Below are 80,928 nucleotides of genomic sequence, written 5' to 3' on the forward strand. Positions count from 1 at the left end.
GCGAAGCAGGTGTGCAGTTAAAGAACCTGCATATTGGTGGTGATGAAGTCGGTGCTGGTTCGTGGATAGGCTCGCCAATCTGTCAGGCGTTATTTGCCGATCCAAATAACGGTGTAGCTGGCCCGGCTGATTTAAAACCTTATTTCACACAACGTGTGGCAACCTTACTTGAAAAACGCGGTATTTCTCCGGGGATTTGGGAAGATGGCATCATGTACGACCGTGAAAATTCGTTTAAACGTGATGAGTTCCCTAACAAAACCTTTACCGTTAATACTTGGGATAACATTTGGGAATGGGGCGTTGCCGATAGAGCATACCGCCTAGCAAATGCTGGTTATCAAGTGGTGTTATCACACGGTACGCATTTGTACTTTGACCACCCATACGAAGCAAGCCCTGAAGAGCGTGGTTATTACTGGGCCACTCGTTACACAGATACTAAAAAAGCCTTTAATTACATGCCAGATGACGTGTATGCCAATGCTGATTACACCCGCACTCGTGAGCCAATTGTTAATTTAGAAGCGTTGGTGGGTCGCCCATTACCTAAACTTGAAAAGCCTGAAAATATTCTAGGTATGCAAGGTCAGGTATGGTCAGAAACAATCCGTACTGAAGAGCAAGTATTAGCAATGATCTTCCCGCGTATCCTGTCAGTGGCAGAGCGCGCATGGCATAAAGCCGATTGGGAAGGCGAAAACGTCGATAGTAAAAAACAAGCAAAAGACTGGGCTGAGTTCTCAAGTGCTGTAGGCTTAAAAGAGCTTGATAAGTTAGCTAAAGATGGCATTAATCTGCATTTACCAGTACCAGGCGGTGTGATTGAAGATGGTAAGTTGTATGCCAACAGCGCATTTGCTTATTTGAGCATTGAATACAGCCTAGACAACGGCCAAAGCTGGCAAACTTACGTTGAGCCTGTAAAAGTTGATAGTAATGCAAAAGTTGCGCTACGCACCCGTTTAAATGCAAAACAAACCAGCCGCGTGACCGTTGTTGGTGAGTAATATTTCTGCGATAAATAAATATGATGCCTACAGCAAAGCGTAGGCGTCATATTTTGTTTTAAGCCACTTATATTCACAAAGAGGATAAGAGAGCGCTACGCTTACAGAAAAAAGAGCACTATTATTACTTCCTCATTCACTTCTCTTTGTGCAAAGACATATTGAACCACAGAGAACACAGAGGCGCTGCGCGCTACACAGAGAAACCAAGTGTTCATAAAAGGAATTATTATTATTTCTTCATCCACATCTCTTTGTGCAAAAAATATTGAACCACAGAGTACACGGAGGCGCTGCGGGCTACACAGAGAAGACCAAATTATCACAAAGAGGATAAGAGAGAGCGCTACGCTTAAAGGAAGTAATATCGTGGTTTCCTCATTCTCTTCTCATTCTCTTCTCATTCACTTCTCTTTGTGCAAAATAAATTGAACCACAGAGAACACAGAGGCGCTGCGCGCTACACAGAGAAACCAAGTGATCATAAAAAGCATTACTACTACTTCCTCATTTACTCCTCTTTGTGCAAAAGAAATATTGAACCACAGAGAACACAGAGGCGCTGCGCGCTACACAGAGAAAACCAAATTATCACAAAGAGATTATGAGACGCTTCGCTTAAGAGATAAATATTCCTTTGGTTTACTCATTTTCTTCTCATTCAATTCTCTTTGTGCAAAATAAATTGAACCACAGAGAGCACAGAGGCGCTGCGCGCTACACAGAGAAAACCAAATGATCACAAAGAGGGTGAGAGGGCGCTTTGCTTAAGAGAAAATAATGTTTTGGTTTCCTCATTTTCTTCTCATTCACTTCTCTTTGTGCAAAAGAAATATTGAACCACAGAGAACACAGAGAACACAGAGGCGCTGCGCGCTACACAAAGAAAACCAAATGATCACAAAGAGGGTAAGAGAGCGCTTCGCTTAGAGGAAAACAAAAAACATTATTGGTATTTCCTCATTCTTTTCTCATTTACTTCTCTTTGTAAGTACATTTTCGCGCGAAATAAATTTCACGCCTACGGTATCGATTATCACTTCAGTTACGTATCCGCACATTCGGCTCAAAACTGACAGCTGAAAGCTGACGGCTCTTAGAAACCACTTAAAAGAAATATGTCAGCGCTGTCATTTTTGTTGCGATAGTGTTATAAATATTTAATATCTCTTTTATATAATCATCTGAATCAGCAGCGCTGTAGAGTCGAACTGTGCTGTTATGGGAAATGTTATGTCTGAAATGAATAAACAAAGCAGTGTTGTGCCCATGGCGATTGTCGCCACGCTGTTTTTTATACTGGGTTTTGCTACATGGTTAAATGGTTCACTGATGCCATTTTTACAGCAAATTTTGCAGCTTTCACCTTTTCAGGCATCGCTGATTATTTTCTCGTTTTATATCGCCGTGACTTTTACGGCCCTACCGTCGGCGATGATCATCAGAAAGGTAGGTTATAAAAACGGTATGGCGCTGGGTATGGCGACCATGATGGTGGCAGGTTTACTGTTTATTCCTGCTGCAAAAACGCAAATTTTTGCACTTTTTTTATTCGCTCAACTTGTTATGGGAGCTGGGCAAACGTTATTACAAACAGCGGTTAACCCATACGTAGTAAGAATCGGCCCAGAAGAATCAGCCGCGGCTCGCGTTAGTATTATGGGTATATTGAATAAAGGTGCAGGTGTTGTTGCGCCGATTGTGTTTACCGCACTGATACTCAGCGATTTTGAAGGCTTTGTAGGTAAAGAGCTTAGCCAAACTGATATTGATGCAATGGCCAATGGATTAATATTACCGTATTTAGGGATGGCTATTTTTATTGGTATACTCGGCTTTGCGGTTACTAAAATGCCATTACCAGAGTTAATTGATGACGATGTTGATGAACAAAAACCGGGGCAGGTAAAAGAAGCGCTCAGTCATCCGAGCCTTGCCTTAGGGATTGTGGCACTTTTTGTTTATGTAGCTGTTGAAGTTATCGCAGGTGATACTATTGGCAGTTTTGCGCTGTCTTTAGGTGTTGAAAAATACAGTGTTATGACGTCATACACCATGGGTTGTATGGTGCTAGGTTACTTTTTAGGGATTTTACTTATCCCAAGAGTGTTATCGCAGCAAACAGCGCTAACTATTTCAGCGGTATTGGGTTGCGTGTTAACTCTAGCGATTGTTACAGGTAGCAATGAAACTGTATTTATATCAACATTGTTTGGCCTAAAATCGGTACTACCTGATACCTTATTGCTCATTGCTGTGCTAGGCTTTGCAAATGCGATTGTTTGGCCTGCAGTTTGGCCGTTAGCATTATCTGGTTTAGGCAAGCTAACTAGCGTAGGCTCTGGTCTGCTCGTCATGGGTATAGCCGGTGGAGCGTTTGGTCCGTTATTTTGGGGCTTAGCAAGTGGCGGCGTAAAAAGCGCAGAAGCACAACAAATGGCTTATATTGTGATGTTGCCTTGTTATTTATTCATACTTTTCTATGCTGTTAAAGGCCACAAGATGAAAAGTTGGAAGTAATTATGAGTTTGAGGTTGGGTGTAAAGCGCACCGCCTTGGACTTTGAAAAGCATTTCTAGTAAATAGAAATAATCCCGTGTGTAATGCCACCGAAAGGTGGCATTTTTTTGTTTGAAATTTAAGGTTCTCGTTACACAGAGTAAACCACTTTATTCACAAATAGGATAAGAGAGCGCCTCGCTTAAGAGAAAGTAATATTGTGGTTTCCTCATTATCTTTTCATTCATTTCTCTTTGTGCAAAAGAAATACTGAACCACAGAGAATACAGAGGCGCTGCGCGCTACATAGAGAAAATCAAATTATCACAAAGAGGATAAGAGGGCGCTTCGCTTAAGAGATAGATATTCCTTTGTTTTCCTCATTCTTTTCTCATTCACTTCTCTTTGTGCAAAAGAAATATTGAACCACAGAGAATACAGAGGCGCTGCGCGCTACATAGAGAAATCGAATTATCACAAAGAGATTATGAGGCGCTTCGCTTAAGAGATAGATATTCCTTTGTTTTCCTCATTCTCTTCTCATTCACTTCTCTTTGTGCAAAAAATTATTGAACCACAAACAACACAGTTCGGCTCAAAACTGACAGCTGAAAGCTGACGGCTTTTTGAATTGAAAACAGGTGTTAAAGAAAAATCTTGAAATTCAAAATAAAAAATATAGGGATTTATTAAGGGGGGAAGTGGGGCGACTGATGGGGCTTGAACCCACGACAACCGGAATCACAATCCTAGTTGCCGCTTTATGCCTTCAAACTTGGGTTAGATTATTTCGAAATTATCAGAGTTAAGTTTTGCTATGTTCTGGTCACGCTGTATCGATGTAGCTAGTTTGTGATTTTTCATATTGATGGCATTTAAGCTATTACCAATACATCTTTTAGCATCATTATACCCCTGTCTTATCCATTTATTAATATGACCACGTTTGAATGCGAGCATATCTTCCATAGATTCAGAAATGAACTCCTTAGGGCGGACTTCAATAATCGTAGTATCAGGGTAATCATGTCTGTTGAACGAGCTTGCATCATCTAGCAATGAAACTATTACGTGGTTACACCCACTATCAACCAACGGTTTAATAGGTGTATTTCCTTGTTGGTTAAATGTCCCCCCTATGCCACCATCCCGGTACTTTTTGCCATTAATAGCTTTAGCTTTGAATAATAATGGTAAGGCAGCTGAAGCGATTATAGCTTCATGAATGTTTTTATTTGGAAGTGACTGTAAATGCCAAAACTCAGAAGCTTTATTTTCAAAACCAAGGTAGTTGGCTTTAAAATAATCAACTATGTCTTTGCCTGCCCCTTCACTTTCATATACACCAACATACATTGGAAGCCCATCTTGCAATCTCTCTATTGGACTAAACCTGTCTAATAAGTCAATGATTGGTTCTGATTGGTAAAGGTTGCCTTCTTCATTCTCTAGATGCTCTTTGTATTTATCGCTATTTTTGTATTCATCTGAAAGTAGTGCTCGCAGATCTTTAATGAAATCTACACCTCCTTTAGCTATCTGATATGCTTTAAATAACGGTGTAACTTTAGCCATAGGTAAAAGGCTTAAAAAAACAGATGCGGTAGATATCATTTTACCTTTGTCTACCTGTAAAGGACTATTTTCGCCAAGCTCTAACCAAATTTTATTAAGGCACTTAGCTGACGCAGTAATATCCTGTTGAGCACTTACAACAGCAGCATTTAGAGCACCGATACTGGTTCCCGAAACTTCATCTGGTTGAATGCCAACTTCAGATAAATACTTAAGAATACCCACTTGATAAGCACCTTTGGCACCACCTCCTGAAAGCACCAAGCCTAATTTATCTTCCATATTAGGCATTCCTTAGATAAATATTTTCATTTGTGAGCCTTTCAGACCAACGGTTTACTCTGATATTTTTAGGAAATAAAGTTAGTACTTGAGCTTCTTTTCTCTCGATTGTGGCTTCTGAGAGTTGATTAAGTAGCCAAGTATTTGGCTCTTTATTTTGAGTACTCCAATCACTTAGATAATTTATACATAAAAGATGTGACTTACCTATTTCATTTATATTCTTAGCAACGTTTTCCAATCTAAACCTAGCACTAGATGAATTAAACACTGTTGACGATATGCTTAATTCATTACATAACTGATTTTGAATTTCATGCTTTAAGTGCTCTAACATTTCATTCTTAATAGTTAAGTTTGAGTTACCATTATCAATATACAGTCCAAATTCGTTATTTTTTAATGTATCTAGAATCATAAAAACATTTGTATACACGTCTGAGGTATATCCTCCAGCTTGCCATTTCGCAATTGCTCTATCCAATTGCCTATCAGCTCGAGTTCTCAGGTCAATATCCCTTATATAGTCATAGAGTTTGCTATTTTTTTCTTCTACAGTATTTGCTAGTTGAATGACTGACTCTTTTAGTTCATTGTGTTTATCGTTCAACTTCATTACACCGGTTCTTGTTTCCAAAAGCTTGTCAGTCACTTTTGTAATCGCAAGGTTAACAGAAGCTAATTCGTAGTCATGATTTTGAAGCCATGTTGCGGTACTTTGTAGGCACTTTGCTAAATTATCATTGATAATGCTCTCACGTTGATTAGCTCTTCCACTGAACGAGTCTTTGAAACGATCCCACCTTGAGGTTCTGGTTTTTGACACTTTAATTTGGTCATCTATCACCTCTATACCATTAACTAAGTCAACAATCATTTTATCTGTTAAATGTGGAGGTGCGACTTCCAAATGTTGTTTGTCTAGTTTGAAGCCACAGCTATCTAATACATCAATTGAATTCACTATACTGACTTCTCTTGAGTTAGGTTTAAGTCTTCTTTCGTATCCAGAGTATCTTCTGCTATATATTGCAGCTCCTTTCCGAAGACGTTGAGCTTGGCAATTAATTCTTCTTGATTTTTTTGAGACTGTTCTTTAGCTCTCGCTCCCGCAAGTAATGTCTTACGATACTTTTCGAGATAGCGAGACACCTCTGTAATGTGTGCATCTATATCTGGCTTAACATTCTCTAATAGAAAACGATTAGCTGTGTCTGAGATTCCTTGCATAGCATTTGATATTGCTGCGTTTGAGCGCTGTTTAATATCGTTTACTTTCACAATGTAAACATCTACATCAACATAGTAAGTTTCTCTGCCCCAATCATCATTTAGCCAGTTAGTAAACTTTGAAAAATAGCTGTCTTTAACTCTTGTACGTCTGCGGGATTCACTTGTTTTATTTACGTCAGTAGAAATCGTTTCAGTATCGATATTTTTTATACTTGTCGATATTTTATTAAGGGACAGAGATAGTGTAAAACCAGAATCTTTAAGGTTTTTTTTTGCTTCATTTAAAACCTCTTCAAGTTCAGACGAGATGCTTTTATTTATTGCATTCTTTGCTTTAGTAATCGTTTTATTGAGATTTGTTGTTACCTCTTTATACGCATCTTGTTGAATGGTTTCTAAAGCTGAATTAATAAATTTTAACAGTTTTTTCATTTCAGCTTTTTGACTATTCTCGAATTTTATTTCACCTTTTTCTATTAATGATTCTAATTTGTCAGAAGGGGTACTGGTTGAGCGCCAACCGAGAAACTTTCTAAAAATTCGCAAGTCAATGATTTGCCCCCCTTCGTTAGACTCTATTTTTGCCTGTTTTTTTTTGGTAAGAAAAATATTGTTTTGAGTATTATCGAAAAGTAATTGAACTTTTTTGTCGGCTATCTGAATAGTAGCTTTAGCTAAGTCCAGAATGGCAGTATTCATTTCTTGCGTCTGTTTGACTATTAATGTTTGTGTTTGTTTTTGAACCGAGTCAATTTTTAGCTTGTCAGATTCAATATTTTTTATTGCTACTCTTAAAGAATCGATATTTGTGTTAATAGCTTCTTTATAGCCATTTATCCCTTCATTTAAACGGTTGTGAATGGTTTCCAGTTGAGTTAAAGCAGATTCAAGGCTCAAGGTTGCGGCATTATTTGCTGCTTCCATAACAACATTTTCAAGAGGCGCTTCAAAGCCTGCTCTTTTCCATATTCTTTTCGCCTTTTTTCTTACATCTTCAGCATCTTCAATGTCTTCTTCCCAATCCTCACCAAAGGCTATCTCTCCAAAGTCGGGAACCCAATCATCTTTCACATTTAAAGCGTTACTGCTGTCCAGTTCATTAATTGCTCTATTGGCAAGAAAAGCTCTTTGTGCTGACACTGGGAAAACATTAGAGGGTGGGACACTGCCATCCATTAATTGGTTACAAAAAAATGAAACGGTATCTTCTTGCGATACATCATTTTTTGTTTTTGCATCGAATTTATTCAGCATTACGAAAAAGCGTTCGCCTAATGAGCCTTGTACGGTTGATATCTCTTCTCTTACATCACCACCTGCCTCGCTATTCATTTGCGTATAATCCACAACTAACAGTACTGCTGATGCTTTTTGCAGTTGATCTTTGAATATTGCTTTTAATTTTTCGCTTTGCCCATACTCATTAGGTCCAGGAGTATCAATAATTGATAGTTTGCCGTGACTTTGTTGCTCTAAGCCACTCAAATGTTGGAACTCAACTTCAATAGTCGGTAAGTCATTTATTAAACGGTAAGCTTCATAAGGCGGTTCAATATTTAGCTCTTTAGCAAGTCGCATAATATCATTTAAGCTTTTTAAGAATTTGAATATTTGCTCTTGCCCTTCATAATTGCGGCTTAATTTTAATTGGCCTTTTATTTTTAACTCTCCAATTAAATCTTCAACTTCCTTGTGGTGTAGAAAGTCAATTTCATTAATTTCATCGCCACTCATGCTGTTAATCTTTTCAGCAATTTTTTTACTTAAACTATTAATAGGCTTACTATTTGGGAATTCTAAAGATGGTATTTTTTTGCCACTGATATGAGTAACAACAGTAGGTAGAGCAGTCATTGGGTAGTTTCTATTGGGAAGTACTTCATGACCCACAATTGCATTGATTGTGGTAGATTTACCCGCTTTCATCGTTCCGACAACAGCTATCACCATTTCTAGCTCATTTGCTTTTTGGTACTCATTTTTTAAGATTGATGCAACATCTGTAAGGTACTTTTCTTCAATTAAACCGTCTTTTACGTGTAGCTCTTTATTCTTATTCACTCTTTCAATAAATGATTGTGTTGACTTTAGTAATGCAAGAGTTTGATCTTGTACATCAAAAATAGTGTTTTGGTGGATTTGCATAAATATCCCTTTATTAGATAACTTATTTTCTTTTAATTGGACTCTTTAATATTGCTTCGTTGTTTTACATTTAACTTGCAACATACTTTTTAAGCTCTTGGATCAAAGTTTGTTTAATTTCATCAGGCGAAACAACCTCTATTTCAGGTACCCAGTATTTAATTAGTGGCAGTATTTGTTTACTCGTTGCCACTCTTGAAGAAACAAGTAACTCACCTGTTTCGAGTTCTTCAATAATTCGTTGATTGGGGAATAGGTTGCGTCTTAGGAAGTACTGAGCAATGTCTTTTGATACTTTTACAACAACTTCAAACTTGGTTTCACTAAAAAATATTCCATCATCTTGCTCTATTACATCGATAAAGTGCTGTTGTGAGGTAAACGCTTCTGCCTGCTCTAAAATATGTGTTAACTCTGACAGGTGAAATGATTTTAATGTATTGTCATCAACAGCCGCTAAGTACCAAATACCTTTACTATTAACAAGCCGGTAAGGGGCAATGTTGTTATATTGTTTGTTTTTATAGCTAAAGTTAATACGTTTATTGCGTTGAATAACTTCTTCAAGTTTATTTAAGTTTGGTTCAACTTTATGCTTAGGTTCATAGTTGTGACCTTTGATTAGGTATGGGCTATCAATCGCTTGAGATAAAATTGAACATATGAAGCGAGTATCTAAGTTAGGATAAAGTGATTCAATACCAGAAATAGCAGCAAAGTGACGTATATCCTTTGGGGAGAGCTTACCTAGGGCAGAGGGAGCTAGGCTGTAGTGTCCTTTACTTTCAAGTATGGGTAAAAAGCTAAGTCTCTCGTTCAAGTCGCGTTGAACTGTACGAACACTGACATTAAACTCTTTTGCAAGCGAAGAAATGCTAAGTGTTTTTGCATCGTTTAATTGAGTGATAATACTTGCTAGTCGCTCTGCAAGTTTAACTTCTGCTTGTGAGTTCAAATTACTACTTCCTTGTGATTACATTTGCAAAATACATTATTCATATTAGTTTTTAAAGACACTATCGACGAAATCTTCAAATAAGTCGTCAATAAACCTCTCTGCTGGAGATTTGTCTTTGCTTTGGTCTATTAAGTAGTCCATTGTTTCATTAATAAAAACAACATTGATTTTATTTCTATCAATCGTCGCGCTACTCCAGTTTTTGTATTCTTCACGATCTTGAAATGCTAACTCGAGCGGGGTTTCAGAGGTTATATATAAATCTTTAACGGCTGTTATTCCGCCAAGAGGAGCAAGTTGATTTATATCGTGTACATCACCTTTGCTCTTTTTACAAAACGAGTAACCTGATGTACCTGTCAATGTTAATGAGGTATCTGGATTTTTACCTATAAATGTAAAGCCAGTTAATAATCTTTGATCAGGAATCGAAAATTCATCTCCATCAAGAATAATCGTTATATATGCTTCTTCAGCGAGTACTAAGTTTAGTTCTTGCTGCGTATTTACTGTTATTGTTTTCATAGTGTCACCTTATCTGTTTTTTGTAGATTACAGAGGGTCTACGACAGGGAGTGTCGCTTATGAAAAATTTTTAGCATTTATGGTGGTTTTAGTTTTTCCTTATTTAAGCCTTAAAAAACAACACCATAAAGAGCTGGATTTTAGCAAGTAAACTGTGTAAGTTATTTTTATAATCAAGGAGACAGCGAAAATTGATATGGAATACTGCGACTTAAAAGATAAACAAAAGCAAGTTAGAGAGTCCTTCTCTGATAATCTAGCTCTACGCGTACATAGATCATTAAGCTGGTTAAATAAATCAGAGCAGTGTGATGACCTTGACTCACAATTTATTTTCTTGTGGGTATCGTTTAATGCGGCTTACGCACAAGATACAGAGTGTCTAAGCATTAACGAAACTCAATCTTTTACATTATTTTTGGAAAAGCTCAACTCACTCGATAAGCAAAAGCGCATTTATAATTTATTATGGCATGAGTTCCCTAACAGCATTCGTGTTTTATTGAATAATAAATTCGTATTTCAGCCATTTTGGTCATTCCACAATGGCTATATCACAGAACAAGAATTTAAAAGTAAATTTAGTGAAGCAAAGAAGTTTGCAAATTTTGCATTAGCAAATAATGAAACAGATAAACTTGCATCTATTGTATTACAACGTTTATATACATTACGAAACCAACTAATGCACGGTGGGGCAACATGGAACAGCAGTGCAAATAGAGAGCAATTAAAAGATGGCGTACAATTTTTATCGCAATTAGTGCCTTTTATTATTGATATTATGATGGATAATTCAAAAGAGCTCTGGGGAGATGCTTATTATCCTCTTGTTGATTCATAAAAGCTGGCTAAGGCAATAAACCGTGTTCTTATTATAGTTTACTGGGTACTAATAAGTTTAACGATGATTTGATTTAAAGGCGTGGTTGTTTTTAAAACACTCAAGTTTACTTCAAATATATACGTAAATTGTAGAGCAATTAGTGCTTGTAGAAGGCTATAGTCACTGCGAACCCCTCTACACTTTATTTTTTAATTTGGTGTTGTCAACCTTTCATAGCGGCAATTCTACCAAATAGAGTAAGCTGAACTCTCAGTACCTGAGTTTTTCATTTGTTGTGTCATGTAGGCTTATTTTTTCTTCTTAATCTACCAAAAGTTAAGGGCTTTTTAAGAGGGGGGAACAACACCTTCTTCATATCTTCATCTGTAAAAGTATCAAGTGCTTCTGCCCAATCATTAAGTAAATTTTCAAGTTCTTCCTTGGTATTGATTGATAGGTGAGAAAGGTTTAGTTTTAGCGGTTTCTTGTAGTCAATCGTAAAATATACGCTATTAATGTAATTTGGAAAATCAGACTTTTTTTGTCCTGGTGAGGGAGTGACATCTCGGCTATGAACCTCTTTTGCAGCAACACTATAGTCTGGTGATAAGGTGATTTTTTGATTTAGTGTGTACTTTTCTTCAATATTATTGTTTGCATCTGGACTTACCCTCTCACCTTTAGTCTTAATATTTATTTCATTTTTATGGTATTGCTGGCGATATTTACCGTACTTGTAAGTGTATTTGCATTCTAAAAGCCAATCATCGTCTACATCTACCTCATTCAAAAAATTAATCCACTCATGAAGCTGCATTTTAGTTTTTACACTTTTATCACTTTCAAAGTTTGATACAGCTATGCTATCAAGTAATGGAATGTAAATACCTTCTTCGAAGTGCTTTAAAAGTATCGCATACATTTTTGGTTGTTTTACACTACGACTCAAGGTTATCTCAACCAATTCAGCTTTATCATTTCTCTTGATACGTTTTTTTGACTTGTGCTGAGTAAATTTGAAGCCCCTAGGTTCAACTGAGGCAAATGTTTCGTTTATTAAATCTGATTGATCTTCTAGGTTAGTACCACTTGATGCTTTTAGCCAAAATGGACTCATGGTTCTAGCTAAAAGCCCTAAGGTTATATCACGCTCTCGAAAATATGCATAAAGCCTAATATTTTTAATGAGCTCGATGTTTTCTTTGTAAAATTTACCTAAAGCTATTCTTTCATTTGCTTGCGGCCTTGTGTGTTTTTGATAACCCACCACAAATAATTTAATGCTATTTAGTAAGATTAGTTCATCTAACTCAGAACCAATCCTTGGACTACTAGCTTTTGAAGTGTGGGTGAACCTAAGGTATGGTCTTGAATGTAAAAAAATTACGTTTAAATGCTGTTCATCATACTCATTATCAGAGCTAAAAACTGGATAGCCGTCATAACATATCCCAAGGGTGTTTATTGTGTTTATCAATTGATTACTTGATGGGATCCGTCTTGGTAGTTCATCTATTGGGAAATACTGTGAAAGTATCGCATAAACACTAACCCTGCTTTTAAAACTAAACGTCCTGTAAAGATACTCAACCAAATGAAAATAAAGCTCAGAATATTTACGATAATTACAGTTATCTTTGGGTTTCTTCGTTAGCTTTTCTTGAACAAAGAGTTGCTTAGTATCTGCGCTAATTTGTGTATTTTTGTTTGGAACACAATAAAAGTGTAAATGTACTTTCAACTGTTATCTCTCACATAAAGAGTATGATTTTTGACTAATTTATCACATAAAAGCTAAATATATAAATGATGCTAATTTTATTTTATTAAGTATTAAATCTTATTTTGTTTCAATGTTTTATATTTTTTGTGTTCTTTTTTGTGCAGGTTTTGAGGCCTGTTAACTCAAGGAAGACCGTAATTTTAACGAATCGCAACAGAAATCCAGTGTATGTAGGGTTAGCGCTACCGAAACAACACGGAGCGCGACAATGCCTCAATATCATGGGCTTTCTACTTCAAAGCCTACACAGTTAAGTTACCAACAGTACTATTTATCAGCCCAAGAAGTTAGGTCTTGTATTGATGAAGACATAATAATCAGCACGGTTAAAGAACTGGCTGAACCAGCAATTATGCACAGTCTCGAAGTGCATAGGGACTCTGCAGGCTTTATCGCCAAAGTTCGACTTATCGTTGAGCATATTGGCTTCGTAAAGCTTAATGACCCCAAGTTGGTTTGGTATATCAAAAGTTTTCTTCACTTTATCGGAAAAGAAAGAAAACCTGCGACTGTCGCACGTTATCGAGCTGCTGTATCAAAGATGTTTTCAATTGGAATGCAAGCGGGATTAATCACTTTTAATCCAGTCAAGTTAATTCCCAAGCCGAAAGAAAGTACGCCCAGAAAACGTTTCCTGAGCGCTGATGAAATAGCTGCATTTATTAGGGGGTGTCTAGCTGATGAAAATAGGCCTCACTCTTTAATGCTGCTGCTATGCCTATACACAGGTTTACGCTCAGGCAACGTGAGATCAATCCAACTTAGATGGTTGTTTGATGACGATACTCGTTTAGAAATACCCATAACTAAGTCAGGTAAACCGCACACAGCTTATCTTAGTGCAGAAGCTCAGCAAGTCGTTAAAGAAGCTAGGCAATATGCTCAAAATGGTTACTTGTTTCCAGCTACTAGAGGGAATGGCTATATGTCAAAGCCAACTAAGTTATTCAAACGTGTATTGGTGCGGATGGAGGGCGAAGGTGTTTTGACTGAGCCATTTGTTATTCACGATTTACGCCGCTCTATGGCTTCACACTTATTGAAAGCAACATCTGATATTCGCCTTGTGCAACAAATGTTGGGTCATGCAGATGTTCGGACAACTGAACGTTACGCATATCACGCAGATGAAACACTAAAGAATGCAAGTCAAGTTGCAGCAAACGCCATGCTATCTGCACTGAAATCACACTAGAGTTAATTGGAAAACGAAAATGAAAAAACAGCAATTTGATACTGGTTCTACCCCAGCCCTACCTGAAACATATGGTGAGCATAACGATATGCTTATTAAGCACAGAGATAACCAAATAGAGATTGTAATGAACATAATGCCTTATCCTGATGCAATTATAAAAACAGCCTACAGAGCAGGTGAGGATGACGCTATCGTTGCTATTAAGTTATATACATCTAATGGAGCTTCTATCACCATATCGATTGAGTCAATCCTTGGGCGACCTGCTGATTTGGACGAAGAGTTAGCAAAGCAAAGGCTATTTTTAACGAAAAAGGCGCTAGTAACTTTCAATGAGTTTTGTCGTGCTTTGTTAAACAATATTGATTCTTACTTTCCAAATGAAGAGTTCATCGCTAATCAAACAGGGTTTGTGGGTCAGCGACTCGCCTTTGCTTTCCATGATTCAGTGGTTCAAAAATCATCAGGTAAAACTGCCATTCTCCCTCCCAAAGTAGATCGTCAAATAGTCGATGCAGGGAAGCCCTTTGGTGATTACACTAAATATAGAGATGCAGTATTAAGTTCAGACGCACCACTAATCGTAAAGTTTGTGATTATGTATGCTTTGTCATCAATGCTTCTTGATTTTGTCGATGTCGAATCCGGAGGTATACACTTTTATGGAGCATCAGGGAGTGGCAAAACGACATTATTGAGAATAGCGGCAAGTGTTTTTGGTCGCGCTACAGCACCTGATAGAAATTTAAGAGGTCGCTCATACCTTCATCATTTCGATACAACGAGTAATGCTTTAGATACGTTGTTTCCACTATTCAATAATATGCTATTGGGTGTCGATGAGATAGGTAAATTATCTGTACGAGAGCTGTCACCACTAATTTATAAAATAGGCTCTGGAGTATCAAAGATGCGTGCAAATACCAGTATAGAATTGGTTGAAAATGAACCATCTCGTTATTTTGTGATGACTACAGGTGAGGTTTCAATCCCACAATATTTGAAGCAGACAAACGAATCCAATCAAGCGAAAGGCAAATCTGTCCGCTTACCATCAATTGTGGTTAAACCAGAGTATTTACAGCGTATAGGTTGTAACACAGTGAATAATTCAAAAGAGTATGTTCACAATATTAATAAAGCTATTACGAATTCGTACGGTCACTTATCCAGAGATTTTATCAATAAGACTTTTGACTCGGTCAATGACTATGATGAATTGGCAGCACAAGTATCTAAGTGTTTTGACGAGAAATTTTATGATTTGACCGAATCTCTAGAGCCCAAAAATTCTATTGAAGATAGGTGGTTACATCGCCTAGCGTTGGTTCAAATTGCTGGTGAAATGGCGAGTGACTTGGATGTTTTACCTTGGAGTCACGATCAAATTGACGATGCGATTAAATTTATTCATAAGTATTGGAAAAGTGAGGACTCAAACACTATGGATGATGCTGAGGCAGGTGTAAAAAATATTATTAACTTCATAAAGCGCAATGCTCACTGCTTTTTGGATGCTGAAAACGATGATATTTGGGGCAAGTCAGACATTATTGGTTATGAAAAAGGTAACTACTTCTATATTTTGCCTGAGCGTTTTGAAAGGCTTTGTGGGACTGCGCATATAGATGATGTACTTAGGCATTTAACTTTAAAAGGTTTAATTCGTTCTGATAAGGGGAAGCGTGTAAAACGAGCTGAATTGAAAGCGGTAGGTAAACGGGCATACTACTATGTACTTAGTCGTGATGTTCTGTCAGAAATTTGATTTAGTAAATGTATAGCTAACTATTAATAATCAAAAAAAAAGAGTTACTTACCAGGAAGCTTTTATAAATGCCTAAAGCACTATAAAAGGGGTAACTCTTTTTGTTTTATTATTTATTGTAAGGTATATAGTTATTTGAAATGTAATTATATTATTGTTTTTACTACTACCCCTACTTCCCCTGTTACCCCCATCTAGTTTAGCTATTTAATATTTTTATACCCTATCTATATTCAATGTTAGGGGGAGGTGCTGATTGAGTTATCTATCCCACACACGCCAAGTATTACTACCTGTATAGTCTTCGGTTTTCATTTCTAATATCCATAAAAAGTTACTGGCATTGTATTCGAAATCACCTGTTAAGCATCCAGCTACAAATTGGTGGCAGTTATCAAATAGCATGTTGTAGTCGCGAGTTTTGCCTAGCATTTGTTTTGCTCTGTTAGCTGCCTTCACTGAACCAACTGGGGTTGTGTCATTACACGATACATAAATACTCATAGCGGTAGTACCATCTATAAACTCATCTGGTGTGACGCGTTCTACGATACCTTTACCGTTCAAATGGATGATGTGGTTATTGCCAATGTAAATGCCAGAATGACTGGTTAAACGGCCTGTTAAATCGCAATAAAGCACACTGCCTATTACTGGTGTGACTTGGTCTCGAAATACATTATCAATAAAACTTTTGATGATGCCCATTTAATTAATTCCTAGTTGATAAGCGCCCACATAGGGCAAACCGGATAATTCATTCTTTTTACAGTTAAGTGACGATTGAACTGGGTTTGATTGGGCGCTTTAAGTTCGTTGAAAAGATGTGTTGGTTAAGTTTGTCCAGAAGAGTAAGAAGGGGTTGCTCCTGTTCATACTTGGGTTAGTTGGCGTCTACCGTGATGATGTAAACATCCATTTCAAAGTAAGTAATAAAGTTTGTTATTGCGAGTTCACATAGTGATTGTGCTGCGTCATTTTTAAGTAAGCCACAACCTAGTAAATAAACTTCATTTGTTTTAAAGTTCAAGTCTATTTCTTGTCGTAGTTCGCCTTCATGGTTTATTGCATGACAGTCAGTGAATGTAATTAAGCGCCAATTATCCTCCGCTTTTTCTAGGTTAATAAATACAGGGTGAAAACCACCTTTCTCATAAGAGTAATCCGTGTCTTGAAAAGAAAGGTTGATACACTTATCCGTAGGCTTAATGATATCGACAACCAGTTTTCTAATAATCGCCAACAAGTCATCACTTACTGTTAAGTAAGTAGGTTTGATTATGTTCATAATGTGTTTCTAATTGAAAAAAGTTGAGGGGTGGGTGTTAAGCAAATTTGTATGCGTTAACGAATGAGATTGTTTGCTGTTACTTAGGTTGCTATTTTGGTTGAGGGAGCAGCTTTAGTTTACTTAGGGTATCTTGCTGATTTGTGATAAGTGGATTTACCTGATGTGAGTAAATGCCTTTTTCAGCTGGCACTAATAATGCGATATCTTTGTCACGTAAAATAGCAGCCAGAAATGATGCATTGTTACTAGAAGCACCGCTAATTACTGACTTAAAGATACTGGATTTAAAAGTGGTATCTTTGTGTTTATCAAGCAGCGTGTAAATAGCTTCCATGCTTACCCACTCTTTAGAAAATAGCCCTGCATCACTATTGCTGGTGGCGCGAATGTAAAGTCCTTTATCTTGCTTGTTTCTGGCAAGCTCAAATCCAATTGCACCATTTGATTTAGTTGATAGCTTATCAGCGAGCCCGACTAATACAGTCTGGTAATTGGTATCAGCCAACTTTTCATCACTAACTTCTACCTGTTCAGTAGCTTCAGGGTTGCTTTTAGCGTCTTTTTTATCTTGTATAGACATGATGTTTCCTTAATAAAATAATTAATGTTCTTAGGGTTGTTTGTGCGAAGTAACGGGTTAAAAATGATTTGTCACCATCGCAGATGATTCGCATGAGTGCATTAAAGAGATGAAATAAAATGAGCTTTGTTGGTTTCTGATATAAGCACATAAATGCCACCTCCACTGTCTTGGGTAACTAGTAAGTAAATACTTAATTCATCATTAAGCTTTTCAACAAATTCAGGATTATTAAGTGTTTCTTTTAAATAAGCTCGGAATTGTGTGCTTAGTACTTGCTTAACGAGTTCGATATCGTGCTTTGTAGTAATTGCGATTAAGTATGTTGAGCAAGTTTGCCAAAACGTATTGGCTTCTTGCTCAGATGAGAAAGGTAAATAGAGTTGCTTTATAAGTTCTTCACTGATTTCATGATTAAGTGACAGCTCATTTTCGTTCGGTATTCGATTAAATAATTGCATTGGGATTTCTCCAATAAAAAAGCCCATTCCAAGAGTAGGAATGGGCTTAATTGATAATTAATTTGTGGTGATTAATAGCGGGCTAAGTAAAACCTCAGTACTCGCTATTGAAATAGGTCAGATAGATGTTCACTAGTACGTTTAAGAGATTCAGACGTTAATTTGGCATAGCGTTGCGTGCTTACAATCGATGCATGAGCCAATTGTTCTTGAACTAGTCGTAAACTAACACCTGAACTAACTAGGTTTGATGCAACGGAATGGCGCAAGGTATGAATACATACATCGGTATCATCAATCTTTGCGCGCCGTAATAACTTCTTAAATGTCTTTCTGACACAACGTAATGGCTTACCGGCTACTTTACTAGCAAACAAATACGGGTTGCTTCGCTTAAGTGGGACTACCGCAATAAACGACAATAAATGGTCGGTAATATGCACTGTACGCGGCTTACCTGTTTTGGTAGTTGGGATGTAGATAATGCGATTTTTAATATCAACATCTTTTACTTTGATATTCGATACTTCTGAACGCCTGAGTCCTGTTAACGCTAGCGTCGCAATAAACCCCGATATGGTTTTATTCGAGTATCTCTTACATTCAGCCAATAATCGTTTAACTTCATGTTTGGTAAGAAAACGTGTTCTTGCATTGTTCAACTTGTATAACTTTACTGGCTTGCAGGCATCTTGTTCCACCACTCCAAGCTCTTTTGCATAGCGCGTCATTGACTTCAATAGCATCAGCACTTGATTACAGGTCGCTGGAGCATAGGTTTTACCATATTTATTGAGGGTTTCAGTTAGCTCAATGTGTAATTTCTGGACCTCTATAGTCGTTAGGTCTCTGTATTCCAAGAGTGCAAAACGCTTGTGTAATATCGAGTCCCAACGATAAAGATCATCGACCCATGTTTTCTTTCGTTTCTTAATCATGGGTAGGTAATGTTCTTTAAAAAATTCTCCCATAGTCATGTGCAATAGTTTGTCATTGCTAGACTTTGGATTTTTGCCTTCTAATAAAGTTAATCGGTGCTTTTGTGCGACTTTTCTAGCTGTAGCAACGTTGATATCACCAAACTTACCGAGCGCCATGCTTTGCTTTTTACCCTGATAGGTATAGCGAAATAAGAAGCGTTTGTTACCTGATTTGCCGACTAAGCACTTCAAGCCTGTAATCTGCGTATCACTGTATTCAGACTCGGTTGACTTTGAGTTTCTGGGATTAGATGGAAGTGATGCAATTTGTTTATCTGCAAACTTAAACTGTTTATTCATATTAACCTCCTGAATAGATTCAAAGGGTTAATATATGTTTGAAAAGGACAGGTGGTGCGGTACTTTAAATAATCATTCTTGCGTAACTAGGCTTTTATAAACCTATTTGGTAGAAAATAGGGAAAAAACCAGTGTCTGGTGGATTTTAATTTAGTTGTTGTGTAATTTTAGTTTTAGTTAGGAATAAGGTTATTTAGTTGTAAAAGAATGATTACTTGGCAGACATGGAAGCGGAATCACGCAAGAGAAATTCAGCATATAGTGGGTTATGAAGAAATATTCATAGATAAAATACTCAGTAAGATACCCGAAATATCCCCAAACGATGTTATTCCTCAATATCACTTTGTTGATGACAAAGGTAAAAATCGCTATATCGACTTTATGATTATTAATCAAGTCGAGGGGTACTACTTACCAATTGAGTTGGATGGAACGTATAAGGACGTTGATCACAACCATTGGAAAGATTTCTTGGTAAGACAGAACTCTTTAATTACTAAGTTTGGGATAGTCTTAAGATTTAGTAATAAGCATATGCTAAATGAGCCAATGGAGATAATTCACAAAATTCGAGAAACGCTAACTTCTCAAAAAGATAAGAACATAAGTGAAGCTGATAAACAAAAAGAAAGGGAAAACCTCGCTAGTTGGTATAATGAGCGCTTAAATGAGCTAAAGGTTGAAAATCAAAACTCAGAAGACATTAGCAATCAGATTCAAGAGTTAAAAAATTTGATTAAAGAAACAGGGAACCCTCGTAATGATAGGTCCAAAGAGCAGTCAAGCAAGGAAAGTGCTACTAGTAAAAATAATTTTTGGTTCGGTGTTAGCTCTGCACTGATTGGGATAATAGTTGTTTGGGGAGTTTCCACAAAAAGTGAATTAATTCAGCAAAAAGAATTGTTAGAGCCTTCGATGCAAGTAAAAGTGACAACTCCGGATGTCGAAATCGAAAATACCCTTGACTCAAAACTAGTAAGCTCATTAGCTTCGAATGACAGTGGTGGGCAGTCTAAACGTTATGCTATTGACTCATGGGAAGAGGTTCCTGCAGATGAAATCAAAAGCTCTTTGGGGATTGAAAAGCATTACCCAGATAATGCAATTCTATCAAGTAAAGTTTCAAGATATGTTGGGTTAAATAAAACCGTATGCGGACAGGTGGTTCAAGTCAAGGAGTTCTCGAAAGGTTTTTATCTTAACTTTGAAAAACCTTTTCCAAATATGTCTTTTAGCTCAGTTATCTGGGATTCAAATGTAAAAAATGTTTTAGGCCATTATAAATCGTTCAATGAATTTTTAGATAAAAACGCATGTGTCGAAGGAAAAATTTCAACTTACAATAATCAAATACAAATTGTTGTAGATGATTCATCACAAATAGAGATTTATTAAAGGAAGAAATTATGAAAGCTATTTTAGCTACCTCTATATCTATCTTAACACTACTAATTAGTGCACAGGCCCAAGAGCCGAAGATCGAAGCTTTTAAGGCTCCTTTTCATGTTGGTAAAAGTGTAATGGCGTGCGGAGAAGTTGCTCAAGTGTCCAAAGGTAAAAAGGCAACATATTTAAACTTGGACAAAGAGTATCCTAACCAGTCTTTAACTATTTTGGTATGGGATAGTAATTTAGCGCCATTTGAAGAAAGATTTGGCAATCTTAAAAGACTCTCAGGAGAGAGGATTTGCGCAAGAGGAAAGATCTCTGAGTATAAGAATACCTTGCAAATTAAAGTGTCCAATCCTCAGTTTTTAAGACTAATGAAATAACGTACTTAAAAGGGGGTCTTTAAAAGTGCATAAGTATTCTAGTTTTGTATTTTGGCTTACTTTAATCTTATGCCTAACCTAACCACTCTTTTTACAGTATCTTATGTTGGAGTGTATTTAACATATATGTATACCAATTCTGATTCTATCAGGTTTGGTAATGAAGCTCTCATCACCTTCTCCCGAATATGAAGCTGTGGAAAAAGAGATTTCCAAAGCAGTTAGTGACACAGATAAAGCAATAGAAAATGGGCTTTCTGAAACAAAAGCTTATTTTAAGAGGGAAAATAAGCTTTTCGCGTTGAAAGATTCAAGAACAAGGGCGCTTAAAAATCAAGTTTATGCTTTGCAAACAGAAGAAATTACTTTGAGTAAGAAGCTAGATTTGGATGCCATGTGCGTCTGAGTGGGTGCTGTGACTTAGCGGGTGAGAATGGACCTAATTTAGTATGCAAATCTTGTAAAAGTTATGTCGCAACAGCCAAGTATGATCGTTGGATGGCGCGTTACGTAATTTTGTCATCTAGCGATACGCTTATGATTTCTTGATGTAATGTTTCAACTCATTAGCATATGCTGAAATGGTCTTGAAGATGAAATTGTAGAGTCGTTAGCTTGTCGAAAAAAATATCTCAGTGTTTTACTACTTTTTTTTTAAAGAACAAGTAATGATATTCCAGCGGGTAAGAAAAACAAAAACACAAATGGCCAATGTAGAGGCATTGCTGGAATAATACCTTTTATTTTTGCTGAAAGGTGAATTGACGGCACATAACCAAAATCATAAACCAGCAAATATGCTAGCGAGTACCGCATATTCAATCGAGTATTATCAAGCATCGACAGAAAAGGGAAGTAGTAGAACAGGTTAAGCCCTGCGATATAGTACATAAGTTTCTTTGATTTTATAGTTAACGTATTATTATTGGTGGCTGGCATTATTCAGTCATTTAATTTTACACATGTTGGTCATTCGCCCCAAGTAAATACCCTTCAATGCTTATTGGCATCATCTATATTTAAACCTCAAAGAGTCAGTAAAAGGACAAGAAAACCCACTTACAACCCTTTTCTTATCACTTTAAATTTATGTTGCTGTTTATGTGTAATTGATTGGAATCAAACAGATTAAACAGTAGCTATTAATTCCTAGCCACTCACAGTAAATGAACCGGACTTTTATTCTTAAGCTAGTTTTTACATTGAATTTCAGGCGCAATTATTTTGTGTGAATAGATTTGTTTAATTGAAAGCGTTGAATTTATAAAAGGACTTTTTGAGAGAGAAGTGGGGCGACTGATGGGGCTTGAACCCACGACAACCGGAATCACAATCCGGGGCTCTACCAACTGAGCTACAGCCGCCACTGAGATACACCTCGTTTGGTGTGGCGCGCATATTACATAATTAAGGTTGGCTTGTGAAGCCCTAAATTGAAAAAAGTAGAAAAAACTTACTTGTCTCAGAAAATTCAGAATTTCTTATGTGGTCAGCTCGCGTTCAGTTTCGCAGATTAGACTTGCGACTTTTATAATTGGGCACATACTCATTTCGTAGTTTTGCGCGTAATTTAATGATTTTTTAACCAAAGATCATATATAATTTGTACAGCGTTATGCTAAAAATGAACTTCAGGAGAGAACATGGATACAATAATGAACTGGATCAACGAGAATTCAGGTTTAATCATACATTACGCCGTTCAGGCGGTTCTAGCGCTAATCATTTTCTTTATCGGTGGTCGCATCGCTAAATTCTGCGAAGGCTTAACTGAAAAAGCATTTGATAAAAAGAAAGTCGATAAAGCTGTAGGTTCATTTGTTGCTAGCATTGTCTATGCAATTGTATTTGCTGCAACAATCTTAATGGCACTATCTCAATTAGGTATTGAAACTACTTCATTCATTGCTATTTTAGGTGCGGCTGGTTTAGCTGTAGGTTTAGCACTTCAGGGTTCACTATCTAACTTTGCATCAGGTGTTCTAATCATCTTACTTCGTCCTTTCAAATCAGGTGACTATGTAGAAGCAGGTGGTAAAGCAGGTACAGTTAAGAAAATCGAAATTTTCTCTACAGAATTACGTACACCAGACAACAAAGTAATTATCATGCCTAACTCATCAATTATGGGCAGCCCAATTACAAACTTCTCTCGTGAATCAACTCGTCGTATCGATTTAGTAATCGGTGTTGGTTACGATGCAGATCTTAAAGAAGCAAAGGCAGTACTTAAATCAGTTTTAGATAAAGAAGAGCGCTTATTAAAAGACCCAGCATACACAGTAGCGGTATCTGAGCTTGCAGATTCAAGTGTAAACTTTGTAGTTCGCCCTTGGGTTAACTCAGCTGATTACTGGCCAACGTATTTCGACTTAATGGAAAACATTAAGATCGCATTAGACGATGCCAACATCACAATCCCATTCCCGCAAATGGATGTTCATTTGCACAAAGAAGACTAATTAAGTCTAACGTACAAGTAGTAAAGGTTATTTTTTAATGAAATTAAAAGCATTATCAATTCTAGTTGCAGCAAGCGCTGCAACTAGCGCATTCGCAGCAGATGAAGCCAAAACTTGGGATGTAACCAGTGAATTAGGTGCTATCGTAACAAGCGGTAACACTGAAACAACCACACTTAAAGGTGGTATCAAGGTATTACATAACCTAGAAAACTGGAATAACGAGTACAAGTTAGACGGCATCTACAAAGAAGATGAGATCGAAAACGATGACGGTGTTAAAGAAACACAGCGTACCAACGAAAAGTACTCAATTTCAGCGCAAGGTAACTATAAATTAAACGAAAAGCACTCACACTTATTCATCTACGGCTCGCACGTATCTGATTACTTTGGTGCATATCGTAATGAATCAGTAATCTCAGCGGGTTACGGTTTACGCTTAATTGACCGTTCTGACATGTGGCTAAATGCTGAAATCGGTCCAGGTTATAAGTATTTCCAATACCCTGATGACAGCACAGAAGTTGATGAAAACGGTAACTCACTTGCAGGTGAGCGCGACGGTGAAGTAATCGCCTTAGGTAAAGTAGATTACAACTGGCAGATTTCAGACAGTGCACGTTTTACTCAGTTAGTATCAGTTGAATATGGTGATACCAATACTAAAACACGTTCAGAGTCTGCAATCCTTGCTAAGATCAACGGCTCACTACAAATGAAAGTAGCTTACAACATCACTCACAACTCAGATGTTGCTGATGATAAAGAAAACACAGACACTGAAACCTCGTTAACACTTGTTTATAGTTTCTAATGTTTTTCAATTGAGAATGAATGGGTAAACTTGTTTACCCATTTTTTTTGCTCAAAAAATGATATAGTATGCCGCGGTTATTTTCATTTTCTTATAAGGGAAACTTTGTGAAGTTTTTTAAGTTAACAATCGCTCTTTTTATTTCGCTGTTGTTTATTACAGAAGCCCATTCAGCTCCGACTCCTACCAAGCAACAAATAGAGCAGCTAAAAAAACTACCTAAGTCGCAACAAGAAGTACTTGCAAAAAGGTATGGCTTTGATCTTGATGCTTTGGAGCTTAATTCAAATAATTCAAACCAGTCTGTGAATGAAAATACAAGCACAGTAATGCCCAGAAGCTCAGCAAATAACGAAAAAACTGCAGAATTGCTAGACCCAGAAGCAAAATTTAAACCTAAATCAGAGGAGCTAGAGTTATTTGGCTATGAGCTTTTTTCGGGCCAACCTACAACATTCGCGCCTTCTGAAAATGCTTTAGTTCCAGATGATTATATTGTCGGCCCAGGAGACAGTTTTAGCATCAACTTATATGGTAAAGAATTTAGCAGCGAAGAAGTCATTGTAAATCGCGAAGGATTTTTGGTACTACAAAACTTATCGCCAGTGAATGTGTCAGGTTTAAAGTATCAAGAAGTTGTTGAACTTATTAAGCTAAAAATTGAGCAAGAAATTATTGGTGTAAAAGCCTTTATATCGATGGGTAAAACACGAAGCATTCGCATAATGGTTCTTGGTGAAGCTTATATGCCAGGTGCTTATACTGTCCCTTCATTATCTTCTATCACGCATGCATTATTTGTTAGCGGTGGTATTTCAAAAATTGGCTCTTTGCGACATATACAGCTAAAAAGAGGTGGTAAGGTAGTCTCTGAACTAGACCTATATGATTTACTAATTAAAGGTGACAGCTCAGGCGATGTTATTTTAAAACCTGGCGATGTGGTATTTGTCCCACCAGTAGGCAAGCAAGTTAGTATTAAAGGCGCAGTTAAACGCCCTGCTATTTTTGAGTTAGAGAAAAACGAAACAATAAACGACCTAGTCGCTATGGCGGGAGGTTACGCCGCAAATGCTAACTCAAGAAAAACAGTAATTGAGCGTTACACTAAAGATAGCTTTAAGACCGTTTTACCTTTAGATAACTCGTTGCAAGAAAACATTCAGCTAAAAAGTGGGGATGTGCTTACTATCCCAACTTCAAGTGAAGCATTTAATAACAGTGTGACTTTATTAGGTGCTGTTACTTACCCAGGTAACTATGCTTGGTCTGAAGGTAAAAAAGTAAAAGATTTATTTTCATCTCTGAAAAGTGATTTGTTACCAACTGCTGACTTTGACTATGCGCTAATTCTCCGTGAAATTAACGAAAAAGCAGATATCGAGGTTTATCAATTTTCACTTATTGATGCGTACAATAATGATCCAAAAAGTAACCTAACACTTGAAGCTGATGATGTGGTTGTTGTTTTCAGCCGTTATCAAAGTAAAACAGAAGAGGAAAATGCATTAAAATCATTAGCATTAACCGAAGAGCAGCTCGCACACCAAAGGCGCGTTCAGCTTTGGGATGAATTTGAAAGACAAGAGTTTTATAAATTCGTAAATCTAGGTGATGAGTTAAGTGAAGAACAAAAGCTATCTGGTTCTTTATCTGATAATGCTGCCGAAAATGCAGATAACATCACTAAGCTACTAAGTACGCAAGAAGAGGAATTAGATGAATTTGAGTATGCAGTATTTAGTAGAAAAAAACTATTAAACCCAATCATTGCAAAACTCAATCAACAGTCATCTCATAAAAATAAAATTAAAGTGTTTGGTATTCGTGGTGAAGTAAAATACGAAGGCTTATATCCGCTGCCAGTTAATGCAACCGTAAACAAAGCAGTCATTGCAGCCGGTGGCTTGAATGAAGCCTCTTATCTTGGTCGGGCTGAAATAACACGTTTTACAAATAATGAAAATATCGAGCATGTGAGTGTAGATTTGTCAGATGCTTTAGATATAAGTAAAGCTGATTCATACGATATTCAAAGTAAGGATTCAATTAGCGTTTACCCAATTCCTAATTGGCAAAATGACTTAAGAGTAAAAATTGCAGGTGAGGTTAAGTTCCCAGGTGTTTACAGTATTCGTAAGGGTGAAGACCTAACGAGTGTAATTAAAAGAGCTGGCGGCTTTACTAAGTTTGCTTACCCTGAAGGTGCTGTTTTTACACGTCAGGCAATTAGAGAAAAAGAACAGCGTCAAATAGATAAGTTATCACAAGACTTACGCCGCAGTGTAGCATCACAAAGTTTCACAAAATCGATTACACAGTCAAACTTGAATTATGCTGATATGGATAACTTGATTTCTGATTTAGCTAATATCAAATCTGTTGGACGCTTAGTTATTGATTTACCAGCGATCGAAATGGGTGTGGTTGATTTAACCTTACAAGATAACGACGCACTTTATATTCCTCGTGAGAATAATAATATCAGTGTTGTTGGTGAGGTGAATTTCTCGACTTCGCATTTATACGACTCTCGTCTTACTGTTGAAGATTACATTAATCGAAGCGGTGGCTTTAAAGCGGGTGCTGATGAAGGTCGACTTTACATAATTAAAGCAAGTGGAATGGTCGTTGTGCCAGATCAAGGTTCTTGGTTTGCTGTGGCAAATAACGAAACTTTATCGCCGGGCGATACAATAGTTGTACCACTAGATACTGATCAAATAGACAACTTGACGCTGTGGAGTACTGCAACCCAAATTATTTATCAGATGGGTGTTGCTGTAGCAGCTATCAGTTCGCTTTAATAATTTTAATGCTAGCGGCAGTCACCTTAATCTGCTGCTAGTTTTAACTAGTATGTGATTAAAGACTGAATGATTTTGAGTTTTTACTCTAGTTTTTAAGTTGCTTGGCCAACTACTGCCCGAGTCAAATTTGATTTTTGAGCATTTTTTATCTAATTGACAACAAGTTTTTTATTGAACTAAGTTAAAAAATCGAATCTTGTTAATCCTGTTTTATTGACCTAAACTCTCCTCTAGCCTAGGCCTTTCGGCTGATGCGACTTGATTGTGTAAAGTATTTATTCTACTTGAACATAATTGTTAAATTTTCCAACAATCACTTGTTCAGCAAATATTAAGTCTTTTTTTAATTTGCTCTTGAATAAACGAGATTTACTTATCATAATTAGCGGGCCTGAGTTGATACTGCTTATTTTTAGGAGTGTCGGACGGGCTCTTTACATTATTAAATTGTTTGTTAGAATCAAGAGGTTTTAACAAACTTTATATTAGAAACTAAAGTGTCCACCGGATACAAGGAGATAAAAATGAAGCGTTTTAATAAAATCGCTCTAATCCCAGCTGCTATCGCTGCTGGTCTAGCTAGCAACGCGTACGCAGGTACTGAAGCATGTTTTGAAATCTACAAAGCAGGCGCAGTTGAAGGTCACACAGCTTTATTCGCTGGTGCATCTTGTGGCACACGTGGCGCGGCAGCAGACGCTAATACAGTTAAAACTGTTGACGAAATGTCAGCTGCTTACGAGTTAACTAAGTCTTTACCAATCGATTTCGGTGATATCGTTGGTGATGCTTCTAACTCAGAACAACAAATTGTTTACATCCCAACAACAGATATCCCTGGCGGTACTAACATCGTTATCAAACTAGATGGCGCTGTTTTCGATGGTAACGCGAACCAAATCCACCTAGTAAAAGACGACGGCGGCATTTCTGCTGTTGCTTCTTCAGATGGTACAGTTGACGGTGCAGGTACTATCACGTTCCTAACTAAAGCTGGTATCACTATCGGTGCAGGTACTCGTTTAGCGTTCTCTCGCGTTTCAACTTCTGTAGACCCAGTTGGTATCAAGATCGCTAACGATCAGTGTACTACTGATTCAGCAACTAAAACAGTTACTATCGCAGCAACTAACGCTAAAACAGATGGTGGCACAGGTTATGACATCATCGGTGGTATCTCTAAAGCGACTGATTTAGTTGATATCTCTGCACAGTTCTACGCTCTAAACGGTGGCACTACTGCAGACGTTGACGTAAATGCTGAAAGCTCAAATGCTGACAACACTGCAATCGTTGCTCGTACTGAGTTCGTTTTCGATTCTGACCGTACTAAGCAATTAACAGCTACTAAGACACAAGCTATCTACAAGACAGCTTTCTATGACCGTGCACCTACTTTAGACCGTGCGATCACTCTTACTGCTAACGACCACCTAGAAACTCAATTTGTTGCAACTTCAGAGCCAGGTTCAACTGTTAAAATGGGTCTTTACAATGGTCGCATCGTAGGTTCAGGTAGCACTGATACTGCACTAGTTACTCAAGAGCCTGTACAAACTGGTACTACTTGGGGTTCATTTGGTTTAACTAAAGCTACTGCTCCAGTTTACAACACTGAAGCTTTAGATGTGTTCACTCCAGACGTAACTAATGGCGCTAATGCTGAAACTAACCCAGCAGCTGCTACAAGCAACTTATTCGGTGCTAACTACAACGAAATGTTCTATGCTGTAACTAACACTCCAGCTACAGGCATCATGAACTTCAACTACGATGTGAACACACACTACACACTAGATTTTGCTAACACTAGCTACAACGATCACTGTGCTGCTGACAAGTTCACTCACAACATCGATGTAAACGGTGCGGTACTTAAAGTTCCTTACGCTGTAAACGGTGAAGGTAACTTCGTACGTGTAACTAACGAACACGACGAAGCTGCAGAAGTTACTGTAGACGTATTCGGTGAGTCAGACAACGGTAACACTGGTAACCGTAAAGTAACTGCAGTTAAGCTTGGTACTGTTCCAGCTAAATCTTCAGTTGTTTACTTCGTTCCAGAACTAATCGACGAAGCTGTTAGCCAGAAGAGCTACGCTGGTGCTGACGGCGGTTACGCTGCTGGTTCACTAGGTACTGATGGTGCTAACGCTGCATCTAACGCAAACCGTCACACTTTAACATTCACTGTAACTGCACCTCGTGACACTGTACACGGTGTATCTGTACAGCGTGTTCTTGGTGGTTCTGACCGTGTAATGCCAGTTCTTGACCAAAACGAATGGAGCCAGTAATTAATAATTACTAGCTACTAAGTTATGCTATAAACCCTCGCCTAGGCGGGGGTTTTTTTTACCTAAAATGGAGTAATAATGAAAAAGCTTTTTGTATTAGCAAGTGTCTTGGGAGCATTGTCAGGCTGTGCTTCAACACAAGACTCTAATGAAGTAACTGCGCTTAAAAATGAAATTGCAGAACTGAAAAAAGTGCAAAGACAAGTAGCAATAAAGGTAGGCTTAGCAGAGCTTGTTAGACCAGATAAAATTGAGCTATCAAGCGAAGGGATTTGGATTGGTTCAGAATCTGCCGATGTGGTAATGCTTGAATTTACAGACCTCCATTGCCCGTATTGTAAAAAGTTTCAAAAAGAGACATGGCCAAAGTTAAAAGAGCAGTTTGTCGATACGAATCAACTTGGTGTATTGGCAAGAGAACTACCTCTATCTAATATTCATCCTAAAGCACCATACGCTGCCGTAATGCTACGTTGTGCAAATCAACAAGGGCAATATGAAGCTGTAAAAGAGCAATTATTTGACTTAGGTAGTGCAATTACTGACTCTGATATTGCAGATGTAATCAAAGAAAATCAACTTGACGAAGAGCAATTTAATGCATGTTTAGCTGACACTAAAACACATAACTTAGTCACAAACTCACTTAACGATGCGGTCTCACTAGGTTTAGGCTCAACACCTGTATTTATCATTGGTAAAAAAGAAGGTAATTACATCACAAACTATGAAATTGTGATGGGAGCTAAATCAGTTGAAGATTTCACAGCTGTTATTGAACGAGTAAAGTCGTCTAAGTAAATCTTCTTGTTGCATCGTCAACTAGCTATGGTAAATTTATGGGGCCTTATAGGTCCCTAATTTTAATTGCCTCTCAGGGAAAATTCATGAAAACTAAAAAAAATTATGCAGGCTTCACGCTTGTTGAGCTTTTAATCGTTATGGTTATTTTAGGCCTATTAGCTTCAATTGTAGCGCCAAGGATGTTTAGCAAAGTTGACTCTGCTCGTGAGGGAACAGCAAAAGCACAAATGCAAGTTTTAGCTACGGCCCTTGATTCATATCGTTTAGATATTGGCTACTACCCTGAAGACCTCAATGAGTTACTAAATAGCGATAAAAATATGTGGGATGGCCCATATTTTCCTCAAAAGATCCCACTTGATCCGTGGGGGAATGCTTATTTTTATTCACCAAAATCAGAAGAAAATAACTCAGAAATGTTCGTACTGAAAAGTTATGGGCGTGATGGTAAACCTGGTGGTGAAGGTGAAGACGCTGATGTGGAATACTAAAGTTCAGGAATATGTTGTAGAGCATGAACTGTTAGATTCAAAAAGGCTAAAACAAGCACTTGAATACCAATCTACAAGTAATGATTTTTTAGATGTTCTTTTATTAAATTCAGGCTGGATTGATGAAGAGCAACTTTGTGATATGTATGCTGCTTTGCTTAAATGCTCTAAATGGCAGAGACCTTTGGCACTTGACCATACCAATGTGAAGCAGCTTAGTAACATCAATACAGACTTTTTAATTGAAAACCATCTTCTTCCTTTAGAAATTGACGATAAAACTATAAAGCTAGGTTTTGCCTCTCCTCATAATAATGATGGGTTAGATTATCTAAGATTTATTGGTTTAAATATTGAGTTTTATGCGTTAACCAAAAAAGACTTTGAACTGCTTAGTGAGCAGTTTAATGCGATTTCAGTTGAACAGCCTGAGCTAGTTGTTTCTTCTGATAACCTTGCAATGCTTAAAGAGCTAGCTTTAGGTGCGCCAACCGTTAACTTAGTGAATAGCCTCATCAACAAGGGTGTAAAACTAGGCGCATCAGACTTACATATTGAGCCGGTAGATGGAAGATACAGAGCACGCTACCGTATCGATGGAATTTTAAAAGAAGCTGACCCAATTCCCCTAAGCCTGCAGTTAGCAGTAATCTCGCGTATCAAAATTTTATCTGGTATGGATATAGCCGAAAAAAGGCGTCCTCAAGATGGCAAAATCGAGATGAAAGCCGGCTCGACGGATTTAGACATCCGTTGTTCAACACTACCACTTGGTTTTGGTGAAAGTGTAGTTATGCGTTTCTTAATTAAGAATGCTGTGAAATTTGACTTAGAAAGGCTAGGTTATTCGGAAGATTTAATTAGCTTCATTAATGAAGATTTAAAGCGTACGTCCGGTGTTATTCTCATGACTGGCCCAACTGGTTCTGGTAAAACAACATCACTTTACTCATTTTTAAATAAAATGAATAAACCTGATGTAAAAATCGTGACTCTAGAAGATCCTGTTGAATATCAGCTTCCAGGTATAAACCAAGTACAAGTAAATTCAGAGATCGGCTTTGACTTCTCGGCTGGTTTAAGAAGTATTGTTCGTCAGGATCCCGACGTAATTATGGTTGGTGAGATCCGTGATAATGAAACTGCAAAAATTGCATTACAATCAGCATTAACTGGTCACCTGGTATTTAGTACAGTCCATACCAATGACGCGCCATCAGCCTATACCCGATTAATGGATTTAGGTATTGAAGAATATTTGTTAAATGCAGGTTTAGTGTCAATTATGGCACAACGTCTTGCTAGAACCCTTTGCTCTCACTGTAAAAAGCCTTTAGACCAGGAAGAAAGCCAGCTGCAATTTGAAAAGTATGGTTTACATTCGTTGAATCAAGCACAATACGCCGGACTGCATCAAGCGGTAGGTTGTGAACACTGTGAGCATACCGGTTACGCCGGTCGAGTGGCGTTTTTAGAGTACTTACCATGCGATAATGACGTTAAGCGCTTAGCTAAAGATGAAAAGTTACTCGATAACTTATACCAGCTTATGGCAGATAAGAAGCTCCGTAGTTTGAAACAAGATGGAATGTTAAAAGCACTTCAAGGAAAAACCACTATTGAAGAAGTGATGAGGGTAGCTGGGTGAACCAACTATTTAAGTTTAAAGCTTATACCAAAACAGGTGAATTAACTGAAGGCGAGCTGCATGCCGAAAATGAGGCTGCAGCCATACAGGCTTTAAAAAAAGACTATAAACTTGTTGTAAAGCTATCACCTGAAAAACAAGGCTTTAAGCGAAAGAGGGTAACCCTAGCAGATATGGAGCAGTCGACAAATCAGTTGTCTACGCTTCTTAAAAATGGTTTGAAAATAGATAAAGCGCTAATTGTTTTAGCTAAGTCGAATAGTCAATCTGCAATGGGGGCTATTTGGAATGGCGTACTTAGTGATATAAAACAAGGCGACCTTTTAAGCGACGCGTTAGGCAAAAGACCTGAAGTATTTTCGACCTTATTTGTTGAGATGGTAAAAATTGGTGAAAGCACAGGTAACCTTCCACAAGTTTTCTCTCGCTTAAGTCAAAACCTACAATTTCAAAACGCATTACGAAGTAAAATGATTCAGGCTATTACTTACCCATTTTTCATTTTAATTGTTTGCGTGCTAGCAATTTGGGCCATTTTTAATTTTGTTATACCCAGCATGTCTTCAATGTTTGATTCTGTTGAGGATATACCAAGTTACACCCAATTTTTAATTGATGCCTCTAACTGGGTGCAAAGCTATCAAGTGCATATGCTATTAATAATTATGGCAATTGCTGTTGGTATTGTTTCAGCGCTGCGAAAACCTACCTTAAAAACGAAGTTACTTGAAGCAACTGTGGCATTGCCTCTTATAAAAACAATTATTAAACAATCAGACAAAATAAGATTCTCTACTGCACTGCAACTGACACTCGAAAGCGGTGTGAGTTTGTCATCTGGTTTAGAGCTTGCAGCAGAGACAGTTATAAACCCTGTTTTAAGAGATAAACTCAGAAAAAGTGTTATTTCTGTATCTTCAGGGAGTGAGTTAAGTACAGAGTTAGCAAAGTTAGGACTGTTTGATGATATTGGCATTTCACTCATTTCAGTTGGTGAGGAAAGTGGTACTTTAACTAGTTCGTTTACTGAAATATCACAACGTTCACGTTTAAGCTTTGAGCAATGGTTAACACGCTTTACAGCAATGCTTGAGCCGCTGTTAATCCTTTTTATGGGCGGTATAGTTGGCTCTGTCGTAATCACCATGTTACTGAGTATAGTGTCTATAAACGATGTATCGTTCTAAAAGCGCTGGCTTCACACTTGTTGAGTTATTAATTGTTATGGTCCTAATAGGCCTAGCTAGCTCTTTTGTGTTGCCTAATATGTGGCAACAACTTGAGCAAACAAAGCGCTACGGAGAGCGTAAGCAGCTAATCGAAGCGGTCAAGTTTGCTAAGCAATATAGTGTATATAAAGGAGTAGAGCTGAGAATAGTTGCAAACGACAAATTGTTAGAAATCAAAAATGTTACAAAGACTGAAAACCTCTCTTCTAGCCAAGCTTCAGAGCTAGAAAAAACAGAAGGGAATAAATCGGAAAATATCACGGCAGATACTGTCCTAAAAAAAATCACTTTTGAAACAATTTCGCTAGAAAGCTCAACCTATGTTGTCAGTGCTAAAACCTACTTCAAAAAATTAGCAATTAAAGCAACTTTCGATAATAAGAATGAAAATGAAATTATTGAAATATAATCGCGGTATGACGCTAATTGAAGTATTGATTGCGTCAGTTATTCTGTTCATTGCAATTAGCGCTATGAGTTATGTTGCTCGCTCAACCTCACTTCATGAAATGCGTTTATCACGCCATATAGATAGAGCTTTGTTAGGTGAGTTTATAAAAGATTATGTTGCATACCAATATCAATATAATGATTCTGAGGCAGGCTCTTATACAATCAACAATAGTGAGTTTACATGGCAAGTAACTGTATTAGATGAAAAACCACCGTTACGAAGTCTATCTAATGAAATATCTGATTCTGATAATCAAAATACAGGTACTTTGATACTTTACGAAATTCAGGTAAAGGTCAAAAATGAAGAAAAAGTCATATTGAGAGTAAAAGATGTTTATTGGAAGAATTAAGCGGCAAGGAGCTTTTACCCTCGTTGAGGTATTAATCGCGATGGTTATTTTCTCGTTAGTAATGACTCTCGCTGTAAGCAGTTATCGATATTCGATTTTAAATTTAACAAAGCAAGATAAGTCGCGCAGTGTCGATGTATTAACAACTACCAAGCTTATAAATAACCAAATTCGAGCTTTAAAGCCATTTTTTCACACCAATCAAGAAGGAGCTAAAACCCCTTTTTTTATAGGTGGAGAAAAGTCTATGTTGTTTATTACAGAGTCTCCCATTATCGTTTCATCGCCAATCGCCGTGGCAGCGCTAGTAATTGAAGAAAATAGGCTTGAATATTGTGAAGTACCTTTTGGCAGTTTCCCTTTATATCAGCCTCCAAGCACGTTTCCATGTGACGAAAATCTCACTTATCTAGATGCTCACGAAGTTGAAATCAGCTACTTTGGTTGGAAGAATCGTTTTGAGTTAGATGACTTTTACTCAGAGTACCTAAACGTAAATGTTAAACCATCACCAAAGTGGTATAGCACATTTGAAGGGAGTAAAAGAGGGCTTGTTCCTATGTTCGTAAAGATCGCTGGCGATAAAAACTCAGATATTATCCTACAAATCCCAGAGGTTAACCCTTACCAGCAAGGAGCAAGCAATGCGTTTGAAGGCTAAGCAGCAAGGGGTCGCTTTATTTATGGTTCTGATGATTACAGCAATTATGGCCGTAATCATGATTTACATGTCTTCGAAAGGGCAAAACAATGCACGTTTAACGGGTTTAATAAAACAAAATACCGATGCCGTTTTAGAGCTAGAATCAGTACAAGCTGAAATGGTGTTTGATTATATGACTAGCTCATTTGGTATTTTGGGGCCTCGTCGGGACTTCCAAGGGCAACCCGTTTCTAATACGATGACGCAAGACTTTAAAGGCGGCATCAAAGAGCATGAAAATTTCACTGTTAAAGTACAAGATATTGGAGGCTTGGTCTCTATTTTGCCCTATAACGAGAAAGACTTTTTAAACTTATTGGTTAACAATGGTTTAAGCCCAGAGCTGGTTCCACGTATAAAGGATAGACTCAAAGATTGGCAAGATGTAGATGACTTAACTCGTATCGAAGGGGCAGAAAAAGGAGATTACGCCGAACCTAACCTGCCAACTAACGATACTATACAGAGTGTAAAAGAACTCGAATATATTATTGAAGATAATGAAATTTACTCGGAAATTGAGCCCTATTTAGTTCTGTATTCAGGGGATTACATTGTTCGACAATACATGCCGAATTCTTTATACTCTGCCCTTGGTCTTACGGTCCCTGATGAGCAAAATGCTTCTATGGAAGGGAGTAGTTACCCAAGTGGTCGATACAAAATAGAAATAACGTTTACTAAAAACTTATCGATTACTAAATCGTTTACGCTACTGAGAGGGGTTGACTCCTTTCGTCCATATTTTATAACTGATGATGAGCTAATTTTTCAATAATGAAACGCCTGTTACAAAAGTTACGCTTAACTTCTTCGTTATGTCACTATAAATATCACCTAACAGCAGACCTTGAAGTTAAAAATACAGCCTATAAAAAGTCTGCAAGTATGCTGCTAACAGCATGTTTTCTTGATAGGGATTTATTTTGGGCAACAACAAGAACCTACAATAACACTAATTTGTTGCAACTTAACGCCATCATTAAAGCTGAAAAATTTCAGCTACCGCCGATGGAAGGGCATTTTAGTTGGAGCATTCAGAGCGTAACTAATAACTCTATAGAGATAAGTTACTTTGTTGTTCCTGAGCATGTCATGAATAAAGTTCCTCGTGACTGTAAGTTAATCTTACCTCTGTTTGATAGAGTAGAAGAGCAAAGTCTATACCCTTTATCAATTCAACATAATAACAAGCCGAGTAAGCTAAAAGCTATTGAAGATATTCAATGGCTTAATTTGCCAGGGCTTTTTATTAATAAAAAGAATGCCTCAGGAAAAGTAGAAAAGCTTAAAACCCGTCAATTGATTATTTCTCTTGTCAGTATTCTTAGCTTAACAGGAATCGCATTAAGCGCTTATCTATTACTAGCTACTAGTTACTATGAATCTGTTAAAGAAGATCACCGAGAAAGTGTTAATCAAGTGCTTGCACTAAAACAAGAGTTTAATAATAAGCAGCAGCAAACAACAGAGCTGGTTAAGTTTTTGAATGAAAACCCTAACGTGTTAGATGTATTTAGTCGCTTGGGTATTTCTTCAAATGATATTTTTATTGAGCGGTTGAACATTATCAATACGGGTTTTCGGATGAGTGGCTCCTCTAGTAGCTCAGCAACAAAACTACTAGAACAACTAATCCAGTCTCCTTCGGTTGATGAGGCTAAATTCACTAGACCAGTAACTAAAAATAGCTTAGATGAAGAGGTATTTTCGATTGAGGTGGTATGGAAATGAACAAGGATGCTATTTCAATAAAAACGGTTGGTTTAAGCTTAATTGCTTTATTACTTTCTTTAGAGTTTATTTTTTTTCCATGGTTAGACTGGTTAGATAACAAAAAACAGGAATTAAATAGCGTAAAAGCGTTCGTTAATAAACAGCAACGAGCTCTCGACTCAAAAGACAACATAGAAAATTACCTTGAAGAGTTTAATAAGCACCTTGGTGAATTTGATAAAATCCCTACGCTTGAGAAAAACCAAGATCCATCTTTATTTTGGTTAAATGCTGTTGATTCGGTAATAGCCAAGTATGAGGTCAGTATTGATAATAAAGCTCCTCAACGCGAAGTGAAGATAAATGATACGTACGCTGTTTACACGGGCAGGTTAAATCTTTCGGGTGATGGAAATTTAATTCTCAACTTACTTTTTGAGCTTGAAAATATTGAGTATGGCAATCGCGTAAGGCAAATTTCAATGTTCCGAGATAAAGCTAAGCCAGATCTAATTAGAGCCAACATTGAATTTTTACGAGTGTATAAAAAACAATGAAAAATATTTTAATTTTAATCTTGGCGGTACTTGGTATTTTATTTTGGGCCGGAGACTTTCTTCTTGATAATCCTTCGAGCTCAGATAAATCAAAAGATGAGCCATTGCCTGTCATTACAAAGAATATAAGCGCAAAGCAATTCGATGTTAAGGGGTTTGCGGACATCTTGGGGATTAATTTTTCGCGTATTCAAGACGAACAAGAAGAAGCCTTGCCAGATGTTTTTGATGTTACAGTTTCTTTAATCTCTATTCATACCTCAGGCGGCTTCGCAAAAGCGAGGTTGAGAATTAAAGGTGATAATAATAAAGAAACTGTGGTTGACGCTGTTAAAGGTGATACATTTCATTCTTTAGAATTAAAGTCGATAATGTCGACAGGCGTTGAGTTAATAAATAACGAAAAAGAGTACTTGTTAAAGATGTATAAGCCACAGGTCATTAATATCACAAGGACTGAGAACGTAGAGGAAGTTTCAAATGAAAAGTAGTCCATATAAAAGCACGCTTTTACTTGCACTAGCGTTAGCCGTGTCTGGATGTGTTCAAACTGGTGGACTGCAAGGAAAGGATCTAAAGGTTGAAAGATCTATCCTAAAACAAGACCTAACCAAAAATGAATCTCAGCCAGAAGTTGCCCAAAGTGATGAGGCTCCAAATAGCTTTAATGCTGTTAAAGTACAGGATTTAGGCGGTATCTCAAAATTAAAAGAAGATGCGAAAAAACCACCAGAACTAACTGGTGAGCCAATTACGTTTGCTGCTGATGAAATCTCAGTAAAAGAGTTTACAAGTCGTGTATTTGACGAGCTTTTAAATTTAAATTATGTGGTGGCTCCGCAGCTAGCTGCCTCTAATGACAAAATTACCTTAAATATTTCTTCACCAATTGAGCGCTCTGAATTTTACAAAGTAGTTGTGAAAACGCTTGAAGAAAGCGCTATTCAGACACTTCGTAAAGACGACATCATTTATTTATCTAAAGTGACCGGTAGCTCGCAGAAAAACTCAATTGGCATTGGTATAGGCGGTGAAGCGACAGATGTGCCAGATATGGCTGGTGCAATCACTCAAATTGTTCCTTATGTATATAGCGGCAGTCGAAATATTTCTAGCATAATGGGTAAACTCTCAACTGCAACAATTACCGTACAATCACAGCAAAAGCTTATTATTGTTGAAGGTGATCGTGCTGAAATTCTTAGAGCGTTACGAATCATTAAAATGCTTGATGTGCCTAGAGCGTATGGCCGTGAAATTCGTCTTGTTGAGTTTGCTCATATTTCTCCAATTGAAGGTATTGAGCAAATACGTGAATTATTAGCTGAAGATGGCATGCTTGTTTCAACTGACGGTGATGTATCGTTTGTGCCAATTCCTAGAATTAATGCGTTTGTTGCATATGCTGCAAATGAAGAAATAGTAAATCGTATTATTTTTTGGGCAAACAAAATTGATGTGCCGATTGCCGGTGATGAAAGGCAGTACTTTGTATATAAACCAAAATATGCCAAAGCAGAAACCATGCTCGAGTCGATTAGTAGTTTGTTACTTGGTGGTTCAAATAGAAGTGCAGCAACGAATCAAGAACAAGGGAGTGCTGAGCAAGGAAGCAGGGGGCGTAAGACCTCTGTTGATGCAGGTCCAATGCGATTTAGTTTAGATCGCCAACAAAATGCACTGATTTTTTACACCACCAATGATGAGTACCGTTTGGTTGAATCATTACTTAAAAAAATGGATGTTTTACCAGGCCAAGTTATCTTAGATGTGACTATCCTTGAAGTTAATTTAAGTGACGATATGTCGTCGGGTATCGATTGGGTTTATAACTCATTAAGTGAAGACAGTGACAGCACGCTGTTAAACCTTGCAAGCAGTGGTTCAATTTCTTCAACGATTATCAAAGGGGATTGGCAAGCTAAACTTAATTGGAGCAATAGTAAAGGTAACACGCGTGTTCTATCAAGACCTTACATGATCGTAAGAGACGGTGAGTCTGCGAGTATTTCTTCAGGTGATCAGGTGCCAATCGTGACACAAACGGTAGAAGATATTGGTGATAGCAACTCTGTTTCAAACTCTATTCAATATCGCTCTACGGGTGTAAATGTAGCTATCACTCCTATTATTAATTCTCAAGGTGTTATTTCATTGAGTGTTGCTATGTCTGTAAGTAATGCACAACCAAATGAAACCAGTGGCGCTGATACACCTGTTATAACTAACAGAGCTATTTCAACTGAAATTTTATCGGCTGATGGCCAAACTGTTGCTCTGGGCGGCCTTATCCAAGAGACAAAAGCAGATAATAACAATGGCGTGCCACTTTTAAGTGAATTACCTTTGTTAGGTGGCTTATTTTCAAGCAAGAGTGATTCAAATAGCCGTACAGAGCTAGTGATGTTAATTACAACTAAAGTTGTGAATGATTCGAGTGAAGTTGATGAGTTTAGCGAAGCAATGTCAAAACTCTATAGCACTCCAATAACGATTAAATGAGTAGTAAATGAAGATTTTAATAGTGGGTAACCACACATGTGGAAACCGCGGTGATGCCGCAATTTTGAGAGGCCTGCTTGCTGAACTAAGAGCGCAAGAGCCTAATATTACAATCGATGCATATAGCAGGTATCCTATTAGCTCTTCCTATATTTTAGGGGAGAAGCTCACTATGGATCCTCTCGATAGCTATCACGACTCAATAAACTCGAAAAAAGATAAGTTTATCAAGAAGTTTTCACGTCGATTTCTTGCTTACTATTTAGCATATAAGTTTAAGAAAGGAGACTCAACAAAGCTACCTAAGCATGTATTAAAACAAATGGAGCATATCCAAACTTATGATGCTGTAATCCAAGTAGGTGGTTCTAACTTTGTTGATTTATATGGGCCTCATCAATTTGAACATGCTTTAAGTGTGCTACATGCTAAAAAACAGCTATTCATGATTGGTCATTCAGTAGGACCATTTAATAGTAAGAATTATGCTAGGTTAGCTAGTTTTGTATTTTCTAAAGTTGAAGACTTAGCACTAAGAGAGCAACTTAGCTTAGAGTTTATGAATAAGGCAGATGTGTGTTCTGACGCAGTAACGGTTGGGGCAGATACTGCTTGGATTGTACCGAACGAAACAGTCGAGTTATCAGCTCATTTGTTAGAGTTGTTTAATGATAAGCCGGTTATTGCAATCACCTTGAGAGAATTAGCCCCTTTTGATAAGCGATTGGGCATAAGTCAGGCTGAATATGAAAAGCAAATCGCCGACCTTGTCGACAACCTAATAGATAAAGGGTATCGAGTTGTTTTTGTTTCGACAGGTACCGGTATTGACAGCTATTGGCGTGATGATCGTATGATCGCATTGAAGGTTAAAGAGTTAGTCAAGCATGATGATTGTCATGTAATTATGGATGAGTTAAATGATGTTCAAATCGGTTCTTTTTTACATCATTGTACATTAACAATTGGAACTAGGTTGCATAGCGCTATTATATCGATGAACTTTGGGACTCCAGCTATTGCTATTAACTATGAGCATAAATCACAAGGCATAATGGCACAATTAGATATGGAAGAGTTATCGAAAGAACTGAAAAGTTTATTTAATGGTGAGTTGCTTAAAACGGCCCTCCACGTTCTTGATAATTTGGATGACATAAAGTTAAAAATGGATGCTCAAGTGGAGAAAGAGCGACAGAAGTGTAGAGATATGGTGACACGTGTTTTAACTAAAATTGAGCAGGGTTAATGAGAGTTACTTTTTTCCTTAATCAATTTCCTGTTGCATCCGAGACCTTTGTAATCAACCAGATCATAGGTTTGATAAATCGTGGTGCTGATGTTCGTATTATCTCTATTTGCAAAGGCGATTTGAGCAATAGCCACAAAGCTGTCAGTGATTATAACTTGTTAGATAAAACAACTTATCTAACGAATGAGTTAGTTACCGATAGCACACTTAAAACACGACTTAAAAGAATTAGTAATGTAGCTTGGCCTCGCAACATCTCAAATAAGTTGGCCGCATTAAACGTTTCTCGCTTTGGTATACATAGCAAGTCATTACTATTGCCGAGTATTGTAACAAGAGCAGAGACACTGATTGAGTCTGATGTGTTTGTTGCTCATTTTGGTACTGCAGCTGTTGTTGCAAACAAAATGCGAGAGCTTGGTTTATTAAAAGGTAAATTGGTTACTGTGTTTCATGGTGCCGATATCTCAGTAAAAGCCATTTTGGATGTTTTCAAGCATGATTATGAAAACCTCTTCAAAACAGGCGAGTTAATGCTGCCTATTAGTGAGCTGTGGCAAAAAAAGCTTATCTCGTTAGGTTGTGCGCCTAATAAGATCACCGTTAATCGTATGGGCATAAATAGTGATCAATTTAAGTGTCGAGAGTTAGATAAGCCTATTTCTAAGCCGCTAAAAATTATTAGTGTCGCTCGCTTCATAGAAAAGAAAGGGTTGGCTGATGCTTTAGATGCAATGGCTGAGTTACAAAAGCGTGGAGTTGATTTTGAATATCAGATTGTTGGTGATGGTGATTTAAAAGCACAGATTATTCAGCAAATCGAACAGCTTCAACTTTCTAACAGCGTAAAACTATTGGGTTTTCAGCCGCAAGAGAAAATAGCGCAGCTGCTAAACGACGCTGATGCTTTCTTATTGCCGTCGGTTGTCGCTGAGAACGGTGATATGGAAGGTATTCCTGTTGCATTAATGGAAGCGATGGCAATGGGCTTAATCACCATTTCTACTTATCATAGTGGCATACCCGAGCTAATTACTCATAATGAGAGTGGTTTACTTGCTCAAGAGCATGCTCCAATAGAACTTGCTGATTCAATAGAAAGACTTGTAAATGGTCAAATCGACATTGAAAAAATGAGAGCAACAGCCAAAGAAAAAGTTGAACAGAATTTTGAGCAGTCCAAGCTATATACTCAATTATTGGATATTCTGGTCACTTTAAATGAGCACTAAGAAGCAAGGCATATGGTTACTAGCGTCATCAGCAATAGCGGGCGCAGTACAGTTTGCTGTCTTTGCAATGTTAGCTTATTACACCAATCCACAAGTGATTGGTGTACTTGCTATAATAAACGTGTTTTTAGCGATTGCCTATCTTGTACAAGATATGGGATTGTCTAACTATTTCATCTACAAACAAACATTAACTCGCTCAGAAAGCTCGGCATTGTACTATACAAACGTATTTTTAGGGGCTGGTGCTGGCGGGCTAATTGCGTTAATTGCTTTGCCAGTTGCAAATTTTTATGAGTCAAAAGATATAGCCGAAAGCTTATACATAATGGCTTTTAACTTTGTTCTGTTAGGCCTAAGCGCACAGTATCAAGCTAATTTTATAAAATCAGAAAAGAACGTCGCACTCGCTAAAATAGATATTGTGACTAAGCTTTGCTTATTAATTTTTACCTTTGGTTTTATAAAAATAGGCATACCGAGCATTTTCCCTTACCTGTATGCATTTTTAGCTACTAACAGCTTAAGATATTTGCTGTTTTTGTTTTTCGCAGAAAAGTCATGGCACCCTACATATAAAGTGGACTTCACAATAGTTAAGCCTGCACTTGCATTTGGCGGTTTTCAAATGGGATCACAAATTTTGAATCAAGTTCGAGCGCAGTTAGATCAACTCATCATTGGTAAGTTAATGGGGGTTGAGGTTCTAGGACTGTATTCATTTGCAAAAGAATTACTTATGCAGCCAATTAAGTTCATTAGGATCCTTATTGCTAGGCTGGTTTACCCAAAGCTTGCAAAATTGCAGGACCAAGGCAAGCAGTTTTACGATACTTTTGACCGTTCAGTAAGGCTCTTAACTGCGATGAACAGTGCTATGTATCTCATCTTCCTTGGTGGACTCACAGTTGCGGTTTGGTTGTTCTTTGAACAGTACCAGCAGTCAATACCTCTTTTATATGCTTTATTTATAATTGGTTGTGTTGCACCGTTCGGCTCATTGCTTGGGATGGCAGCTCAAGCTAAAGGTAATACAAAAATAGAGTTTCAATGGAATCTTCTCTCATCATCAATCAGTATTTGTGTGTTGTTAATATTGACCCAGCTGAAAAGCATCAGTTTGTTTGCTTTTGGCGTTGCAGCATTACAAGTGATTATGACTGCAAGTGCGTTATTCTTCTTCAGTAAAGGGGATAGGGGTTTACCCAAAAGAACATATCTTTTCATGTTCTTAATGAGTGTGCTCATGTATTTGACGGTAAATGGGTTGTACCAGCTGTTTTCAAACTAAGTTTAATACAACCCAGGGCATAAATTATTTTTCCTTTATTACCTAGTCTATGGGTTGTATTAATAGTTCAGACAGTTGTTGTTCATTCACTAAGCTACTTAAATAAAGAGTTAACTTATCAGCAAAAGAGATAACAGAAAGCCTTATATCCTCAGCAGAGCTCGACTGCAATAGCTCACTTTGCCAAGTAGAGCTTGTAAATTCGCGTTTAATTACATAAGCCCCTTCACTTTTTACTGCATAGTAAATAGAGATAGAATCTTCATCTGTGGTGATATCTAAAGTTGCAAAAGTTGTATTGTTGCTAGTTGAAAGTACAACTTCAGGCTTACTCCACTCACCTTGCTCCCAGCGAGTTAACTTAATTTGATGAGTAGAAGCGTTAATTTCTCTGTACGCGATACAAGGAGAGCAGTATGTATCGTCCACAACTAACTTGGCCATTTGAATATATGTATTCTTATTTGGAGAAGAACTTTCATAGATCATGCTGGGGTGGCTTTGAATGCTTTCTAGAGAGACTGGAGGGGTAATTAACGAACCATCTGCAAAATAAAAAGACTGGGCGTCTTCATTATAAGTGATGTAGCTACCATAATACCTTTTGTCACTTGTCGTATTTACAGACCACTGCCATAAAATGTGAATAACCCCATAGCTATCAATATAGATATCATCTGGGTAAACCGGCGCATCAAAAGCGTGTTTACTTTTAGTATTCTCTGCAAAAGTGGCTACTTTATGCCACTTTTTTTGCTGGTGTTTCCACATATAAAGCTCACCCGCACCTTCATAATCAATTATGTCAGCACTAGGTATTATTTGAGGAAGATTACGAACAATCAGGTAAATATCGCCTGTTGGGCTTGTAGTTGCAATGGGATAAGTAAACCTTCCTTGGTTTTTGAAGTTATACTTCAGCTCTAATTCTTCTGTAGATTGTAAATTATTAAAGTAACAACAGCCTTCGATATCATTGTGCATATCTGAAAACAGATGAATAACACCATTGCCATCAACAGCTATACTGGGTTGTTTATGCCCATAATCATCACAATCTCTCCAGAGCTTGCCTTGCTTTAGTGCGTTCAGATACTGCCAGTTTTCATCATTATTTTTGTAGGCGACAGTTACATAATGTGTACTGTTATTTTCGCAATTACTGCTTAGCTCACCTTCGCTGTTAAAAGCAACGTAGAGTGTATTCTCATTACTGGTGATTGGTTTCCACCACCCAGCTCTATTAGAGTCATCAATAGCAAAGGTAGTGACTTTGTCATCTACTTGAGTTTTTTGAGTTATATTCGCTGTTAACTCATTATCTGTGAGATTTTGGCTTTCTGAGTTACATCCGGTTATTAACAGCAAGATGAAAAAAGTGTGCACGTACTTATTCGTGATAAGCATGGTAAATCCCGATTTAAGATTATAGATTGAATACTAGCCTAAATGTAGCAGGGCTTAATGTTGCTTGATAGGTACGGTGCGATAAAAACAGGGGTTTTTGTTAAAAATTTTTAAACTTAAACAATAACTAAAGTTAGAAGCCCCTCACGATAGGCTTTAATCATTGATAAACAAAAGTAGGCTTACTTAGTTTCGATTGCTTTTTTATCAATGTATTGATGTAAGAGGTTAAAGAAATTAAAAAACAAGACCAAAGTGCAGAACGATAAGCATCTATTGGCGTACCAGTAAATGAATATAAAGAGGCGGCAACAAAAGCGATGTGACAAGCAATGCTTAGTTGAAAGGTCTGAAAGTTTAAAAGGCCATTACGGTAAAGCTTGGTTGCATTAATGCAAACAGCAAGCGAGTACCAATAGAAGGTGATAATCACACTTAAAAAAGCGATTAGCCCAAACATTCCATAGCGGAAAAGGTAATCTAAATACGAGTTTTCAATAATAAACCCTTCAAGAGCTAAGGGTGAACCTTTATACCAATATTTTAGGCTTTCAGTAAGCGCAATAATGGTTTGATTAGTTCTTGTTGATGTTGAGCCATCTAATTTACCTTCAAGTGACAGCTCTATAAAACGTGTTACATAATCAAGATTAACCTCAAAATAAAGAACTAAAAAGACTAAAAGTGATAGTAAAGAAGCCATACTAAAAAGTATTTTATTAGCAATACCCAGTCTTAAAATGGCTGATAAGAAAGTAAAATAGAGTAAAATTAAAACGGTTGCTAAATAACCTGTTTTAGATTGCGATAAGAAAATAGCAAGCAATGCAAAAATAATTAATATGAACGCACTAAACCGACTTTTACCCAAGAAAAATTCAATGATCAAAAGAGCTAAAAAGAAGCTCAAAAAGTAGCAAGTTATATAAACCCAATCAAATGTACCAGGCGCTCTTACGCCAAAGCCTTCATACACTTCTTTAGAGTTAAAAAGCATTAATACAGCTATGTCGCCAAGAATAATTTGCAAAGCAATAAAAGCTAACTGCATTAAAAAAATAACCAATAAAGTACTGTTGATTCTAGCAGAGTCTGTTAAATCAAAATGTGCCGTTAAAAACGAGTAAAAAAATACGACAAAAAGAAAGAGTAAAAAGGGCTTTATTAGTACTGAAACATGAAAAAAAGAAAAACTCGGCACATTAAAACTAAATGTAATGAGCATGGCAATTAAAGGAAAAAAGTATATATAGGCTACATTAGGAACCTTGATAGTTGTTCTTGTTGCAAACGTTACTATCAGAAAATAACCCAACATGACAAAAAAGAACGTTTTTTGCGCTGTGTGCTCATCTAAACCTGGAACAATATAAGTTGGCCAGTAGCAAAGCATAAACAAAGTTGATAGCGATAGCCATTGTGCCGTGCTTATAGCTGAATTACTTTTTTGCTGCATTGGTCCTGATCATCGTGCTTAAGTAAGAAAAAATAAACTTAGGGTAAACCTTTAACACTCTATCTCGTACATGTTTATGCATCACTATACGTTGTAACCAGCGTAAACCAAATTTTTTGATTAATGGATGATAATAATCAGGCTTAATAGATGTTTGGGTTAAAAAGCCTCCACAGGTAATGATCACAGCCGGGTTCTTTAAGTTGTCTTTTAAGTAAATAGAAAAGCGTTCTTGATACGGAGTCCCCATACCAACAAGAACAACATCAATGTCGAGCTCATTTAACTCAGAGGCTGTTTGCTCATTGTTTTCAATATAGCCATTGCGATGATAAACCACATTTAAGCCAGGATATTGTTGCTTTAATACTTTAACCGCAAGGGTATTTTCTTCTTCGGTTGCGCCAATAATTGCGATTCTTTTATTTGTATCAGCGACTGATTGCAAAAATGTTCCTGCAATTGAGCTGTAATCAAAGCTTGCTCGTGTGATCTTAGGTAAAAATAAGTTGTGTAGGTGGCAAAGCAAAGAGCCATCTGAAAAATAATAGTCTACACCGTCTATTAAGTTGTCATCTTTTGCTACTTCATAATATGAAAAAGGGTTCAAAAAAGAGATAACAGTTGAACGCTTCGATTCAAAAGCTTGATTACTTGTTTGCGTGAAAACCTCACCCGAGAGAAGCTTTGTATTTAAGTTTTGATTCATAATATTGATTTAAATAATGTGTAGTAATTGGCTGCAGCAGCCTCAAGCAAAAAGCTACTCACGTCTGGAGAAGCAAGTTGTTCAGATTTATCGTCTTCAAACGCATTTATATAGTCGGCAAATTTATCTTTGTCTTCAAAATTCGCCAAGTAACCACATTTTCCGTTGGCGGTTAATTCTTTTGGGCCATACCGGCAATCAAATGCAATTATTGGCGTTTGCAAGAATGCCGCTTCAACTAATACAGTAGGGAGCCCCTCCCAGCGTGAAGGAAGTAAAATAGCTTTTGCATGCTGAATATATTTATAAGGGTTATCAGTAGCACCATGAAGAATAATGTTATTGCTCAGTTGCTTCTCAGCAATTAGAGTTGTTAATAAGTCACGGTCCGGGCCGTCACCTAAAATAACTACTTTTATGTTCTCATGTCGCGTTTTTACATCAGCAATAATATCAACTAAAAAGTCGTAGCCTTTTTGAAAATGTAATCGTCCTACACATACATAGTAATCGGAATACTCAACACTCTCTTTAGCGCGGTTTATAAGGCTAGGATCAAGCACAGGATTATAGATTCTTATTAAATCTTGTTTTCTTGCAACTTTAAAGTCGGTTAGGTTTTCTTTGATCCCTTCAGAAACACATACAATCTTATCAACTTGGCGATACAAAAACGTTGCAGCTAAACGTCGTAAAACGTTTTTAAGCTTTCCTTCTTGGGGTAGATTAATAGGCACGTGCTGTACCGCAACTGTTTTGATATTTCTGGGTGCTACAAAAGAAAACCGAGATAAGCCGCCTTTAGTAAATACGACCAAGTCAGGGCTAAGTTGAGAAACACAGCGACGGAAACCGCTAAAATCAAACCGGCCTGCTAATTGATGTATCTGTCCTAAATATTGGTATCGATCATACAGCTCACCATTGGTATCAAGGCAGATAACAGAAATTGAGCAGTCATGATATTGTTTTAGTCCAATAATAAGTTGCTCAGTGACACGTTCGACGCCACCTAATGAAAAGTCTTCTAAAACAAAAGCAATATGCATTTTGGCTATTTTCCTAATATTTTTTTGATGTTATGGAAAATAGAATACTTATAAATATCACTGTGCGAGCGGAATAATAAACTGATAGGCACCCAATCGCCTTTAATAATTGCTTGCCAGCATTGCATGGCATTAGCTTGCTTACTATTGAGTAAAGAAGCATGTTTATCTAGAAATTGCTGAAAGCCAATTAACCTGTTAGGTGAACGAGTTATACTTACTTCACTTTGCTCTTCATGTTGCAAGTAGGTCGACTCGGGCAGCTTTAAGCCTTTGCCAAACTGTTTAAAAAATCGTACCCATGTGTCGTAGTCTTGCCATGCTTTAAACTCAGCATCAAAACCACCAATTTGTTTTAGTTTTTCAGTTTCACAAAACAATTGATTGCCGACTTTATTCACAACGAGTAAATCATCGAGAGTTAGCTCACCAACAAAAAAAGTGTGTGGGGTTTGTTTATCACCTTTGCAAATAGTGACAGGAGTACAGAGCGATGTGTATTCTGCTTGCCAATTTTCTAAAAAATAAGATAAGCGGTTAGCAGTAAATTCATCATCGTCATCAAGGCCAGTAATAAACTCACCTTTGGCATTTTGAATCGCTAAATTACGAGCCGCACAGGCGCCTTTAGCTTCTTCATGGTGAAATACACGAACACGACTATTTTGTTCTGCCAGTTTATCTAGGTAAGCACGAGTGCTATCTTTAGAGCCATCATTTACGATTATCAGCTCCCAATTAGCGTAGTCTTGATTAAATACGCTTTGCACGGCTCTTTTTAGGTTTTCAACTCTATTATGAGTTGGCATGTATATAGTAACTAGTTCGCTCACTTAGCGGCCTCTGTAAAATCTGATTAAGCCAATAAAACAGCCTAAAATGCCAGCTAGTAAAATGCTAACAACTACAATTAAAGCACGTCGAGGGCCAGATTTTTCTTCGGCGACAATAGCGGGATCTAACGTTGTAAAAATATACTCGCTTTTTATCTCGGTTAGCATTTTGTTTTTAGTTTGCTCCTCAATTAAGCGATAAAACATTGAGCGCATGTCAGCAACGTTAGTTTGTTGTAGCTTTTCTTCGAGGTATTTTATGCTTTTATCTGACTGTTCTATATCAAATTTTTGCATTTGATTGTTTATGTCTTTAATAATGTTTTCAACAACGAATTGCGCCGTTTTAGGCGAGGGGTGCTCATAAGTGATACTAATTAAACCACCACGCACTTTTTCAATAATAAGATTTTCACTAAGTACTTTATAAGTTCGCCACTCCAGGCTGACTTCATCAGATAGCTTAAAAGTTTGAGAATCTGCATCATAAATTTCATCGTTGTAAGTAACGGTATTGGTTTCTTTGTTCCAGCTCTCTACAGCTAAAATATCAACGGTGAGGTTATGCTTATTGATAAATGAATATAAAAACTCTTTTGTGAGGATCTTTGCTTGTGCAACTTCGGTTTTAAAGCCTTTGCTATCTAGCCCACCTAAACCTGCAAGGGTTGCTAAACCATCAAGTTGTGAACCCATTTCACTGCTATTGCCTTGTAGGCTTTCGGTAGGAGCCAATAATGCTTCAGAGCGATACACATTAGGCGTATTAATTGCTACAAGAACAGCAATAACTGCTGCAATCAAGCACATAGCAATAATATAGATTTTGAAAGACCAAATAGAGGCGATTATCTCACCTAACTCTGGAGGAGAAACAACATTGTTTTTAGCGTCTTTATCGAGCATCTGTTCAAAACCTTTTGGCACATATCTAGAATTTTAACTTGCGAATTATACCTAACTTTCTTGAGGTTACTAGTAGCGGTCACTAAGCAAGAGTAATAAAGCTAAAACATAAACCAATCGTGCAGTGTGTAATTAATCTGCATAATCCGTTATTCCAAGTGGCTAAACATTAAGCATCTGCTAAAATGAATCCCTGAAGTGTAAGTTGTTTACAAATTCATCGGTAATAACTACAAAATATTTACACTTTTTATGCTTACATGTCGTTAGTAATCCAAATTTTTGCTTTGTTTATAAATCTTTAATAGTGCCAAGGATAAAATTGGCGCGGGGGAAACATGGACTTTTTCTTAGCTGTTCTGTCTTCTTTTGCTTTTTCGCTTGTAGCCATAAAAGTACTAAGACCATTTGCGATACGTTTTGAACTAGTAGATAAGCCTTGTGCAAGAAAACAGCATAACGGCCATGTTCCACTTATTGGTGGAATAGCTGTTTTTTGTAGTGTTGTTTTATCGAGTAGTATTTGGCTACCTGTAGATGTTGAATTAGTTAGTTATTTATCGGCCGCGGGTTTAATGGTGATGCTGGGTGTTGTTGACGATAAACATAGCTTAAGCGTTAGGTTTAGGGTTGGCTTTCAGTTATTAATTGCCACCTTTATGATTGTTACCATAGATAGTTATTTAATAAATCTTGGAGATTTATTCTCATTTGGTGATGTAAACTTGGGCTATTTCGGGTTAGTTATTACTTACATCGCAGTCGTTGCCATGATCAATGCGTTTAATATGGTTGATGGCATAGACGGCTTACTCGGTGCTATGGCAATTAACACGATGGCTTCTATTGCTTTGTTACTGACAATAAAAAATCAAGAAAACCTATTCACTATTTTAATTATCTTCTCGCTTATACCTTATCTCATTTTTAACCTGGGTGTATTTGGTACTCGTTACAGAAAAATATTTATGGGTGATGCGGGGAGCATGTTTATAGGGTTCACCGTAGTTTGGTTGCTAGTTATTAACACGCAAGGTGAAAATACTGGGTTTAGGCCTGTAACCGCGTTATGGATTGTGGCCGTTCCTTTGCTTGATATGGCCGCTGTTATTCTTTACCGTATTCGAAATGGCCGCTCACCGTTTCATGCTGACCGCCAGCACTTACATCATGTTTTACTTCGTTTAGGTTTATCTTCAAGAAGTACACTGTTACTTATATTCTTGCTTAGTGTGGCGTTTTCGACGGTGGGAATATATGGTGAACAACAAGCCGTGAGTGAGTCTGTAATGTTCTTTAGCTTTTTATGCCTTTTTGTAGTTTACTGCGCAGTGTTCAATAATATTTGGCGTATAAGTAAGTTCTCAAAAAGATTATCACTAAAAATAGTCCGTTACAGCAGGCAAGCTAAGCTAATTAAAAAAGGAAATATCTGAATTTGTTAAACCGAGTTGTCTTTCCTTGTGGTCCAGTTGCTCGGGGTATCGTTCTTGTATTACAATGCTCTGATTTTTCGGTTCTGGTTTCATAACACTCGGGTTAACTCTACTAATGCCATTTGAAATATTGTCTTTTATATTTAGTGCGTTTTTTATCACTTATTTACAGGTCTGGCTTGCAAAGCCAATCGCTTTCAAATGCGGGTTAGTTGATAGGCCAAATCACAGAAAATTACACGAAGGATCAATCCCTTTAGTAGGGGGAATTTGTGTTTTTATAGGTATAAGCTTAAGTGTTGTTATCTTTTTACCGATGACAGTAGAGGTTGTGTCTTATATTTTGTTATCGGGTTTAATGGTAACAATAGGTGTAGTAGACGATTACAAAGACATTTCTGTTAAACCTAGGTTATTAACTCAAATAGCGATCGCGCTAGCAATGGTATTTTTTCTAGACTACAAGCTTTCGTCTTTAGGCAGCTTGTTTACAGATACAAATATTCAACTTGGTTATTTTTCGGCTGTATTCACGGTACTTGCTGTAGTTGGTTGTATTAATGCATTCAATATGGTCGATGGGATCGACGGCTTAGTTGGGGTTTTATCTCTTATAGCCTTTACTGCACTTGCCTTTTTATTATTCAGAGCCGGAATTCAATGGTATGTGTTATGTGTATTTTATATAGGCGCCATAGCCGCATACCTAATGTTTAACCTTAATTGGCCAATTAAAAAGTATAAAAAAATATTTATGGGCGACGCAGGCAGCATGCTAATCGGGTTTACTATTATTTGGCTTTTATGTATTGGCACTCAATCAAAAGAACCTGCCCTTGCCCCCGTTACTGCACTATGGATTATTGCGGTACCATTAATTGATATGGCTGCAATCATGATCCGAAGAATCCGTAAAGGTGACTCACCATTCAAACCTGATCGTGAACATTTACACCATATATTCATGCGCGCAGGTGCAACACCAAAGCAAACATTGTTTTTAATTGCCGGGCTTTCATTGTTAATGACCTGCTTAGGTATTTACTTAGAACAAGTAAGCGAAACAATCAGTTTGTTAGTCTTTTTAGTTGTGTTTTTTGTATACAGCTACCTGATTACTCATATTTGGAAAGTATTAACATTTATGAGAAAGCTAAGAAAGAAAACTGCCGAGTAGAAATAGCCATAAGCTTTCATTTGTTTGAAGGGCATTGAATAGCAGACGCGCCAAGCAAGCGTGACGCCTACGACGGATGTAGGCGTGAAATTTATTTCGCGCGAAAATGTTTGCACATAGAGAAGTGAATGAAAAAAGAAAGAGGAAACCAAAACATTACTTCCTCTAAAGCGCAGCGTCTCTTATCCTCTTTGTGAATTAAAGATCTTTTTCTAACCACAGAGGACACAGAGAGCACAGAGAAAGAACACTTATAGCTTTCAGGTGTTGTTTGTAGGGCTTTGACAAAAGCCTGCTCGTAGGAGGTACTTTAGTGCCGAAAATACTTGCACAAAGAGAAGTGAATGAGAAAAGAATGAGGAACCAAAACATTACTTTCTTTTAAGCGTAGCATCTCATTACCTCAATGTAATAATTAGCTCTTCTCTGTGTAGCACGCAGCGCCTCTATGTTCTCTGTGGTTCAATATTCTTTGCACAGATAGCACTGAGGTAACAGAACAAATACGCAATTCAAACTCAATCACACATTTAATAGACTATCCCTCTAAAGCGCAGCGTCTCTTATCCTCTTTGTGAATTAAAGATCTTTTTCTAACCACAGAGGACACAGAGAGCACAGAGGAAGAACACTTATAGCTTTCAGGTGTTGTTTGTAGGGCTTTGACAAAAGCCTGCTCGTAGGTGGTACTTTAGTGTCGAAAATACTTGCACAAAGAGAAGTGAATGAGAAAAGAATGAGGAACCAAAACATTACTTTCTTTTAAGCATAGCATCTCATTATCTCAATGTGATAATTAGGTCTTCTCAGTGCAGCGCCTCTATGCCCTCTGTGGTTCAATATTTTTTTTGCACAGATTGCACAGAAGTAACAGAACAAATACGCAATTCAAACTCAATCACACTTTAAATAGACTATCCCTCTAAAGCGCAGCGTCTCTTATTCTCTTTGTGAATTAGAGATCTTTTTCTAACCACAGAGGACACAGAGAGCACAGAGAAAGAACACTTATAGCTTTCAGATTTCAGGTGTTGTTTGTAGGGCTTTGACAAAAGCCTGCTCGTAGGAGGTACTTTAGTGCCGAAAATATTTGCACAATGAGAAGTGAATGAGAAGAGAAAGAGAAAACCAAAACACTACTTTATCTTAAGCGTAGCATCTCATTATCTCAATGTAATAATTGGTTTTTCTCTGTGTAGCGCGAAGCGCCTCTATGTTCTCTGTGGTTCAATATTCTTTGCACAGATAGCACTGAGGTAACAGAACAAATACGCAATTCAAACTCAAACACACTTTAAATAAACTACCCCTCTAAAGCGCAGCGTTCTCATAATCTCTTTGTGAACATTAGGTTTTCTCTGTGTAGCGCGCAGCGCCTCTATGCCCTCTGTGGTTCAATATTTCTTTTGCACAGATTGCACAGATAGCACAGGGGCAACAGAACAAATACGCAATTCAAACTCAAACACACTTTAAATAAACTACCCCTCTAAAGCGCAGCGTTCTCATAATCTCTTTGTGAACATTAGGTTTTCTCTGTGCAGCGCAGCGTCTCTATGCCCTCTGTGGTTCAATATTTCTTTTGCACAGATAGCACTGAGGTAACAGAACAAATACGTAATTCAAACTCAATAACACTTTAAATAAACTATCCCTCTAAAGCGCAGCGCCTCTTATTCTCTTTGTGAATATTGATTTTTGGCTCTTACTCTCAATGTGAATAATTTCTCAAAGCTATCTATGGCCAGCTTCACCAGCCTAAAAATTGTAACCAAATCGGAAATAAGATTGATATTCTGACCATAGAAGATATAATTTAGCCGCTTTAAAGGATGTACATCACTAAAGGGAAGGCTAACTTTTAATCAAAGTTACAAATTAGGCAGTCACTTCCAATGAATACGTCTTCATAATTTTGCAATGCTTTAGTATTTAAATGCGCAAAATAGTAAAAAATTTATAGTACTTAATTAATTTAAAAACCGGCTAGATTCAACATGTACAAAGCCTTAGACGTGTTGAATTACCTATGCGGGAATTATATTGGCCTGTTTGGTTTGTTAACTTGCGTATAACAAGCTCGCATGCTTTAATTAGCCAGCTTAAGCTAGCAAACGTTAATCAAAATACAACAATCTTTTGGGAAGAAGAATGGCGTTCAAATTTAAACTCCTTTTAGCATCTTTGTCTATTATCACAGTGAGTGGTTGTACGATTATTCCGGGTAGTCACTACGAAGGTATTGACTCAGGTGATCAAGTCGAGAATTTAGAAAAAGACCTCGAAAAAGTTAATATCCAAATTATTGACTCTTCATTAATAAATCAACAAAAAGCAAACAGCAAAAAAGTTACTCAGCCTAACAGCTTAGCCGGTGTAAACGTAAGCGACTATGAATACAAATTAGGTGTAGGTGACGTATTAACGATTGGCGTTTGGGATCACCCAGAATTAACCATTCCTGCTGCAGTACAACGTACAGCAGAGTTCGACGGCTTCCGTGTGCAAACAGATGGCACCATTACATTTGCCTATGCACCAAACATAAAAGCGGCTGGCCGCACTGTTGCAGAGGTACGCGCTGACTTAGCAAAACGCCTAAGTCGCGTAATTGAAGACCCACAAATCGACGTAAAAGTAGTTGGTTTTAGAAGCCAAAAAGCCTACGTTACAGGCGAAGTAGAAAACCCAGGTGTTTACCCAGTAACCGAAATTCCACTTACATTAATCGATGCGCTAAACCAAGCAGGTGGTTTAACTGACCGTGCAGACTGGCGCACAGTAACGTTTACTCGTGGTGACAAAACAGAAGAAATTAAACTAGACGATTTTTACGCTCACGGTGATATTTCGCAAAACCGTTTATTAAAGCATGGCGATATTGTGCATGTTAACCGCGACGATAAACAAAAAGTATACGTACTAGGCGATATTCAAAAAGCAGGCACAGTAAATGTTGACCGCTACGGCTTAAACCTAGCGCAAGCGCTTAGCGATACTGGCGGTATTAGAGAAGCAACTGCTGATGCAAATGGTATTTTTGTACTACGTAAGCGCGACCTAGAAAAAGACGGCATTATTGCTGATGTTTATCAGCTTCATGCAAAAAATGTTGCAGCATTAGTACTTGCTGAGCAGTTTGAATTACAACCTCGCGATATTGTGTATGTTACATCAGCACCGCTTGCGCGTTGGAACCGTGTAATTAGCCTATTATTACCTTCTGTATCAACAGTTGATTCTGTTAACGATATTTCGAATAACTAAGGTTAAGTATGTTTGACTCAGTATTAGTAGTATGTGCAGGTAATATTTGCCGTAGCCCAACTGCCGAGTATGTACTTAAAAGTAAGTTACAAGGTAAAAGTATTGCAGTTTCGTCGGCGGGGTTAACCGCATTAGAAGGTAAACCTGCCGATGCAATGGCACAAAAGCTGACTCAAGAACAAGGCATTGATATGTCGGCCCATGCTGGCCGACAAATTAGCTCGTCGTTAGTTATGCAAAACAGCGTAATTTTGGTGATGGAAAAACGCCACCTAGACGACCTATGCTCACGTTACCCACAAGCGCGTGGCAAAACCTTTTTGCTAGGAAAGTGGATTGGCGATAAAGAGATCCCCGATCCTTACCGCCAAAGCGAAGAAGCATTTAAACATGTGTACGAACTAATCGATAGCGCCTGCAGCGCTTGGCAAAAGTATTTATAAGGAAACTTGCATTAATGAATGCTCAGCCTTCTAGTCTGTCTGGTAATAAATCGGGCAGTGCAAACACACAAAACTCTCAAGAAATCGATTTAATGGCGCTAGTTGGCGCATTGCTTGATCGTAAATATTTTATCGCTGCAGTTACCGCTGTATTTATGCTAGTGGGTGTTATTTATGCACTGTATGCAGCGCCGGTATACCAAGCAAGCGCGATGATACAAGTTGAAGACAGCAGTGCCTCGGTACCTGGCTTTGATGACATGAGCGGTATGTTCGAAAGTACATCAGCAGCTGTAACCGAAATAGAGCTACTTAAATCGCGCTCTGTAATTGGTGAAGCGGTAGATACGCTAAACCTAGATGTAATTGTAGAGCCAAAATTATTCCCGATGATTGGTAACCGCGCATTTAGAAGCTTTAAGCCGCAGTCGCCAGGTGAAGTAGCCGAGCCAAGTTGGGGCGCAAGCTCATATGCTTGGGGCGGCGAAAGTATCGACGTATTTAGATTTGATGTACCAAATTTTAATGTAGGTACAACGTTTATTATTGTTGCGCTAGAGAATAATCAAGTTGAGCTACAAAACGAAGATGGCGACACCATTTTAACTGGCCACGTTGGCCAAGAGCTTTCGAACGGTATTATCGATTTAACCATTCGTAGTATTAATGCGCGCCCAGGTACTGAGTTTTTAATTGCTAAACGCGACCGTTTAAATACAATACTTGATCTGCAAGCGGCAATTGGTGCTAGCGAAAAAGGTAAAGACTCGGGCATTATTACCCTAACGCTGCAAAGCGAGAGCGCGCAATTCGCCGAAAAAGTGCTAGATAAAGTGGCCTCTATTTATGTGCGCCGTAATATTGACCGCAACAGTGCAGAGGCGCAAAAGTCACTCGAGTTTTTAGAAGTACAATTACCAGAGGTTAAAAAGCAGCTAGAGTATGCCGAAAAACGCTTTAACGATTACCAAATTAAGCAAAAGTCAGTAAATATTACCCTAGAGACCCAAGGTGTACTTGAACAAATTGTAGAGCTAGAAACTAAACTACAAGAGCTAGAACTAAAACGCCTAGAGCTAAGCCGTAAATTTAAAGAAAGCCACCCAACTTACCAAGGCGTGCTTGAGCAAATTGAAGCGGTAGAAAAACAAAAGAAAAACTTAACCGGCGAAGTAACGAACTTACCATCGACTCAGCAAGAGCTATTACGTTTAAAACGTGATGTTGAAGTAAGCAACCAAATTTACACTATGTTGTTAGGTAAAACGCAAGAGCTAGATATTGTGCGTGCAGGTACGGTAGGTAACGTACGTATTATTGACCGCGCAGAGGTAAACCTATCTAAGCCTGTTAAGCCTAAAAAAGCATTAATAGTGGTAATGGCGACTATGCTGGGTGGCATGTTAGCAGTAGCTATTGTGTTAATTCAAAAAGCGATACATAAAGGTATTGAAGACCCAAGCGAGATTGAGGGCCTTGGCTTACCTGTGTATGCAAGTGTACCGTTTTCTGATCACCAAGATAAGTTAGTGTCGTTTGGTAGAATGAAAAACCGTAAAACAACACAAGCCAACACCATATTAGCAGTTGAAAACCCAGCTGACTTATCAATAGAAGCTCTGCGTAGCTTACGTACAAGCCTACACTTTGCGATGATGGAAGCTAAAAACAACGTAATTGCAATATCGGGCCCAAGCCCAGGTGTAGGTAAGTCGTTTGTATCGGTTAACTTGGCAACGGTACTGGCACAAAGTGATAAAAAAGTACTAATTATCGATGCCGACATGCGTAAAGGTTACCTACAAAAATCATTTAACGATAAGTGGGAAAACGGCTTAAGTGACTTTTTATCGGGCCGTTTAGAGCTTAAAAATGTAATTAAGCAAACTAAGGTACCTAACCTTCACTTAATTACTCGTGGGCAAATACCGCCAAACCCGTCTGAGCTATTAATGCATGAGCGCTTTTCTAAGCTAATCGACACCATTAAACAGCATTACGACATTATAATTATAGATACGCCACCAATTTTAGCGGTAACAGACCCTGCAATTGTCAGTGCCCACGCAGGTAGTACCTTACTTGTAACGCGATTTGGTCAAAACCATGTACGCGAGCTTGAGCTAACACGTAACCGTTTTGAACAAAATGGTATTGATGTGAAAGGTGTGGTGTTTAATGGCGTACTTAAAAAAGCCAGCAATGCCTATGGGTATTATGGCTATTACAACTATGAGTATAAGTCTAGTAATTAACACCCAATCAACATTAATAAGAAACTGTTCATAGCAGTGTAATCCTACTTGTTTATGCTGTTAGGAACTTCGAATAGTTTTCCAAGGATTTTACGTGAGAGTATTAACTGTATTCGGTACTCGCCCAGAGGCCATAAAAATGGCCCCGCTTGTACATGCGTTAGCTAACGATAGCCGATTTGAAGCAAAGGTATGTGTAACTGCTCAGCATCGCGAAATGCTCGATCAAGTTTTAGAGCTGTTTAAAATTACACCTGAGTACGATTTAAATCTGATGAAAGCAGGGCAAACGCTACCTGAGGTAACTAGCCGAATTTTGTTAGAGCTAACACCAGTGCTGAAGGAATTTAAACCAGATGTAGTACTAGTACATGGCGATACTGCAACAACGTTTGCAGCTAGCTTAGCAGCTTATTATGAGCAAATTGCAGTAGGCCATATTGAAGCTGGCTTACGTACTGGTAATATTTATTCACCTTGGCCAGAAGAAGCAAACCGTAAACTTACGGGGGCGCTCACTAAGTATCACTTTGCACCTACCGATACGTCAAAACAAAACCTGTTAAACGAAAACTATGCAGCAGAAAATATCAGTGTTACTGGTAATACAGTGATTGATGCCTTACTGATGGTTAAAGATCAAATAGAAAGCGATAGCGACCTAAATAACACACTTTCAGCCCAATTCCCAATGCTTGATGCAAGTAAAAAGCTAATTTTAGTAACAGGGCATCGCCGCGAAAGCTTTGGTGGTGGTTTTGAGCGTATTTGTGAGGCATTAGCACAAACAGCTCAGGCTCATCCTGACTGCCAAATACTTTATCCAGTCCATTTAAATCCTAATGTTCAAGAGCCTGTAAACCGTATTCTAAGTAATGTAGATAACGTTCATTTAATTGAGCCGCAACAGTATTTGCCTTTTGTGTATTTGATGAATCAAGCTCATATAATTTTAACTGACTCAGGTGGTATTCAAGAAGAGGCACCTAGTCTAGGCAAGCCTGTGCTTGTGATGCGTGATACAACAGAGCGACCAGAAGCTGTTGATGCTGGCACAGTTAAGTTAGTAGGTACTGATGTAAGCAAAATAACATCTGCGCTTGATAATTTATTAACTGATGAGACTGCATATAAAGCAATGAGCCGTGCCCATAACCCATATGGCGATGGTAAAGCGTGCAAACGCATTTGTGATATTTTAGCTAATAGCTAATCTATAGCGAGTTTACAACGCGAAAATATATACCGAAGGGGGAGTAAAGACACTTCCCTTTTATTAAGTAAAGAATAACGAAGCTCGAAATTCGTAGCTTGAATTAAGTGAAAGGATTATCATGTCATTTAATACTATTTCAGTTATTGGCCTTGGTTACATAGGTTTACCTACAGCTGCAATGTTTGCATCGCGCAAAAAAAAGGTAATAGGTGTCGATGTAAATCAACATGCGGTAGACACAATCAATCGTGGTGAAATTCATATTGTAGAGCCAGATCTTGACATGATTGTACATGCAGCTGTCACAGAGGGGTTTTTAAAAGCTACATTAACGCCAGAACCTGCAGATGCATTTTTAATTGCAGTACCGACACCGTTCAAAAATAACGACTCTGAAATCCCTGAGCCAGATTTAAGCTATATACAAAAAGCAAGCGAGGCAATTGCACCAGTTCTTAAAAAAGGTGATTTAGTTATTTTAGAATCAACATCACCTGTAGGTGCGACAGAGCAAATGGCTGAATGGTTGGCAGCTGCGCGCTCAGATTTGACATTTCCGAATCCACACGACGAGTCTGCAAGTCAGTTAGTTGATGTAAGTGTAGCACATTGCCCAGAGCGTGTATTACCTGGCCATGTAGTACGTGAATTAGTAGAAAACGACCGTGTTATTGGTGGTATGACAGCCAAATGCTCTGATCGAGCAGTCGAGCTATATAAAACTTTTGTACAAGGTGAGTGTGTAATCACCAATGCCCGTACAGCCGAAATGGCAAAATTAACAGAAAACTCATGTCGAGACGTACAAATCGCATTTGCAAATGAACTATCTATCATTTGTGACAAGCTAAATATTGATGTGTGGGAGCTAATATCATTAGCTAACCGCCATCCACGTATTAATATTCTACAACCGGGGCCTGGTGTAGGTGGGCACTGTATTGCAGTTGACCCGTGGTTTATTGTGAGCAAAACACCTGAAGAAGCCCAAATTATACATACGGCACGTAAAGTGAATGATGCCAAACCACAATGGGTAATCAATAAAGTTAAACTAGCAATTGCAGACTTTTTACAAGCAAACCCAACTAAAACGGCTAAGGATGTAACTATTGCGTGTTACGGCTTGGCATTTAAACCTGATATTGATGACTTACGTGAGAGCCCAGCTTTAAATATTGCGAAACAGGTAGCTGAGCTTCATTCTGGTGCTGTTATCGCTGTAGAGCCTAATATTAATGAATTGCCAAGTAAGATAAATGCATTTCGATTATCTACATTTGAAACTGCAAAAAATACAGCTGATATTCATTTATTATTAGTTGATCATAAAGAATTTAAATTGAATAAAATTAGTAGTGCTTATGTAATCGATACAAAAGGCATTTGGAACTAAGGTTAAGGATTATATAATGTTAAACAATAAAACGATTTTGATTACGGGTGGCACAGGTTCATTCGGTAAGAAATTCATAGAAACTATCTTGGCGCGTTACCCAGATGTAAAAAAGATCATTATTTTCTCACGTGATGAGCTGAAACAATCAGAGCTTCGTATGAGCTACCCGCCGCAGCAATATCCGCAATTACGCTTTTTTATTGGTGATGTGCGTGATAAAGAGCGTGTAAAGCAAGCGTGTGAAGGTGTTGATGTGATTATTCATGCTGCTGCAATTAAGCAAGTAGATACAGCAGAATATAACCCAACAGAATGTATTCGTACTAATGTCGATGGTGCAGAGAATGTGATTCATGCGGCACTAGAATGCGGCGTTAAAGACGTAGTTGCATTATCAACAGACAAAGCATGTGCCCCAATTAATCTATACGGCGCAACTAAACTTGCATCAGATAAGTTATTTGCAGCGGCGAACAATATTAAAGGCTCAAAAGACATTAAATTTAGCGTTGTTCGTTACGGTAATGTTATGGGGTCACGTGGCTCGGTTATTCCATTTTTCTTGAATAAGCGTCAAGACGGTATTCTACCTATTACGCATGAAGAAATGACGCGTTTTAATATTTCCCTTCAAGATGGCGTAGATTTGGTTATGTTTGCGATTGGCCATCATTTAGGTGGTGAAATATTTATTCCTAAAATACCTTCATACAAAATCTTAGATGTTGCTACAGCCGTTGCTCCAGAGTGTAAAACAGAAATTGTTGGTATTCGTCCTGGTGAAAAGCTGCATGAAGAAATGCTGACAGAAACTGACTCAATCAACACGATTGATTTAGGTGATAAGTATGCGATTTTACCGTCTGTGTCTTACATGTACACTGAAGCGCAATTTCTTGAGCACCATAAAGCGAAGAAAGTGCCTTTTGGTTTCAAATACAACTCAGGTACAAATACCGAGTGGGAAACCGTTGAAAGTTTACGCGACTTAGTCAAAGAGCACGTTGATCCTACGTTTGAAGTATAAGAGAACGCATAAATGATACCGTACGGAAAGCAATCTATCACAGCAGAAGATATCAACGCTGTAGTTGAGGTGTTGAAGTCAGACTTTTTAACGCAAGGGCCACAAGTGCCTGCATTTGAAAAGTCGTTAATGGATGCCACTGGAGCACATTACGCATTAGCAGTTAATAGTGCCACCTCAGCATTGCATATTGCCTGTTTGGCTTTAGAGCTAGGGCAAGGTGATGCTCTTTGGACAACCCCCGTCACATTTGTTGCATCAGCTAATTGTGGTCTTTATTGTGGTGCGACGGTTGATTTTGTCGATATAGATCCACAAACGTACAACCTATGTCCTATTGCATTAGAAGCGAAGTTACAACGCGCTAAAGTTTCGGGAACGTTACCTAAGGTGTTAGTGGCTGTTCACCTGTGTGGTCAACCTTGTGATATGAAAGCTATCCATGCGCTATCACGCGAGTATGGTTTTAAAGTAATAGAAGATGCGTCGCATGCGATTGGTGGTCGATACCAGTCACAACCGATTGGTGCGTGTGAATACAGTGATATAACTGTATTTAGTTTTCACCCAGTTAAAATTGTCACGACGGCAGAGGGTGGTGCTGCGCTCACAAATGATAAAGCGCTGGCATATAAAATGGCTCTTTATAGAAGTCATGGTATTACTCGAGACGAAGCCTTAATGGAAAATCCATCACACGGCGGCTGGTATTACGAGCAAATTGATTTAGGCTTTAATTACCGCATGACAGAGTTGCAGGCAGCCTTAGGTGTATCGCAAATGACACGCTTGAGTGAGTTTGTGTCTGCTCGCCATCATCTGGCAGCACGTTATAACGAAAAGCTAGCAGGTTTACCCCTAACACTGCCATACCAATTACCGCAAACATACTCTGGGTTGCATTTGTATGTTATTCGTTTGGATTTATCGGCGATAAGCAAAACACATAAAGAAGTATTTGATGCTCTACGAGAGCGTGGAATAGGAGTGAATTTGCACTACATTCCAGTGCACTTACAACCTTACTACCAAAAGATGGGGTTTGCAGCGGGAGATTACCCTCATGCAGAAGCGTATTATCAAGATGCAATCTCAATTCCGATGTTTCATGGTATGACGCATGCGCAACAAGATGACGTTGTGAGAGTGTTAACTGAAATATTGGTTGATCAATCATGAATGTAGCAATCATCCCCGCACGTGGTGGTAGTAAGCGCATACCACGTAAGAATATCAAAGAGTTTCATGGAAAGCCGATGATAGCCTATTCGATTGAAGCTGCTATTAAGAGCGGGTGTTTTGATAAAGTGATAGTATCAACAGATGATGTTGAAATTGCCGACGTTGCACAGCAGTTTGGCGCACAGGTGCCGTTTATGAGACCAACAGATATTGCGGATGATTACGCAACGACTCTGGATGTAATGAAACATGCAGTTGAGTGGCTTGAGGCACAAGGTGATGCAGTTGAGAATGTTTGCTGTCTTTATGCTACTGCGCCGTTTGTTATGCCAAATAACTTAAAAGAAGGGTATGAAGCATTGCAATCGGGTGAATTGGATTATGCATTTAGTGCAACGAGTTATGCATTTCCTATTCAACGAGCACTTAAAGTAAATGCCGAAGGCACGGTTGAAATGTTTCAGCCGGAGCACTTTAATACTCGCTCACAAGACTTAATTGAAGCATACCATGATGCGGGCCAATTCTATTGGGGCACAGCGGATGCATATAAATCTAAACGCCCTATATTTGGGGTTAAGTCAAAAGCCGTACTTTTGCCACGAAAGCAAGTGCAAGATATTGACACGCCAGAAGACTGGGACTTAGCTGAAGCGTTATTTCAGGTTATCAAATGCTAAACGTTGCTTTTCGGGTTGACGCATCTATTCACATCGGCAGTGGCCATGTTATGCGCTGTTTAGTTTTAGCGGATGCTTTGGCAAGCGATGGCCACCAAGTTGCTTTTTTAACTCGCCCACAAGCTGGAGACTTAATATCGTTTATTAAGCAGCGCGGTCATGATGTTTGTCCACTTTCAGAGCTAGAGTGTCCAGTCGAGCCAGTTAGTACCGATGACTACGCAGGTTGGCTTCAAGTCTCAGAGCTTGATGATGCAACTGAGTGTGCCGGTTTACTTACATCGACAGACTTAGTCATTGTTGACCATTATGGTATTGGTACCTTATGGCACAAGCGAGTAAAAGAAACACATGATTGTAAAGTGGTTGTAATTGATGATTTAGTGAGAACGCATGACGCTGAATTAATTATCGATCAAACCTTACAACGACACGCAGCGGAGTATAACCGAAAAAATGCTAATGCATTGGTACTAGCAGGAACACAATACGCACTAATTGCGCCTGTTTTTGCGACATATCACCAACAGTGCCATGTAGAAAAAAAGTCGCCTTTGCGACAGCCGCCTCGTATCCTTCTTTCGATGGGCGGCATTGATGCCCCAAACGCGACACTACAAGCCCTGCAGGCTTTACAGCAGCTTGACACAAAGCCACTTGTCACTGTTTTATTAAGCCAGCGCGCGCCAAATTATGACAGTGTGAAAGCATTTTCATCGCAGTACTCAGAGTGGGTAACGCATATTGATTTTGTGAGTGATATGGCTGTATTAATGACAGAGCATACACTTGCGATAGGTGCACCGGGAAGTACCTCGTGGGAGCGAGCATGTGTTGGGCTTCCAAGCATTATTATTGCATTGGCTGAAAATCAGCAAACAATTAGCCGTAATTTGGCATTGGCAGGCGCCGCAAAGCAAGTAGAGCTATCTCGAATACAGACAGATTTAGTGCCAACGTATCATGAATTACTCAGTCAGTATGAAGAAATACGAAAAATTAATTTACAGCTGTGTGATGGACAGGGAGTACAGCGAGTGGTTAAAGCCATTAAGCGTCTGAGTGAGTTTAGGTTAAAGTTACGGCCCGCTATCACCGCAGATATTGAGCAAGTTTACGAGTGGCAGTGTAAACCAGAAACACGAAAATATGCATTAAATAAAGCGGTACCGAGTTTTTCAGAGCATCAAGCATGGATGACAAAGAAGCTCGCAGCAAACAACGACTATTTTTATATTATTGAACTTGTTGACGAAAATAACAAAACTACGGCACCTGTGGGTGTGGTTCGCCTTGATAATAGCGCACAAGCTCAATACACGATTTCAATTTTTATTGACGCTGATTATTTTGGCAAGGGCATAGGAAAATATGCCTTACAGCAAATAGATAACTTACACCCTGATGTGATAATAAATGCCACGGTATTAAAAGAAAACGCGGCATCACAAGCGCTTTTTAGAAGCGCAGGGTATCAGAGAGTCAATTCAGAGCAATTTACTCGACCAGTTGTGGAGTGAGGAACAATGACAAAGTTTATTACGATAGATAACAGAAAGGTAGGCCCAGATTACGCACCGTATATTATTGCGGAAATGTCAGCCAACCATAATGGCAGCATAGAAAATGCCTATAAAATAATGGAAATGGCAAAAGAATGTGGCGCAGATGCAATTAAGTTGCAAACTTATCGCCCCGATACCATCACAATGAAAAGTGATAACCCTGAGTTTTTAATTAAAGGTGGGTTATGGGATGGTAAAACACTTTATGACTTATACGAAGAGGCACATATGCCGTGGGAATGGCATAAACCGTTATTTGAGAAAGCAAAAGAGCTTGGCATTACAATTTTTAGTTCGCCATTTGATTTTACTGCAGTGGATATGTTGGAAGAGCTTGGTGCGCCAGCGTATAAGATAGCCTCGTTCGAGGCCATTGATTTACCCTTAATCGAATACGTAGCGAAAACGGGTAAGCCGATGATAATTTCGACGGGTATGGCAAACGAAGAAGAAATACGCGAAGCAGTAGAAACAGCGAGAAACGCAGGGTGTGAAGAATTGGTTGTTTTACATTGTGTGAGCGGTTACCCAGCGCCAGCAGAAGACTATAACTTAGCAACGGTTGCAGATATGGCAACGCGTTTTGATGTGCTAACGGGGCTGTCTGACCACACAATAGATAATACAACGGCTATTACGTCGGTTGCGTTAGGGGCATGTTTAATCGAAAAGCACGTTACGCTAGACAGAAATGGTGGTGGACCGGATGATAGTTTTTCGTTAGAGAAGCCAGAGCTAGCGCAGTTATGCAGAGACAGTAAAATAGCATGGCAGGCGCTAGGGAAAGTCAATTATGAGCGAAAAGAGAGCGAGAAGGGCAATGTAATTTTTAGGCGCTCACTGTATGTAGTGAAAGATGTCGCTGAAGGTGAGCTATTTACGCATGAGAATGTAAAGAGTATTAGGCCTGGATATGGCTTAGCGCCAAAGTATTTATATGACGTGATTGGTAAGGTTGCAAAGCAAGCGATACCTGCAGGTGTAGCGCTGCAGCTAGAGGTTGACAGTGAGTAAAAGGATTAAAATTAAAGAGATAGGAGCCTACTTTCTAGCAAATAGCATAGGGGCTATTACTCCATTTGTGTTAATCCCAATACTAACAGAATCCGTCACGCCGTCAGAGTATGGACAACTGGCTATCTTTCAGAGTTTGATTTTTTTATATACTGCACTTTCAGGTATGAATAGTAATGGTTATCTATTACGAGGTAACTACGGTAGTAGTGATGAAAAAAAGAGTGAAATCATTGCTTCTATTTTACAATTATTGATAGTGGCTTTTTTATTTCTGTGTTTAACTTCATGGGCTGTAAAAGAGCTCTTTGCACAACCGAGCTTAAAGTATAGTTGGCTTTATGGTTGTCTAGTCGTTTCAGTATTTAACTTTTTGATTCAAATGCGCTTAGTACAATGGCAGTATACAGGAAATGTAGGTTGTTATTTCGTTCTACAAGTGGCTCTGTCTTTAGTTAACCTTTTCACCTCTATTTTATTAATTAAAATTTTTGATACTTCGGCTGATGGCCGTGTTTTGGCAATGGTCATTTCTTACGTACTGTTCGGGGGGGGGGCATTTTTTCTTGTTTATAAACAGTATTTAAAGTTAAGTGTTCTCTCGAAAATAAACAAAAGTGAAATTATTAAGGTGCTGAAGTTTGGTGTTCCTTTAATGCCCCATGTCATAGGGATATTTATTTTCACTACAGTCGATAAGATTATTCTTGGTGAATATGTCGGGTATTCTACTTTAGGGGTGTTTTTCTTGGCATACCAGATTAGTTCATTATATCGGTTGATTTTTGATGCTATGAATAAAGTATATACACCTTATTTGTACTCTGTTTTATCTAGCCCAACGGCGCCTAAAAAACTTGCTTTAGTTCGCGTGAGTTACATGTTATTAATTTTGATCTCTCTGTTTGGGTTTGTTGGTGTGTGGGGAGCTGAAAATCTTCTAATATACTTTGTAGATGAAAAGTTTTATGAGGCGAGTATTTATATCCCATTGCTAATCGCTAGTCAGTGCTTTGGTGGGGCATATTTATTATTCACTGGTTATTTATTCTATTATGGGAAAACATGGTTGATATCTAAAGTTACCTTGTTTGTTGGTTTGCTCAATATTGTCCTTGTAATATTTACGATTCCATATTATGGAGCTTTTGGTGTTGCATGGGTTTTTCTCATTTCAAAAATTATACAGTTTGCTTTGGTTTGCTACTTAGCGAAAAGAGAAGCTAAATTATCTTGGGATAAGAATAACTATGTTTAATATAATAATATTTTTCTTTTCTTTATTTGTTTTTTTTCTATTGGCAATCACTTCAGGGTTTAATGCGGTTGTTTCTTTTGCGGTTGGCTTATTAACAATTTTTCTTTACCAGAAAAAAAACGATCTTTTTATAGTTTTGTTTTTTTTGTTAATTCTTTTGAATGATTATTTTGTCTTTCTGTTCTTCTGTTTGTTGTTTTTTTCTGCTTATATATATAAGTGCTTAGTTAATAAGTTGTTTGATAAGTGGGTTTTGTTTTCTCTTTTTAGTGTGTTGGTGTTGTTTGTTTTTTCTTTAGTTAATCTAGGGAGTAAAGATCTATTAATAAGGTTGTCAGTAGTTTTCTGTGTTTTTATTGTAATACCTATAATGGTGCAGTCATTAAATGTAAGAGAGTTGAGTGCACAAGTTTATATGGGGATTTTTAGTGTTTATTTATCGTCATTTTTAGTTAACTTTTTTGTTGTTTTTTATTTTTATAACAATTCAAGGCTTTCTATATTTAATGGTTCTGAAAATATTGCTATTGGTGTATTTTATTTGGTTGCACTATTTATCTTTTTTTCAAATCTTAAGTCCCATATTAAGCTTTTTGCTGTAGTGTTATTCTTAGTCTCATGTTACTTATCAGAATCTAGAACATCTCTTATTGTGGTTTTCATTTCTTTACTTATTTACTTTTTCAAAAGAATTGATGGTAAAGCCTTATTGAAGGGAGGAGGGGGGATTTCTGTTTTGCTTTTTATCTCGACATTTTTAGATTTCGATGGGCGTAAGTTTTCTTTTTTTAATAATTTATATAGTATGATTTATAATGAAGATAGTGTTCAAGATATGCTTTTGTTAGATATTAGGGGGAGTTTACTTCTCGATGGAATATCTATTATAAAAGATAACTTTCTTTTTGGGCTTGGTGCTGTACAGCCTGAAGTGTTTAAGGAAATGTATCTTACAAATTTGGCTACATTTCACAATGCCCTAATTGATTCTTTAGTAATGTATGGATTCATAGGAACTTTGTTTCTTGGGCACATAGTTTTTCTAGCCCTCAAAAAAATGCAATTTTCATATAACCCTTTTCTCCAAGTCACTTGTTTGACTTTTTTCATGTTATGTTTTCTTCAGCCATATTTTTTTAATTATCAGGTGGCTGGGCTTTTCATGTATTTATGTTGTTTGCATAATAGGAATAAAATATGAATGTTTTTATATGTCGAACTTCTCTTCAGCTTTATCTATCAAAGAAAATTTCTAAGAAGGTTCAAGGAACATCTTTGTATATTTATATAAATTCATCTGAAAGGCTAGATGAAAACGTGGTATTAAAAGAAGTTGATTTTTACATAGATCTTAAGACCTGTAAAAATCCAATCTATAATGTATATAAGCATGTAGTAGGATGGTGGAAGCTTAAAAGTCTATTGGTTAGTCTTAATATAAAGAAAATTTTTGTATCTTCTATTGATAACATTCTTATTTTAAAGACATTTGACTGTTTTCAACATCGATGTGAATTTTATAGTTTTGACGATGGTTTTGCTAATTATAACTATGATGGCCCCTACTATAAGGATCTTCGGAGCATTAGCTATAAAATTTTGGGGTTCTTTATGTTGCAAAAAGCCACCATATTTAATTTAAAAGAAAATATAAAAGAACATTATGCTCTTCGTCCTGAGAAAAGGAATTTGAGTGGTAATATTATTGGAGTTGAGCTCTCTAGTGACAGCTCAAAAGGGGCTCGAAGGGGAGTGGTGAAAATTTTTATTGGAACTGTTTATAGTGTTTATGGCTTGAGTAGTAACTCTAGTGTTCTGAAGAATTTGGTTGAGACTATGGATGTATATTTGCCTCATCCTAGTGAGCCATCACCAATAAAAAGTTTAAAGCGCAACTTTTTAAATTTGGCAGAAATTGAAGTTTTAAGGATGACAGAGCAGTATGAAGAAGTCCATTTGTATGGTTTCATGTCTACAGTATTGATTAACTTATGCTCAATAGATAACGTATTTATAACGCTAATTGAGACAGAAAAATCTCCATCCAGTGAAATTCTTAATGGCTTTGTAAATGAGGTGATAACGATAAATGTTGAAAAATGAGGCTAAAATTTATTTAACGGGAAAACTTCCACCTCCAATAGGTGGTGTAACGAAGTTTATACAGTATTTCTTGGAGGCTACGACAAACTCGAAAATTGACAATTATACAGCCCTATTAGATTGTCGTACTTTTTTTAAATTTTGGTTATTGAGAGATGCAGTTTTGGTAGTCAATGCATCAAACACCTTAAAGAGGTTCTTTTTTGTCTTATTGGGAAAGTTACTCTTTAGAAAAGTTTTTTTTGTAAAGCATGGAGGCCAATTATTTAAGTATGATTTTCTATTTCTTTTAGCTTTGATGTTATCTGATGGAGTATTGTGTTTAAATCGAAAAGTATTTAATGCCCTAGGGCAGAGTGTGAACAAGTTAATGATAACAACAATTTTTCAAGAGAATCGCTCTCATTTAATTAGACCATACCAAGAAAGAGAGGTTGATTTACTCCTATATGCTAATAATGATAGTGAAATTGAAGGGAAATCTGTTTATGGTTTAGATTTTATAATAGAGGCTATCGATGAGCTGAATTTCTCTCCTGAATTAACCATTGTAGACTTGAGTGGGAAATATCGAGAGCCATTCCTGAAGTATGAAAATATAACTTATTTAAGCAATGAAGTTGACTTTATAGATCTGTTGTCTAGAACAAAAGTTTATCTTAGGCCCACAATAACAGATGGAATGTCAGTCGCTATTTTGGAAGCCTTATCTCTAGGTGTGACATGCCTAGCAAGTGATGCGGTAGATAGGCCTAAAGGAGTTATCACGTATAAGTTAAATGATATTCAAGATTTTATATTAAAATTAGAAGAAGTCTTATCTCAAAAAACTAGAAAAAGGGACGTAGAGTTGACATCTATAGATTCTGTTATAACTTTTGTTTGTTCTGGAGTTTCAAGTGATAAATAGATTATATTTATATCTTCCTTATTTTTTACAGGATATCATAATTTCCATCTATGGATTTTTTAATGATCGCAGACGTTATGGTAAGCATTACTTGAATATAGAAAAAGAAAAACGAAATGCAATGCTGTGTGCACCAAACGATATTAAAGAAATGCAAGATAAAAGACTGTCAGAGGCTCTAAATAATGCAAAACAGTCAGCTTATTGGAGTCGAGTTTTCGATGATTATAATGTACATACTGAAAGTCCATGCCCCAGACAAGAGTTAGCTAAATTACCAATAATGTCTAAAAGTGATGCACGTAAAAATGCGGATGATATAAAAATTTATTTACCTAAAGCTATAAGTATAAATACTAGTGGAACAACAGGAGCTGGATTAGTTTTTTGTGAAACTTTAGAGTCCGAAGCTGAAAGATGGGCTGTTTGGTGGAGGTACAGAAATGCTGTAGGAATAGATAAGCAGCAATGGTGTGCTTTGTTTGGGGGAAGGACGATTATTAACACCAATTATACAGGCAAGCGATTTCACAGGATAAACTACTTTAGTAAACAAGTTTTGTTTAGTTGTTATCACTTAAGTCCGAATACTGTAGCAAATTATATTAATGAGTTAAACTCAAGAGAGATAAAATGGCTCCATGGGTATCCTTCTGTAATATCTGAACTAGCTTCATTAGCTCAGAGAAAGGGATTAAAACTAAATTATAAGGTGGATTACATTACTTTAGGTGCTGAAAGTGTAAATGCAAATCAGCTTCGAGCAATTGAAAAATTCTTTAGCGTTAAACCTACTCAACATTATGGTTTGGCAGAATCTGTTGCCAACTTTTCCCAAAGTAATCCACATAATAGTGATTTAATTGTTGATGAGGATTTTTCATTTGTAGAGTTTATTCCGAATAATAACTCTGTTGATGTGTTTAGAGTAATAGGATCAAACTTTAGTAACCCTGCATTTCCTCTCTTTAGATATGACACCGGTGATTTAGCTACAGGTGTCAATGAATCCGTATTTCCGAGAAAGTTGAAATCAGTAGATGGAAGAAAAGAAGACTTTGTTACATTACCTGATGGGCGGAGAATTGGACGGCTTGATCATATATTTAAAGATGCAACCTTTGTTGATGAAGCTCAACTGATTCAATTGGAAGACCTTTCCTTAGAAGTTAAGCTTGTAATAAATGAAGAGTGGTCAGAAAAAGAACATTTAGGAGAGTTGCAGGAGGCATTTAGATTGCGGTTAGGAAATGAAATAAAAATACAATTCAAAAAAGTCGATGTGATAAAAAGAACAAAATCAGGAAAGTTTAGGTTCGTAATTTCAAAGGTAACTGTATGAAACAAATTCTTCAAGATATGGCTAAAGGAGGCTCGGCCATTGTTGAAGCTCCTGCTCCTCAAGCAACAAAAAACCACGTTTTAATTAATACAGCTACAACGCTTATTTCAGCTGGAACCGAGCGTATGCTAGTTGACTTTGGTAAAGCTAATTTAATAGATAAAGCTCGTGCACAACCCGATAAAGTTAAAATGGTGCTTGAGAAAGTACAGACTGATGGTTTGATGACCACTGTTGACGCTGTTAAGTCTAAGCTCGCACAGCCTTTACCATTGGGCTACTGCAATGTTGGTATTATTGAAAGTGTAGGTAAAGGAGCTGATAATTTTAAAGTGGGCGATAGAGTGGTATCTAATGGCCCCCACGCAGATGTAGTGCGTGTTGCTAAAAACCTAGTTGCTAAAATACCTGATAATGTAACTGATGAAGAAGCGTCATTTACAGTTGTAGCAAGCATCGGTTTGCAAGGTATTCGCTTAGCTAACCCAACAATGGGCGAATGTTTTGTCGTTACTGGGGTTGGCTTAATTGGTTTATTAACAGTGCAAATGCTACGGGCGCAAGGCTGTAGAGTTTTAGCAATTGATTTTGACCAATCAAAGCTTGATTTAGCTAAGCAGTTTGGTGCTGAAACTTGTAACCCTGGTAAAGGCGAAGATCCAGTGGCTGCTGGTATGGCGTTTAGCCGTGGTGTTGGTGTAGATGGCGTTATTATTACAGCGTCAACAAAGTCAAATGACCCTGTGACACAAGCAGCTAGAATGAGCCGCAAACGCGGGCGTATTATTTTAGTTGGTGTAATTGGCCTTGAATTAAGCCGTGCTGACTTTTACGAAAAAGAATTAACCTTTCAGGTTTCATGTTCTTATGGCCCAGGTCGTTATGATTCAAGTTATGAAGAGCTAGGGAACGATTACCCGATAGCATTTGTACGTTGGACCGAGCAGCGTAATTTTGAAGCAATACTTGATATGATGTCTGGTGGTCAAATTAATGTTAAGCCATTAATTACACATAGATTCAAATTTGAAAACTCAAGCGATGCATATGATTTATTAACAACTGACAAAAGTGCATTAGGTATTTTGTTACAGTTTGAATCTGAAGTAGCAAGCCGTCATGAAAAAGTAATTAAATTAAATACAGCACCAAATTATCAAGCTGGTGAGCCTGTAGTTGGCTTTATTGGTGCAGGGAATTACGCATCGCGTATGTTGATCCCGGCTTTTAAAGAAGCGGGGGCACAATTTCATAGTATTTCTACCTCTGGTGGTATTAATGGCGTAATTCACGGTGAAAAAGCGGGGTTTGCTGAGGCAACCACTGATACACAAAACATGATTGATAACCCGAGTATTAATACAATTGCTATTGTTACTCGACACAATAGTCATGCTTATTTCGTTCAACAAGCGCTTAAAGCAGGTAAAAATGTTTTTGTTGAAAAGCCATTAGCTATTACGCATGAAGAACTTGCTGATGTAAAAGCTGCTTATGATGAAGCAATTAAAGCTGACAAAGCGCCTAAGTTAATGGTTGGTTTTAATCGTCGCTTTTCACCTCAAATTCAAAAAATGAAAGAGTTATTAGCACCAATTAAAGAGCCTAGGTCTTTTATTATGACTATGAATGCAGGAAATATCCCAGCAGACCATTGGACACAAGATAACAGTGTAGGAGGCGGTCGTATTATTGGTGAAGCTTGCCACTTTATAGATTTAATGCGCTACTTAGCTGATAGTGAAATTGTAAGCGTCCAGGCACGTAGAATGGGTGATACCGACTCTGTGGAAGTTACTGAAGATAAAGCGGCTATTATTCTCGGCTTTGCTGATGGCTCATTTGGGACTATTCATTATTTAGCAAATGGCGCTGCTAGTTTCCCTAAAGAGCGGGTAGAGGTATTTGCAGCAGGTGGTACATTACAGTTAGATAACTTTATTAAATTAAAAGGGTTTGGCTGGAAAGGGTTTAAAAAGCTTAACTTATGGAAGCAAGATAAAGGTCAAACGGCTTGCTCTGCTGCTTTTATTAATTCTGTTAAGCAAGGGGCGGTAGCACCTATTCCTGCTAATGAATTGTTTGAAGTTGCTAAAGTCACGATTGATATAGCTGAGCAGTTGCGTTTACAAAAATGAGCTTAGTTAAAGTGAAAACAGCACTCGGATTAGGTGTATCAAACTTGATCCGAGTATTTGCATATCAGCTAGGGATAAAAACAGGGCTGAATAAAGTAAAAAGTATTACCAGCGAAATTAAGCAAGGGGACTTTTTTACGCCGTATATTGGCTCGGCTGTTAATATCCAGTGTAATACTCAATGGTTTAATAAGCATACTTACTTTGGTATTGAGAGAGCTAACGAAGCGATCCCTAATTGGCACCAAAGTTGTTTAAATAACGAATTAGCGCCTGCTGATAAACCGTGGTACTTAATTGGTGATTTTAATAACCAATTAGGTGATATCAAAGGTGTATGGGAGGCGTCACGTTTTGATTGGGTCGTTAGTTTTGCGCAACACGTAGCAACGGGTGATGTAACAGCGATTAACAAATTAAACACATGGTTAATTGATTGGGTAGATAAGAACCCAACCTACAACGGAGTTAATTGGAAGTGTGGACAAGAGGCATCAATAAGGGTGATGCACTTGGCGTTAGCTGCTCTTATACTAAAACAAACTCATAATACCACTCCTGCATTACTAAGCTTTATAAAAGCGCACCTAAAGCGAATATCACCCACAATAATGTATGCTGTTGCGCAAGACAATAACCATGGTACATCAGAAGCTGCTGCACTTTATATTGGTGGATCTTGGCTTGCACAAAATGGCGATGCAGAAGGTGTTAAATGGCAAAAGCAAGGATTTAAGTGGCTAGAAAATAGAGCTAAAAAATTAATTGAAGAAGATGGGAGTTTTAGCCAGTACTCTGTAACTTATCATCGTGTAATGTTAGATACATATAGCTTGGTAGAAGTTTGGCGGCAAAAGCATGAGCTCCCTCTTTTTACAAAACGCTTATATGCTAAATTAAAAGTTGCCACTAATTGGCTGTTTTATTTTACTAACCCCAAAACAGGCGATGCACCAAATCTTGGTGCTAATGACGGTGCGCGTTTAATTCCTTTAACGGGCACTGACTACAGGGATTTTAGACCAAGTGTTCAACTTGCAAGTGTATTGTTTAATAGTAAAGTTGCTTATGAGTATCCTGGAGATTTTAACATCCCACTTAACTGGTTAGAGTTAAACATACCTGAGCAATCAATAGCAGGTAAAGCGCCAAAAGATTTTATCAATGGTGGCTACACTTATCTAGCTAACACAAATGCAGTGCTTTATTTCAACTACCCTATGTATAAGTTTAGACCAAGCCAATGTGATGCTTTGCATATCGATTTTTGGCTAAATGGCCAAAATATATTTCGCGACGGTGGTACATTTAGCTACAATGCTGGGCAAAAATACATTGATTACTACGGTGGCTTAAAGAGCCATAACACGGTTGAATTTGATTCGCATGAACAAATGCCACGTTTAAGCCGTTTTTTATTGGGTGATTGGTTAAAAACCTCTACTAAAAGTGAGCTTGCTGTAAGCAATGAGTACCAAACGGTTACTGCAGGCTATAAAGACCGCTTTGGTTGCGAGCATACTAGAGCTATAAAATTACACCCTAATTCATTAATAATACAAGATACAATTAATGGTTTTAAAGACAAAGCATTACTGCGGCTTAGGCTTGCTCCTGCTGATTGGCAATTAGTTGGTGATAGTGTTGTTAGTGAGTTATGCACAATCAGCTTTTCAGCTGATATCAACATAAAACGTATTGAACTAACCACGGGTTATGAATCTCGCTATTATTATCAAGAATCTGAAATTCCAGTACTCGAAATCGAAGTTAATAAACCTGGAATACTTATCACGGAAGTAAAGTTTTAATTATGAATGTTTTATATTTTCACCAGCACTTTTCCACTCCTAGTGGTTCTACAGGTATACGGTCATATGAAATGGCACAGCGTTTACTGAAGCATGGGCACCAAGTTACTATGGTTTGTGGTAGTTATGGAGGAGGTGAAACAGGTCTAACTGGGCAGTTTATTAAAGGGCGCAGGGAAGGTGTGGTTGATGGTATTCATATCATAGAATTTGATTTGGCTTATTCAAATGCTGATGGGTTAATAAAGCGAGCTGGTACTTTTTTAAAGTTTGCTTTAAAAAGTATCGGTATTGCGTTAACGCACAAATACGACGTGGTTTTTGCAACAACAACGCCTTTAACTGCTGGTATACCTGGAATATTTGCGCGCTGGCTTAGAGGCAAGCCTTTTGTATTTGAGGTTCGTGATTTATGGCCTGAGTTACCAAAAGAAATGGGGGTAATCACAAACCCGCTAGTGTTAACTGCTATGTCTGCTTTAGAATGGTGCTCTTACCGTTCCGCACATCGTTGCATTGGTTTGTCACCTGGGATTGTTGAGGGAATTAAAAAACGTGGTGTAAAAGCCAGTAAAGTTGAAATAGTCCCTAATGGCTGTGATTTAACAATATTTGCTGACAATGTACATCCTTGGCGGCCTGATGGTGTTGCTGATACAGATTTAATGGCTGTTTTTACAGGTACTCATGGACAGGCAAATGGCTTAGATGCTGCTTTAGATGCCGCTGTCGAATTAAAAAAACGCGGCCGTCACGATATTAAACTCGTTTTAGTTGGTCAAGGTAAGTTGAAGGAAAGTTTACAGGCAAGAGCTAAGAAAGAAGGGTTGGATAATGTAATATTCCACCCCCCTGTTAATAAAAGCAAATTAGCTGAGCTGATGAAAGGTGCAGATATTGGCTTGCAGTTATTAGCTAATATTCCAGCTTTTTATTATGGCACATCACCTAACAAATTCTTTGATTATATTTCTGCGGGCTTACCTGTTCTTAATAATTATCCAGGTTGGTTAGCTGGGATGATTAACGATAATAATTGTGGCTATGCTATTGAGCCTGATAACGCACAAGCATTTGCTGATGCATTAATAAATGCGGCTGACAATAAAGAGCTGCTTCCCGAAATGGGTGATAATGCTTTGGCTTTAGCTAAGCGGGACTTTAATCGACACAACCTTGCGGATAAATGGGTAACTTGGGTAACTGGAGTTAAAAAATGAAACGCGTCTTTGATTTTTTAGTTGCTCTTTTTGCATTACTTACTTTATTACCTGTCGTAACTGTTGTTGCTGTACTTATACGTTTTAAACTGGGTTCACCTATTTTATTTACGCAAGATCGCCCAGGTTTGAATGGCAAAATTTTTAAAATGATGAAGTTTAGAACTATGCTCGATGCTAAAGATAAGCAGGGGAACTTGTTGCCAGATCATGAACGTATGACTAAGTTTGGTGCATTTTTACGCTCGACTAGTTTAGATGAACTGCCAGGTTTATTTAATGTACTTAAAGGTGATATGAGCTTAGTTGGCCCTAGGCCGCTTTTAGTGCAATATCTACCACTTTATAATACCGAGCAAGCTCGCCGTCATGATGTACGCCCTGGTATAACTGGCTGGGCACAAGTAAATGGCCGAAATGCCATTAGCTGGGAAGACAAATTTAAGCTTGATGTATGGTATGTTGACAACCAAAGTTTGCTGCTCGATATAAAAATACTATTTTTAACGGTAAAAAAAGTATTTGTTCGTGAAGGTATCAGTGCAGACGGGCATGTAACTATTGAGCCATTCAAAGGTTCAAATAATGACTAAACAGTTAGCTATAGTTGGTGCAAGTGGCCACGGTAAGGTAATTGCTGATATCGCTGAGCAGTTGGGTTTTATTGTTAAGTTTTATGACGATGCATACCCTAGTAAAACCCACATTGAACACTGGACAATCCATGGTACTTGCGCTGATTTAATTGCGCTAAAACATCAAAGCCCCACGTGTAGTAATGACGTAGTTGTAGCAATTGGTAATAACGAAATTCGCCAGCAAAAAATACAGTTGTTACAACAAAGCAGCTTTAACCTCATTACCTTAATTCACCCAACCGCAGTGATAAGTAAATACGCAGTAATAGCACAAGGCTGCGTAGTTTTTGCCGGTGCTGTTATCAATGCATTTGCTAAAGTAGGGGTTGGTTGTATTATCAACACTGCAGCGGTTGTTGAACATGATTGCAGTATTGGTGATTTTACGCATATTTGCCCTAATACCGCTTTAGCTGGCGGTGTTATCGTGGGCAGTAAAAGTTGGATTGGTATCGGCAGCCAAGTAAAGCAGTTAGTGGCTATTGGCAGTAATTGTTTGATTGGTGCAGGTAGTACTGTAGTAAAAAATATACCTGATAATGTTACTGCATTTGGCTCTCCTGCAGTACCAAGATAAGTTAAACACTCATTTCTATATGGAATTAATAGGAACATCATGTTAAATACCCCGTTTTCTCCTTGGCCTAGCTTCACACAAGAAGAGGCTGACGCTGTAAGCCGTGTAGTTCTATCAAACAAAGTTAACTACTGGACTGGTACTGAAGGCCGCGAGTTTGAAAAAGAATTTGCCAGTTGGGCTGATAGTGAATACGCAATAGCGCTTGGTAACGGTACGCTTGCGTTAGATGTTGCACTGAAAGCGTTAAATGTAGGCGCGGGTGATGAAGTTATTACTACACCTCGTACATTCTTAGCTTCAGCCTCGAGTATTGTGACTGCTGGCGCTGCGCCTGTTTTTGCTGATGTTGATTTAAACAGCCAAGCGATTACTGCTGAGTCTATAAAGGCGGTATTAACACCAAAAACTAAAGCAGTCATTGTAGTGCATTTAGCGGGTATGCCAGCTGAAATGGATGCCATAATGGCACTCAGTGAACAACACGGCTTTTATGTGATAGAAGATTGCGCACAAGCGCACGGTGCAAAATATAAAGGTAAATCGGTTGGTAGTATTGGCCATGTTGGTGCATGGAGTTTTTGCCAAGACAAAATAATGTCTACAGGCGGTGAAGGTGGCATGGTTACTACAAACTCTAAAGAGCTTTGGAGTAAAATGTGGAGCTATAAAGATCATGGTAAAAGCTTTGATGCGATATACAACCGTGAACACCCACCAGGCTTTAGATGGTTACACGAAAGCTTTGGTACGAACTGGCGTATGACAGAAATGCAGGCTGTTCTTGGCCGTATTCAATTAACCCGTATGAGTGATTGGACTGCAAAACGACAAGCTTATGCTGCTGCGTTAGATAAAGCAGCTGCTAGTTTTAACTGTATTCGTTTAGTAGAAGTACCAGAGTATTGCGAGCACGCAGAGTACAAGCACTATATGTTTATTAAACCTGAGCAGTTGGCTGAAGGCTGGGATCGCGACCGCATTGTAAACACAGTTGTTGAACGAGGCGTGCCTTGTTTTCAGGGTAGTTGTTCTGAGGTTTACCTTGAAAAAGCATTTGATAATACACCTTGGCGACCCGCAAAACGTTTACCTAACGCAGTTGAATTGGGTGAAACTTCGTTAATGTTTTTAGTTCACCCGACTTTAACAGAGGCTGAAATTGCCAAAACAACTCAGGTAATGAAAGAAGTGTTTGAGTTAGCGAGTAAGTAATAGGTTACTAGGCTCTAGGGAAGTGACTAGGTTCTAGGGAAGTGACCAGGTTCTAGGGAAGTGACCAGGTTCTAGGGAAGTGACCAGGTTCTAGGGAAGTGACCAGGTTCTAGGGAAGTGACCAGGTTCTAGGGAAATGACTAGGTTCTAGGGAAGTGACTAGGTTCTAGGAAGTGACTAGGTTCTAGGAAAGTGAGTAGGTTCTAGGAAAGTGAGTAGGTTCTAGGAAGTGACTAGGTTTTAGAAGAAGTCTAGGGAACTAAGGATGGTAATTATGCAATTTGAAAAACTGGATGTTTGGAAAAGAGCTTCTCGTTTAGCATGTGATATTTATAAAGTTACTAAAGATTGTAAGGATTATGGCTTTAAAGATCAGGTAACGCGTTCAGCTGTTTCTATTTCCTCTAATATAGCCGAGGGAATAGAGCGTGAAACTGTGAATGATGAATCTAGATTTTTGTATTATGCTAAAGGTTCTGCAGGTGAGTTAGTTACGCAGCTTTATATTGGCATTGAAATTGGATTTATAGAAAAAGAGCATGGATTAAAGCTAATATCTGAAGCTAAGCAAGTTGCAGCTATGATCGCTTCGTTAATAAAGCGGAGAAAGGGTTTTGTTAAAGAGCGAGAGTCTATTTATGATATTGGTAGCTCCTAGCTCCTAGCTCCTAGCTCCTAGCTCCTAGCTCCTAGCTCCTAGCTCCTAGCTCCTAGCTCCTAGCTCCTAGCTCCTAGCTCCTAGCTCCTAGCTCCTAGCTCCTAGCTCCTAGTACTTCATCACACAAGTTCTGACTAGTTGAGGGCACCATAAGCCCTCTCAAGTTTTTCACGAGCTGATTCAACATTAAATAGCCAGTTTATACTTGTTCTTTCTTTATTCCTGCTCCAT

General features: G+C 37.9%; 68 protein-coding genes and 1 tRNA gene (1 of these 69 cut by a window edge). 51 read left to right on the forward strand and 18 right to left on the reverse strand.

What is annotated here, in order from left to right; all coding sequences use genetic code 11:
- Positions 1-1,010, forward strand: partial view of a family 20 glycosylhydrolase gene (locus NFU46_RS16100; RefSeq protein WP_251603185.1) — the 3' end only. 1,639 nt of this gene lie to the left of the window's left edge; the window shows 1,010 of its 2,649 coding nt (coding positions 1,640-2,649); the start codon falls outside the window, past its left edge; its stop codon occupies positions 1,008-1,010.
- Positions 1,011-2,243: 1,233 nt separating this feature from the next.
- Positions 2,244-3,530, forward strand: a complete 1,287-nt coding sequence (gene nagP, locus NFU46_RS16105) for an N-acetylglucosamine MFS transporter NagP (RefSeq protein WP_248530245.1) — start codon at positions 2,244-2,246, stop codon at positions 3,528-3,530.
- Positions 3,531-4,289: 759 nt separating this feature from the next.
- Here the strand turns inward: nagP and NFU46_RS16110 are convergent.
- The 5 genes from NFU46_RS16110 to NFU46_RS16130 all read right to left on the reverse strand — a co-directional run bounded on the left by NFU46_RS16110 (position 4,290) and on the right by NFU46_RS16130 (position 10,227).
- Entirely contained in the window at positions 4,290-5,366 is a 1,077-nt protein-coding gene (locus NFU46_RS16110) for a patatin-like phospholipase family protein (RefSeq protein WP_285835546.1), read from the reverse strand.
- Position 5,367: 1 nt separating this feature from the next.
- A complete protein-coding gene (locus NFU46_RS16115; protein ID WP_178926301.1) occupies positions 5,368-6,330 on the reverse strand; it encodes a diguanylate cyclase regulator RdcB family protein in 963 nt (320 codons plus the stop codon).
- Positions 6,330-8,744, reverse strand: coding sequence for a dynamin family protein (locus NFU46_RS16120; protein WP_251603188.1), 2,415 nt, complete (start codon positions 8,742-8,744; stop codon positions 6,330-6,332). The genes NFU46_RS16115 and NFU46_RS16120 overlap by 1 nt, the downstream gene beginning before the upstream one ends.
- 70 nt (positions 8,745-8,814) lie before the next feature.
- A complete protein-coding gene (locus tag NFU46_RS16125) occupies positions 8,815-9,699 on the reverse strand; it encodes a YafY family protein (protein WP_251603191.1) in 885 nt (294 codons plus the stop codon).
- Between the two features lie 45 nt (positions 9,700-9,744).
- Positions 9,745-10,227, reverse strand: coding sequence for a hypothetical protein (locus NFU46_RS16130; RefSeq protein ID WP_251603194.1), 483 nt, complete (start codon positions 10,225-10,227; stop codon positions 9,745-9,747).
- A gap of 196 nt (positions 10,228-10,423) precedes the next feature.
- Here NFU46_RS16130 and NFU46_RS16135 point away from each other — a divergent pair, with 196 nt between their 5' ends.
- On the forward strand, positions 10,424-11,071 hold the full coding sequence (locus NFU46_RS16135) for a HEPN domain-containing protein (protein ID WP_251603197.1): 648 nt from the start codon (positions 10,424-10,426) through the stop codon (positions 11,069-11,071).
- Between the two features lie 280 nt (positions 11,072-11,351).
- On the opposite strand, the gene NFU46_RS16140 is transcribed toward NFU46_RS16135, so the two are convergent.
- Entirely contained in the window at positions 11,352-12,794 is a 1,443-nt protein-coding gene (locus NFU46_RS16140; RefSeq protein WP_251603200.1) for a hypothetical protein, read from the reverse strand.
- A 250-nt stretch (positions 12,795-13,044) separates the two neighbouring features.
- Between NFU46_RS16140 and NFU46_RS16145 the strand changes: the two genes are divergently transcribed.
- Positions 13,045-14,031, forward strand: coding sequence for a site-specific integrase (locus tag NFU46_RS16145; RefSeq protein ID WP_251603204.1), 987 nt, complete (start codon positions 13,045-13,047; stop codon positions 14,029-14,031).
- A 19-nt stretch (positions 14,032-14,050) separates the two neighbouring features.
- A complete protein-coding gene (locus NFU46_RS16150) occupies positions 14,051-15,802 on the forward strand; it encodes a DUF927 domain-containing protein (RefSeq protein ID WP_251603207.1) in 1,752 nt (583 codons plus the stop codon).
- Positions 15,803-16,063: 261 nt separating this feature from the next.
- Here the strand turns inward: NFU46_RS16150 and NFU46_RS16155 are convergent, their stop codons facing one another.
- From NFU46_RS16155 to NFU46_RS16175, 5 genes are all read right to left on the reverse strand, one after another.
- Positions 16,064-16,510 carry a lecithin retinol acyltransferase family protein gene (locus NFU46_RS16155; protein WP_251603210.1) on the reverse strand — a complete coding sequence of 149 codons (447 nt, stop codon included), beginning with the start codon at positions 16,508-16,510 and terminating at the stop codon, positions 16,064-16,066.
- A gap of 175 nt (positions 16,511-16,685) precedes the next feature.
- Positions 16,686-17,090 (reverse strand): DUF2787 family protein, encoded by a 405-nt coding sequence (locus tag NFU46_RS16160; protein ID WP_251603214.1) that lies wholly within the window; start codon positions 17,088-17,090, stop codon positions 16,686-16,688.
- 91 nt (positions 17,091-17,181) lie between these two features.
- Positions 17,182-17,673 carry a hypothetical protein gene (locus tag NFU46_RS16165; RefSeq protein WP_251603217.1) on the reverse strand — a complete coding sequence of 164 codons (492 nt, stop codon included), beginning with the start codon at positions 17,671-17,673 and terminating at the stop codon, positions 17,182-17,184.
- A 101-nt stretch (positions 17,674-17,774) separates the two neighbouring features.
- Entirely contained in the window at positions 17,775-18,134 is a 360-nt protein-coding gene (locus NFU46_RS16170) for a hypothetical protein (protein WP_251603220.1), read from the reverse strand.
- Positions 18,135-18,238: 104 nt separating this feature from the next.
- Complete coding sequence (locus tag NFU46_RS16175; protein ID WP_251603223.1) at positions 18,239-19,414, reverse strand: site-specific integrase; 1,176 nt, start codon at positions 19,412-19,414, stop codon at positions 18,239-18,241.
- 207 nt (positions 19,415-19,621) lie between these two features.
- Here NFU46_RS16175 and NFU46_RS16180 point away from each other — a divergent pair, with 207 nt between their 5' ends.
- From NFU46_RS16180 to NFU46_RS16190, 3 genes are all read left to right on the forward strand, one after another.
- Entirely contained in the window at positions 19,622-20,812 is a 1,191-nt protein-coding gene (locus NFU46_RS16180; protein WP_251603226.1) for a hypothetical protein, read from the forward strand.
- A gap of 11 nt (positions 20,813-20,823) precedes the next feature.
- Positions 20,824-21,189, forward strand: a complete 366-nt coding sequence (locus NFU46_RS16185) for a hypothetical protein (protein WP_251603229.1) — start codon at positions 20,824-20,826, stop codon at positions 21,187-21,189.
- Positions 21,190-21,349: 160 nt separating this feature from the next.
- On the forward strand, positions 21,350-21,595 hold the full coding sequence (locus NFU46_RS16190) for a hypothetical protein (RefSeq protein ID WP_251603232.1): 246 nt from the start codon (positions 21,350-21,352) through the stop codon (positions 21,593-21,595).
- A gap of 882 nt (positions 21,596-22,477) precedes the next feature.
- Here the strand turns inward: NFU46_RS16190 and NFU46_RS16195 are convergent.
- Positions 22,478-22,553, reverse strand: a tRNA-His gene (locus NFU46_RS16195).
- Between the two features lie 279 nt (positions 22,554-22,832).
- Between NFU46_RS16195 and NFU46_RS16200 the strand changes: the two genes are divergently transcribed.
- The 19 genes from NFU46_RS16200 to NFU46_RS16290 all read left to right on the forward strand — a co-directional run bounded on the left by NFU46_RS16200 (position 22,833) and on the right by NFU46_RS16290 (position 43,806).
- Positions 22,833-23,651 carry a mechanosensitive ion channel family protein gene (locus tag NFU46_RS16200; RefSeq protein WP_054563554.1) on the forward strand — a complete coding sequence of 273 codons (819 nt, stop codon included), beginning with the start codon at positions 22,833-22,835 and terminating at the stop codon, positions 23,649-23,651.
- 37 nt (positions 23,652-23,688) lie between these two features.
- Positions 23,689-24,468, forward strand: a complete 780-nt coding sequence (locus NFU46_RS16205) for a YdiY family protein (RefSeq protein ID WP_251603234.1) — start codon at positions 23,689-23,691, stop codon at positions 24,466-24,468.
- A gap of 107 nt (positions 24,469-24,575) precedes the next feature.
- A complete protein-coding gene (locus NFU46_RS16210; RefSeq protein ID WP_309296743.1) occupies positions 24,576-27,275 on the forward strand; it encodes an SLBB domain-containing protein in 2,700 nt (899 codons plus the stop codon).
- 527 nt (positions 27,276-27,802) lie between these two features.
- Positions 27,803-29,575 carry a hypothetical protein gene (locus tag NFU46_RS16215; RefSeq protein WP_251603241.1) on the forward strand — a complete coding sequence of 591 codons (1,773 nt, stop codon included), beginning with the start codon at positions 27,803-27,805 and terminating at the stop codon, positions 29,573-29,575.
- 78 nt (positions 29,576-29,653) lie between these two features.
- The gene (locus NFU46_RS16220; RefSeq protein ID WP_251603244.1) at positions 29,654-30,376 is read left to right on the forward strand and encodes a thioredoxin domain-containing protein; all 723 of its coding nucleotides are present in this window, start codon (positions 29,654-29,656) and stop codon (positions 30,374-30,376) included.
- Positions 30,377-30,462: 86 nt separating this feature from the next.
- Entirely contained in the window at positions 30,463-30,870 is a 408-nt protein-coding gene (gene gspG, locus NFU46_RS16225; protein WP_251603247.1) for a type II secretion system major pseudopilin GspG, read from the forward strand.
- Positions 30,857-32,518 (forward strand): GspE/PulE family protein, encoded by a 1,662-nt coding sequence (locus NFU46_RS16230; RefSeq protein ID WP_251603250.1) that lies wholly within the window; start codon positions 30,857-30,859, stop codon positions 32,516-32,518. The genes gspG and NFU46_RS16230 overlap by 14 nt, the downstream gene beginning before the upstream one ends.
- The gene (locus NFU46_RS16235; RefSeq protein ID WP_251603253.1) at positions 32,515-33,705 is read left to right on the forward strand and encodes a type II secretion system F family protein; all 1,191 of its coding nucleotides are present in this window, start codon (positions 32,515-32,517) and stop codon (positions 33,703-33,705) included. Before NFU46_RS16230 ends, NFU46_RS16235 begins: the two co-directional genes overlap by 4 nt.
- Positions 33,692-34,156 carry a Tfp pilus assembly protein FimT/FimU gene (locus NFU46_RS16240; RefSeq protein ID WP_251603255.1) on the forward strand — a complete coding sequence of 155 codons (465 nt, stop codon included), beginning with the start codon at positions 33,692-33,694 and terminating at the stop codon, positions 34,154-34,156. Before NFU46_RS16235 ends, NFU46_RS16240 begins: the two co-directional genes overlap by 14 nt.
- Entirely contained in the window at positions 34,137-34,553 is a 417-nt protein-coding gene (locus tag NFU46_RS16245) for a type II secretion system protein J (protein ID WP_251603258.1), read from the forward strand. The genes NFU46_RS16240 and NFU46_RS16245 overlap by 20 nt, the downstream gene beginning before the upstream one ends.
- A complete protein-coding gene (locus NFU46_RS16250; protein ID WP_251603261.1) occupies positions 34,534-35,214 on the forward strand; it encodes a type II secretion system protein J in 681 nt (226 codons plus the stop codon). Before NFU46_RS16245 ends, NFU46_RS16250 begins: the two co-directional genes overlap by 20 nt.
- Positions 35,198-36,034 (forward strand): general secretion pathway protein GspK, encoded by an 837-nt coding sequence (locus NFU46_RS16255; RefSeq protein ID WP_251603263.1) that lies wholly within the window; start codon positions 35,198-35,200, stop codon positions 36,032-36,034. Before NFU46_RS16250 ends, NFU46_RS16255 begins: the two co-directional genes overlap by 17 nt.
- Positions 36,035-36,144: 110 nt before the next feature.
- Positions 36,145-36,990 carry a hypothetical protein gene (locus NFU46_RS16260; protein WP_251603265.1) on the forward strand — a complete coding sequence of 282 codons (846 nt, stop codon included), beginning with the start codon at positions 36,145-36,147 and terminating at the stop codon, positions 36,988-36,990.
- A complete protein-coding gene (locus NFU46_RS16265; protein WP_217875129.1) occupies positions 36,987-37,529 on the forward strand; it encodes a hypothetical protein in 543 nt (180 codons plus the stop codon). Before NFU46_RS16260 ends, NFU46_RS16265 begins: the two co-directional genes overlap by 4 nt.
- Positions 37,526-38,020, forward strand: a complete 495-nt coding sequence (locus NFU46_RS16270; RefSeq protein ID WP_251603267.1) for a hypothetical protein — start codon at positions 37,526-37,528, stop codon at positions 38,018-38,020. The genes NFU46_RS16265 and NFU46_RS16270 overlap by 4 nt, the downstream gene beginning before the upstream one ends.
- Positions 38,010-40,031, forward strand: a complete 2,022-nt coding sequence (locus tag NFU46_RS16275) for a secretin N-terminal domain-containing protein (protein WP_251603269.1) — start codon at positions 38,010-38,012, stop codon at positions 40,029-40,031. The genes NFU46_RS16270 and NFU46_RS16275 overlap by 11 nt, the downstream gene beginning before the upstream one ends.
- Before the next feature lie 7 nt (positions 40,032-40,038).
- Positions 40,039-41,280, forward strand: coding sequence for a colanic acid biosynthesis pyruvyl transferase WcaK (wcaK, locus tag NFU46_RS16280; RefSeq protein WP_251603271.1), 1,242 nt, complete (start codon positions 40,039-40,041; stop codon positions 41,278-41,280).
- Positions 41,280-42,515 (forward strand): glycosyltransferase, encoded by a 1,236-nt coding sequence (locus tag NFU46_RS16285; RefSeq protein WP_251603273.1) that lies wholly within the window; start codon positions 41,280-41,282, stop codon positions 42,513-42,515. The genes wcaK and NFU46_RS16285 overlap by 1 nt, the downstream gene beginning before the upstream one ends.
- Positions 42,505-43,806, forward strand: coding sequence for an oligosaccharide flippase family protein (locus tag NFU46_RS16290; RefSeq protein ID WP_251603276.1), 1,302 nt, complete (start codon positions 42,505-42,507; stop codon positions 43,804-43,806). The genes NFU46_RS16285 and NFU46_RS16290 overlap by 11 nt, the downstream gene beginning before the upstream one ends.
- A 42-nt stretch (positions 43,807-43,848) precedes the next feature.
- Here the strand turns inward: NFU46_RS16290 and NFU46_RS16295 are convergent, their stop codons facing one another.
- From NFU46_RS16295 to NFU46_RS16320, 6 genes are all read right to left on the reverse strand, one after another.
- A complete protein-coding gene (locus NFU46_RS16295) occupies positions 43,849-45,213 on the reverse strand; it encodes a BNR-4 repeat-containing protein (protein WP_251603279.1) in 1,365 nt (454 codons plus the stop codon).
- Between the two features lie 160 nt (positions 45,214-45,373).
- On the reverse strand, positions 45,374-46,669 hold the full coding sequence (locus tag NFU46_RS16300) for a hypothetical protein (RefSeq protein WP_251603282.1): 1,296 nt from the start codon (positions 46,667-46,669) through the stop codon (positions 45,374-45,376).
- Entirely contained in the window at positions 46,653-47,378 is a 726-nt protein-coding gene (locus tag NFU46_RS16305) for a WecB/TagA/CpsF family glycosyltransferase (RefSeq protein WP_251603285.1), read from the reverse strand. The genes NFU46_RS16300 and NFU46_RS16305 overlap by 17 nt, the downstream gene beginning before the upstream one ends.
- Positions 47,375-48,427 carry a glycosyltransferase gene (locus NFU46_RS16310; protein ID WP_251603288.1) on the reverse strand — a complete coding sequence of 351 codons (1,053 nt, stop codon included), beginning with the start codon at positions 48,425-48,427 and terminating at the stop codon, positions 47,375-47,377. The genes NFU46_RS16305 and NFU46_RS16310 overlap by 4 nt, the downstream gene beginning before the upstream one ends.
- 5 nt (positions 48,428-48,432) lie before the next feature.
- Positions 48,433-49,260, reverse strand: coding sequence for a glycosyltransferase (locus NFU46_RS16315; protein ID WP_251603290.1), 828 nt, complete (start codon positions 49,258-49,260; stop codon positions 48,433-48,435).
- Positions 49,261-50,166 (reverse strand): Wzz/FepE/Etk N-terminal domain-containing protein, encoded by a 906-nt coding sequence (locus NFU46_RS16320; protein WP_251603293.1) that lies wholly within the window; start codon positions 50,164-50,166, stop codon positions 49,261-49,263. It lies immediately after the preceding gene.
- A 338-nt stretch (positions 50,167-50,504) separates the two neighbouring features.
- Between NFU46_RS16320 and wecA (NFU46_RS16325) the strand changes: the two genes are divergently transcribed.
- The 24 genes from wecA (NFU46_RS16325) (at position 50,505) to NFU46_RS16440 (ending at position 80,697) form a co-directional block, all read left to right on the forward strand.
- Entirely contained in the window at positions 50,505-51,602 is a 1,098-nt protein-coding gene (gene wecA, locus NFU46_RS16325; RefSeq protein WP_251603296.1) for a UDP-N-acetylglucosamine--undecaprenyl-phosphate N-acetylglucosaminephosphotransferase, read from the forward strand.
- Positions 51,603-51,717: 115 nt separating this feature from the next.
- Entirely contained in the window at positions 51,718-52,779 is a 1,062-nt protein-coding gene (gene wecA / locus NFU46_RS16330; RefSeq protein ID WP_251603299.1) for a UDP-N-acetylglucosamine--undecaprenyl-phosphate N-acetylglucosaminephosphotransferase, read from the forward strand.
- 2,151 nt (positions 52,780-54,930) lie between these two features.
- Positions 54,931-56,046 carry a polysaccharide export protein gene (locus NFU46_RS16335; RefSeq protein ID WP_251603302.1) on the forward strand — a complete coding sequence of 372 codons (1,116 nt, stop codon included), beginning with the start codon at positions 54,931-54,933 and terminating at the stop codon, positions 56,044-56,046.
- Between the two features lie 8 nt (positions 56,047-56,054).
- Positions 56,055-56,489, forward strand: a complete 435-nt coding sequence (locus NFU46_RS16340) for a low molecular weight protein-tyrosine-phosphatase (RefSeq protein ID WP_251603305.1) — start codon at positions 56,055-56,057, stop codon at positions 56,487-56,489.
- 14 nt (positions 56,490-56,503) lie between these two features.
- The gene (locus NFU46_RS16345; protein ID WP_251603308.1) at positions 56,504-58,744 is read left to right on the forward strand and encodes a polysaccharide biosynthesis tyrosine autokinase; all 2,241 of its coding nucleotides are present in this window, start codon (positions 56,504-56,506) and stop codon (positions 58,742-58,744) included.
- A 94-nt stretch (positions 58,745-58,838) separates the two neighbouring features.
- On the forward strand, positions 58,839-59,957 hold the full coding sequence (wecB, locus tag NFU46_RS16350; protein WP_285835547.1) for a non-hydrolyzing UDP-N-acetylglucosamine 2-epimerase: 1,119 nt from the start codon (positions 58,839-58,841) through the stop codon (positions 59,955-59,957).
- 121 nt (positions 59,958-60,078) lie between these two features.
- Positions 60,079-61,356 carry a UDP-N-acetyl-D-mannosamine dehydrogenase gene (gene wecC / locus NFU46_RS16355; protein WP_251603311.1) on the forward strand — a complete coding sequence of 426 codons (1,278 nt, stop codon included), beginning with the start codon at positions 60,079-60,081 and terminating at the stop codon, positions 61,354-61,356.
- Between the two features lie 16 nt (positions 61,357-61,372).
- Positions 61,373-62,386, forward strand: coding sequence for a UDP-N-acetylglucosamine 4,6-dehydratase (inverting) (pseB, locus tag NFU46_RS16360; RefSeq protein WP_251603314.1), 1,014 nt, complete (start codon positions 61,373-61,375; stop codon positions 62,384-62,386).
- Between the two features lie 12 nt (positions 62,387-62,398).
- Complete coding sequence (gene pseC / locus NFU46_RS16365; protein ID WP_251603317.1) at positions 62,399-63,565, forward strand: UDP-4-amino-4,6-dideoxy-N-acetyl-beta-L-altrosamine transaminase; 1,167 nt, start codon at positions 62,399-62,401, stop codon at positions 63,563-63,565.
- Positions 63,562-64,248 (forward strand): pseudaminic acid cytidylyltransferase, encoded by a 687-nt coding sequence (gene pseF / locus NFU46_RS16370; RefSeq protein ID WP_251603320.1) that lies wholly within the window; start codon positions 63,562-63,564, stop codon positions 64,246-64,248. Before pseC ends, pseF begins: the two co-directional genes overlap by 4 nt.
- A complete protein-coding gene (gene pseG / locus NFU46_RS16375; RefSeq protein ID WP_251603322.1) occupies positions 64,242-65,768 on the forward strand; it encodes a UDP-2,4-diacetamido-2,4,6-trideoxy-beta-L-altropyranose hydrolase in 1,527 nt (508 codons plus the stop codon). The genes pseF and pseG overlap by 7 nt, the downstream gene beginning before the upstream one ends.
- A gap of 6 nt (positions 65,769-65,774) precedes the next feature.
- Entirely contained in the window at positions 65,775-66,827 is a 1,053-nt protein-coding gene (gene pseI, locus NFU46_RS16380; protein ID WP_251603324.1) for a pseudaminic acid synthase, read from the forward strand.
- Positions 66,820-68,085, forward strand: a complete 1,266-nt coding sequence (locus tag NFU46_RS16385; protein ID WP_251603326.1) for a lipopolysaccharide biosynthesis protein — start codon at positions 66,820-66,822, stop codon at positions 68,083-68,085. Before pseI ends, NFU46_RS16385 begins: the two co-directional genes overlap by 8 nt.
- On the forward strand, positions 68,078-69,286 hold the full coding sequence (locus NFU46_RS16390) for an O-antigen ligase (protein WP_251603328.1): 1,209 nt from the start codon (positions 68,078-68,080) through the stop codon (positions 69,284-69,286). The genes NFU46_RS16385 and NFU46_RS16390 overlap by 8 nt, the downstream gene beginning before the upstream one ends.
- Entirely contained in the window at positions 69,283-70,188 is a 906-nt protein-coding gene (locus NFU46_RS16395; RefSeq protein ID WP_251603330.1) for a glycosyltransferase family 52, read from the forward strand. Before NFU46_RS16390 ends, NFU46_RS16395 begins: the two co-directional genes overlap by 4 nt.
- On the forward strand, positions 70,175-71,098 hold the full coding sequence (locus tag NFU46_RS16400; RefSeq protein WP_251603332.1) for a glycosyltransferase family 4 protein: 924 nt from the start codon (positions 70,175-70,177) through the stop codon (positions 71,096-71,098). Before NFU46_RS16395 ends, NFU46_RS16400 begins: the two co-directional genes overlap by 14 nt.
- On the forward strand, positions 71,088-72,440 hold the full coding sequence (locus NFU46_RS16405; protein ID WP_251603335.1) for a hypothetical protein: 1,353 nt from the start codon (positions 71,088-71,090) through the stop codon (positions 72,438-72,440). The genes NFU46_RS16400 and NFU46_RS16405 overlap by 11 nt, the downstream gene beginning before the upstream one ends.
- Positions 72,437-74,578, forward strand: a complete 2,142-nt coding sequence (locus tag NFU46_RS16410) for a bi-domain-containing oxidoreductase (RefSeq protein ID WP_251603338.1) — start codon at positions 72,437-72,439, stop codon at positions 74,576-74,578. The genes NFU46_RS16405 and NFU46_RS16410 overlap by 4 nt, the downstream gene beginning before the upstream one ends.
- Positions 74,575-76,389, forward strand: a complete 1,815-nt coding sequence (locus NFU46_RS16415; RefSeq protein ID WP_251603341.1) for an alginate lyase family protein — start codon at positions 74,575-74,577, stop codon at positions 76,387-76,389. Before NFU46_RS16410 ends, NFU46_RS16415 begins: the two co-directional genes overlap by 4 nt.
- 2 nt (positions 76,390-76,391) lie before the next feature.
- The gene (locus NFU46_RS16420) at positions 76,392-77,609 is read left to right on the forward strand and encodes a glycosyltransferase family 4 protein (protein WP_251603343.1); all 1,218 of its coding nucleotides are present in this window, start codon (positions 76,392-76,394) and stop codon (positions 77,607-77,609) included.
- Positions 77,606-78,202: a sugar transferase gene (locus NFU46_RS16425; protein WP_251603345.1), complete on the forward strand. Its 597-nt coding sequence runs from the start codon at positions 77,606-77,608 to the stop codon at positions 78,200-78,202. The genes NFU46_RS16420 and NFU46_RS16425 overlap by 4 nt, the downstream gene beginning before the upstream one ends.
- On the forward strand, positions 78,195-78,824 hold the full coding sequence (locus tag NFU46_RS16430) for an acetyltransferase (protein ID WP_251603347.1): 630 nt from the start codon (positions 78,195-78,197) through the stop codon (positions 78,822-78,824). Before NFU46_RS16425 ends, NFU46_RS16430 begins: the two co-directional genes overlap by 8 nt.
- Positions 78,825-78,863: 39 nt before the next feature.
- On the forward strand, positions 78,864-80,039 hold the full coding sequence (locus tag NFU46_RS16435) for a DegT/DnrJ/EryC1/StrS aminotransferase family protein (RefSeq protein ID WP_251603350.1): 1,176 nt from the start codon (positions 78,864-78,866) through the stop codon (positions 80,037-80,039).
- A 274-nt stretch (positions 80,040-80,313) separates the two neighbouring features.
- Entirely contained in the window at positions 80,314-80,697 is a 384-nt protein-coding gene (locus NFU46_RS16440) for a four helix bundle protein (protein WP_251603352.1), read from the forward strand.
- Positions 80,698-80,928: the final 231 nt, after the last annotated feature.

The sequence above is a fragment of the Pseudoalteromonas sp. NCCP-2140 genome (genome assembly GCF_023708065.1).
In the GTDB taxonomy this organism is placed as follows: Bacteria; Pseudomonadota; Gammaproteobacteria; order Enterobacterales; family Alteromonadaceae; genus Pseudoalteromonas.

Bases quoted from the DNA above. Each gene is read 5' to 3' on its own strand.
- nagP (WP_248530245.1), top strand. From the start codon at position 2,244: ATGTCTGAAATGAATAAACAAAGCAGTGTTGTGCCCATGGCGATTGTC.
- NFU46_RS16110 (WP_285835546.1), bottom strand. From the start codon at position 5,366: ATGGAAGATAAATTAGGCTTGGTGCTTTCAGGAGGTGGTGCCAAAGGT.
- NFU46_RS16120 (WP_251603188.1), bottom strand. From the start codon at position 8,744: ATGCAAATCCACCAAAACACTATTTTTGATGTACAAGATCAAACTCTT.
- NFU46_RS16130 (WP_251603194.1), bottom strand. From the start codon at position 10,227: ATGAAAACAATAACAGTAAATACGCAGCAAGAACTAAACTTAGTACTC.
- NFU46_RS16135 (WP_251603197.1), top strand. From the start codon at position 10,424: ATGGAATACTGCGACTTAAAAGATAAACAAAAGCAAGTTAGAGAGTCC.
- NFU46_RS16145 (WP_251603204.1), top strand. From the start codon at position 13,045: ATGCCTCAATATCATGGGCTTTCTACTTCAAAGCCTACACAGTTAAGT.
- NFU46_RS16150 (WP_251603207.1), top strand. From the start codon at position 14,051: ATGAAAAAACAGCAATTTGATACTGGTTCTACCCCAGCCCTACCTGAA.
- NFU46_RS16155 (WP_251603210.1), bottom strand. From the start codon at position 16,510: ATGGGCATCATCAAAAGTTTTATTGATAATGTATTTCGAGACCAAGTC.
- NFU46_RS16160 (WP_251603214.1), bottom strand. From the start codon at position 17,090: ATGAACATAATCAAACCTACTTACTTAACAGTAAGTGATGACTTGTTG.
- NFU46_RS16165 (WP_251603217.1), bottom strand. From the start codon at position 17,673: ATGTCTATACAAGATAAAAAAGACGCTAAAAGCAACCCTGAAGCTACT.
- NFU46_RS16170 (WP_251603220.1), bottom strand. From the start codon at position 18,134: ATGCAATTATTTAATCGAATACCGAACGAAAATGAGCTGTCACTTAAT.
- NFU46_RS16175 (WP_251603223.1), bottom strand. From the start codon at position 19,414: ATGAATAAACAGTTTAAGTTTGCAGATAAACAAATTGCATCACTTCCA.
- NFU46_RS16180 (WP_251603226.1), top strand. From the start codon at position 19,622: ATGATTACTTGGCAGACATGGAAGCGGAATCACGCAAGAGAAATTCAG.
- NFU46_RS16185 (WP_251603229.1), top strand. From the start codon at position 20,824: ATGAAAGCTATTTTAGCTACCTCTATATCTATCTTAACACTACTAATT.
- NFU46_RS16190 (WP_251603232.1), top strand. From the start codon at position 21,350: ATGAAGCTCTCATCACCTTCTCCCGAATATGAAGCTGTGGAAAAAGAG.
- NFU46_RS16200 (WP_054563554.1), top strand. From the start codon at position 22,833: ATGGATACAATAATGAACTGGATCAACGAGAATTCAGGTTTAATCATA.
- NFU46_RS16205 (WP_251603234.1), top strand. From the start codon at position 23,689: ATGAAATTAAAAGCATTATCAATTCTAGTTGCAGCAAGCGCTGCAACT.
- NFU46_RS16215 (WP_251603241.1), top strand. From the start codon at position 27,803: ATGAAGCGTTTTAATAAAATCGCTCTAATCCCAGCTGCTATCGCTGCT.
- NFU46_RS16220 (WP_251603244.1), top strand. From the start codon at position 29,654: ATGAAAAAGCTTTTTGTATTAGCAAGTGTCTTGGGAGCATTGTCAGGC.
- gspG (WP_251603247.1), top strand. From the start codon at position 30,463: ATGAAAACTAAAAAAAATTATGCAGGCTTCACGCTTGTTGAGCTTTTA.
- NFU46_RS16230 (WP_251603250.1), top strand. From the start codon at position 30,857: ATGTGGAATACTAAAGTTCAGGAATATGTTGTAGAGCATGAACTGTTA.
- NFU46_RS16240 (WP_251603255.1), top strand. From the start codon at position 33,692: ATGTATCGTTCTAAAAGCGCTGGCTTCACACTTGTTGAGTTATTAATT.
- NFU46_RS16245 (WP_251603258.1), top strand. From the start codon at position 34,137: ATGAAATTATTGAAATATAATCGCGGTATGACGCTAATTGAAGTATTG.
- NFU46_RS16250 (WP_251603261.1), top strand. From the start codon at position 34,534: ATGTTTATTGGAAGAATTAAGCGGCAAGGAGCTTTTACCCTCGTTGAG.
- NFU46_RS16255 (WP_251603263.1), top strand. From the start codon at position 35,198: ATGCGTTTGAAGGCTAAGCAGCAAGGGGTCGCTTTATTTATGGTTCTG.
- NFU46_RS16260 (WP_251603265.1), top strand. From the start codon at position 36,145: ATGCTGCTAACAGCATGTTTTCTTGATAGGGATTTATTTTGGGCAACA.
- NFU46_RS16265 (WP_217875129.1), top strand. From the start codon at position 36,987: ATGAACAAGGATGCTATTTCAATAAAAACGGTTGGTTTAAGCTTAATT.
- NFU46_RS16270 (WP_251603267.1), top strand. From the start codon at position 37,526: ATGAAAAATATTTTAATTTTAATCTTGGCGGTACTTGGTATTTTATTT.
- NFU46_RS16275 (WP_251603269.1), top strand. From the start codon at position 38,010: ATGAAAAGTAGTCCATATAAAAGCACGCTTTTACTTGCACTAGCGTTA.
- wcaK (WP_251603271.1), top strand. From the start codon at position 40,039: ATGAAGATTTTAATAGTGGGTAACCACACATGTGGAAACCGCGGTGAT.
- NFU46_RS16285 (WP_251603273.1), top strand. From the start codon at position 41,280: ATGAGAGTTACTTTTTTCCTTAATCAATTTCCTGTTGCATCCGAGACC.
- NFU46_RS16290 (WP_251603276.1), top strand. From the start codon at position 42,505: ATGAGCACTAAGAAGCAAGGCATATGGTTACTAGCGTCATCAGCAATA.
- NFU46_RS16295 (WP_251603279.1), bottom strand. From the start codon at position 45,213: ATGCTTATCACGAATAAGTACGTGCACACTTTTTTCATCTTGCTGTTA.
- NFU46_RS16300 (WP_251603282.1), bottom strand. From the start codon at position 46,669: ATGCAGCAAAAAAGTAATTCAGCTATAAGCACGGCACAATGGCTATCG.
- NFU46_RS16305 (WP_251603285.1), bottom strand. From the start codon at position 47,378: ATGAATCAAAACTTAAATACAAAGCTTCTCTCGGGTGAGGTTTTCACG.
- NFU46_RS16310 (WP_251603288.1), bottom strand. From the start codon at position 48,427: ATGCATATTGCTTTTGTTTTAGAAGACTTTTCATTAGGTGGCGTCGAA.
- NFU46_RS16320 (WP_251603293.1), bottom strand. From the start codon at position 50,166: ATGCTCGATAAAGACGCTAAAAACAATGTTGTTTCTCCTCCAGAGTTA.
- wecA (WP_251603296.1), top strand. From the start codon at position 50,505: ATGGACTTTTTCTTAGCTGTTCTGTCTTCTTTTGCTTTTTCGCTTGTA.
- wecA (WP_251603299.1), top strand. From the start codon at position 51,718: ATGCCATTTGAAATATTGTCTTTTATATTTAGTGCGTTTTTTATCACT.
- NFU46_RS16335 (WP_251603302.1), top strand. From the start codon at position 54,931: ATGGCGTTCAAATTTAAACTCCTTTTAGCATCTTTGTCTATTATCACA.
- NFU46_RS16340 (WP_251603305.1), top strand. From the start codon at position 56,055: ATGTTTGACTCAGTATTAGTAGTATGTGCAGGTAATATTTGCCGTAGC.
- NFU46_RS16345 (WP_251603308.1), top strand. From the start codon at position 56,504: ATGAATGCTCAGCCTTCTAGTCTGTCTGGTAATAAATCGGGCAGTGCA.
- wecC (WP_251603311.1), top strand. From the start codon at position 60,079: ATGTCATTTAATACTATTTCAGTTATTGGCCTTGGTTACATAGGTTTA.
- pseB (WP_251603314.1), top strand. From the start codon at position 61,373: ATGTTAAACAATAAAACGATTTTGATTACGGGTGGCACAGGTTCATTC.
- pseC (WP_251603317.1), top strand. From the start codon at position 62,399: ATGATACCGTACGGAAAGCAATCTATCACAGCAGAAGATATCAACGCT.
- pseF (WP_251603320.1), top strand. From the start codon at position 63,562: ATGAATGTAGCAATCATCCCCGCACGTGGTGGTAGTAAGCGCATACCA.
- pseG (WP_251603322.1), top strand. From the start codon at position 64,242: ATGCTAAACGTTGCTTTTCGGGTTGACGCATCTATTCACATCGGCAGT.
- pseI (WP_251603324.1), top strand. From the start codon at position 65,775: ATGACAAAGTTTATTACGATAGATAACAGAAAGGTAGGCCCAGATTAC.
- NFU46_RS16390 (WP_251603328.1), top strand. From the start codon at position 68,078: ATGTTTAATATAATAATATTTTTCTTTTCTTTATTTGTTTTTTTTCTA.
- NFU46_RS16395 (WP_251603330.1), top strand. From the start codon at position 69,283: ATGAATGTTTTTATATGTCGAACTTCTCTTCAGCTTTATCTATCAAAG.
- NFU46_RS16400 (WP_251603332.1), top strand. From the start codon at position 70,175: ATGTTGAAAAATGAGGCTAAAATTTATTTAACGGGAAAACTTCCACCT.
- NFU46_RS16410 (WP_251603338.1), top strand. From the start codon at position 72,437: ATGAAACAAATTCTTCAAGATATGGCTAAAGGAGGCTCGGCCATTGTT.
- NFU46_RS16415 (WP_251603341.1), top strand. From the start codon at position 74,575: ATGAGCTTAGTTAAAGTGAAAACAGCACTCGGATTAGGTGTATCAAAC.
- NFU46_RS16420 (WP_251603343.1), top strand. From the start codon at position 76,392: ATGAATGTTTTATATTTTCACCAGCACTTTTCCACTCCTAGTGGTTCT.
- NFU46_RS16425 (WP_251603345.1), top strand. From the start codon at position 77,606: ATGAAACGCGTCTTTGATTTTTTAGTTGCTCTTTTTGCATTACTTACT.
- NFU46_RS16430 (WP_251603347.1), top strand. From the start codon at position 78,195: ATGACTAAACAGTTAGCTATAGTTGGTGCAAGTGGCCACGGTAAGGTA.
- NFU46_RS16435 (WP_251603350.1), top strand. From the start codon at position 78,864: ATGTTAAATACCCCGTTTTCTCCTTGGCCTAGCTTCACACAAGAAGAG.
- NFU46_RS16440 (WP_251603352.1), top strand. From the start codon at position 80,314: ATGCAATTTGAAAAACTGGATGTTTGGAAAAGAGCTTCTCGTTTAGCA.